The sequence below is a fragment of the Paracoccus jiaweipingae genome, from assembly GCF_044335505.1.
GTDB lineage: Bacteria > Pseudomonadota > Alphaproteobacteria > Rhodobacterales > Rhodobacteraceae > Paracoccus.
Genome location: NZ_JBISBS010000001.1, coordinates 107,605 through 219,208 on the forward strand (window position 1 = coordinate 107,605; position 111,604 = coordinate 219,208).

Here is a 111,604-nt window from a genome sequence, read left to right on the forward strand (position 1 = left end):
AACCGGCGGGGCTGACGCTGGTGCCGGAACTGGCCAACCCCATCGACGCCATCTGGGACGACCAGCCGGCCGCGCCCAAGGGGCGGGTGCGCATTCACCCTGACCATCTGGCCGGGGCCAGCGCGGCCAGCAAATGCGCGATGATCGCCGCAGGGCTGACCGCCGATGGCCATGGCGCGGCGGTGCTGACCCTGCCCGATTCCATCGCATGGCTGCTGAATATTCGCGGCACCGACCTGCCGCATAACCCGGTGGTGCAGGCCTGCGCCATTATCGAGGCCGACAGCCATGTCAGCCTGTTCATCGACCCCGACAAGCTGGACGCAGCGGTGCGCGCCCATCTGGCCGATGCGGTCACGCTGCTGCCCCCCAGCGGCTTTGGCCCGGCGCTGGCGGCGCTGACCGGCCCGGTCCGGGTTGACCCGGCAACCGCGCCCGAACAGGTGTTTGCCCTGCTTGAGGCCGCGGGAACCGCCATCGCCGCCAGGCCCGACCCGGTGATCCTGCCCAAGGCGATCAAGAACCCGGCCGAGATCGCGGGAATGCGCGATGCGCATTTGCACGATGGCGTGGCAATGGTGCGGTTTCTGGCATGGCTGGACCGCCAGCAACCCGGCACGGTGTCGGAAATCGACGCTGTCACCCGGCTCGAGGGCCTGCGACTGGGGCAGGGCGCGCTGGATATCAGCTTTACCACCATCGCCGGGGCCGGGCCGAACGGGGCCATGTGTCATTACCGGGTCAGCACCGAAACCAACCGCATCGCGGCACCGGGCGAATTGCTGCTGGTCGACAGCGGCGGCCAGTATCCGGCAGGGACCACCGATATCACCCGCACCATGGCCATCGGCCCGGTCGATGCGGCGGTGCGCGCGCCCTATACCCGCGTGCTGCAAGGCATGATCGCCATCAGCCGGGCGCGCTTTCCGCGCGGTCTGGCGGGGCGCGACCTTGACGCGCTGGCGCGGGCGCCGCTGTGGATGGCGGGGCAGGATTTTGACCACGGCACCGGCCACGGCGTCGGGGCGGCGCTGTGCGTCCATGAAGGCCCGATCCGCATCAGCCGCATATCCGAGGTGCCGCTGGTCCCCGGCATGATCCTGTCGAACGAGCCGGGTTATTACCGCGAGGGCGGTTTTGGCATCCGCATTGAAAACCTGATCGTGGTGCAACAGGCACAGGCCGAGCCGGGGCGCGATATGCTGGATTTCGAGACCCTGACCTTCGTGCCCATCGACACCCGCCTGATCGACACCACGCTGATGTCAGGGCCTGAACTGGACTGGCTGGATGGCTATCACGCCGAAACCCTGTTCCGGCTGGCGCCGCATCTGGATGGCGCGGATCTGGACTGGCTGCAACAGGCCACGCGCCCCATCGCCCGCGCCTGAACCTGCCGCACATTCGGACGGGGGGCTGTCTGCCCCCCACCGGCTGCGCCGCCCCCCGAAGGTATTTGGAACAGGGGCGAGGGGACCTTCTTCGTTGGGACAATACCCCGGGGTCCGGGGCAGCGCCCCGGTAACGGCCTAGCCGTGTTCCTCGGCGGCGGTGTCGGCCAGTGCCTGGTTCAGCGCGCGCAGGGCGTCAATATGATAGACCACGCCCGGAATGTCGGGTTTGGCAGGGGCCTGCGGGCCGATGAAGGCGGGGTCGGGGGTGGCGGGTCTGGCGGGCTGGATCACCGGCAGGAAGGCTGCGCCAAGCCGGTCGAATTCGGCCAGCGCGGTTTCCAGCGTCGCCCCCTCGGTCAGGTATTTCCCGAAATCGGCCAGCGCGCGGGCAAGGTCCGCCGCCGGGGCGTTGGGGGCGTCCATTGGACGCATCAGGCTGGTGATGCGCATTTTTTGCGGCAGCCAGACCTGTGGCCCTTCCGCGATGCGGATGCCGCGATTTTCCAGCTGGGTCAGAAAGAAAGACCGCTGCACCATGCGCGAGGCCAGCGCCGAGGACAGCGACACCGCCGTCATCACCGCGATGCCGGTTTGCCAGTCGCCGGTCATTTCGAACACGATAAGCGCGGTCGAGATCGGCGCCCCCAGCACCGCCGCGCCCACCGCCCCCATGCCCGCCAGCGCATAGATCGAGGGCGTGCCAGACAATTCCGGCACCAGCCCGGTGGCGATAATGCCAAAGGCCAGCCCGGTCAGCGCCCCCATCACCAGCGAGGGCGAAAACACCCCCCCGCCCATGCGGCCGCCAAGGGTGATGGCCACCGCGACCGCCTTGATGATGGCAAAGACGATGACCTCACTCAGGGCCAGCTTGCCGGTCAGCGCCGCCGAGGTGGTTTCATAGCCGACGCCGATAATATGCGGAAACGGGATCGCGATCAGACCCAGCAATGCCCCGGCAAGGGCCGGGCGCAGCCAGCGCGGCCAGCCGGTGCGGGCCATGGCCTTGCCGGCCAGCGATTCGGCGCGCAGGATTGACCACATCAGCGCCCATGCCACCAGCCCGCAGACCAGCCCCAGCAGCATAAAGGCCGGAAGTTCCACATAAAATCCCAGTGCGGGTCCGCTGGGCAGGATGAATTCGGTCACCCCGCCAAATTTCAGCCGGTTGATGACCGTGCCCGCCACCGCCGAAATGGCGATGGGCGCAAAGGCATGAACGGCGAAATGGCGCAGCACGACCTCGTGGGCGAACAACGCCCCGGCGATGGGGGCGTTAAAGCTGGCCGCGACCGCACCGGCCACCGCGCAGCCCAACAATTCGCGCCCTGTCATTGGCCCGGCCTTGATCCGCGCCGCCACCCAGGTCGAGATGGTCGCGGCCAGATGCACCACCGGCCCTTCGCGCCCGGACGATCCGCCGGTTCCCAGCGTGATCAGCGAGGCCAGCGCCGAGGCCAGCCCGGCGCGACCCTCGACCCGGCCACCCTCCAGCGCGGCGCCCTCGATTACATCGGCCACGGTGCGGCAGCGCCCGTCGGGGGTGAAGCGATGCAGGATCAGCCCCACCGCCAGCCCCCCGGCCACCGGCACCAGCAGCACCCACCACCACGGCAATTGCCCCGCGACCGAGGCCAGCCGCAGGTCATCGGCGCCGTAAACCGCCCGTTGCAGCGCCGCGATCCCCAGCCTGAACCCCAGCGCGGCGAAACCGGCGGCCACCCCGATCAGCAGTGCGATGATCCAGAATTGCACATTGTCGGGACCGTGGCTGCGCATCACCCGCATCACCCGCGCGGTATGCGTGTGCAATTGCCTCCAGAAGGCGCTGATCGGGCGGGTGATGTGTCTCATGCCGCCCAAAGCATCACAGATTTCGTCCGGCGTCCATCTGTCGGCGGTCCCTTGCCCGATGCCACCCCGCGGCATTAGGCTGTGCGGGCCACAGCACAAGGACCACACCATGCCGATCGCCGCCGATGCCCTGTCCGCCTTGTCTGCGCTGTTGGGGGACCGCCTGTCGGTCAAGCCCGCTGACCTGACCCAGCACGCGCAATCCGAAAGCTTTCACAGCGCCCCTCCGCCCGATGCGGTGGCCTGGCCCCAGACCACCGACGAGGTGTCGCAGATCCTGCGGATCTGTAACGCGCATCTGGTGCCGGTGACGGGCTGGGGGGCGGGCACCTCGCTCGAGGGGCACGCGCTGGCGACGCGCGGCGGGCTGGTGCTGGACATGACCCGGATGAACCGCCTGATCGAGGTCCGCCCCGAGGATATGCAGGCCACCATCCAGCCCGGCCTGACGCGGGAAGAGCTGAACACCGAACTGCGCACCACCGGCCTGTTTTTTCCGGTCGATCCGGGCGCGAATGCCACGCTGGGCGGGATGGCCGCGACACGGGCCAGCGGCACCACGGCGGTGCGCTATGGCACCATGCGCGACAATGTTCTGGCGCTTGAGGTGGTGCTGGCCGATGGCCGCGTCATCCGCACCGGCACGCGGGCGGCGAAATCCAGCGCCGGTTATGACCTGACCGCGCTGATGGTCGGGTCCGAGGGCACGCTGGGCATCATCACCGAACTGACCCTGCAACTGCATGGCCAGCCCGAGGAGGTCGCCGCCGCCGTTTGCGCCTTTGACACGCTGGAACAGGCCGTCGATTGCGTGACGCTGACCATCCAGTCGGGCATTCCGATGGCGCGGATCGAATTCGTCGATGCGGTGACGGCGCGGGCCTTTAACCAATATGCGGGCATGGACATGCCCGAATTGCCGCATCTGATGATCGAATTTCACGGTTCAGCCGATTCGGTGAAATCGGACGCCGAACGCTTTGGCGAGATCGCCGCCGAATTCGGCAGTCACGGTTTTGCCTGGGCGACCTCGGCCGAGGATCGCACGCGGCTGTGGAAAATGCGCCATGCGGGGTATCCGGCGGGGCTGTCGCTGCGGCCCGGCTCGACCGGGGTGGTGACGGATGTCTGCGTGCCGATCTCGGCGCTGGCGGGGGCGGTGGCGGCGGCCAGCGCCGATATTGCCGAGGCCGGGATGATCGGTCCCATTGTGGGCCATGTCGGTGACGGGAATTTCCATTCGCTGCTGCTGGTGGAGCCGGGCAATCAGGCCGAAATCGCCAAGGCCAAGGAACTGGCGGCGCGCATGGCCGAACGCGCGCTGGCGGTGGGCGGCACCGTGACCGGCGAACATGGCGTGGGCATTGGCAAGCGCGTGTTCATGCCTGCCGAACATGGCGAGGGCTGGCAGGTCATGGGCGCGATCAAGGCGGCGCTGGACCCCAACAACATCCTGAACCCCGACAAGCTGGTGCCGGATCGCAACTGACCCGGGGCATGGGCCGGTGCTGCGCTGTGGCCGCGCGGGAGGGGGCGGTGCAGCCCCCCGTTTCGCCAGCCCATGCGGGGTGGGTCCGCGCCTGCGCGGGTCTTGACCTGACGATTTCGTGATCGCTTTCGCCCCATGACTTTTTCGCGATCCGCTGCGATAAGTCGCGAAACGGGAATGGGGACATGATGTCGAAACTGGTCAGGATTCTTTCGGTCGTGGCGCTGGCGGCGCTGGCCGCGTGCGGTGGCGGGCGTGGCGCGCACCATGTCGGGGGCGGGGCGGGTTACGTCGCCGGGGCGGTGCCGCAGCTGGGCGATACCAAACCCCATGCCTGGCAGGGCGGGCACCCCTATAACAACCCGGTGCATGGCATCGACATCTCGCGCTGGCAGGGCGCCATCGACTGGGGGCGGGTGCGCACATCGGGGGTCAGCTTTGCCTTCCTGAAGGCGACCGAGGGCGCAGACCATTCCGACCCCGAATTTCCCCGCTATTGGCGCGAGGCCGGGCAGGCGCGCATTCCGCGCGGGGCGTATCATTACTATTACTTCTGCCGTTCGGGCGCGGAACAGGCGATGTGGTTCATCCGTAACGTGCCGCGCGAACGCGGGGCGCTGCCGCCGGTGCTGGACATCGAATGGACCCATTCGCGCACCTGCCCGCGCCGCCCCGGCCCGGACGAGATCCGCCGCGAGGCGCGCATCTTCATGGACATCCTGCAACGCCATTACGGCCAGCGGCCGATCGTCTATACCACCGTCGATTTCTATCGCGACAACAACCTGCGCCTGTGGAACGAGGAATTCTGGCTGCGCTCGGTCGCGGATCACCCGCGCAATGTCTATCCGGGCAAGGCCTGGACCTTCTGGCAATATACCGGCACCGGCACCGTGCCGGGCATTCAGGGGCAGGTCGATCTGAACACCTTTGCCGGCGATGTCGGGGGGTGGCGGCGATGGCTGGCACGGCGTCTGCAAAGGTGACCCCGCGCGCCCTGTTATGGGCGGAATTCGGGGCGCTGTTCATCGCGGCGCCCCTGGCCATTGCGCTGTTCCTGCCGCCCCGGCAGATGTTCGGGGCGCTGTTTGCCTTTACGCTGGTCGGGCTGTTCCTGATCTGGCGCACCGGCCAGTTCGACTGGCGCGGGCTGGGGCGCGGCTGGGCGCGGGTCGACTGGCGGCGGGCCGCGGGTTTTGCCGTGGCGGTCGGGCTGGTCAGCTGGGGGGGTGTGCAACTGACCGCCCCGCAGGCGGCGCTGGGGCTGTGGCGCGATCACCCACGGCTGTTGCTGCTGATCTGGCTGCTTTACCCGCTGTTGTCCGCCCTGCCGCAAGAGCTGATCTTTCGCGCCCTGTTCTTTCACCGCTATGCCACGCTGATGGGCGGTCCGCGCGCCGCGCTGTGGGTGAATGCGGCGGTATTTTCGCTGGCGCATCTGATGTATTGGAACCTGCTGGTCGCGGCGATGACCTTTGCCGGCGGGTTCATCTTTGCGCGCGCCTATGTGTCGCGCGGCTTTCCTTCGGCACTGGTTTTGCACGCGCTGGCGGGAAATATGCTGTTCACCGCCGGGATGGGGCTGTATTTCTATTCCGGTAACGTGGTGCGGCCCTTCTGATCGCTTGACTTTGCGCCCCCCGCGCGGTTCATGCAGGGCCGAACCGAGAAAGGACCAATCATGCACGCCTATCGCAGCCATAAATGTGGCGACCTGACCGCCGCGAATGCCGGGGAAACCGTTCGCCTGTCGGGCTGGGTCCATCGGGTGCGCGATCATGGCGGTGTGCTGTTCGTCGATTTGCGCGACCATTACGGCATGACGCAGGTGCTGGCCGACAGCGACAGCCCGGCCTTTGCCGCGATGGAAAAGCTGCGCGCCGAAACCGTCATCCGCATCGACGGCCGCGTCAAGCTGCGCGACGCGGCGCTGGTCAACCCCAGGCTGCCCACCGGCGAGATCGAGGTTTACGCCACGGCTCTTGAAATCCTTGGCCCTTCGGATGAACTGCCGCTGCCGGTCTTTGGCGATCAGGATTACCCCGAGGAAACGCGCCTGACCTATCGCTTTATCGACCTGCGCCGCGAATCGCTGCATAACAACATCATGCTGCGGTCCAACGTGGTGCGCAGCCTGCGCAACCGCATGTGGGATTGCGGTTTTACCGAATTCCAGACCCCGATCATCACCGCCAGCAGCCCCGAGGGCGCGCGCGATTTTCTGGTGCCCTCGCGCTTGCATCCGGGCAAGTTCTATGCCCTGCCGCAGGCCCCGCAACAGTTCAAACAGCTGATCATGGTTGCGGGCTTTGACAAATATTTCCAGATCGCGCCCTGTTTCCGCGACGAAGATCCGCGTGCCGACCGTTCGCCCACCGATTTCTATCAGCTCGACATGGAAATGTCCTTTGTCGAGCAAGAGGACATCTTTGCCGCGATCCAGCCGGTCATTCAGGGCCTGTTCGAGGAATTCGGTAATGGCCGCCGTGTCGATGCCGACTGGCCGCGCATTCCCTATGCGGAATCGCTGCTGAAATACGGCACCGACAAGCCCGATCTGCGCAACCCGATCCAGATGCAGGTCGTCAGCGAGCATTTCCGCGGCTCGGGCTTTGCGATCTTTGCCAAACTGCTGGAACAGGACGGGACCGAGGTGCGCGCGATTCCCGCCCCCGGCGGCGGGTCGCGCAAATTTGCCGACCGCATGAATGCATTCGCGCAGCGCGAGGGCCTGCCGGGCATGGGCTATATCTTCTGGCGCAAAGGCGAGGATGGCCAGACCGAGGCCGCCGGTCCCATCGCCAAGAATATCGGCCCGGAACGGACCGAAGCCATCCGGCAGCAACTGGGTTTGGCCGAAGGTGACGCCGCGTTCTTTCTGGGTGGCAAGCCCGCCAGCTTCGAGGCCGTTGCCGGTCGTGCCCGCACCGAGATCGGGCGCGAACTGGGCCTGATCGACGAAAACCAGTTCAAATTTGCCTGGATCGTCGATTTCCCGATGTACGAGGCCGATGACGAGGGTAAGATCGACTTTTCCCATAACCCGTTCAGTATGCCGCAGGGCGGGCTTGAGGCGCTGAATGGCGATCCTTTGTCGGTGCTGGGGTATCAGTATGATCTGGCCTGCAACGGTTACGAACTGATCTCGGGGGCGATCCGCAACCATCAGCCCGACATCATGTTCAAGGCGTTCGAGCTGGCCGGTTATGGGCGTGACGAGGTCGAGAAACGCTTTGGCGGCATGGTCAAGGCGTTCCGCTATGGCGCGCCGCCCCACGGTGGCTGTGCCGCAGGTATCGACCGCATCGTGATGCTGCTGGCGGACGAGCAAAACATCCGCGAGGTCATCATGTTCCCGATGAACCAGCGCGCCGAGGACCTGATGATGGGTGCCCCGTCCGAGCCGACCAACGAACAGCTGCGCGAATTGCGCCTGCGGGTTCTGCCCAAGGACTGATCGCGCCGTGCCGGGTGCTTTGCCGCCCCGGAAGCGAAGCAGCGTTTCGCGCCCGCCCGCTGTGGCGGGCGCTTTCGTATCCGGCATCGCCCGGCACGCCATTGCGGGGCTGACGCCGCACGCAGGGCGCGACCGCATGGCGCGGACCGCTGATGCCAGATCGCCACCAACCCGTGCAGGGCCTGATCGGCTGACCCCGGTGAAGGGGCGGCAGCCGCCCTTTTCAGGCGCTGCCACCGACCGCGCCAAGGCGTTCATGCACCAGCCCGCTGATCCGTGCCAGATCGGTCGACAAGGCCCGCCCCGCCGCGTGATCGCGGGCCAGTGCTGTCGCGGCCTCTTCCAGCGTGCGGTCATGGCTGGACCGCGCGATCCCGGCCAGAAACCGGGCGATATAGTCGATGGCCGATGTATCCTGCAAATGGTCCAGCACGCTGGCCACATGCGCCAGATCGTCATGCAGCGCCGAGCGGTCGGGCGCGATCATGTCGTCGGGCAACAGCCGCAGGCCCATCTTGCCCGATTCAGGCGGCAAGGCCGCCAGCACCGCCTGCTGAAAGATCGCAAGGCTTTCCACCGGCTTGTGCAGAAAGCCGTCGGCGCCGGCCTGCATCGCCTCATCCTCGCGCGCGGGATCGCCCGAGATCCCCAACAGCACCGGCACCCGTGGCCGGGCCTGTGCGATCTGGGCGATCAGGTCGCCGCCATCGCCATCGGGCAGCCCCATATCGACGATCACCACCGCCGGTCGATAGGTCTGAAGATGCCTTGCGGCACTGCGCAAACTGTCAGCGCGCCGGATCCGCGCCCCTGATCGCAGGCACAGCAGGCGCATAGCCTCGGACGCGTATCGCGAATCCTCGACCATCAATACGGTCAGCCCGGTCAGGGGCCGGCCGGGCAGGGCGGCCCCCCACATGGGCAGATCACCCATCGTCGTTATATTGCTGTCCATCGGTCCGTTTCCCTTCGAGAATCACCTGACCTTTGCAGTTAACGACAGATGTCCTAATAAGCCGTTAACAGAGGGAGGATTCTTTGATGATCGGACGACTGAACCACGTTGCCATTGCCGTTCCTGACCTTCAGGCGGCGTCAGATCAGTATCGCAACACCTTGGGCGCGGTGGTCGGCGCGCCGCAAGACGAACCCGACCACGGCGTCACCGTGGTGTTCATCGAATTGCCCAACACCAAGATCGAATTGCTGTATCCGTTGGGCGATGCCAGCCCGATCAGGGGGTTTCTGGACAAGAACCCCTCGGGCGGGATTCACCATATGTGCTTTGAGGTCGAGGACATCATCGCCGCCCGCGACAAGCTGAAGGCCGAGGGCGCGCGCGTTCTGGGCACCGGCGACCCCAGGATCGGCGCCCATGGCAAGCCGGTTCTGTTCCTGCATCCCAAGGATTTCAACGGCACCCTGATCGAGCTGGAGCAGGTCTGATGAACCTGACCGGCGGTCTGGTGCTGTATGCCTCGCTTTGGTTTCTGGTGCTGTTCGTGCTGTTGCCGATTGGCGAGCGCAGCCAGGCCGAATCGGGCGAGGTCGTGCCCGGCACCCCCGCCAGCGCCCCCCACGCCCCGGCGCTGGGGCGCAAGATGCTTTGGTCGACGCTGATCGCGGCGGTGCTGTGGGGCGGGATCGCCTGGGTCATTCTGGGCGGCTATATCACCCGCGCCGATATGGATGACTGGGGCCGGACGATCCGAGGAACCGATGTAATAAGTGAGTAAACGCCGCCGTGGCCAGCACCGGCACGGCGATGCTCACAACCGGCACCGTCAGCAGCGCGGCAATGGCGATGCCGGTCAGCGTCACCTGCGCGTTCACCCGCTGGCGCAGCGCCGTGGCCTGCGGGTGCGGCAGGTGGCGGGCCGCGGCCATCTGAAAGAATTCGCGCCCCAGCAGCCAGCCATTCGCCACCAGCCCCAGCAGCGGTGCCAGCGGCCCGATAAAGGCCGAGGCGATCAGCACCACGACCGAGATCACCAGCACCAGCGCAATCACCGCCCCGCTTTCGGCCAGCCCGGCCCAAAAGGACAAATCGTGGCCCATGCGGGTCGGGTAATGCACGCTTTCCACCTGACGCGCGACCTGATCGGTGAACAGGCCGGAAAACCCGGCGGCGACCGGGGCCATCAGGAAAAAGCTGACCACCGGGAACAGCGCCAGCGAACCCCATGACAGAATGCGCGCCACCGCCACCTGACCGATCAGCGGCAGGTGAATATGCGCGGGCGCCCACCAGCCAATGACCTGAAACAGCAGGTATTGCAGCGCCACGAACAGCGCCAGCGTCAGCGCCACCCCCAGCAGAACCACGCCAAAGATGCGCGGTCGCAGCATATCACCCGCGGCAAGGGCCAGCGCGCGGATCACGGCAGCACGGTGGTCTTGGCGGCGATGTCAGGGCGCGGGCGGTCGGGCGGGGTGGCCTGCGCGGTGCCGATATGGACCAGCCCGACAAGGCTTTCGCCCGTGGCCAGCCCCAGATGGCGCTGCGCGAAATCGCCCGCCGTCATCGGTCCCGACAGCCACGCCGCCCCCCAGCCCGAGGCCAGCGCAGCGTTGACCAGCCCAAGGCACAGCGCCCCCGCCGACAGCCGCTGTTCCCATTCAGGCACCTTGTCGCTGGCCACCGGGGCCGAAACCACCGCCACGATCACCGGCGAATTCAGCGCGTCCACCGCCTTGGCGGCCTTGGTCCCATCGCCGGTCACCGCCCGCGCATGTTCGGCCAGCGGCTGCGCCAGCGCGCGGCGGGTCTGTGGCCCCAGCACGATAAAGCGCCATGGTTCCAGCTTGCCATGGTCGGGGACGCGGGCGGCCAGTTCCAGCAGCCGCGCGATTCCGGGCGCGTCAGGGCCGGGCGCGGCCAGCATTCTGGGCGGGGTCGAGCGGCGGGTGGACAGGAAATCCAGCACAGGCGAGGTGTCGGTCATCAGTCAATCTTCAGCACTTGGGCCAGATCGTCGATCCGGCGGTTGGTCAGGGTCACCCAGTCTGGCGCGGGCTGGCGGGCGGCGATGGCGGCGGCCATCGGGTCGGGGGCGGCAAGGGACGACCCCGCCATCCGCCCGATCACCGCGTGGCCGCAAAACGGGACGTGCAGCTCGGAATAGCCGCCCTCGTGCACGGCGACCAGCCGCCCGTCACAGATGGCGTCGGCGCTGTCCATCATCAAGCCCGTCATCTGCGCGAAACTGTCCGCCCCCAGCACCATCCGCCCCAGCGGGTCCACCGCCGAGGCGTCATAGCCGCAGGCGATAATGATCATCTCGGGGCGGTGGGCGGTCAGCGCGGGCTGCACGATCTGCCGCATCGCGTGCAGATAGCTGTCATGCCCACAACCGGGCGGCAGGGGGATGTTGATATTGCGCCCCGCCGCGCCCCGCACATCAGCCCCGCCGGTATCCAGCGGATAGTTGCGGTCCTGATGAATGCTGATGGTCAGCACCTCCGGGTCGTCCAGAAAGATGGCCTCGGTGCCATTGCCGTGATGGACATCCCAGTCCACCACCGCCACCCGCCGCAGCAGGCCCGCCGCCTGTGCGGCGCGAATGGCGATGGCGATATTGGCCAGCAGGCAGAAACCGTTGGGAAAATCGGGCAGGCAGTGATGCCCCGGTGGCCGCGACAGGGCATAGGCGTTGCGCGCCTGCCCCCGCGCCACCCGGTCGACCGCGGCAATGGCCAGCCCCGCTGACAGCGCGGCAACATCGAACCCGCCCGGCAGGAATGGCGTGCGCAGCCCCAGCTCGCCGCCCTTGGCATCCGACAGCGCGATGAACCGGTCCAGATAGCTGGCAGGATGGACGCGCAGCAGGTCGTCGCGCGTGGCGGGCGGGGCGCTGCTGACCGCCAGTTCCGCCATCAGGCCGGTGACCTGCATCAGGTTGACCAGCCGGCGCTTGGTTTCGGGGCTTTCGGGCAGGCCGCCGCCGGGCTGCACCAGCCCGCCCACCGGCACCGTCAGCACATAATCGCCGCCGCCATGCCACATGCAGCGTTCGTCGTGAAAAAATGCCGTCCGGGTCATTGACCGCCCCCCTTGTCGCACCGAAACTGCGGCCACCATGACCGATCTGTCCCATCTGGCGCAACCCGGCGCCGAGATCACCGTCCGCGTGACCCCCAAAGCCGCGCGCAATGCCGTGCAGCTGGATGAGGCCGGCGGCATCCGCGTCTATGTCACCACCGTCCCCGAGGGGGGCAAGGCCAATGCCGCCGTGCAAAAGCTGCTGGCCAGGGCGCTGGGGGTGGCCAAGACGCGTCTGGTGCTGATCCGGGGCGCGGGCGCGCGCGACAAGTGTTTTCGCCTGTCACAATAAGGCGCGCGACCGGGGCACGCCCCTTTGAATGGTGGCGCCGGGGGCGGCAACAGGGTAAATCTGCGGCAAGCGGATCGGGGGTGTGCGATGCGGATGGTGCGGGGAATCACTGTGGCGGCAATGCTGGCGCTGGCCGGCTGTGGGGTGCCGCAGCCCCAAACCGGCGGCCTGCCGATGCCCCAGCCCGAAGGGGTGCCGATTTCCGCCACGCCGGGGATGCCGCAAAACCCGGCAGGGGCCGCGCGGATGTTCGTTCAGGTCATCCGCCGCATGGAACCCGCGATCGAGCGCGAGTGTCTGGCCCGCCGCACAACGCCGATCAATTGCGATTTCGCCTTTGTCGTCGATGACCGCCCCGGCGAGCCGCTGAATGCCTTTCAGACCGTCGATGCGCAGGGGCGGCCGCTGATCGGCTTTACCCTCGCCCTGATCGGAGAGGCCCGGAACCCTGACGAACTGGCCTTTGTCGTCGGGCACGAGGCCTCGCATCACATCCTGAACCATCTGGGGCAAAAGGCCCGCCGGGCCACGGTGGGTGCGGTGGTTCTGGGCGGGCTTGCGGCGGCGGGCGGCGGCAATGTGGTGGTGATCGAAGGGGCGCAGAATATCGGCGCCCGCGTCGCCAGCCGCTATTACAGCAAAGGGTGGGAGCTGGAGGCAGATTATCTGGGCGCCATCATTGCCCGCCGCGCCGGGTTCGACCCGGTCAACGGCGCCCGGTTCTTTGACCGAATCCCCGACCCCGGAAACCATATTCTGGGCAGCCACCCCGCGCGTGCGGATCGCCAGACGCAGGTGCGGCGGGCGGTTGACGACCTGGCGTCGGGGCGCGTGCGCTAAGGTCAGCTGCGGGAAATGTGACATTATTGTCACGACGGGGTTGCCGGGCTGCGCGCCGGTCGGGTGACCCTACGGAAAGGAATGGTGCGATTTGCCTGCGCCATTTTCGCGGATATTCCGGCTTTTTTGTCTTTTTGGTTCAGATCCGAAATGCCCCCGCCGCGACGCCCCGCGGGATGTGAAATGACGGTGCGCAACAGCCCGCACAAGAATGTTACTTTAGGGTTAATTTTGCCTTGCGCTCTGCTTGGGTCCACCTATGGTTGATTGAAACAGGGCCTTGCCGGGCCATCGTGCCGGCGGGCGATGGGGGACAGGAAGGAATAACGATGATCGGAGTCGTCGTCTGGAGCAGCGAACCAAGGCAAAAAGCCGTGATCTGGTGCGAAGATCAGGGTGCGCTGGCCTATCTTCAGGGAACGGATGTGCTGCAAGGCCAAATGTGCTGGCCCCAGCCGGGCGATATGCTGGAACTTGAAACCGAAACCCGCGGGGCGCTGCGCTGTGCCACCACCGTTCGGATGTATCGCGAACAATCCTGTCCCGAACTGCCCGAAATCCTGATGGGCGCCGCCGATCAGGCCCGCCCCGCCGCGCATTTGCGGGTGGTGGTCAACAATACCGCACCGGATGCAGACCGCGACGCGCATGGCCTGCGCGCGGCCTGTGCCATCGGCGGCTGATCACGCCGCCGCCCCGGCCCGCGCGCCCCTGAACCGGGGCGGCTGGCGGGCGGACTGACCCGCCGCTGCGATAGCATGGCCCCGGCATGTTCCCCCGCGCCCGCCATGCCCGCGACCTGAAAAAGCCGCCCCGGCCGGGGGCGGCTTTTGTCTGTCCGGGCTGGTTTATGGCCGGGTGGGGTCAGGCCCCGCGCGCCAGCGCCGCCACGCCGGTGCGGGCGATTTCCTCCAGCCCCAGCGGGCGCATCAGTTCCGCGAAAGCGTCCAGCTTTTCCGGGGTGCCGGTCATTTCGAACACGAAACTTTGCAGCGTGGAATCAACGACATTGGCGCGAAAGATCTCGGCGATGCGCAGGGCCTCGACGCGGGCCTCGCCCTTGCCGGCGACCTTGAACAGCCCCAGTTCGCGTTCCACCGAGGGGCCTTCGACGGTCAGGTCGTGAACCTCGTGGACGGGGACGATACGGCCAAGCTGGGCCTTGATCTGTTCGATCACCGCAGGCGTGCCACGGGTGACGATGGTAATGCGGGAGCGGTGGCCCAGATGGTCGACCTCGGCCACGGTCAGGCTGTCGATATTGTAACCGCGCCCCGAAAACAGGCCGATCACGCGGGCCAGAACGCCGGCCTCGTTATCGACCAGAACGGCCAGCGTGTGCCGTTCCTCGACCTGCGCATTGGGGTCGCGCAGGTCATAGGCGGAATGGCTGCTTGCGCCGTGATGAATGGTCAGTGCCATGATGCGTCTCTCCCTCCTCAGACCAGAACCGCGCCGCTGTCGCCAATGGCGCCTTCGGTGCTGGCCTCGCCAAGCAGCATTTCGTTATGGGGTTTGCCCGACGGGATCATGGGGAAGCAGTTTTCGTGCTTTTCCACCAGCACATCCAGAATGAACGGCCCGTCATATTCGATCATCTCGCGGATGGCATCGTCCAGTTCCGCCGGGTCGCTGACCACGCGGCCCTTACAGCCGAACGCCTCGGCCAGTTTGACAAAATCGGGCAGGCTTTCCGACCAGCTTTGGCTGTAGCGTTCGCCATGCAGCAATTGCTGCCACTGGCGCACCATTCCAAGGCGTTCATTGTTCAGGATGAACTGCTTGACCGGGGCGCGGAACTGAACCGCGGTGCCCATTTCCTGCATGTTCATCAGCCAGCTTGCATCGCCGGCGACGTTGATCACCAGCGCCTGCGGATGCGCCACCTGCACGCCGATACTGGCCGGCAGGCCATAGCCCATCGTCCCCAGCCCGCCCGAGGTCATCCAGCGGTTCGGCTGGTCGAAATTCAGGAATTGCGCCGCCCACATCTGGTGCTGGCCGACCTCGGTGGTGACATAGCGGTCCATGTCGCGGGTCAGCGCATCCAGACGTTGCAGCGCGTATTGCGGTTTGATCACGCTGTCGCTGTTGCGAAAACCAAGGCAATCGACCTTGCGCCAGTCCTCGATCCGGTTCCACCAATCGGCCAGTGCTTTGGCGTTGGTCTTGCGCCCGCGCGCCTTCCAGACCTTCAGCAGATCCTCAAGCACATGACCGACATCGCCAACGATGGGCAGGTCGACATGGATCACCTTGTTGATGCTGGACGGGTCGATATCGACATGAACCTTGACCGAACCGGGGCTGAAATCGGCCACCCGCCCGGTGATGCGGTCGTCAAAGCGGGCGCCGATATTGATCATCAGGTCACAGCCATGCATGGCCATATTGGCCTCGTACAGGCCATGCATCCCCAGCATCCCCAGCCAGCCCTTGCCGCTGGCCGGATACGCCCCCAGCCCCATCAGGGTCGAGGTGACGGGGAACCCGGTGGCATCCACCAGCTCGCGCAGCAGCTGGCTGGCGGCGGGGCCGGAATTGATCACGCCGCCGCCGGTGTAAAACACCGGACGTTCGGCCTTTTCCATCAGTTCGGCCAGCCGGGTGATGGCCCCGATATCGCCCTTGCGCACCGGCTGATAACGCGGCGCCGCGATCTGGCGCGGCCCGACATAACCGGCGGTGGCGAATTGCACATCCTTTGGAATGTCGATCAGCACCGGGCCGGGGCGGCCGCTGGTGGCGACGTGAAACCCCTTGTGGATGGTCGCGGCCAGATCGGCGGTGTCCTTGACCAGCCAGTTATGCTTGGTGCAGGGGCGGGTGATGCCGATGGTGTCGGCCTCCTGGAAGCCATCGGTGCCGATCATGAAGGTCGGCACCTGACCCGACAACACCACCAGCGGGATCGAATCCAGCAGGGCGTCGGTCAGCCCGGTCACCGCATTGGTCGCGCCGGGACCCGAGGTCACCAGCACCACCCCCGGCTTGCCGGTCGCGCGGGCATAGCCCTCGGCCATGTGGACGGCGCCCTGTTCGTGGCGCACCAGAATATGCTGAATGTCGTTTTGCTGGAAAATCTCGTCGTAAATCGGCAGAACCGCCCCGCCCGGATAGCCGAATACCGTGTCGACACCCTGATCCCGCAAGGCTTCGACCACCATTCTTGCACCCGTCATCTCTCGGGACATATGCGCTCTCCCAATTGCTTGCGCGCGCGGGCCGTTCCCGCTGCGTCGCCGCAAATTAGGGCCAGCATCCGGCAGGGTCAACGGGGATTTGGCGGAAAAATGACGCTGAAGGACGTTTTTTTGAAATAAAATTACTGAAATGCGGGATTTGCAGCAATAAAATCCGTCAGTCCGTCTATCGCAGCGGCAGTGCGATTTTTGCAACCTGCTCGACAATCGGCGGGACCGACAGCGGATGCGCCTCGCCGGAATGGGATTGCGGGTCGCCAATATCCTGCCAGACCCCGCCCTTATAGATTTCAAGCGCGCTGAACCGCGCCTTATAGGCCATCTTGCGGCTGCCCGGCACCCAGTAACCCAGATAGACATAGGGCAGGCCAGCGGCGCGCGCCATGTCGATATGGTCAAGGATCATATAGGTGCCAAAGCTGCGATCCTGCTGGCTGGGGTCAAAAAAGCTGTAAACCAGACTGACCCCGTCATCCAGAACATCGGTCAGACAGACCGCGTTCAGCGCCGCACCGCCCGGCGGGTGCAGGCCGGTGCGGGTGGCGCGGTCGGTCGGATCCGCGCTGCGGTATTCGACGACGCGGGTGCGGACGGGGGTTTCCTCGATCATGGCGGCGAATTCGAACACGTCCATATCGGCCATGCCGCCATCGGCGTGACGATGGTCCAGATAGGCGCGGAACAGGTCATATTGTTCATCCGTGGCCCAGGCGCTGGTGGCCAGCCGGTTCAGGTCGGCATTGCGCCGCCACACCCGGCGCTGGCTGCGCGAGGGCTGGAAATCGGCCACCCGGATGCGCGCCGACATACAGGCGACACAGCTTTCGCAACTGGGGCGATACAGCACATTTTGCGACCGGCGAAAGCCCTGCCGCGACAGCGCGTTGTTCAGGCTGACAGCCTCGTCCCCCTCAAGCGCGGTGAACAGTTTCCGTTCGGCCCGGCCATGCAGATAGGGGCAGGGCTGCGGGGCCGTGACATAGAATTGCGGCGCATTGGGCAGGCTATGACGCATGAGAAGTCTCCGGCAGAAACGCGGCTCGGGCAGGGTGGAATGGCTGTGGCGTCATGCGATTACCGCCCCGCGCCGGGCTGTTTCATGGTCCTGTTCCCCAAAACCCTATCAGCCCCGTTGCCACAGGCCAAGCCATCATGGCGGCTTTTGGTAAATTTGCCGCCCCGTCAACATGTTGCCGGTCGCCGCCCGGTCCCGCTTTGGCCGCCTGACCGGGCCGTCGCCCTGCCCGTCGCGGTCGGGCAGCGGCCCGCGGGTGACATGATAATCCCGATTGACGGCTGGCGCGGGCTGGCTAACTGTTCCGGCATGAGCTTTGCATCCGCCATCACCCGCCAGCCCATCCCTTTTGATGCCGCCCGTGGCACCGCCGCCGCCGCGCCCTTTGCCGCGCTGGACCCCGCCATTCGCGACCTGATCGCCGGGTCCGCCGGGTGCAGCCCCTATCTGACCGGCCTGATATCGACCGAGGCCGACTGGCTGGCGCAGGCGCTGACCAACCCCGCCTATGCCGGTGCGCAGGCGGTCACCGCGCTGCTGGACGATGAAACCGGCCGCAACAGCAGCATTGATGATGCCGATGCGCTGGGTGCCGCCCTGCGCCGGGCCAAGCGGCGGATCGCGCTGTTTGCGGCGCTGGCCGATCTGGGGGGGGTGTGGACGCTGGAACAGGTCACCGGGGCGCTGACCCTGTTGGGCGACCGCGCCGCCGATCAGGCGCTGCGCCTGCATATCGCCGCCGAGGCCCGGCGCGGCAAGCTGCCTGACAGCGATGCCGATGCCGCCGGCCTGTTCGCGCTGGCCATGGGCAAGATGGGCGCGGGCGAGCTGAACTATTCCTCGGATATCGACCTGATCGTGCTGTTTGACGATGCCGCCTATGACAGCGCCGACCGGATGGAGGCCCGCGCCGCGCTGATCCGCGCCACCCGCAAGGCCGCGGCGACGCTGTCGGACCTGACGGCGGATGGCTATGTGTTTCGCACCGATCTGCGGCTGCGGCCCGATGCCTCGGTCACGCCGGTCTGCATTTCGGCCAGTGCCGCGCTGGCCTATTACGAGGCCGAGGGCCGGACATGGGAACGCGCCGCCTATATCAAGGCGCGGCCCTGCGCGGGCGATCTGGCGGCGGGGGGGCGGTTCCTTGAGGAGTTGCGGCCTTTTGTCTGGCGCCGCCACCTTGATTTCGCGGCCATTCAGGACGCCCATGACATGCGGCTGCGCATCCGCGACCATAAGGGCCTGCACGGGCGCATAGACATCCCCGGCCATGACATGAAGCTGGGCCAGGGCGGCATCCGCGAGATCGAGTTCTTTACCCAGACCCGGCAACTGATCGCTGGCGGCCGCGACCCCGAATTGCGGGTGCGCGGCACGGTCGGGGGGCTGGCTGCGCTGGCCCGCAAGGGCTGGCTGCCCGAGGCCGTGGCGCAGGCGCTGACCGATCATTACCGCCAGCACCGCGACATCGAGCATCGCGTGCAAATGGTGAATGATGCCCAGACCCACCGCCTGCCCACCAGCGCCGAGGGGCTGGACAATATCGCCCGGATGATGGGGCAGGCTGATACCGGCGTCTGGATGCGCGCCCTGCATCAGCGGCTGGAGGCGGTGGAAAAGCTGACCGGCACCTTTTTTGCCCCCGACGAAACGGGCGATGCCCGCCCGCAGATGGACGATCACAGCGAGGCGCTGATCGCGAACTGGCCCCGCTATGCCGCGTTCCGGTCCGACCGCGCCCGCCAGATCTTTCGCCGGATCGAACCGCAATTGCTGCGCCGTATCGCGCGCGGCGCCGATCCGGCTGGCACGCTGACCCGGTTCGACGCGTTTCTGGCCGCGCTGCCCGCCGGGGTGCAGATCTTTTCGCTGTTCGAAGCCAATCCGCAACTGATCGACCTGCTGGTCGATATCTGCGCCACCGCGCCGGGGCTGGCGCATTACCTGTCGCAGCATCCGGCGGTTCTGGACGCGGTCCTGGGCGGCAGTTTCTTTGACCCGTGGCCGGGCGCGGATGAGCTGACGCAGGCGCTGGACCGGGCGCTGGACACCGCGATGACCGCGCCCAATGGCGGCTATGAGAAAGCGCTTGATACGGCGCGGCGATGGGCGCATGAATGGCAGTTTCGCGTCGGCGTGCATCACCTGCGCGGGCTGGTCGATGCCGAGGAACTGGGCGCGCAATATGCCGATATCGCGGATGCGGCGATCCGGGCGCTGGTGCCGCTGGCGGCGCGTCATTTCGCCCAACGTCACGGCACACCGCCGGGGCGGGGATGTGCGGTTCTGGGTATGGGGTCGCTGGGGGCGCGGCAGCTGAACGCGGCCTCGGATCTGGACCTGATCGTGATTTATGACGCCGAGGCCAGCGCCGAATCGTATGGCGCCAAGCCATTGGCGGCGCGGGCTTATTATGCGCGCCTGACGCAGGCCATCATCACCGCGCTGTCGGCCCCCACCGCCGAAGGGCGGATCTTCGAGGTCGATATGCGGCTGCGCCCATCGGGGCGGCAGGGACCGGTGGCGACCTCGCTGCAATCGTTCCGGTCCTATCAGATGACCGAGGCCTGGACATGGGAGCATCTTGCCCTGACCCGCGCCCGCCCGATTGCCGGTTGCGGGGTGGCTGCGCCGACGCTGATGCAGGATATCGAGGCGCTGCGGATAGAGGTGATGGCCGCACACGGTGCCGGCGCGCGGGTGCTGCCGGATCTGGCCGATATGCGGCAGCGCATTTTCGCGGCCAAGCCCGAAGCCGGCCCGCTGGAGGTCAAGACCGGGCCGGGGCGGTTGCAGGATATCGACCTGATGGCGCAGGCCTGTGCGCTGCGGGCGGCAAAACCGGGGCGTTCGGCGCTGGCGCAATTGCGGGCGGGCAAGGCCGCGGGGTTGCTGGATGCGGCGCAGATCGGGCAACTGACCTCGGCCCGGCGGCTGTTCTGGGAGGTGCAGGCGGCGGCCCGTTTGCTGAGCAGCGAGGCGCTGGATGCCGAACATCTGGGCAGCGATGGGCGTGATTTCCTGTTGCGGCAAACTGGCTGCGACGATCTGGCCGATCTTGCGGCACGGCTGCGCGGGATGGAACAGGCTGCTGCGCAGATTATCGAATCGGTTCTGGAAGCTGCGCCGGCACAGCCGGACTAAGCCCCGGCCGCATCTGACCGCCGACCAGAAGCGGCCTGAGCCCGCATCGCGCCGGGCGATGGGGAGGGGCAATGCAGCGGGGTCCGGCATCGCGCGGCCAGCCCCCTAACCGACCTGACCCAGAACAGGCAGGCTGAGGCCGGGTGTGTCGTCAGGGCCCAGACCGGCAGGGTTTGCGACCGCGCCATGCAACGGCACCGGGGTCACGCCGGGATGGTCAGCGGTCGGGGGCTGCTCTTCGCAGGCGTCGAACAGTCCATGCGCGGTCTTGTCCCAATAGAAGGGTTTGGTCACCACCTCGTAAATGGCTTTCCAGCCGGCCAGACAGCCAAGCGGGTGATAGATATGCAGCGTGGGCACCCACGGCCACAGATGACGATGCGCCGGTCCGCGTGTCGCCCACAGGCCCACCGCCAGATTGACCAGTTCCGAGGTCACGAACAAAACCGTCAACAGCTTAAGCGCGATCTGCCCGCCGGAAGTGGCCAGAAACGGGTCCAGCGGGTGGGGCAGGCCAAGCAGGATCAGCCAAAAGCTCCACATCAGGGGGGCCAGCAGGTATTGGGTCAGGGTGCCAAGGAACTGGAACTGGAAGGCGATAAAGCGTTTCGCCCCCAATTCGCGCCACAGCTGTGCGGGGTTGCGCATATGGACCCCCCAAGTCATTGCATAGCCCTTGATCCAGCGCGAGCGTTGTTTGACCCAGGGCAGGGCGCGGCAATTGGCCTCTTCATGGGTGGTGGTGTCCAGAATCTCGGTTCGCCAGCCCATGCGGGCCAGACGCACGCCAAGATCGGCATCCTCGGTCACGTTCCACGCATCCCAGCCGCCCGCCGCCTCGATCATCGGGCGGCGGAAGAACAGGGTCGTGCCGCCAAGGGGCACCACCAGACCCAGCCGCGCCACACCCGGCAGGTTGGCGCGGAACCATGACGCATATTCGGCGGTAAAGCACCGTGCCAGCCAGTTGGTGCGCGGATTATAGAAATCCAGCGCGCCTTGCAGGCAGGCAACGTCGGCCGGGGCATGGGCGAAACGGTGGGCGACCTTGTGCAACTGGTCGGGTTCGGGGCGATCCTCGGCATCCCAGATGCCGATAATATCGCCGCGACAGAAATTCAGCGCGTAGTTCAGCGCCCGCGGTTTGGTCTTGACCGGGCCATCGGGCACGATCACCACCCGCATCCAGCGCGGCAGGGTGGCGCCGCGCAGCGCCTCGCGGGTCATCTGGTCGGTTTCCTCGACCACCAGCAGGATATCGGTCAGTTCGCGTGGATAGGTTAACCCTGACAGCCGCCTGACCAGCTTGCCGGCCACATCGCTTTCGGCAAACAGCGGCACCATGACCGAGATGCGTGGCAATGTGACGGTGTCCAGCGGGGGGTGCGGATCGGGCGGGGTCTGGCACTGCGCCTGCCGGGTCTTGTGGAAGGCCAGCAGTTTCAGCACCGTCTGCCCCAGCAGGGTCACCCCCGCCCACAGCGCCAGTGCCGCGACCAGAAACGCAGGTGCCAGCCACAACCCCAGCGCCAGCGTTGCCGCGATGGCGGCGGCGATGCGGCTGCTGCGACCGGGGTTGCTGGTGCGACAGCTGAGGCCGGGGGGCACGCGGGTTTCGGCCTGCCGGATCAGGGCGATACGGCGCGTGGCCAGCACCGCCTGACGTTGCTGGGTTTCGGTGCATAGCAGCATCCGCACCTGCCCAAAGCTGGCCGGCAGCAGCGGGCGCGTGGCGGCGAATGTATCGGGCCGCGAAGTGGCGACATAGGTGACCCCGCCGACGCGCCGCCATGGCACCACGCCGCGCGCCAGACACAGGTCGGGACCGGCGGCGTCGATCAGGCGCGGGTCGGGGGGCGTGGCCTGAAGGTCAACCTCGGTCGTGCGCCATTGCCGGGACAGGGCGCGCGACAGATCCGCCTCGGACACCCAGTTATTGGCCAGCAGGATTTCCCCCAGCAGCGCGGCCTCGTGCCGGCGCAGCAGGACGGCGCGCATCAGGTTGCGCGGATCGACCGCCCCCTGATCCAGCAAGATCTGGCCCAGAACCCGCTGGTCACGCTGGGTCAGGTCAGTGGCGCTGGACCGGTGAAGATGCGCGTTGTCGGCGCTGATGCTGTGCAGCGCGGGCGTGGCCGGCCAGTTGGCCGGGCGTTCGGCGGGCTGCGAATCGGCGGTTTGAAGGGCGCGCATGAAAAAGCCTTTCCGGGTCGTCACCGGAAAGGCTTGGCACAGAAGGTCTTAAGAACCGGTTAACGCGTGGCGATTATCCGCGACGCGCCGCCATCGCATCGGCAAAGCGCTGGAACAGATAGGCGCTGTCCTGCGGGCCGGGCGCGGCCTCGGGGTGATACTGGACCGAGAAAACCGGGCGATCCGCCATGCGGATACCGCAATTGCTGCCGTCGAACAGGCTGACATGGGTTTCGATCACGCCCTCGGGCAGGGTTTGCGAATCGACCGCGAAGCCGTGGTTCATCGAGGTGATCTCGACCTTGCCGGTCTCGTTCTCACGCACCGGGTGGTTGGCGCCGTGATGGCCGTGGCCCATCTTGATCGTCTGCGCGCCAAGGGCCAGCGCCAGCATCTGGTGGCCAAGGCAGATGCCAAAGACCGGCAGATCCCGGTCCAGCAGGTCGCGAATCATCGGCACCGCGTATTCGCCCGTCGCTGCGGGGTCGCCGGGACCGTTGGACAGGAACACGCCCTCGGGGTTGTGGGCCAGAACCTCCTCGGCGGTGGAGGACGCCGGCAGCACGGTAATATCGGCCCCGACATGCGCCAGAGAGCGCAGGATATTGCGTTTCGCGCCGTAATCGACGGCGACGACGCGGAAGGGGCGGTCGGTCTGCGGACGCTGAAAGCTGTCGGGCCACTGCCACAGACCTTCGTCCCAGGTATAGCTTTGCGCGCAGGTCACGGTTTTGGCCAGATCCAGACCCACCAGCCCCGACCAGTCGCGGGCCCTGGCGACCAGCGCCCCGATGTTGAAATTGCCGTCGGGGTCATGGGCCAGAACCACATGCGGCGCGCCTTGCTGGCGGATGGCGCGGGTCAGGCGGCGGGTGTCGACCCCGCCAATGCCGATGCGGCCATTGCGGGTCATCCAGCCGACCAGATCGCCGGTCGCGCGCCAGTTCGACGGCTGGGTCGGGTCCCATTTCACCACGATTCCGCTGGCGACCGGATTGGGGGCCTCGTCATCCAGCGCGGTGACGCCGGTATTGCCGATATGGGGGAAGGTGAAGGTCACCACCTGACCGGCATAGGACGGGTCGGTCATGATTTCCTGATAGCCGGTCATCGCGGTGTTGAATACCAGTTCAGCCACGGTTTCGCCCGTAGCGCCGAAGCCCTGACCGTAAAAGATCGTGCCATCGGCAAGCGCGAGGCAGGCGGTGGGTTTGTTCGCCATGGGTCACCTTTGGATTAAATCTGTGGTTAGGTAGAGAAGCCGCAGCCGTGGGTCAAGTTGGAACTTGGGCCGGGACGGTGGGTTGATAGGGCGGCATGGCTGCGCTATCGGACGGCTTTGCCATTGCAAGAGGGCTGAACATGGACCTGAAGAGCCGGATTTCCGCTGCCACCAAGGATGCGATGAAGGCCAAGGACAGTGCGCGGCTGTCCACGCTGCGCCTGATCGGGGCCGCGATCAAGGACCGCGAGATCGCCGCCCGCAGCGAGGGCAGCGACGAGACCGAACTGTCCGAGGCCGGGCTGGTCGCGATTTTGTCGCGCATGGTCAAGCAGCGCCAGGAATCGGCCAAAGCCTATGAGGAGGGCGGGCGGCTGGAACTGGCGGAAAAGGAAACCGCCGAGATCGGGGTGATTCAAGAGTTTCTGCCCCGCCAGATGTCGCCCGAGGAAACCCGCGCCGCGGTCGACAAGGTGGTGGCCGATCTGGGCGCCAGTTCAATCCGTGACATGGGCCGGGTGATGGCGGAACTGAAGGCCCGCCATGCCGGACAGATGGATTTCGGCGCGGTCGGGCCGATGGTGAAGGAAAAGCTGATCTGATCCGCTTTTGAGACGCAGACGGAACGCCCCTGCCTGCGGGGGCGTTTTGCGTTTTTGAGGGGGAAAGCACGATGAAGGCGAAATCGAAGGCACAGCAGCGCGCCGCAGGCGCGGCATTGGCCGCCAAACGCGGCGGGGGCAAGCCGGGCGATTTGCAGGGCGCGTCGCGGGATATGTATGACAGCATGACCGAGGCCGAGCTGGAAGAGATGGCATCCACCCCTCTGGATGATCTGCCCGAACACGTGGATTGACAGCCGGATGGCTTGGGTAAGCTGAAAGCTGGGGCGGGGGCTTTCCGCCCCCTCTGGCCTGCGGCCATTCACCCCCGGAAGGTATTTGGGACAGAAGCGAGGCCATTGGCGCAGGCAAGCGCGCGGCAAAGGCTGTGATGCAGGTCGAGCCTTTCCGGGGGTGAGAGGAAAGCACCAAGTTCGACCTCGCGCTGGCCATCGGTCAGGGTCAGGTAATCTTCGACCGGGCCGGGGCGGATCTGGCTGCGGACCCAATAGGGGTTGGCGTGCCAGATGCGGTCAGCGCGGCCCGGGTCATGGCGGCGCAGGCTGAGGCGGTCGCGGGTCATCACCAGCGTCTCGGACAGGGTGGCGGCGCGATAGCTGCGCATCAGCGCGAACCACAGGCCCCAGATGGTCAGCAGCGCGAAGGGCAGCAGGCCCCACCAGACCGCCGACCCCGTCACCGCCAGCAGGGGCAGCGCCAGCGCGCCAGCGGTCAGGGCGATCACCCAGACGAAGCCGCGCATCGGCAGCGAGCGGTGCGGCCACAGTTCCAGCAAAGCTATGACCTGATCCGGTGGTGTGGTCGTGCCGGGGCCGTCAGTTGGGTGTTGGGATGTCGGTGGATGGGAAACGGCCGCAGACTCCTCTGCGGCCGCCGTTTTTGGGTTGTCTGGATGTGTCAGCCAGCGATAGGGCATGGCGCCCGGTCAATGCGCGTGGCTGTGATCCCAGTCCTCGCGTTTGGGCAGTTGCTCGAACGTGTGCTCGGGCGGGGGCGAGGGCAGGGTCCATTCCAGCGTATCGGCGTGCTCGTTCCAGTAGTTCGGGACATTCACCCGGCGCCCGGCGAACAGGGTCCAGAACACCACGCCGATAAAGAACACGAAGCTGGCAAAGGCGATATAGGCCCCGATCGAGCTGATATTGTTCCAGAACGCATATTCCACCGGATAGTCGATATAGCGGCGCGGCATTCCCTGACGGCCAAGGAAGTGCTGCGGGAAGAAGATCAGGTTCGAGCCGATGAACATCGCAAAGAAATGCAGCTTGCCAGCCCATTCCGGGTATTGCCGGCCCGACATCTTGCCGATCCAGAAATACACCCCGGCAAAGATCGCATAGACCGCGCCAAGCGACATCACATAGTGAAAATGCGCCACGACATAATAGGTATCGTGATAGACCCGGTCCAGCGGCGCCTGCGACAGCACGACACCGGTCACGCCGCCGACGGTGAACAGGAACAGAAAGCCAAAGGCCCACAGCATCGGGGTCTTGAACTCGATACTGCCGCCCCACATGGTCGCGATCCAGGAAAACACCTTGATGCCGGTGGGCACCGCGATGGTCATGGTGGCCAGCATGAAATAGCTTTGCTGGGTCAGCGACATGCCCGCCGTGTACATGTGATGCGCCCAGACGACAAAGCCCAGAACCCCGATCGCGGCCATGGCCAGCACCATCGGCAGATAGCCAAAGATCGGCTTTTTCGCGAAGGTGGCGATGACATGGCTGATAATGCCAAAGCCGGGCAGGATGATCATATACACCTCGGGGTGGCCAAAGAACCACAGGATGTGCTGATACAGCACCGGGTCGCCGCCACCGGCCGGGTTGAAGAAATTGGTGCCGAAATTGCGGTCCATCAGCAGCATGGTAATCGCACCCGCCAGCACCGGCAGTGACAGCAGGATCAGCCATGCGGTGATGAACACCGACCACGCGAACAGCGGCACCTTGAACAGGGTCATCCCCGGCGCGCGCATGTTCAGGAAGGTGGTGATGATATTGATCGCCCCAAGAATCGAGGACGCGCCCGAGACGTGGACGGCAAAGATCGCCAGATCCATTGCGATGGTATCGCTGTGCTGGGTCGACAGTGGCGGATACAGCACCCAGCCCACGCCCGCGCCCATGCCGTCACCCCCCGGCGACAGCAGCGAGGCCACACCCAGCGCCACGCCGCAGACATACAGCCAATAGCTGATATTGTTCAGCCGCGGAAAGGCCATGTCCGGGGCGCCGATATGCAGCGGCATGAAATAGTTGCCAAAGCCGCCGAACAGCGCCGGAATCACCACGAAGAACATCATCAGGATGCCGTGATAGGTAATCATCACGTTCCACAAATGCCCGTTCGGGGTGCATTCGCGCGACGCATCAGCGATAAAGCGCGCGCCTTCCTGACACATATACTGGACGCCGGGATGTTGCAGTTCCATCCGCATATAGATGGTGAACATCACCGAGATCAGCCCCACGATCCCTGCCGTGAACAGGTAGAGGATGCCGATATCCTTGTGGTTGGTGGACATGAACCAGCGGGTAAAGAACCCGCGCGTGTCATGGTGGGCGTCGTGGCCATGAGCGGCGGCGTCTGCCATGAAGAAACCTCCCCGAATGCGCGTTGGGCAGGCGTGACCCCACCCCCTTTTGTCTTGTCTAGACCAAAGAACCCCCTGCGGCAATCTGTCACTTGTGGGAAAGATGGCGGGGCGGCGGGGTGTTTTGCGGGCCGGGCGGTTCGCGTTGGGCGGCGCCGGGCGGGGGCAGGGGGCTGAATTGAAAAGGGCCGCGGCATTTGCCACGGCCCCTGTCGTGATGGGCGGGGCTGGCCCGCCGGGCGCGCCTTACTGGGCGGCCTCGGGGCTGTGCTGGGCCAGGAACGCGGTGATGTCGTCCTGATTTTTCTTCATCTTGAAGGTCATCTTGGTCTTGGCCTTGGGGTCGCCGATCTTGTCTTCGACATATTTGTTCGGGTCGGTCATATAGGCGGCCAAATCTTCTTCGGTCCACACCTCGCCGGATTCACCCAGCTTGATCAGGGCGTCGGAATATTTGAAGCCCTCTTCCGAACCGGCCTTGCGGCCCACGACGCCATACAGGTTCGGCCCGGTCTTGCCGCCCTTGACGATGTCCTTGCCATCGGCGTCCTGAATCATGTGGCACGCCTTGCATTTCTTGAATTCCTTCTCGCCAACGGCGGCGTCACCGGCCGCAAAGGCAGGGGCCGCGGCAACCGAAAGGGCGAGAGCTGCGATAACCGAATATTTCATAGCGTTTTCCTGGATCCTTCAGATCTGGGGTCATGACCGGCACAATTGTGCCGCCTCTGTCAGCGCATGACATACAATGCGAACGCACAAAGCAAGCAAAAAGACCCGGACAGATTGTCGCTGACCGGGTCTGAATCGTGTAAACTCCTGATCGGCGTGACTTATTTTGCGCCGCTTTCGATGGTGTCAAGGATCTGGGTAAAGCGGTCCTTTTCCTTGCCCTTCATCTTGCGCGCTCGCAGCGCGTCAAGGTTGGACAGGTCATCACCCACCACGATGGCGCCGACCATGCCCATGGCACGGTGCGGCAGGCAGTAATATTCGTAAATGCCCGGCTGATTAAGCGTGACCTCGAAATCCGCGCTGATCTTGCTTTTCCACGGCTCGGCGCCTTCGGGGATCATATCCGCATCGGCGCTGCTGTTATGGCTGGGGTCGGTCGAGACGAATTTGACCGTGTCGCCCGGCGCGATATGCAGCACCTCGGGGCGGAACACCATGCGCGCCTTTTTGTCGTCGGGGTCCTTGTTCAGCATCATCACCTCGTGCGTTTCGGCATGGGCCAGCACGGGCAGGGCGGCCACGGCCAGCAAGGTGCCAATGGCCAGCGAGGTGACGCTAAGGCGAAGCGATGTCATCTGATGTCCTTCCTGTTTTGTCCGGCTGCCAACCTATTAAAACAGTCAGGTATTGGCGATGTGACAAACCGCCGCCCGCCATGGCCGCAAAGGCGCGCAGCGGTTCAGCCGAAATGCCGGGCAAAGCTGTCCTTCAGCGCGGCGTCAAGGTCGTCCATCGTCACCGGCAGGCCCAGATCGACAAGGCTGGTGACGCCATGACCGCTGATGCCGCAGGGAACGATGCCGCCGAAATGGCCAAGGTCGGGTTCGACATTGACCGAGATGCCGTGAAAGCTGACCCAGCGGCGCAGCTTGATGCCGATGGCGGCGATCTTGTCCTCGTGCATCTGGCCATCCGGCAGGGCGGGCTTGTCGGGGCGGGCGATCCAGACGCCGACGCGGCCCTCGCGCAACTCGCCTGTCACGTTGAAAGCCGACAGCGTGTCGATCACCCAGCCTTCCAGCCGCTGCACAAACGCGCGCACATCGCGCCCGCGCCGGTTCAGGTCCAGCATGACATAGATCACGCGCTGCCCCGGCCCGTGATAGGTATATTGCCCGCCGCGCCCGGCCTGAAACACCTCGAACCGGTCCGGGTCGGTCAGGTCGCGGGCCTGCGCGCTGGTCCCGGCGGTGTAAAGCGGCGGGTGTTCGACCAGCCAGATCAGTTCCGGCGCCGTGCCCGCAAGGATTTGCGCGACGCGGTTTTCCATGAAGGCAACGGCCTGCGGATAGGGGGTCAGGCCGGGCGCGGTCAGCCATTCGGGCGCGGGATGGTCGGGCATGGCGGGGTCTTTGCTGTGGTGGTGCCTGGCCCCCAGATAGGTTCAAAACCCGCGCCATGCCAGTGCCGTGCAAAAACCGGGCGAAAAATGCGGCGCGGGACGGGAACCCCCTTTTCAACGCCCGCGCAACCGTCTATGACCCCGACCACTTGCCCGGTTTGCGGCCGTGGCGGAATTGGTAGACGCGCAGCGTTGAGGTCGCTGTGGGGTAACTCCCGTGGAAGTTCGAGTCTTCTCGGCCGCACCATCCCTTTCCTGACAGATCACGGCACGACCCCGGCGCGATTGCGGCGGGCCTTTGGGCCGCGCTGCCACTGGTCACTGACGCGGGGTCAGGCGGTGCGGGGGGTCGGCTGCTGCCATTTCGGGCAAGCTGTATCCGCAAGCTTTTCGCGTTATTTCAGGTGCCTGCGGCGGGGCCTGCCCGGCGTTGCGCCAGCGATGCGGATCTGCTGCCTGCAAAATGGGCACAGCCAGACTGTTTGTGCATGGCTGCCACAACATTGTTGCAATCGCGCCGGGGCACCGCTTACAGTCGACAGGCGCAAAGAACAGAACAGACGCGAACAGGGGGCGCTTTTGACCGACCGACCGACCGACGCGGGATTCGTCGTTTTCGACCATGTCCAGAAAAGCTATGACGGCCGCACGCTGGTGGTGAAGGATCTGAACCTCTCGATCGGCAAGGGCGAGTTTCTGACCATGCTGGGACCGTCCGGGTCCGGCAAAACCACCTGCCTGATGATGCTGGCCGGGTTCGAGACCGCCACCCATGGCGAGATCCGGCTGGACGGGCGCAATATCAATGACGTGCCGCCCCATAAGCGCGGCATCGGCATGGTGTTTCAGAATTACGCCCTGTTTCCGCATATGACCGTGGGCGAAAACCTGTCCTTCCCGCTGGAGGTGCGGGGCATGGACAAGGCCGAACGCGAAAGCCGCATCAAACGCGCGCTGGACATGGTCCAGATGGGGGCCTTTGCCAGCCGCCGTCCCGCGCAATTGTCAGGCGGCCAGCAACAGCGGATCGCCTTGGCGCGGGCGCTGGTTTTCGACCCGCAACTGGTGCTGATGGACGAACCGCTTGGCGCGCTGGACAAGCAGCTGCGCGAACATATGCAGTTCGAAATCAAGCATCTGCACGAACGTCTGGGCATTACCGTGGTCTATGTCACCCATGATCAGGGCGAGGCGCTGACCATGTCGGACCGCATTGCGGTGTTCAACGATGGCCGCATCCAGCAACTGGCCCGCCCCGAGGTGCTGTATGAACAGCCCGAAAACAGCTTTGTCGCCGGGTTTATCGGTGAAAACAACGCGCTGACCGGCACCATTCAGGAACTGACGGGCGATACCGCGCTGGTGCGTCTGGCCGATGGCGCGCTGATTGATGCCACCGCCGTCAATATTCGCGAAACGGGTCAGCAGACCACCGTGTCGATCCGCCCCGAGCGGGTCGAGTTCAAGCCCGAGATGATGCCCCCCAACGCCCATACCGTTCAGGCCGAGGTGCTGGAGGTGATTTATATGGGCGACATCCTGCGGGCGCGGCTGCGGGTCGCGGGCAGCGATGATTTCGTGATGAAATACCGCAATACGCTGGGGCAGGCGCGGCTGGCGCCGGGACAGTCGATCCGCATCGGCTGGCACCCGCAGGATGCGCGCGCACTGGACCCGGTGTAACCGAAACCGCCCCCCGGAAGGCGGCCAACCGCAATGCGACCAATGGGGAGATATCGCAGATGCTGAAGACGACTCTGGTTCTGACGACCGCGCTGTGCGCCACCGCTTTCGCGGCGCAGGCGCAGGACAAGCAACTGAACGTCCTGTCATGGGGCGGTGCCTATGGGGCCTCGCATCAGGTGGCCTATATCAAGCCGTTCGAGGAAAAGACCGGCATCAAGGTCAGCGTGGCCGATGCCGACAACCCGGCCACCCCGGTCAAGGCACAGGTCGAGGCCGGCAACGTCACCGCCGATGTTGCCAGCGTCGAATATGCCGATGCCGTGCGCCTGTGCGACGAGGGTCTGCTTGAGGAAATCGACCCGGCGATCCTGACCCCGGCCCCCGATGGCACCGCCGCGGCGGATGATTTCCTGCCCGGCACAGTGTCGGAATGCTTTGTGGCGACGGATGTGTTCTCGACCATCATGGCCTATGACGAGACCCGGTTCAAAGACGCCAAGCCCACAAAACTGGCCGATTTCTTTGACCTCGACGCGTTTCCCGGCAAGCGCGCGATGCGCAAGGGGGCCAAGGTCAATCTGGAAATGGCGCTGATGGCTGATGGCGTGCCCGCCGATCAGGTCTATGAGGTTCTGGCCACGGACGAGGGCGTGGCGCGTGCTTTCAAAAAGCTGGACACGATCAAGTCCCAGATCGTCTGGTGGGAAGCCGGCGCGCAGCCGCCGCAGCTGTTGGCCGATGGCGAGGTCGCGATCGCGATCGCCTATAACGGCCGCATCTTCAATGCCGCCATCGACGAGGGCAAGCCGTTCAGGATCGTGTGGGACCATCAGGTTTACGAAATGGAAGGCTGGGTGATCCCGAAAGGCGCCCCCAACAAGGATAACGCGCTGGACTTCGTGGCCTTCAGCACCGGGGCCGAACCGCTGGCCCGTGCGGCGGAACAGATCAGCTATGGCCCGCCGCGCAAGTCGTCGCAGGGGCTGGTCGGCAAATACAAGGACAGCGATGTGGACATGGTCCCGAACCTGCCCACCGCGCCTGAAAACCTGACCACCGCCTTGCAGTCGGACACCGAATTCTGGGTCGATCACGACGCCGAACTGTCCGAACGCTTTGCCGCCTGGCTGGCCGGCTAAGCGCACGCATTGACCGCATCCGGGCCAACCGGGTGCGGGCCTAAGGGGTGTTGCGGCCCCGCCAACGGAGGAGGAAGACCATGCAAAGAATCACGCTTCTGCTGAGCACCGCCCTCACGGGGATCGCTTTGACAACTGCGGCAATGGCCGGCGACACGCTGACCGTGCTGTCCTGGGGGGGCGCCTATAGCGAGGCGCAGAAAACCGCCTTTGCCCGCCCGTTCGAAGAAAAAACCGGCATCAAGGTCACCATGGCCGATACCGACAACCCCGCCACCCCCATCAAGGCCGAGGTCGAGGCCGGCAATGTCACCAGCGACGTGGCCAGCGTCGGCTATGCCGATGCGATGCGGCTGTGCGACGAAGGTCTGGTTCAGGAAATCGACCCGGACATGCTGGAAAAAGGCGCCGATGGCAGCGCGCCGCAGGATGATTTCCTGCCCAACGGTCTGGGCGATTGTTTCGTGGCGACCGATGTCTATTCCACCGTGATCGCCTATGACGGCAGCAAATATCAGGGCGATGCCGCGCCGAAATCGGTGGCGGATTTCTTTGATCTTGATGCCTTCCCCGGCAAGCGCGGGATGCGCAAGGACGCGCATTTCAACATGGAAATGGCGCTGATGGCCGATGGCGTGCCCGCCGATCAGGTTTATCAGGTTCTGGCCACGGACGAGGGGGTGGCCCGTGCGTTCAAAAAGCTGGACAGCATCAAATCCCAGATTGTCTGGTGGGAGGCCGGCGCACAGCCGATCCAGCTGCTGGCCGATGGCGAGGTCGCGCTGACGCTGGCCTATAACGGCCGGGTCTTTAACGCCGCCGTGGACGAGGGCAAGCCGTTCCGGATTTTGTGGGATGGCCAGATTTATGAAATGGAAGGCTGGGTCATTCCCAAAGGCGCCCCGAACCAACAGGCGGCGCTGGATTTCGTGGCTTTCAGCACCGGGCCGGAGCCGCTGGCCCGTGCAGCGGAACAGATCAGCTATGGCCCGCCGCGCAAGTCGTCGCAGGGGCTGGTCGGCAAATATAAAGACAGCGATGTCGACATGCCGCCCAACCTGCCCACGGCGCCTGAAAACATGGGCAACGCGCTGGCCTCGGATGTGGAATTCTGGGTCGATCACGCCGCCGAACTGAACGAACGCTTCGCCGCCTGGCTGGCGGGCTGATGCCGATACCCTGTCCCGCGCCGCGGGGCAGGGCCTGACCGACGCAGACAGAAAGACCGCATATGGCAAGCCCGCTCGACCCTCATGCCGCCATCGTGACCGAAGCCTCGGGGATCGACCCTTCGGCCCCGCTGACCACGGCGGATGGCAAGCCGCTGCACCGTGCGCTGGCGCGGTCGCAGGCGCGGTCGCGGCGGCGGGCCTTCTGGCTGGTGGCGCCGCTGCTGCTATTCGTGCTGCTGACCTTCGTGCTGCCCATCGGGCAGATGCTGAAACGGTCGATGTATAATGACGGCTTTTCCGCCAATATGCCCCAGCTTAGCGCGTGGTTTGCCGACCATCCGCGCGGCACCGGCCCGGACGATGCGGCATGGGCCGCGCTGGCCGCCGACCTGCAAAGCGCGGCGCAGGCCAAGACCATCGGCGTGGTCGGCACCCGCATCAATTATGACGTGCCGGGGACGCGGTCGCTGTTCACGTCGGGCGGGCGCAAGGCGAAAAAGGGGCTGGAACCCCCGTATCGGGACGCCGTTCTGGCGCTGGACGCGGCATGGGGCGAACCGCGTCTGTGGTCAGCCATGCGCGAGGCGGCGACACCCTATACCGGCAATTTCTATCTGTCGGCGCTGGACCGCACCCGCGACAGTGACGGAAAAATCGTGCAGACCGATGAACACAAGCAGATCTATATCACCCTGTTCAAGCGCACGCTGTGGCTGTCGCTGCTGATCACCGGTCTGACCTTTGTTCTGGGCTTTCCGATTGCGCATCTGCTGGCGACGCTGCCGATGCGGAAATCGAATCTGCTGATGATCCTTGTGCTGCTGCCGTTCTGGACCTCGCTTCTGGTGCGCACGACCAGCTGGATCGTGCTGTTGCAACAGCAGGGCGTGGTCAATGACGTGCTGGTCTGGCTGGGGCTGATCGGGAATGACCAGCGCTTGCAGATGATCTATAACCAGACCGGCACGATCGTGGCGATGACGCATATTCTGCTGCCCTTCATGGTGCTGCCGCTGTATTCGGTGATGCGCACCATCAACCCGTCCTATGTCCGCGCTGCCCGCAGCCTTGGCGCGACCAGCTGGACGGCCTTTCGCCGCATCTATTTTCCCCAGACCCTGCCGGGGTTCGGGGCCGGGGCGCTGTTGGTGTTCATCCTTGCCGTGGGGTATTATATTACGCCTGCGCTGGTGGGTGGAAGCTCGGGTCAGCTGATTTCCAACATGATCGCCGTGCATATGTCACAGACGCTGAACTGGTCCATGGCCGCAGCCCTTGCCGCGCTGCTGCTGGGGGGGGTGCTGGTGCTGTACTGGCTGTATGACCGCATGGTCGGCATCGACAATCTGAAACTGGGGTAAGTCATGGCTTTGCCACGTTACGCATCACCGCTGGAACGCGTCTGGCACTGGACCTATCTGGTGATCTGCACCGCGATCTTCGTGTTCCTGATCGCGCCGATTCTGGTCATCATTCCACTGTCCTTTAATGCCGAACCCTATTTCACCTTTACCGACCAGATGCTGTCCTTCGACCCGCAGGGTTACAGCCTGCGCTGGTATGACAGCCTGCTGACCTATGGCACCACCAATCCCGGCGGGCAGGGCGCGGGCTGGTGGGCCGATGTCTGGCACAATGCGAAATGGGTGCAGGCGGCCAAAAACTCTGTGATTATCGGGGTGTTTTCGACCATCATTGCGACGGTGCTGGGGACGCTGGCAGCGCTGGGGCTGGCCCGACCCGAGATGCCGTTCCGCCGCGCCATCATGGCGATCCTGATCTCGCCCATGATCGTGCCGATCATCATCACCGCGACGGGGCTGTTCTTTTTCTACAGCTCGGCCTGCGTGCCGCCGAACAGCTGGGTGGGGCAAATCCTGTCGCCGGTGCTGTCCAATTCGGGCTGTCTGGCGAATACCTATCTGGGGGTGATTCTGGCCCATGCCACGCTGGGGATTCCCTTTGTGATCATCACCGTGACCGCCACGCTGGTGGGGTTCGACCAGTCGCTGAACCGCGCCGCCGCCAGCCTTGGCGCGAACCCGCGCACGACCTTTTTCCGCGTGACCATGCCGCTGATCCTGCCGGGGGTGGTGTCGGGGGCGCTGTTCGCCTTTACCACCTCGTTTGACGAGGTCGTGGCCGTGCTGTTCATCGCCGGGCCTGACCAGCAAACCATCCCGCGGCAGATGTGGAACGGCATCCGCGAACAGATCAGCCCGGCCATTCTGGCGGTGGCGACGATCCTTGTGGTGTTCTCGATCAGCCTGCTGACGGTGGTGGAACTGCTGCGCCGGCGGTCCGAACGGATGCGCGGGCTGACGCCGCAATAATCACGGCAGCACCGACAGCCAGAACCAGATGGTTAGCATCGACAGCGCCGTCGCCACCAGAACGCTGGTGGCGGCAACGCGCTTTGCCGCGCCATACATATTCGCGAACAGATAGGCGTTGATTCCCGGCGCCATGGCCGCCGTCATCACCCCGGACCGCAGCGCGCCGACATTCAGCCCGAACAGATGCCCCAGCCCAAAGGCGATCGCCGGATGCAGCAGCAGCGAACAGCCGCAGACCATGGAAATTGCCCCGGCATCCCCCTCGGGGCGATACCGGAACAGGATGCCGCCCAACCCAAACAGCGCGGCAGGCAGGGCGGCGCGGGCCATCATCTCGACCGCGGCCCAGAACCCCTCGGGCAGGGCCAGCCCGAATTGCTGCGCCAGATTGACCGCCAGCCCTGACAGAATGCCGATCACCAGTGGCGTGTGCAGCACCCCCGACAAGGCCCGCAGCATCACCCGCCCGGCACTGATCCCAAGACCACGGGCGCGGGTGAACTCCATCACCGTGATGCCAAACGTATATAACAGCGGCGAATGCAGGGCGATGATCATCAGGTTCCCGGCCAGCGCATCCGCGCCATAGGCGCGTTCCGTAATCGGCAGCCCCAGCAAAAGCGAATTCGAGAACAGGCAGGCAAAGCCAATTGCCACGGCATCCTCGGGGCTGCGGCGAAACAGATGCCGCGCCCCCAGCCAGCCGATCGCGAAACTGGCAAAGGCCCCGGCGTAAAACGCCGCCAGCAGGGGCGGGTCGAATTCGGCCCCCAGGTCCAGATGCGCCATGGATTTGAACAAAAGCACCGGCACTGCGAAATTCTGTGCAAACCGCATCAGCCCGTCGGTCGCAGCCTCGGCAAACAGCCGCCGCCACGCGGTGACATAGCCAAAGCCGATCACCAGAAACACCGGCAGAATGACGGTAAACAGCGTGCTCATGGCGTTTCTTCGTTGTCCAAATACCCAAAAGGCGGCCTGTCCGCCCGCGCCGTCAGTGGCAGGTGATGACCATCCCGTCAAAGGCAGGGACCACATTTTGCGGCGTGTCACGCATGACCGCGTCGTAATCCATATCCAGATGCATATTGGTGATCACCCCCTGCGGCACCGCCGACCGCGCGATCCAGTCCAGCGTCTGCGCCAGATGCGAATGGCTGGGATGCGGTGTGCGGCGCAGGGCGTCACAGATGAACACCTGTGCGCCCTCGATCGCGGGCCAGGCGGTGTCGGGGATGGCGCTGACATCGGGCAGATAGGCCAGCCCCCCCGCCACATCATGCGAGACGCGGAACCCCAGCGCCGGAATGGTGCCGTGCACGACGGTAAAGGGCGTCACATGCAGCGCCCCCCCCGGCCCGTCGATGGTAAACGGCCCCTCGATCAGGTTCATCTGCGCCACCGGCGGATAGCCCGACCCCTCGGGCGTCTCGAAGATATAGCCAAAGCGCTCGCGCAGGGCGTCGGCGGTGGGGGTATCGGCCCAGACCGGCATCATCCGGCGCATGTTAAAGACGATCTGGCGAATGTCGTCGATGCCATGCACATGGTCAGCATGGGGATGGGTATAGGCCACCGCATCCAGCCGCCCGACCCCGGCATCCAGCAATTGCGGCACAAGGTCGGGACCGGTGTCGATCAACAGGCTGGTGGTGCCTTCGGGGCCGTCGCGCTGAACCAGCAGCGAACAGCGGCGGCGGCGGTTTTTCGGGTTCAGCGGGTCGCAATCGCCCCAGTTGCCGCCAATACGGGGCACGCCGCCCGACGATCCGCAGCCAAGGATGGTGGCGCGGATCATGCCGCCCACCCTGCGGCCCTGGCGAACAGGCGGTCGAAATTGGCCGTGGTCGCGGCGGCGAATTCGGGCAGGGACAGGCCGAACAGATCGGCCCCGACCTGTGCCGTCAGCGCGGTATAGGCCGGTTCGTTGCGTCGCCCGCGATGCGGCGGCGGCGCCAGATAGGGGCTGTCGGTTTCAACCAGCACCCGGTCCAGCGGCACGGATTTGAAAATGTCGCGGACCTCTTGCGATTTGGGAAAGGTCGCGATTCCCGACATCGACAGGTAAAACCCCAGATCCAGCGCCGCGCGCGCCAGTTCCGGCCCGCTGGAATAGCAATGCATCACACAGCCAAAGGCGCCATTGGCATGTTCCTCGCGCAGGATGCGGGCCATGTCGTCATCGGCGGCGCGGCTGTGAATGATCAGCGGCAGGCCGGTCTGGCGGGCGGCGGCGATATGGATGCGCAGGCTGTCTTGCTGAAGCGCCGCCGTGTCGGCGGTATAATGGTAATCCAGCCCGGTTTCGCCAATGCCCACGAATTTCGGATGCGCGGCCAGCGCCACCAGCTGATCGACGCTGGCCATCGGCTGGTCAGCGACGCTCATCGGGTGGGTGCCGGCGGCATAGAACACCGGGGCATGGGCCTCGGCCAGGGCGCGCACGGCGGGTTCGTTGCACAGCTTGGTGCAGATGGTGACCATGCGGCGCACCCCGGCGGCCTGCGCGCGCGCGATCAGGGCCTGATGCTCGCCGTCGAAATCAGGAAAGTCGAGGTGACAATGGCTGTCCACGATCTCGAATGCGGGGTCGCTCATCTTCGGGCCTTTCTGCGGATCAGGGGCTGTTATGGGCCAGCCGCGTCAGCATGTCCAATACCAGCGCCGAGCCGTCAAGGTTCACCGCCCGCCCGCTGCGGGCGCGGGCCGACAATTCGGCCTGCGCCTGTGCCCAATGGCGCGCGGCGCGGTCGTCGGGGGCGATGCGGGCCAGCAATTCGGCCTCGCCTGTGGCGGCCTGCACCAGCGGCGCACCCATCAGCCCGGCCCGTGCGGCGCGGGTCAGGAAACGGTCCAGCAGGGTCACGGTCAGATCGAACGGGTCGCCATCGCCGCTGGCGCGCGCCCCGGCCTGTTCGGCCAGTTTCAGCGCCGCGGGGCGGTCCATGCGGGGCAGGGTGGCGAACAGATCGACGATCTGCTGATAAACCGCCAGCCCGTCCTGACCCAACAGGCGCAGCGCCTCGCCCGCCGATCCGCCGGACAGTTCCGCCAGCTTGTCGGATTCGGCATCCACCCCGACGCCCGCCATCACCTGCGCCATGTCGTCATGGTCCAGCGGCGTCAGCCGCAATTCCCGACAGCGCGAGCGGATGGTGGGCAGCAGCCGCGCGGGTTGATGCGCGACCATGATGATGATGCCGCCCTTGGGCGGTTCCTCAAGCACCTTCAGCAGGGCATTGGCGGCGGCGGTGTTCATCTCGTCCGCGGCGTCGATAATGGCGACGCGGTGGCCACCCTCGGCGGCGGACATGTGGAAAAAGGACAGCAGCTTGCGGATTTCCTCGACCGTGATATCGGCGCGCAGGCGTTTGGCCTTTTCGTCCCAAGGCCGGCGCACCAGCATCAGGCGTGGTTCCGACAGGGCGCGGATGCGCCGCACGGTGGGGTCGTCATCGGGGGCGGACAGGCCGCTTTCATCGCCACCCGCCAGCAGCCAGCGCGCCATGGCCCAGGCCAGCGTGGCCTTGCCGACGCCTCGCGGCCCGGTCAGCAGCCATGCGTGATGCAGCCGCCCGGCGCGGGCCGCGTCCAGAAAATCGTCGATGGCGTGGTCCTGCCCGATGACCCGGCTGGCATGGCGGGGGTGGGGGGCGCCGCTGACGCGGTCGGCCTCGGGCAGGGCGTCGGGGTCGTCGCTGCTGCTGCTCATGCCAGGGCGGCGCGGATGCGGGTGGCCACGGCCTCGGGGCTGCCGGCGCCGTCGATCAGGCGCACCCGGTCGGGATAGTCGCGGGCAAGGTGGCGAAAGCCGTCGCGCAGGCGCTGCTGGAAACCCAGCCCCATGGATTCGAACCGGTCCTCGGCCCCGCCACGGGCGTGACCGCGCGCCAGCCCGGTTTCAGGGTCAAGGTCGATGACGAAGGTCAGCGTCGGTTCCAGCCCGATCATCAGCTGGTGCAGCTGATCCACCGTGGCGCGCAGATCGCCACGGGTGACGCCCTGATAGACGCGGGTGGAATCGGCAAAGCGGTCGGTGATCACGACCTGCCCCGCCGCCAGCGCCGGGCGGATGACCCGTTCCAGATGGTCGCGGCGCGCGGCGGTGAACAGCAGGCATTCGGTTTCGGCGGACCAGCGGTCGCCGCCGCCCTGAACCAGCAGGCGGCGGATTTCCTCGGCCCCCGGACTGCCGCCGGGTTCGCGGGTCAGCGTGACCTTACGGCCCTGCGCGCGCAGGTGATCGGCCAGCAACTGTGCCTGCGTGGACTTGCCTGACCCGTCGATGCCTTCAAAGCTGATGAACATGCGCGGATCAGCCGTTGATCGCGGCCCAGGCCTGCTGGCCAAGCCGGACCGCCGCGCTTTGCAGGCGGCCCACAAAGCCCGCCTCGGGGATGTCGGTGGCCGCCAGCAGCGGCATCCGCGCATCGCCCGCGCCGGGGATGGTCAGCACCAGTTCGCCAAGCTGCTGGCCTGCGGTTATGGGCGCGGGGATGGGGCCGTTGAACACGGCCTCGGCCTTGATGCCGTCCTGCGCACCGGCGGGGATCAGCACGTTCAGCCCGTCACGCGTGGTCAGCGCCACCCGCGACTGCGTTCCCAGCCAGACCGGCGCGGTGGCCACGGTTTCGCCCTTGGGGACCACGGTTTTCATGGTGAACTGGCGAAAGGCCCAACTGGTGATACGCTCGGCCTCTTCGGCGCGGGCTTTTTCCGTGGGCAGACCGGCAATGGCAAAGACGATCCGGCGGTCGCCCTGTCTGGCCGACCCGACCAGCCCGTAACCGGCCTCTTGCGTGTGGCCGGTTTTCAGGCCGTCCGCCCCGATTCCCAGCTTCAGCAGCGGGTTGCGGTTGTGGCGGTTGGCGGGGGCGCGGTTGTCGAACGGGTATTCGGTAATGGCGAAATTCTTGTAAAGTTCGGGGAAGTCGTTGATCAGATGCGTCGCCAGCAGGCCCAGATCATGCATCGACATGCGCTGTTGCGGGTCGGGCCAGCCGCTGGCATTGGCGAAATGCGACTGGGTCAGCCCCAGCGCCTGACCGCGTTCGGTCATCTGCCGGGCAAAGGCGGATTCGGTCCCGGCCAGCCCCTCGGCCACGACGACGCAGGCGTCATTGCCGGACAGAACGATGATACCCTTGATCAGCTGTTCGACCGTGGGCCGGTCCTGTTCATTCAGGAACATGGTCGAGCCGGTCATCTGCCGCGCCTTGGTCGAGACGGGCAGCCGCGTGTCCATCTGGACCCGGCCTTCATGCAGGGCCTCGAACAGCATATAGACGGTCATCAGCTTGGACATGCTGGCGGGGGGCAGGGCCTCGTCAGCGTTTTTCTGCATCAGCACCGTGCCGGTGGTCATGTCATAGACCCAGGCCGCGCGGGCATTGGTGTCGAAGGCATGGGCCATCGGGGCCAGCAGCGACAGCAGGGCGGTCAGAAAAAGCGACATCAGAATGCGCATGGGCGGGGAATCCTTGCCTGTTTGCCCCAAGCTGTATCGCAAGGCCGCGCAGGGGGCAACGCGCGCAGCCCGATTGTGATCACAGCCCGCGGCTAAAGCCCCATGGCCTGCCGCCAGTGCCGGCGACACAGCGAGACATAGCGTTCATTGCCGCCGATCTGGACCTGCGCGCCGTCGCGGATGGCCTGTCCGTTTTCATCCATGCGCACCACCATCGTGGCCTTGCGCCCGCAATGGCAGATGGTGCGCACCTCGCGCAGGTCATCGGCCAGCGCCAGCAGCGCGGCGGAACCGGGGAACAGCTCGCCACGGAAATCGACCCGCAGGCCGTAACACATTACCGGCAGGTTCAGGTCATCGGCCACGCGGGCCAGTTGCCAGACCTGTTCGCGTGTCAGGAACTGGGCCTCGTCGACAAAGATGCAGGCGCAGTCGCGGCCACGCGCCCGGATCAGCGCGAACAGGTCGGTTTCGGCGTCAAACCCGGTGGCGCCATCGGAAATGCCGATGCGGCTGGCGATGCGCCCCGCGCCCGCCCGGTCGTCGATCGCGGCGGTCAGCAACAGCGTGTCCATGCCGCGTTCGCGATAGTTATAGGACGCCTGCAACAGCAACGTGCTTTTGCCCGCGTTCATGGTGGAATAGTGGAAATAAAGCTTGGCCATACGCCCCGATAGCGCCGCCCGGTGCTGCTCGCAAGGTGGCCTGGGGGCGCGGTGGCGGCGGTTGGCGGGGCATGACCGGTCTGGCCGCGCCCCGCCAGGGCATATCAGGCCCGTTGCGCCGATTTCGGCTGGCGCGAGGGGCGCCGCGCCGGGCGTTTGCGCGCCCCGCCTGCGGGTTTGCGGCTGCCGGGGGCCGGTGCCGGGCGTTCGCCGCCGATCACCGGGATCTCGGCCTTCATGGCGCGTTCGATGGCTTTCAGCTCGTCCATCTCGGCCGGGGAACAGAAGGCCACGGCGCGGCCATTGCGCCCGGCGCGGGCGGTGCGGCCAATGCGGTGGACATAGTTTTCCGCGACATTGGGCAGGTCATAGTTATAGACATGCGCCACCTGCGGAATATCCAGCCCGCGCGCGGCGACATCGGTCGCCACCAGCACCTGAACCTGCCCCTTGCGGAACGCGTCCAGCGCCCGTTCCCGCTGGCCCTGCGATTTGTTGCCGTGAATGGCGCCGGTCTTGAAACCCCATTTTTCCAGCAGCTTGGCCAGCTTTTCGCTGCCATGCTTGGTGCGGCCAAACACGATGGCCAGTTCGCCGGGGTGTTTGGACATATAGTCCGACAGCAATTCGGCCTTGTCGCCCTGATTGACGAAATGCACACCCTGTTCGATTTTCTCGGCGGGTTTGCCGGGCGGGTTGGCGGCAACCTTGACCGGGTCGTTCAGATAGCTGTCGGCCAGTTCCGCCATCAGCTTGGGCATGGTGGCCGAAAACAGCAGCGTCTGGCGTTCAGGCGGCAACAGTTTGGCGATGCGGCGCAGCGCGTGGATAAAGCCGATATCCAGCATCTGGTCGGCCTCGTCCAGCACCAGATATTGGGTCTGGTCCAGCGTCAGCGCGTGACGTTCCAGCAGGTCGATCAGCCGGCCCGGCGTCGCGATCAGCACGTCGACGCCGCGTTCCAGCCGCTGCACCTGCACATTGATCGAGGCCCCCCCGACGACGCGGAAACAGCGGATCGGCGTGCCCTCGGCATAGGTGTCGATATTCTGCGCGATCTGGGTCGCCAGTTCACGGGTCGGCGCCAGGATCAGCGCGCGGCAGGTCTTGGGTTCGGGGCGGCGGCCATTATTCAGCAGCCGGGTCAGCATGGGCAGGCCAAAGGCCGCCGTCTTGCCGGTGCCGGTCTGGGCCAGACCCAGAAGGTCGCGCCCCCCGACGATATGGGGGATGGCCTGTTGCTGGATGGGCGAGGGGGTCTCGATCCCCAGCTTGGGCAGGTTGATCGCCACGCGCGGGTCGATGCCCATCTGGGTAAAGGGCGTGTCGATATCGGGGATGGCGCGGCGGATGAATTTTTCCTCTTCGACCATGCGCGGGCGGCGCGGGCCGCCCTTGCCGCGGGGCTTGCCAAAGGGGGCGTCGCCGCCGCGGCTGTCGGGCTTGCCAAAGGGTTTGCCGCCGTTGCGGCCCTCGGGGCGGGCGCCCGGCTTGGCGTTGCGGTTAAAGCGGGGTTTGCCCGCGCGTTGCGGGCGTGCGTTTTCAGTGCTCATCAATACTTTCGTGGCCGGACACCCCCGTATCGGGCGGACGGCATGGGGCAGGCGCGCCAAAGGGCGGCTGCGGTCAACATCGGGGCGGGCCGGATAGGAACCCGCAAGAACCCCGCGTGACATGGGACCTTGGAAAACTGGTGTCGGGCCGATGCGCCTGAAAATGGCGCGGTGACTCACGCGGTCACGGGCGGCGACTGGGTGCAGATGGGGCCTGCGCGCCGGAATGTCAAGCGCGGTCGGTGGAATCCATCCAGATTGTCACCGGCCCGTCATTGGTCAGGCTGACGGCCATATCGGCGCCAAAACGTCCGGTCTGCACCACCAGCCCCAGATCGCGCAGCGCCTGTGCAAAGCGTTCATACAGCGCCTTGCCGTCCTGCGGGGCGGCGGCGGTGGAAAAGCCGGGGCGGTTGCCGCTGCGGGTGTCGGCGGCCAGCGTGAACTGGCTGACCACCAGAACCGCGCCGCCGGTGTCAAGGACGGACCGGTTCATCTTGCCGGCATCGTCGCGAAAGATCCGCAGCCGGGCCACCCGCGCGGCCAGCTTGTCGGCGCTGGCGGTATCGTCGCCCTGCATCGCACAGACCAGCGCCAGCAGGCCGGGGCCGATCTGGCCGGTGGTGTGGCCGTCGACCTCGACCCGCGCGTCGCGGACCCGTTGCAGCAAAACCCGCATTCAGGCCCGCACCAGACGCGCCGCGATCATGCCGACGCACATGGCGGCGAAAAAGGCGATGAAGGGCCAGCCGGCAAAGCCAAGCACGGCCATGGACGGGCCGGGGCACAGCCCCGCCAGCCCCCAGCCGATGCCGAACAGCGCCGATCCGCCAACCAGTCGCATGTCGATCAGCGGGGCCGGGTCGGCGGGATAGGCATGGCCGCTGGCCGACACCTGCCCCCGTGCGCGGCGCGGACGCACCCACGCCCAGGCGATGGCCATCGGGATGATCGCCCCGGTCAGCACGAAGCCAAGCGTCGGGTCCCAGTCCCCGAATACGTCCAGCCAGCCCTGCACCCGCGCCGGCTGTGTCATCCCCGAGACCAGCAACCCGGCCCCGAACAGCCCGCCCGACAGAAGGGCGAAAATGATCCGGTTCATGTCACACCCCCAGACCGCCCGCGCGCGAGATCAGCACCGCAAGCCCGCCAAAGATCAGGTAAACGCAGGTCGCGACGATGCCGCGCAGCGACAGGCGCGAGATGCCGCACACCCCGTGCCCCGAGGTGCAGCCATTGGCCAGCCGGGTGCCGATGCCGACCAGAAACCCGGCCACGACCATCACCCAAAGCGGCGCCACCGCCGGGGCCGGTGCCCCCAGCCCCATCGCCACCAGCGCCGCCGGCACCGCGATCAGCGCACCGATAAAGCCGATCCGTTCGGCGCGGTCATTGCGGGCGCTGCCATCGACCAGCCCGCCAAGCAGGCCGCTGGCCCCCATCACGCGCCCGTTCAACAGCAAGAACAGGGCCGCCGCGCAGCCGATCATCAGCCCGCCGGCAAGGCCCATCAGCCATTCCGTCTGCATCTTGGTTCATCCCCTGATCACAATCTGCCGCATATATATTCGCGCGTGGGAATGTGTCAACGCCCCAGCATGATCCCGGCGACAACGCAAAGCAGCCCGATCATCGACGCCCCCAGCGCCGCCATATTGACGGCGATCACGGTTTTCATCCGCGCGCGCATCTGGTCGTCGGGCAGGGCGCCGCGACGGGCGCGCGCAACGGTCAGGATGCACCACAGGATCGCCATCAGCCCCGCCGTCGTCAGCGCCGCGCCGCCCCAGATCATCAGATCGAATGCCGTCATTGCCGTTTCCCCCTTGCTGCGGTCCTGATGGGCGGGTGCCGCGCAATTGCGTGCGGCGCGCGCCGGTGGTTTCTTGCCCCTGCGGCCCTAGCCTTGATTGCGCCGCGCGGCAAGACCGCCTAGACACCGCCCGAAGGCAATGAAAGGTGACCCATGCAGGACGATCACGCTTATGGCGTCGCAGCTGACGAGCTGCGCCAGTTCATCGAACAATATGAACAGCTTGAGGCCGAAAAGAAAGACCTCGCCGAGCGCCAGAAAGAGGTCATGTCCGAGGCCAAGGCCCGTGGATACGACACCAAAGTGATGAAAAAGATCGTGGCCCTGCGCAAACGCGACCGCGACGACATCGCCGAGGAAGAGGCCATTCTGGATATGTACAAAGCCGCCCTTGGCATGGCCTGAGGCCCGGTGGGTCAGGCGGGCAGCGCGACCTTTGGGGTGGCCTTGGGGCTGACATAAGCTGTGGGAGGCCCAAGGTCGGGCTTCCCGAATGTCAGGACGGCCTAAGGGCTGAACGGCCCAAGCCATGAATGATCGAAGTCGTCGTGACCTAAGGTCTGATGGTGGCGGCTGCTGATGGTGGTGGTGGTGGGCCTGATCGCGGCCTGCGGCCCGAATGGGTGGCCCCGTGCGCGCATTGGACCGGGCGCGTGGCGGGCCGGGCGCTGACCGCCGGTCCTGCCCGTCTGTCTTGCCCCGGCGCGGGTGTTGCGGGTGCAGGGCGCACGGCGCGGCGAAAATCCGGGGCGCCGGTCAGGCGGCGATGAATTCGACCCCCGGCAGCGCGGCAATATCGGCCACATCGGCGTAATACTGGCGGGTGATCTGGTCGACCAGATCCTGTGTCCAGCCCGGCAGGTCCAGATCGGCCTCCATCTGGTCGGCGCGGCCATGGGCCACCAGCGCGGCCTCGACAATGGCGCGGCGCTGCGCCACGGTGATGCCGGTGCCGGTGCGGCGGATTTGCAGCCGGGCCTCGCGCAGGGCGTCGGGGGGCAACAGCGTGGCGGCGATTTCCAGCTGGTTGGCGAAATGCACTTCGTCGGGGATGCGGGTCATGCTGCGCATCACCTCGGTCCAGATCAGCGGCGTGTCCTCGTGGCACCATACGATCAGCCGCTTGCCATGGGCGGCGCGCAGGATGCGCTTGATCGCATCGGGCCAGCGCAGCGCGGTCGGATCAACGGCGTGCATCATCTGGTCATAGGAAATCTGCGGCTGGCGTTTGCGCGCATAATCCACCAAAGAGGCCGGGTTCATCAGCGCGATGGCAAATTCGGCCTCGCATCCCGGCAGCAGGTTTTGCAGCGCGCTGATGCGTTCATCGGCGGCATAATACAGCCCGTTGGCCGACAGCATCCGGTTGGGCAGCCCCAGCAGGTTCTGATGGCTGAACACAATACGCTCGGGCGCATCCATATCCAGAATGGCGTCCAGAATCATCTGTTCCATCTCGGGGGTGGCACGACCGCCTTTCAGCGCCAGTTGCGCGCGCTGGAAGATCTCGTCACAGCGGTCATGGGGGACGAATTCAACGCCATGACGGGCCAGCATGGACTGATTGGCCGACAGGCTGTTGGCCATGGCGCCAAGATCGGTCCCGTTCGCGCCTAGGTGGAAAACCGCTTTCATGTTCAAGCCCCCCGGATGTGCAGCCCCGGCACATTAGACCGCCCGCGCCACCGGGCCAACCGGTTTTGAACTGGCGCTTGCACTGCCCCGGAAGTGATTGTATCGCAGAAACGGTAAAAGATGCCGGTATAGCTCAGCTGGTAGAGCATCTGATTTGTAATCAGAGGGTCGGGGGTTCAAGTCCCTCTGCCGGCACCAGATTTCCCAGCAAGTCGTTTCCCAGCCAGTCGTTTTCCAGCCAGTCGTCCAGACAGGCCCGCGCCGCCGTGATCGCGTCGGGCAGTGTCGCGCCAGCGGCCAAGGCACATGCAATGGCGGTCGACAGGGTGCAGCCGGTGCCGCGCCGGGTGACAGGGCGGCGCGGGTGGCTGAAGGCGCGGGGGGGCTGGTCCGGTTCAAACAGCCAGTCCGTCGCCAGCGCGCCGCCGCCATGACCGCCCTTGATCAGCACCGCCGATGCGCCCTGGCGCAACAGGGCGCGGCCCTGATCGGTGATGTCGTGGTGGCCGGTCAGGGCGGCGGCCTCGGGCAGGTTGGGGGTGATCAGGCTTAGGCGGGGCAGCAGGCCGTGCAGGGCCGCAACCCCATCCGCGTCCAGCAGCGCGCCCCCGGCGCTGGCCGACAGCACCGGGTCCAGCACCACCGGACAAGTCACACTGCTGCGGTTCAGGGCGGTGGCCACCGCGCGCAGGGTTGGCGCATCGGCCAGCATCCCGATCTTGACCGCCGCGACCGGACCTGCCGCCGCGATCTGGGCCGCGATCACATCCGCCGGGACCGGGTGGATGGCCCTGACGCCGCCTGCATCCTGCGCCGTGACGGCGGTGATGCACAGGCGCGGCGCGGCCCCCAGCCCGGCGGCAACGGCCAGATCGCGCGCGATCCCGGCACCGCAACTGCTGTCGCTGCCGGCGATGATCAGCAGCCGCCTCATGCGGTCAGGCGCAGCCATTGCGCCACCCGCGCCCGCGGATCGGCGGCGAATTGCACGTCCGAGACCACGGCAATACTGTCCGCCCCGGTGTCGAACACGTCCGAGGCCCGGTCCGGTGTAATCCCCCCGATGGCCACCAGCGGCAGGCTGCCGACGCGGCGCTTCCAGCGTGCCAGTTTGGTCAGACCCTGCGGGCGCCACGGCATCTTTTTCAGCCGGGTTTCCCAGATTGGCCCAAGGGCGATGTAATCGGGGTCCAGCGCCAGCGCGCGGTCCAGTTCGGCGCGGTCATGGGTGCTGATCCCCAGCCGCAGACCGGCACGGCGGATCGCGCCCAGATCGGCATGGTCCAGATCGCCCTGACCCAGATGCAGCCACGGCGCCCCGGCGTCGATGGCCGCCTGCCAGTGGTCATTGACCACCAGATCGACGCCGTGGCGGCGACAGGCCGTCAGCGCGCGGTCGATCTGGGTCGCCGGGTCATCGCCCTTATAGCGCAGCTGCATCAGCCTGACCCCGGTATCGGCCAGCAATTCGGCCCGCGCGGCATCGCTGACGATCAGATAGAAGGGCGGTATCATAGAACCGCCATGCCAAAGACCGGGGTAGACGGAACCGCCATGTCGCGGCGCGGCATCAGACCGCTGCGAAACGCGTCCCGACCCGCCCGCGCGGCGTCTGCAAAGGCGCGTGCCATGGCCACCGGATCGCCTGCGCGGGCAACGGCGGTGTTCAGCAAAACGCCGTCAAAGCCGATCTCCATCGCGTGGGCGGCCTGACTGGGGGCGCCGATGCCGGCATCGACGATCAGCGTCAGGTCGGGGAAATGCGCGCGCATACTGCGCAGCGCATCGACATGGCGCAGGCCCTGACCGCTGCCGATCGGGGCGCCCCAGGGCATCAGCACCTGACAGCCCGCATCGACCAGACGTTCGGCCACGATCAGATCCTCGGTCGTATAGGGCAGCACCTGAAAGCCGTCGGCGCACAGGATGCGCGCGGCCTCGACCAGCTGGAACACATCGGGTTGCAGGGTGTCGGCATGGCCGATCAGTTCCAGCTTGATCCAGTCGGTGCCGAAAACCTCGCGCGCCATCCGGGCGGTGGTGACGGCCTCGCGCACGGTGTGACAACCGGCGGTGTTGGGCAGAATATGCGCCCCGCAGCCGGCCAGAAAGCGGCGGAAATCCTCGCCGGCGGTGCCTTCGCGGCGCAGGCTGACGGTGATCGCGGCGGGTTGGGCCGCCGCCACCGCCTGCGCCAGAATGGCCGGCGAGGGATAGCCCGCCGTCCCCAGCATCAGCGGGCAATCCAGTTCGGTGTCATAGATGCGCATGATCAGCCCCCATACATCGGACGCAAAATCTCGACCCGGTCACCGTCGCTCAGCGCCGTGGCGGCGCGGGCGGCGCGGGGCACGAACTGGCCGTTATGCGCGGTGGCGTGGGTGTCGGGGTCATGCCCCAGTTCCGCCATCAGCGCGGCCAGATCGGCGGCGGCGATGGTGGCGGGTTTGCCGTTGACCTCAACCTGCATGGCGGACCTCGTGGATCAGGGTTTCGGCCAGACGCTGCGCCATGACGGGCGCCATCAGAAAACCGTGGCGGTAAAAGCCGTTGACATGCCAGCGCCCGCCCGCCTGCCGGATTTGCGGCAGATTGTCGGGAAATGAGGGCCGCAGCCCGGCGCCGGTGGCCAGCAACCTGGCCTCGGCCAGTGCGGGATGCAGGGTATAGGCGGCGGATAACAGCTCCATCACCGCGCGGGCGGTGACCGGGCCGTCATCGGCGGATTCGACCATCGTGCCCCCCACCATGATGCGCCCGCCCGCGCGCGGCACCAGATAGCAGGGAAATCGCGGATGCAGGACGCGGACCGTGCGGTTCAGGCGCAGCTCGGCGCTGGCGATTTCCAGCATCTCGCCGCGCACGGGGCGCAGATCGGGCAGCATGTCGCGCGCCGACCAGCCGCGGCAATCGACGATCACCGGGGCGTCGGGCGCCTGATCGGGGGTAAAGTCCAGCCGCGCGCGCAGCCCGGCCATGGCGTCGCGGGGGTCCAGATGCGCCTCGGTCGGAAAGAACAGCGCGCGGTCGAACCGTCCGGCCAGATCGGGTTCCAGCGCGGCAATGGCATCGCCATCCAGCCATTGCCAGCCACGGGTGCGGGCGGCAAAGCGGTCCAGTTCGGCCCGGTCGCGGGCGGGGGCGATGACCAGCGTGCCGCCATGGGTCACATCGGCGCGGGCCGACCACCACGCGATGCTGTCGGCTCCGCAGGCGACCACCGGTTCCGGCGCGGATTCGCCCTCGCAAAACGGGGCCAGCATCCCGCCGGCCAGCCAGCTGGCACCTTGCGGATCAGGGGCGCGGTCGATCAGCCGGACCTGCGCCCCGGCCTCGGCCAGCGCGGTTGCGGCACACAGACCCGCCACGCCAGCCCCGATCACGTCAATGCGCGGCACCGTGGGCCGGGGGGCTGTCTGCCCCCCACCGGCGGGGCCGGTCCCCCCCGAGGATATTTTTGCCAAGATGAGGCCCCCTTCAGCTTGGCCCAAATATCCCGGGGGAGGCCCCGAAGGGGTCGGGGGCAGCGCCCCCTGCTGCGTGTCATTCGGCGACGGGGACATAAAGTTCGCCTCCCTCGCGGAATTTTGCGGCCATCGCCTCCATCCCCTCTTTCTGGGCTTCGGCACGGATGTCGTGGGAAATCCGCATCGAGCAGAATTTCGGCCCGCACATCGAACAGAAATGCGCGGTCTTGTGGGCCTCTTTTGGCAGGGTTTCGTCGTGGAAGCTGCGGGCGGTATCGGGGTCCAGCGACAGGTTGAACTGGTCTTCCCAGCGGAATTCGAACCGGGCGCGGGACAGGGCGTCGTCGCGCATCTGCGCACCGGGCAGGCCCTTGGCCAGATCGGCGGCATGGGCGGCGATCTTGTAGGTGATCACCCCGGTCTTCACATCGTCCCGGTCGGGCAGGCCCAGATGTTCCTTGGGCGTGACATAGCACAGCATCGCGCAGCCGAACCAGCCGATCATGGCCGCGCCGATGCCGCTGGTGATGTGGTCATAACCCGGCGCGATATCGGTGGTCAGCGGCCCGAGGGTATAGAAGGGGGCCTCGTGACAGCATTCGATCTGCTTATCCATGTTTTCCTTGATCTTGTGCATGGCGACATGGCCCGGCCCCTCGATCATCACCTGACAATCCTTGGCCCAGGCGATTTTCGTCAGCTCGCCAAGGGTTTCCAGTTCCGCGAATTGCGCCGCGTCATTGGCGTCCGCGATCGAGCCGGGGCGCAGCCCGTCGCCAAGGCTGAAGGACACGTCATAGGCGCGGCAGATGTCGCAGATTTCGTCGAAATGTTCGTACAGAAAGCTTTCGCGGTGGTGATGCAGGCACCATTTCGCCATGATCGAGCCGCCGCGCGACACGATGCCGGTGACGCGGTTGGCCGTCAGGTGGATATATTGCAGCCGCACACCGGCATGGATGGTAAAGTAATCGACCCCCTGTTCGGCCTGTTCGATCAGCGTGTCGCGGAAGACCTCCCATGTCAGGTTTTCAGCGATGCCGTCGACCTTTTCCAGCGCCTGATACAGCGGCACGGTGCCGATGGGCACGGGGCTGTTGCGCAATATCCATTCGCGGGTGTTGTGGATGTTCTTGCCGGTCGACAGGTCCATCACCGTATCGGCGCCCCAGCGGATCGACCAGACCATTTTGTCGACCTCTTCCTCCATTGACGAGGTCACGGCCGAGGTGCCCATATTGGCGTTGATCTTGACCGCGAAATTGCGGCCGATGATCATCGGTTCCAACTCGGGGTGGTTGATATTGGCGGGAATGATGGCGCGGCCACGGGCGATTTCGTCGCGGACAAATTCGGGGGTGACGAAATCCGGGATCGCGGCGCCGAAATCCTGACCGTCGCGGGGCTGGGCCTGTGCGGCGCGGCCAAGGTTTTCGCGGATGGCGACGAATTCCATCTCGGGGGTGATAAGACCGGCGCGGGCATAGGCCAGCTGGGTCACGGCACCGTTGATGGCGCGGCGGGGCCGGGGTTTGACCGGAAATTCCGGCACCGCATGGGTTTCACCGACAAAGCCGTTATCGGCGGGCTGGATGGCGCGGCCCTGGTAGGGTTCGGTATCGGCGCGCGCTGCGATCCAGTCGGCGCGCAGCGGGGGCAGGCCCTGATTGATATCGGTGCTTTGCGCGGGGTCGGTATACGGCCCCGAACTGTCATAGACGGTGACCGGCGGTTCCCCCGCCGTCGGATGCACGGCGATTTCGCGCATTGGCACGGCGATGTCATGCAGGCGGCCCCTGGCATAGACCTTGCGCGATGCAGGCAGCGGCCCGCGGGTGATGTCTGGGTTATGTTGGTTCATCTTTGGCCTCCTCACGCTGTCGATGAACCAGTCGAACGCGAAGAGCCACGCGGCATTGCCGCCCCAAAGACCCGTCCGGGAACGGGTCGCGTGCTTCCTCCGCCAGTCTCAACTGGGTCAGGTTCAAAGGGTCGCGTCACCCCGTGACCAGCACGGATGTCAGCCTCTCAGTCCTCGTGGCAGGACTCCCCCGACGTAGGGTCAGGTTAGGGGCGGGGATGCGGCGGCGTCAAGCGGCAATCGTGCGGGCTTGCGCGGCTGCGCGGGCCGCGCCACTGTGCCGGGAAAGGAGGCCATGATGCCGATCAAGAACAGTTTTGCCCAGATGCAGCCGGAAATCGCCGCGTGGCGGCAGGATTTCCACCGCCACCCCGAACTGATGTATGACCTGCCGCGCACATCGGCGCGGGTGGCCGGGTTGCTGCACAGCTTTGGCGTGGACGAGGTGGTGACCGGGGTCGGGCGCAGCGGCGTTGTCGGCGTGATTCGCGGTGGTCGCGACACGGCGGGGCGGGTGATCGGGCTGCGCGCCGATATGGACGCGCTGCCGATTGTCGAGGAAACCGGCGCGGACCATGCCTCGCAGACGCTGGGCCAGATGCACGCATGCGGCCATGACGGGCACACATCCATGCTGCTGGCCGCGGCCCGGTATCTGGCGCAGACGCGGGCGTTTGACGGCACCGTGGTGCTGATCTTTCAGCCCGCAGAAGAGGGCGGCGCCGGCGGTCGCGCGATGGTCGAGGACGGGCTGATCGACCGCTGGGCGATTGACGAGGTTTATGCGCTGCACAACCTGCCGGGCCTGCCGGTGGGCCAGTTTTCGATCTGCGCCGGGCCGATCATGGCCTCGACCGATGAATTTGATATCACCATCACCGGGCGCGGCGGACATGCCGCCAAACCGCATGAGGGGATCGACCCGATCCTTGTCGCCGCGCATGTGATGACGGCGCTGCAATCGGTCGCCGCGCGCAATATCGACCCGATGAAAAGCGGGGTGATTTCCGTGACCTCGCTGCATTCGGCGGGCGATTCCTATAACGTCATTCCGCAAAGTGTGTCGCTGCGCGGCACGGCGCGGGCGCTGGAATCCGGGGTGCGCGGCCAGCTTGAGGAAGGCATTCACCGCATCGCGCAATCGGTGGCCACAGCCTTTGGCGCGCGGGCCGAGGTGGCGTTTCATCGCGGCTATCCGGTGACGGTGAATGACCCGCAGGCAACGCAATGGGCGATCGAGGCCGCCCGCGCCGTCAGCCCCGAGGTCCATGACGCCGCGCCGCTGATGGCGGGCGAGGATTTCAGCTATCTTCTGAACGAACGTCCGGGGGCCTATATCTTTCTGGGCAATGGCAATTCGGCCATGTTGCATCATCCGGCCTATGATTTCGACGATGCGGCGCTGCCCTATGGCGCAAGCTGGCTGGCGACCATCGCGGAAATGCGGATGCCGCTGCGCTGCTGACCGGTCCGGGGCGCGCGCAGTGACGCCCCGGACGGTTCCGGTATTATTCCACCGTCACCGATTTCGCCAGATTGCGCGGCTGGTCGACATCGGTGCCTTTGGCAACAGCGGTGTAATAGGCCAGATATTGCATCGGCACCGCATACAGGATCGCGGTAAAGGTGCCGCCGCCATTGGGCATGGTCAGATGCGCGCGGGTGCCGTGCCCGGCCTTTTGCACCCCTTCCGCGTCCGAGATCAGCAGCACCTGACCGTGCCGGGCCATGACCTCTTGCATGTTCGACACGGTCTTGTCGAACAGCGCGTCACGCGGGGCCAGCACCACCACCGGCACATTGCGGTCGATCAGGGCGATGGGACCGTGCTTGAGTTCCCCCGAGGGATACCCCTCGGCGTGGATATAGGACAGTTCCTTCAGCTTCAGCGCCCCTTCCAGCGCCACCGGGAACAGCGCCCCGCGGCCCAGGAACAGCACGTCCTGCGCCTCGGCCAGCCAGTCGGCCAGATTGCGGCAATCATCGGCCAGCCCCAGCGTCTGGTTCAGCAGGCCGGGAATGGCGCGCAATTCCTCGATCAGGGCGCTGGCGCGGGCCGTGTCGATGCGGCCCCGGTCCTGCGCGGCCTTGATCGCCAGCACGGCCAGAACCGCCAGCTGACAGGTAAATGCCTTGGACGAGGCCACGCAGATCTCGATCCCGGCGAGGGTGGGCAGGGCGATATCTGTTTCGCGGGCAATGGCCGAGGTGCCGACATTGACCACCCCCAGCGTGCGCGCGACCTTGCCCTTGCAGTAATGCAGCGCCGCCAGCGTATCGGCGGTTTCGCCCGACTGGCTGACGAAAAGCGCCCATGACCTGGGCGACAGCGGCGGCTCGCGATAGCGGAATTCGGACGCCACATCCAGATCGCAGGGCAGGCCCGCCAGCGATTCAAACCAGTATTTCGCCACCTGCGTTGCGTAATGCGCCGTGCCACAGCCGACCAGTGTCAGCCGGTCGACATCGCGGAAATCGACGCCTTCGGGCAGGACGATGCGACCATTCTTGATATAGTGGTTCAGCGCATCGCCAAGCACATTGGGCTGTTCCGCGATTTCCTTGGCCATGAAGTGACGATACCCGCCCTTGTCGACCGCCGTGGCGCCCACGTCGATGCGGCGTTCCTCGCGCGTGGTCTGGCGGTTTTCGGCGTCAAAGATCCGGACCCCGGCGCGGGTCAGGATAGCGTGGTCGCCATCCTCGAGATAGGTGATGCGGTCGGTAAAGGGCGACAGCGCCACCGCGTCCGAGCCGATGAACATCTCGCCCTCGCCATGGCCGATGGCCAGCGGGCTGCCCTTGCGGGCGGCGATCATCAGGTCGGGCTGGCCGTCAAAGATAAAGCCAAGCGCAAACGCCCCTTCCAGCCGGGCCAGCGTGGCGCGGGCGGCGGCGACCGGGTCCATGCCCTGCGCCATGTGGCGGGCGGTCAGCAGGGCGACGGTTTCGGTATCGGTCTGCGATTCCGGCGCGGCGCCGCCTGCGATCAGTTCGTCGCGCAATTCGCGGAAGTTTTCGATAATGCCGTTATGCACCACGCCGACCGGGCCGTGGCAATGCGGGTGGGCGTTGGCCTCGGTCGCGGCGCCATGGGTGGCCCAGCGGGTATGGCCGATGCCGGTGGTGCCGGGAAGCGGGTCATGGACCAGCCGGTCCGACAGGTTGATCAGCTTGCCGACGGCGCGGCGGCGGGCCAGTTTGCCCTGTTCGTCAATGGTGGCGATCCCGGCGCTGTCATAGCCGCGATATTCCAGCCGCTTCAGCGCCTCGACCAGTTGCGGGGCAACCTGATGGCGCCCCAGAATGCCGATGATCCCGCACATATTTCGTTACCCTTTCTTCGCCTTCAGCGCCCGCAGCGCATCCATCAGCCGCGTGGCCAGCCCGTCCTTGTTCACCTGACGCGCCCGGCCAATGGCCAGCGCATCGCTGGGAATGTCCTGTGTGATGGTGCTGCCCGAACCGGTCATCGCCCGGTCCCCGACCCGCACCGGCGCGACCAGCATCGTGTCGCTGCCGATAAAGGCGTCCTGCCCGATCTGGGTGCGGTGTTTCATCACCCCGTCATAGTTACAGGTCACCGTGCCTGCGCCAATATTGCTGCGCGCGCCGATTTCGGCATCGCCCAGATAGGTCAGATGCCCGGCCTTGACGCCTTCATGCAGGGTGCTGTTCTTGATCTCGACGAAATTGCCGACATGGACGTCCGCCGCCAGCTCGGCGCCGGGGCGCAGGCGGGCAAAGGGGCCGACAGTGGCGCCGCTGCTGACGTGACACCCCTCGAGGTGGCAGAAGGGCAGGATCTCGGCCCCCGATTCCACGGTGACGCCGGGGCCGAAGACCACGTTCTGACCAATGACCGCATCGCGGCCAATGGCGGTGTCAAGGCTGAACCACACCGTGTCGGGGTCTGACAGGGTGACGCCGTTTTCCAGCGCGCTGGCACGGGCGCGGGCCTGAAAGGCGGCCTCGGCGGCGGCCAGTTCGGCGCGGGTGTTGATGCCAAGGGTCTCGGCCTCGGGGCAGGTGACGACATCGGCGCGGTGGCCAGCGGCGCGGGCCAGCCCGACAAGGTCGGTCAGGTAATATTCGCCCGAGGCATTGTCATTGCCCAACTGGCCAATCAGCTCGCGCATCAGCCCCGCATCCATCGCCATGACACCGCTGTTGCACAGGGTCAGGGCGCGGGTGGCGGCATCGGCATCCTTGAATTCGACGATCCGTTCCAGCCCCTCAGGCCCGGTCACCAGCCGGCCATAGCGGCCGGGATCGGCGGCCTCGAACCCCAGCACGACGACATCGGCGGGATGGGCGGCCAGCCCTTCCAGCGTTTCGGGGCTGATAAAGGGGGTGTCGCCATACAGCACGATGACCCTGCCGCTGAACCCGTCCAGCAAGGGCAGCGCCTGCGCCACGGCATGGCCGGTGCCAAGCTGCTGTTCCTGCAGCGCGATCCGCGCCTCGGGGTTCAGTCTGGCGACCGCGCGGGTGACCAGCGGCGCGCCATGCCCGGCGACCACGATCACCTGCTGCGGGTCCAGCACCTGTCCGGCGGCCAGCGCGTGCCCGACCAGCGGCACCGCCCCCAGACGATGCAGAACCTTGGGCAGGTCCGATTGCATCCGGCTGCCTTGGCCGGCGGCCAGAACGATCAGGGCGATGGGGGGCAAAGACATGGGTTCCAATCCGGTTTCGTGATCTGTTCGCAGGGGTTTTGTCACCCCGGCTTTCATGGCACAAGCCCTGCGGTATTCACGCTTTAAGGCCGAAGGTTTCAAAACCATGACAAATTCCGCTACGGTTGTGTTCGATCTGGATGGAACACTGGTCGATACGGCAGCCGATCTGATCGCGGCGGCCAATGCCACGCTGTGCGACCGCGGCCTGCCGGCGGCGCTGGACCCCATGAAAGATGCCTCTGTGGCGTTTCGCGGCGGACGCGCCATGCTGACCGAGGGCTATGCCCGCGCGCCGCGCGACGTGCTGATTCCACCCTCGGCCATCGACGAGGATTTTTCCCGCCTGCTGGACCACTATGGGCGAAATATCGCAGCACACAGTCGCCCTTACCCCGGCACCGAGGCCATGCTGACCGCGCTGGCCGATGCCGGGCACCGGCTGGCCATCTGCACCAACAAACCCGAGGCGCTGGCCCGCGACCTGATGAACCGGCTGGGGCTGTTGCCGCGTTTTGCGGCGCTGATCGGGGCTGATACCCTTCCGGTGCGCAAGCCCGACCCGGCCCCCTATCGCGCGGCAGTGGCGGCGGCGGGGGGCGTGGTGGCGCGGTCCTGCCTGATCGGGGATACCCGCACCGACCGCGATACTGCGCGTGCCGCGGGGGTGCGCATCGCGCTGGTGGGCTTTGGCCCCGAGGGCGCGGATGTGGCGCGGCTGCACCCCGATGCCGTGATTGACGGGTTTGCGGATCTGCCGGGGGTGGTCGCGGATTGGTTCGGCTGATAGGGCTGCGCCAATTGTTTCCCGTCAGCTGTCGCCTGCCATGAACCTGTCCGATTTCGACTTTGACCTGCCCGAATCCCTGATCGCGACGCGGCCTGCGCGGCCGCGCAGCGCCTCGCGCCTGCTGGTGGTGCAGGGCGACCGGATGACGGATGCGCATGTCACCGACCTGCCTGGTTTTCTGCGCGCGGGCGATCTGTTAGTGTTAAACGACACCCGCGTGATTCCGGCGCGGCTGACCGGACAGCGCACCCGCCAGACCCCGCAAGGCCCGGCCACCGCCCGTATCGAGGTCACCCTGCTGGAACCTGCCGCCGGTGGCGACTGGCACGCGCTGGCCAAGCCGATGCGCAAGCTGCGTCAGGGCGAGGTCATTCGCTTTGGCGCGGCGCTGTCGGCCACCATCCGCGCGATCGGGCCGGATGGGCTGGTGTTGGGGTTCGATGCGCAGGGCGCCGATTTCGACGCGGCGCTGGCGCAGGTGGGGGCGATGCCGCTGCCGCCCTATATCGCCGCGCGCCGGGCGCCGGATGCGCAGGACAAGGATGACTATCAGACCGTCTGGGCGCGGCATCTGGGCGCGGTGGCGGCGCCGACCGCCAGCCTGCATTTCGACGACGCGCTGCTGGACCGGCTGCGGCAGATCGGGGTGCAGTTCGCCCATGTCACCCTGCATGTCGGCGCCAGCACCTTCCTGCCGGTCAAGGTCGAGGACGTGACCACCCACAAGATGCACGCTGAATGGGGCGAAATCACCCCGCAGGCCGCCGCCGCCATCAATGCCGCGCGCGATGCCGGACGGCGGGTGATCGCGGTCGGCACGACGGCGCTGCGGCTGATCGAATCGGCGGCGGATGCGGATGGACGGGTCCGGCCATTTCAGCAAAGCACGGAAATTTTTATCTATCCCGGCTATCGCTTTCGCGTAACCGATGGGCTGATGACCAATTTCCACCTGCCCAAATCGACGCTGCTGATGCTGGTTTCGGCGCTGATGGGGCAGGCGCGGATGAAGCGGGTTTACGATCACGCGGTAACGGAATCTTATCGTTTCTTCAGCTATGGTGACGCATCGCTGCTGATTCCCGGTGGCGAAGGGGACAAGACATGACGACTGTGCTGCGCACGACATGGCCGTTGCTGCTGGGCATTCTGTTGCTGATGGTGGGCAACGGGATGCAGGGCACGCTGCTGGGTATTCGCGGCGGGATCGAAGGCATCGCCACCACCCAGATGTCGGTGGTGATGTCGGCCTATTTCGGCGGCTTCCTGCTGGGGTCGCGGCTGGTGCCCGGCATGATCCAGAAGGTCGGGCATGTGCGGGTGTTCGCGGCGCTTGGCTCGCTGATTTCGGCGGTGCTGATCATCTATGCGGCGGCGCCGAACTGGGTGGCGTGGTCGGTGCTGCGGCTGCTGATCGGGTTTTGTTTCTCGGGGGTGTATATCACCGCCGAAAGCTGGCTGAATGCCAGTGCCACCAACGAAACCCGCGGGCAGGCGCTGTCGGCCTATATGATCGTGCAGATGATCGGCATCGTAACCGCACAGGTGTTGATGAATGTGGGCGATCCGGCGGGTTATCTGTTGTTCGTCATCCCCTCGGTGCTGGTGTCGCTGGCCTTCACCCCGATCCTGCTGTCGGCCCAACCCGCCCCGGCCTTCGAAACCATCAAACGGATGAGCTTTGCCGACCTTTATCAGGCCTCGCCGCTGGGCTGCGTGGGCATTTTCCTGATGGGCGGGGTGTTTTCGGCGCTGTTCGGCATGGGCGCGGTCTGGGGGGCCGCTGTCGGCCTTTCCGTGCGCGAGATTTCGGCCTTCGTGGCGGCAATCTATCTGGGCGGGCTGATCTTTCAGTTCCCGCTGGGCTGGCTCAGCGACCGGGTCGACCGGCGGCAACTGGTGACATTGCTGTCCGGGCTGGGGGCGCTGGTGGTGCTGGCCTATCTGCTGCTGGGTGGCGGTATCTGGGGGCTGCTGCTGGCGGCGGCGCTGGTGGGCGGGGTGGCGAATCCGCTGTATTCGCTGTTGCTGGCCTATACCAATGACTTTCTGGACCAGTCCGACATGGCGGCGGCGTCTGCCGGGTTGCTGTTCATCAACGGGCTTGGCTCTCTGGCAGGGCCGCTGGTGGTGGGCTGGCTGATGGCGCAGGTGGGTAATGCCGGCTATTGGGTGTTTGTCGGGGTGCTGATGGCCCTGCTGGCGATCTATTCGCTGTGGCGCATGACCCAGCGTGCGGCGCGGCCCGTCGACGAAACCGGCGCTTTCGCGGTTATCTCGCCCACGGCGACGACGCTGGCGGTCGAGGCTGTGTTGGAATACGCGCAAACGGACGAGGCCGATTTGCCCCACGATGACGCGCCCGCGCCCGATCTGACCGGCGCGGAATGGGACGCCGCCGCGCTGGGCACAGAGGATGTCGCGCCGCCCGATGCGGATGGCGATGATGCGGATAGCAACGATGCGCATGATGGTGCGGCGGGCGATGACACGGGGCGCCCAAGCCCAGACAGCCCATCGCGGGGCGGTTAGGCGCGGTTGTCGCGCCCGGCTATCTTTGCCATGCTGGTCCCTGCAAGGTCGGGCAAAGGGGGCGGGATGGTCACGCCGCAACAGGTCAACGCGTTTTGGCTGGACTTCGTCGGGCAGCAAGGCTGGTATCGCGGTGATGCCGCGCTGGATCAGGCGATCCGCGACCGCTTTCTGACGACGTGGGAACAGGCGGACACGCTGGCCCCGCGATGGGCCGTCAATGCGCAGGGTGCGCTGGCGGCGCTGATCCTGACCGATCAGTTCCCGCGTAACATGTTCCGCGATGACGCCCGCGCCTTTTCCACCGATGCACTGGCCCGGCAGATTGCGGATGCCGCCATCGCGGTGGGGTTTGACCGCCAGACCCCAGCCCCGCAGCGCCAGTTCTTTTACCTGCCCTTCGAACATGCCGAGGATCTGGCCGATCAGGACCGCGCGGTGACGCTGTTTCGCACCCATATGCCGGGCGAGCCGCTGGACCACGCCCTTCTGCATCGAGACACCATCGCGCATTTTGGCCGTTTCCCGTGGCGCAACGCCGCGCTGCACCGCACCCCGACCGCAGCCGAGGCCGCGTTGATGGCGGCAGGCGGTTACGGCGCGCTGGTGCGTGGCACGGTCCGGCTTGCCGATCTGACAGGAATAGTTTAACGCTGAACTAATTTTTTCAAGGGGGCGAACAGCATGGCGCAAAACTTCGACATGATCGTGATCGGTGCCGGTCCGGGGGGCTATGTCGCCGCCATCCGCGGCGCGCAACTGGGGCTGAAGGTCGCCTGTGTCGAGCGCGCGCATCTGGGCGGCATCTGCCTGAACTGGGGCTGCATCCCCACCAAGGCCCTGCTGCGCAGCGCCGAGGTGTTCCACCTGATGCACCGGGCCAAGGAATTCGGGCTGTCCGCTGACAAGATCGGCTATGACCTGAACGCGGTTGTCGAACGCTCGCGCGGGGTGGCCAAGCAGCTGTCCGGTGGGGTCGGCCATTTGCTGAAGAAAAACAAGGTCACCGTCATCATGGGCGAGGCGAGCATCCCCGCCAGGGGTAAGGTCACCGTCAAGACCGACAAGGGCAGCGAAGATCTGACCGCCAAAGCCATCGTTCTGGCGACCGGCGCCCGTGCGCGCGAATTGCCGGGGCTGGAACCCGATGGCGAACAGGTCTGGAACTATAAACACGCCCTCAAGCCGCCGCATATGCCTAAAAAGCTGCTGGTCATCGGCTCGGGCGCGATCGGCATTGAATTTGCCAGCTTCTTCAACACGCTTGGCGCCGACACCACCGTGGTCGAGGTGATGGACCGCGTCCTGCCGGTCGAGGACGAGGAAATCAGCAAGCTGGCCAGGAAACAATTCGTCAAGCATGGCATGAAGATCATGGAAAAGGCGACGGTGAAAAAGCTGGACCGCGCCAGGGGCAAGGTGACCGCGCATATTGAAACCGGCGGCAAGACCGAAACCCATGATTTCGACACCGTGATTTCCGCCGTCGGCATCGTCGGCAATACCGAAGGGCTGGGTCTGGAAGGTCTGGGCGTCAAGATCGACCGCACCCATGTCGTCACCGACGAATATTGCCGCACCGGGGTCGAGGGGCTGTATGCCATCGGTGATCTGGCCGGTGCCCCGTGGCTGGCGCATAAGGCCAGCCACGAAGGCGTGATGGTGGCCGAACTGATCGCGGGCGGCAAGCCACACCCGATCAAACCGGGCAGCATTCCGGGCTGCACCTATTGCAACCCGCAGGTCGCCAGCGTCGGCCTGACCGAGGCCAGGGCGAAAGAGGCCGGCTATGACGTTAAGGTCGGGCGCTTCCCCTTTGTTGGCAACGGCAAGGCCATCGCGCTTGGCGAACCGGACGGGCTGGTGAAAACGGTGTTTGATGCCAAAACCGGCGAATTGCTGGGGGCGCATATGATCGGCGCCGAGGTGACCGAACTGATTCAGGGCTATGTCATCGGCCGCACACTGGAAACCACCGAGGCCGAGCTGATGGAAACCGTCTTCCCGCACCCGACCCTGTCGGAAATGATGCACGAATCGGTGCTGGACGCCTATGGCCGGGCGATCCATTTCTGATGCGTTTCGGGCCGGAACAGGCGGATCTGCTGCGTGACCTTCTGGTCTGGCGCCGCGATGTCCGCCACTTTCGGCCCGACCCGCTGCCCGATGGTGCCGAAGGCAGGCTGCGCGCGGCCATGGATCTGGCGCCATCGGTCGGCAATGCCCGCCCATGGCGGGTTCTGCGGGTCGAAAGCGCGGCAAAGCGCCGGCTGATCCGCGATAATTTCGCCGCTGAGAATGCCCGCGCGGCCGCAGGCTATCAGGGCGATCAGGCCCGCGACTATGCGGCGCTGAAACTGGCCGGGCTGGATCACGCGCCGCTGCAACTGGCGGTTTTCACCCAGCAAGACCCCAGCGCCGGGCACGGGCTTGGCCGTGCCACCATGCCCGAAACGCTGGAACAATCAACCTCTATGGCGATCTTTGCGCTGTGGCTGACGGCGCGGGCCGAAAATCTGGGGGTGGGCATGGTCTCGATCCTTGACCCCCGCCGGGTCGAGGCCGATCTGGACGCCCCCGACGACTGGCGCCTCACGGCCTATCTGTGCATCGGCATCCCCGAATGGGACGATGACACGCCGCTTTTGCACCGCGCAGGCTGGCAGGCCAACAGCACAACCCGGTGGCAGCGGGTCTGACCCGCCCTTTCATCTTGGCCCAAATATCCCCGCCGGAGGCCCGGCCCCACCGCCGCGCCCCCCCCGCATATGTTCGTGCGATGTTCGCATTTTGCGGTTGTATTTCGTCGCCAAGAACCTATCTCATGCGCCTTGAACAGACGGGGCCGGTGCATGGAACAGAAGTTCATCGAAATTCGCGGTGCGCGCGAACATAACCTGAAAGGCGTGGATATGGATATTCCGCGCGACAAGCTGGTGGTGATCACCGGCCTGTCAGGCAGCGGCAAGTCCAGTCTGGCCTTTGACACCATCTATGCCGAGGGTCAGCGCCGCTATGTCGAAAGCCTGTCGGCCTATGCGCGCCAGTTTCTGGACATGATGGGCAAGCCCGATATCGACCATATCAGCGGCCTGTCCCCGGCGATTTCAATCGAACAAAAGACCACCTCGAAGAACCCGCGCTCGACCGTTGGCACGGTGACCGAGATTTATGACTATCTGCGGCTGCTATTCGCCCGCGCCGGCACACCCTACAGCCCGGTCACCGGCCTGCCGATCGAGGCACAGCAGGTGCAGGACATGGTCGACCGGGTGATGGCGCTGGAAAACGGCACCCGCGCCTATTTGCTGGCCCCCATCGTGCGCGACCGCAAGGGCGAATATAAGAAAGAATTTCTGGAGCTGCGCAAACAGGGTTTCCAGCGCGTCAAGGTCAATGGCGCCTTCCACGAGCTGGACGAACCCCCGGTGCTGGACAAGAAATTCCGCCACAATATCGACGTGGTGGTCGACCGTCTGGTGGTGGGCGAGGGCATCGAAACCCGGCTGGCCGACAGCCTGCGCACCGCGCTGGATCTGGCCGATGGCATCGCGATCCTTGAAACCGCCCCGCGTGAGGGCGAGGCCGAGCGCATCACCTTCAGCGAAAATTTCGCTTGCCCGGTCAGCGGCTTTACCATCCCGGAAATCGAACCGCGCCTGTTTTCCTTTAACGCGCCGTTCGGGGCCTGCCCCGATTGTGACGGCTTGGGGGTGGAGCTGTTCTTTGACGAACGGCTGGTCGTGCCGGACCCGTCGCTGTCGGTGTCGGGTGGCGCGATTGCGCCTTGGGCCAGGTCGAAATCGGCCTATCTGACCCAGACCATCAACGCGCTGGCCAAACATTACGGGTTCGACAAGAAAACCCCGTGGAAAGACCTGCCTGAAAAGATCCGCAAACTGTTTCTGCATGGCTCGGATGGCGAAGAAATCGCGTTCCGCTTTGACGATGCGGGCCGCGTCTATACCGTCACCCGCAGCTTCGAGGGCGTGATCCCGAACATGCAGCGCCGGTTGCGCGAAAGCGATTCCGCATGGGTGCGCGAGGAGTTCGAGAAATATCAGAACAACCGCCCCTGCGGCACCTGCGACGGCTATCGCCTGCGCCCCGAGGCGCTGGCCGTCAAGATCGCCGGCAGCCATATCGGGCAGGTGGTCGAACTGTCCATCCGCGAGGCGCTGGACTGGGCCGAAGCCGCCCCCGGCCATCTGAGCAAACAGAAAAACGAAATCGCCGCCGCGATCCTGAAAGAAATCCGCGAAAGGCTGGGCTTTCTGGTCAATGTGGGGCTGGATTACCTGACGCTGTCGCGCGCGGCGGGCACGTTGTCGGGCGGGGAAAGCCAGCGTATCCGGCTGGCCAGCCAGATCGGGTCGGGCCTGACCGGGGTGCTGTATGTGCTGGATGAACCCAGCATCGGCCTGCATCAGCGCGACAATGACCGCCTGCTGGACACGCTGAAAGGGCTGCGCGATCAGGGCAACAGCGTGCTGGTGGTCGAACATGACGAGGACGCGATCCGCCATGCTGACTATGTCTTTGACATGGGGCCGGGGGCCGGGGTGCATGGCGGCACCGTGGTCAGTCAGGGCACGCCTGCGGAAATTGCCGCCGATCCGGCCAGCCTGACCGGCCAATACCTGTCCGGCGCGCGCGAAATCAGCGTGCCTGCGCAGCGCCGCGAAGGCAATGGCAAGCTGGTGACGGTGGTCGGCGCGACAGGGAACAACCTGAAAGACCTCACCGTCGATTTTCCCTTGGGCAAATTCGTCTGCGTTACCGGCGTGTCGGGCGGCGGCAAGTCGACCCTGACGATCGAGACGCTGTTCAAAACCGCCTCGATGCGGCTGAACGGCGCGCGTCAGGTGCCTGCGCCCTGCAAGGAAATCAAGGGGATGGCGCACCTGGACAAGGTGATCGACATCGACCAGCGCCCCATCGGGCGGACACCGCGGTCCAACCCCGCGACCTATACCGGCGCGTTCACCCCGATCCGCGACTGGTTCGCCGGTCTGCCGGAATCGAAGGCGCGGGGTTACAAGCCGGGGCGGTTCAGCTTTAACGTCAAGGGCGGCCGCTGCGAGGCATGTCAGGGTGACGGCGTCATCAAGATCGAGATGCATTTCCTGCCCGACGTTTATGTCGAATGCGAAACCTGCAAGGGCAAGCGCTATAACCGCGAAACGCTTGAGGTGACGTTCAAGGGCAAATCCATCGCTGACGTGCTGGACATGACGGTCGAGGACGCGCAGGGCTTTTTCAGCGCCGTGCCTTCCATCCGCGAAAAGATGGATGCGCTGATGCGTGTCGGGCTGGGTTATATCAAGGTCGGCCAACAGGCGACCACCCTGTCGGGCGGCGAGGCGCAGCGCGTCAAGCTGTCCAAGGAACTGGCGCGGCGGTCGACCGGGCGGACGCTGTATATTCTGGACGAACCCACCACCGGCCTGCATTTCGAGGATGTGCGCAAGCTGCTTGAGGTGCTGCACGAACTGGTCGATCAGGGCAATACCGTGGTGGTGATCGAACATAACCTGGATGTGATCAAAACCGCTGACTGGATCATTGATATCGGTCCCGAAGGCGGCGATGGCGGGGGGCAGGTGGTCGCGACCGGCACGCCCGAACAGGTGGCGCTGGTCGGGGCCAGCCACACTGGCCGTTATCTGGCGCCCATGCTGGGGCTGGACCGGGCCGCAGGAAAGGACTGACGCATGACCAAGACCCCTGAAATGCCGGTTTTCCCCCGTGCGCATGATTCCCAGCCGCCTGCGTGGCAGCATGACGGCCCGCAGCCGGTTCACCCGTGGGAACGGTTCTCGCCCGCTTACGAGGCGCAGGCGGAACGCATCGTCAAGGCACTGGCCGGGCGCGGCTTGCACCCCGAATTCGGCGGCGCCGGCAGCGAGGATGGCGAATTCGTGGCCGCCGCCGATGCCAGCGGCGATTACGTGTTTCTGGTGCATCTGGAAGACCCCGAAACCGGTGAAATGCTGGCCGGGCTGGATGCCGACGGTCTGGCCGAATGGCTGGACTGGTCGCTGCAAAACGGCTGAGGATCGCGCGGCCCCGACATGGCGCGGTCTGCCGGTGGCGGTGGCGCGTCATCCGGGCCTGTGTTGCGGGCCGGGGGCGGTTTAGTGGCGCGGGCCTTGGCCTTGCCTGCCCCTGACGGCCCGCACCCCCGTTCCTGAAGGCGGCTCTGCCATTGCGGCGGGTTGTGCCAGCGTCATTGCCGGTCTGCGCGGTGCTGCTCTGGCCCGTTTGCGTGCGGCATGTTATCGCAACCACACCTTTCGCGGAGGATGCCCATGACCCAAGCCAGCAGCGCCCCACCGGTCGCCGCCAGCGCCCGCCTTGCGATTTTTGCTCTGGCCATTGGCAGCTTTGCCATCGGCACCTCTGAATTTGCCGCCATGGGCCTGTTGCCGTGGTTTGCCGCCGATCTGGGGGTCAGCGAACCGCAGGCCGGTCATGTCATCAGCGCCTATGCGCTGGGGGTGGTGGTGGGTGCGCCCATTACATCGGTCCTTGGGGCGCGGCTGCCGCGGCGGCGCTATCTGGCGGGGCTGATTGCGGTTTACGGGGTGCTGAACCTGGCGGCGGCGATGCTGCCGGGCTTTGCCACGCTGGTGGGCACGCGCTTTCTGGCCGGTTTTCCGCATGGCGGTTTTCTGGGCGTGGCGATGCTGTTTGCCGCCGATGCCATGCCGCGTCAGCAGCGGGCGCAGGCGGCGGCGCAGGTGATGATGGGGCTGACCGTGGCCAATATCGCCGGGGTGCCGCTGGCCAGCGCGCTGGGGCAGGGGGTGGGCTGGCGCTGGGGCTTTGCGTTGCCCGGTGTGCTGGCGCTGCTGGCGGCGCTGCTGATCCTGAAACTGGCGCCGCGCGTAGGGGGCAACCCCGATGCGCGCCCGCTGGCCGAATTGCGGGCGCTGCGCAACCCGTCGGTTCTGCTGGCGCTGCTGGTCGGGGCGGTGGGCTTTGGCGGGCTGTTCGCGGTCTATGCCTATCTGTCGGCGGCGATACTGGCCACCACGCAGGCACCGCCATGGGCGGTGCCGCTGGCGCTGGCGCTGTTCGGGGTCGGGGGCACCTTTGGCAACTGGTATGTGGGCCGGATGACCGGACGGCTGGGGGAATTCCGCACCTCGGCCATTGTGCTGGCGGTGATGGCGCTGACACAGGCATTTGCCGCGCTGGTCGTGGGGCATTGGGGGGCGATGATCCTGTCGGCGCTGCTGCTGGGGGGCAGCGCGGCGCTTGGCCTGCCGATGCAGACCCGGCTGATGGATGTCGCCGGTCCGGCGCAGAACATGGCCGCCGCGATGAACCACGCCGCCTTTAACGCCGCGAATGCGCTGGGGCCGTGGCTGGCGGGGCTGGCGCTGGCGGCGGGCTGGGGCTGGCGCGCGCCGGGGCTGGTGGGAATCGGGCTGACCGCGCTTGGCGGGCTGGCGCTGGCGCTGTGCTGGTGGCACGCGCGGCGCTTTGGCCCATGGCCTGACCGGGGCTGAGGGTGCAGGACAATTTGCGCTTTTCCGGCCACGCGCACCGATAAAACGCCCCCGCCAACCGTTGACCCGCAGGCCCCACAGGGCTAAACGAACCCCTAGCCAAACCCATCGCGGGCGCGCCACCTGAAGCAGGTCCCCGCGACAGAAGGGAGCCCGCCCCGTGGACTATATCCTGTCCGAATACCTGCCTGTTCTTGTTTTCCTTGCCATGGCGTCCGCGCTGGCCCTGATTTTGATGGCCGCCGCCGCTGTGATTGCCGTGCGCAACCCCGACCCCGAAAAGGTCAGCGCCTATGAATGCGGCTTCAACGCCTTTGACGATGCGCGGATGAAATTCGACGTCCGATTCTATCTGGTGTCGATTCTGTTCATCATCTTCGACCTCGAGGTGGCGTTCCTGTTCCCGTGGGCGGTCAGCTTTGCCGGGCTGACGGATGTCGCCTTCTGGGCGATGATGGTGTTTCTGGGCGTGCTGACCGTGGGCTTTGCCTATGAATGGAAGAAGGGGGCCTTGGAATGGGCGTGATGACGGGTGCCAATACCGCCGGTGCCGACCGCGAGGTCGCAACCCAGGCCCTGAACCGCGAATTGCAGGACAAGGGCTTTTTGCTGACCACCACCGAAGACATCATCAACTGGGCGCGCAACGGGTCGCTGCACTGGATGACCTTCGGTCTGGCCTGCTGCGCGGTCGAGATGATGCACACCGCCATGCCGCGCTATGACCTTGAACGCTTTGGCACCGCGCCGCGCGCCTCCCCGCGCCAGTCGGACCTGATGATCGTGGCGGGCACGCTGACCAACAAGATGGCGCCGGCGCTGCGCAAGGTTTACGACCAGATGCCGGAACCGCGCTATGTCATCAGCATGGGCAGCTGCGCCAATGGCGGCGGCTATTACCATTACAGCTATTCGGTGGTGCGCGGCTGTGACCGCATCGTGCCGGTCGATATTTACGTCCCCGGCTGCCCGCCCACCGCCGAGGCGCTGCTGTATGGCATCCTGCAACTTCAGCGTCGCATCCGGCGCACCGGCACGCTGGTGAGGTAAAACCATGGCCGATACCGCAATTTACCCCGATACCGACGCGCTGGCCGATCTGGCCGACCACATCGCGGGCCGGTTTCCCGATCAGGTGGTGGGGCATCATATCCATGCCGGCGACCTGACGCTTGAGGTCACGCTGACCGGCCTGCCCGAGCTGGTGGAATTTCTGCGCAGCGATGCGTCGTGCAAATTCTCGACCCTGGTCGACATCACGGCGATCGACCACCCCCAGCGCCCGGCGCGGTTTGACGTGGTCTGGCACTTCCTGTCGATGTATCGCAATCAGCGCATCCGCCTCAAGGCTGCGACGCGCGAACAGGATATGGTGCCCTCGCTGGTGTCGGTCTTCCCTTGCGCCAACTGGTTCGAACGCGAGGTGTTCGACATGTTCGGCATCCTGTTCAGCGGCCACCCGGACCTGCGCCGCATCCTGACCGATTACGGCTTTCGCGGCCACCCGCTGCGCAAGGACTTCCCGACCACCGGATATGTCGAGGTCCGCTATTCCGAGGCTGAAAAGCGCGTGGTCTATGAACCCGTCAATCTGGTTCAGGAATACCGCCAGTTCGACTTCCTGTCCCCGTGGGAGGGCGCGAAATACGTGCTGCCCGGCGACGAGAAAGGTGAGGCAAAGTAATCATGGACGGCGATATCCGCAGAAACACCTATGATGACGGCAGCCAGGACGCCCTGACCGGCGAACAGCGCATCCGCAATTTCAATATCAACTTCGGCCCCCAGCACCCGGCGGCCCACGGCGTGCTGCGCATGGTGCTGGAACTGGACGGCGAAATCGTCGAACGCGCCGACCCGCATATCGGCCTGCTGCATCGCGGCACCGAAAAGCTGATGGAAAGCCGCACCTATCTGCAAAACCTGCCTTATCTGGACCGGCTGGATTACGTCGCGCCGATGAATCAGGAACATGCGTGGTGTCTGGCCATCGAACGCCTGACCGGCACTGTGGTGCCGCGCCGCGCCAGCCTGATCCGGGTGCTGTTTTGTGAAATCGGGCGGGTGCTGAACCACCTGCTGAACGTGACCACGCAGGCCATGGACGTTGGCGCGCTGACCCCGCCGCTGTGGGGTTTCGAAGAGCGCGAGAAGCTGATGATCTTCTATGAGCGCGCTTGCGGTGCCCGTCTGCACGCCAATTATTTCCGCCCCGGCGGCGTTCATCAGGACCTGCCCCCGGCGCTGATCGACGATATCGAGGCGTGGTGCGACAGCTTCCCCAAAGTGCTGGACGATATTCACGGCCTGCTGACCGAAAACCGCATCTTCAAGCAGCGCAATGTCGATATCGGCATTGTGGGCGAACAGGATATCCTCGACTGGGGGTATTCCGGGGTGATGGTGCGCGGCTCGGGTCTGGCATGGGATCTGCGCCGCAGCCAGCCCTATGAATGCTATGACGAATTCGATTTCCAGGTGCCGATCGGCAAGAATGGCGACTGTTACGACCGCTATCTGTGCCGGATGGAGGAAATGACCCAGTCGGTGCATATCATGAAACAGGCCATCGCCAAGCTGCGCGAACCCGCGGGGCAGGGCGATATTCTGGCGCGTGGCAAGCTGACCCCGCCCAAGCGCGGCGACATGAAGCGCGACATGGAAAGCCTGATTCACCATTTCAAGCTGTATACCGAGGGTTTCAAAGTCCCCGCAGGCGAGGTTTACGCCGCGGTAGAGGCCCCCAAGGGCGAATTCGGCGTCTATATGGTCAGCGACGGCACCAACAAACCCTATCGCGCCAAGCTGCGCGCGCCGGGCTTTTTGCACATGCAGTCGATGGACTGGATCGCCAAAGGTCACATGCTGGCCGATGTTTCTGCTATTATCGGCACGATGGATATCGTGTTCGGAGAGGTTGACCGCTGATGCTTCGCCGCCTTCACCACGAACAGCCCGAAGGGTTTGAATTTACCCCCGCCAACCGTGCATGGGTCGATGCCCAACTGACCAAATACCCCGAGGGGCGCCAGCAATCCGCGATCATCCCGGTTTTGTGGCGCGCGCAGGAACAAAATGGCTGGCTGACCCGCGCCGCCATTGAATATTGCGCGGAACTGCTGGGGATGCCCTATATCCGCGCGCTCGAGGTTGCGACCTTTTACTTCATGTTCCAGCTGCAACCGGTGGGGACGGTCGCGCATATCCAGATCTGCGGCACCACCTCCTGCATGATCTGCGGCGCCGAGGACCTGATCCGCGTCTGTCAGGACAAGATCGCCCGCGACCCGCATACCCTGTCGGCGGATGGCCGCTTTTCGTGGGAAGAGGTCGAATGCCTGGGGTCATGTTCGAACGCGCCCATGGCCCAGATCGGCAAGGATTATTACGAGGATCTGACGGCGGAAAAGCTGGCCGATCTGATCGACCGTTTCAGCGCCGGCGAGGTGCCGCTGCCCGGCCCGCAAAACGGGCGTTTCTCGTCCGAGCCGCTGGGGGGCGTGACCAGCCTGACGGGTCTGGAAAAGGTCAATGAATACAATGCCAGCGTGGCGCTGGCCCATCAGCTTGGCGAAACTATCAAGCGCATTGACGGCACCGAAGTGGCGATTGAAACCCCGTGGGTGCGCCAGCCCGAAGACGCCGCCGATCAGGCCGGGGGCCGCGATGCCACCCCCAAGGACGAACCGCGCCCGGCCAAAGGCACGCCCGCCGACCAGACCGGCGTGACCGAGCAAGAGGCGAAGGCCAGTTCCGCCGCCAAGCCGGTATCGAAGGAAGAACCCGCCGGGAATGATGCCGGCAAGGACGGACAGTAAGGAAAGGACAGCGCGACGCAACCGCGCGGACAGGCCCGATGCAACAGATGGACTGTACACGGACATGCTGGATCACAGGCGCGATCGCGGGCCTGCTGGTCTGGCTGTGCGCATGGGTCAGCGGGGGCTTGCCGCCGCTGGCGGCGCTGTTGTTCGGGCTGATCACGCTGTGGTTTGTGGCCTCGTTCCTGATCTGGGGGCTGTGCCGGGGCGCTGCGGCGCCGGGCGATGCCGCCCTGCTGTCCGGTTCAGGCAGCTGGACCCAGACCGTTCACCCGGTGCCGCTGGTCCAGCGCCCGGCTGAATCGCTGATGCCGCAGGTGGCGCCGGATGCCGTGTCGGTCCCGGATGCCGCTGCGCCCGCAACCGGCCGTGATGACCAGACCCAGCCTGCGGTGGCGCAAAGGGCCGCGATCCCCGCCGACACTGCCCCGGCACCGGCCGATGCGGAAAAGCCGGGCAAGAAAGCCGGGAAAAAGGCTGGCAAGGACAAGAAGGCGGGTAAAGACAAGGCCAAGGCCGACAAGAAAGCGGCCAGGGCGAAAAAGGCTAAGCCCGACGATCTGAAACAGATCAAGGGGATCGGGCCGAAGCTGGAAAAATGGCTGGTCGCGCAGGGTTTGACCCGCTTTGCCGACATTGCGGCGCTGGATGACGCCGCACAGGATGAACTGGCCGAAAAGATAGGCCGGATGGGCGCGCGCATTCGCAGCGACGACTGGGTCGGGCAGGCGCGGCTGTTGGCGCAGGGTGGCCAGACGGCGTTTTCAAAGCGGGTCGAAAAAGGCGGGGTCTATGAATGACCGCGCGCGACCGGGATACGGGCCAGATGCGGCTGGTGGGGGCGGTGATTGCCGCGACCATTCTGGCGTGGCTGGCGGTGAACATGGCGGGGCAGGCCTATGGCTGGCCCGCGAAATATGCGTTTCTTGCCGATCTGATGGCAATGGGCGCGCTGATCTGGTCGCTGGCCGTCACATGGCGGTTGTGGAAGCGGCGGTAAGGATGATGGCGGCGGGGCGACAGCCCGGCCTGGGAAGGATGATGACGGAATGCTGAACGATCAGGACCGGATCTTTACGAACCTCTACGGCATGGGCGACCGCAGCTTGCGCGGCGCGCAGGCCCGCGGGCATTGGGACGGCACCGCCGATATCATCGGTCGCGGGCGCGATGCGATCATTCAGCAGGTCAAGGACAGCGGCCTGCGCGGGCGCGGCGGTGCGGGCTTTCCGACCGGCCTGAAATGGTCGTTCATGCCCAAGGAAAGCGACGGCCGCCCCTCCTATCTGGTCATCAATGCCGACGAATCCGAACCCGCGACCTGCAAGGACCGCGAGATCATGCGCCACGATCCGCATACGCTGATCGAAGGCGCGCTGATCGCCAGTTTCGCGATGAATGCCCATGCCTGCTATATCTATCTGCGCGGCGAATATATCCGCGAGCGCGAGGCGCTTCAGGCCGCGATCAACGAATGCTATGACGCCGGGCTTCTGGGCAAGAATGCCGCCAAATCCGGCTGGGATTTCGACCTGTATCTGCATCACGGCGCCGGCGCCTATATCTGTGGCGAGGAAACCGCCCTGCTGGAAAGCCTTGAGGGAAAGAAGGGGATGCCCCGGATGAAGCCGCCTTTCCCGGCGGGGGCGGGTCTGTATGGCTGCCCGACCACGGTGAACAATGTCGAATCCATCGCGGTCGTGCCGACCATCCTGCGGCGTGGCGCGGACTGGTTCGCGGGCTTTGGCCGCCCCAACAATGCGGGGGTCAAGCTGTTCGGCCTGACCGGGCATCTGAACACCCCCTGCGTGGTCGAGGAATCCATGTCGATCAGCATGAAAGAGCTGATCGAAAAACATGGCGGCGGTGTGCGCGGCGGCTGGAAAAACCTGAAAGCGGTCATTCCGGGCGGGGCGTCCTGTCCGATCCTGCCTGCCGATCTGTGCGACACGGCGGTTATGGACTATGACGGGATGCGCGAGCTGAAATCCAGCTTTGGCACCGCCTGCATGATCGTGATGGACCAGTCCACCGATGTCATCAAGGCGGTGTGGCGGCTGTCGAAATTCTTCAAGCATGAAAGCTGCGGGCAATGCACCCCCTGCCGCGAAGGCACCGGCTGGATGATGCGGGTCATGGACCGCCTGGTCCGCGGCGAGGCCGAGGTCGAGGAAATCGACATGCTGCTGGACGTGACCAAACAGGTCGAGGGCCACACCATCTGTGCGCTGGGTGACGCGGCGGCATGGCCGATTCAGGGCCTGATCCGCCATTACCGCGAGGAAATCGAGGACCGCATCAAGGCCAAGCGCACCGGGCGCATGGGCGCGATGGCGGCGGAATAAGCGGATGAAGGGCCAGATCCTGCATATCGACGACAGCACCGGCGCCGGGGTCATCTCGGGCGCGGATGGTCGCCGTTACGATTTCGGCGCGTCCGACCTGTATGGCAACGGCCAGGTGGCCGGGGTCGCGGTCGATTTCGACATCCAGCAGGATCGCGCGGTCAGGATCTTTCCCGACCCCGGTATGCCCGTTCAGGCCCGTCCCGCAGGCGAAAAGAACAAGATGGTCGCCGGGCTGCTGGCGCTGTTTCTGGGCGCGCTGGGGGTTCACAAGTTCTATATCGGCGCGAATGGGGCCGGGCTGGTCATGCTGGCCTGTTCGCTGTTGGGCTGGATCTTGTTGTTCATCCCCAATCTGATTATCGGGCTGATCGCCTTTATCGAGGCGATCATCTATATGACCCGCACCGACGAGCAGTTTTACCGCAGTTACGAGCTTGGTAAGAAATCATGGTTCTGAGGTCGCATATCGTCAAAGGGCTGACCGCTGCGGCGCTGGCGCTGGCCGTGCTGGCCGGCCCCGCCGCCGCGCTGCCGCCGCTGGCGCAGGAAAAATACATCAATGACCGGCTGATCGCGGCGCGCATTGCTGACCGCATCCGCCGCGAATGCCCGTCCATTGACGCCCGAATCATTCATGCGTGGTCGCAGGCGCGGGCGCTGAAAACCTATGCCCGGTCCAAGGGGTATAGCGAACAACAGATCAAGGCCTTTCTGGACAGCAAGGCCGACAAGCAACGCATCTATGCCGTGGCCGAGCGCTATCTGCGCCAGAACGGGGCCACGCCGGGCGATGCCGAAAGTTTCTGCCGCATCGGGCGGGATGAAATCGCGAAGAACACCGTCACCGGTTCGCTTCTGAGCGCAAGATAAGGATGGGGACGCATGGCTGACCTGCGGACAATCAAGATCGACGGGATCGAGGTCGATGTCGATCCGAACATGACGCTGATTCAGGCGTGTGAACAAGCCGGCATCGAGGTGCCGCGTTTTTGCTATCACGAGCGCCTGTCGATTGCGGGCAACTGCCGGATGTGTCTGGTCGAGGTTGTCGGCGGCCCGCCCAAGCCCGCCGCCAGCTGTGCCATGCAGGTCAAGGACCTGCGCCCCGGTCCCGACGGCGCCCCGTCCGAGATCAGGACCAACAGCCCGATGGTCCGCAAGGCCCGCGAAGGGGTGATGGAATTTCTGCTGATCAACCACCCGCTGGACTGCCCGATCTGCGATCAGGGCGGCGAATGCGACCTTCAGGATCAGGCCATGGCCTATGGCGTCGATTTCAGCCGCTTCCGCGAGGCCAAGCGCGCCAGCACCGACCTTGACCTTGGTCCGCTGGTCGAAACCCACATGACGCGCTGCATTTCCTGCACCCGCTGCGTGCGCTTCACCACCGAGGTCGCGGGCATCACCCAGATGGGTCAGACCGGCCGCGGCGAGGACGCCGAGATCACCAGCTATCTGAACCAGACGCTGGACAGCAACATGCAGGGCAACATCATCGACCTGTGCCCGGTCGGGGCGCTGGTCAGCAAGCCCTATGCCTTTACCGCCCGCCCGTGGGAACTGACCAAGACCGAAACCATCGACGTGATGGATGCGCTTGGCAGCAATATCCGCGTAGACACCAAGGGCCGCGAAGTCATGCGCATCCTGCCGCGCAACCATGACGGCGTGAACGAGGAATGGATCAGCGACAAGACGCGCTTTGTCTGGGACGGGCTGCGCCGCCAGCGTCTGGACCGCCCCTATATTCGCGAAAACGGCAAGCTGCGCCCGGCCACATGGCCCGAGGCGCTGGCCACCGCCGCCGCCGCGATGAAGGGTCGCAAAATCGCCGGTCTGGTCGGTGATCTGGCCTCGGCCGAGGCTGCGTTCAGCCTGAAAACCCTGATCGAGGGTCTGGGCGGCAAGGTCGAATGCCGCACCGATGGCGCCCGCCTGCCGATCGGCAACCGCAGCGCCTATGTCGGGAATGCCACGATTGCCGATATCGACGATGCGCAGATGATCCAGCTGATCGGCGTGAACCCGCGCCACGACGCGCCGGTTCTGAACGCCCGCATCCGCAAGGCCTGGGCGCGGGGCGCGCAGATCGGCCTGATCGGCGAGGCGGTCGACCTGACCTATGACTATGCCCATGTGGGCACCGACCGGGCGGCGCTGGAAAGCCTTGTCTCGCGTCAGATTTCGGATGAAACCAAAGATAAGCCAAGCCTGATCATCGTCGGCCAGAATGCCATCCGCGAGGCCGACGGCGAGGCCGTGCTGGCCAATGCGATGAAGCTGGCCGAAAACACCAATTCCAAGCTGCTGGTGCTGCACAGCGCCGCTGGCCGTGTCGGGGCAATGGATGTCGGTGCCGTGACCGAAGGCGGGCTGATCGCCGCGACCGAGGGCGCGGAGGTGATTTTCAACCTTGGCGCCGACGAGGTCGAGATCGCCGCCGGTCCCTTTGTCATCTATCAGGGCAGTCATGGTGATCGCGGTGCGATGCGGGCTGACGTGATCCTGCCCGCCGCCTGCTATACCGAGGAAAACGGCCTGTTTGTGAACACCGAGGGCCGCCCGCAGCTGGCGATGCGCGCCAATTTCGCGCCCGGCGAGGCCAAGGAAAACTGGGCCATCCTGCGGGCGCTGTCGGCGGAACTGGGGGCGGTGCTGCCATGGGACAGCCTTGCCGCGCTGCGCCACGCGCTGGTGGCGGCGGTGCCGCATCTGGCGGCCATCGACACGGTGCCGGAAAACGATTGGCAGCCGCTGACCCGCATGGATATGGGCAAGGCCGATTTCCTGCCGGTGAAGGGCGATTTCTATCTGACCAACGCCATTGCCCGCAGCTCGGCGCTGATGGGTGAATTGTCGGCCATGGCCCGCGCGCGCAAAACCGCGCCGCTGGCGGCGGAGTAAGCGCGATGCGGCGGGGTCTTTTTCCTGTGCTGGGGCTGGCGGCCGGACTGGCCGCCTGTGCCGATGGTGCCGGGGACAAGGCCCGGCCGCAGGCCAAGCCTGAACATCTGTCGGTCAAACTGGCCGCGGCCACGGGTGGCAAGGACCGCAAGGCGGTGCTGACCACGGCGCGGATCTCGACCAAATCGGGCGACATCATGATTCTGGAACCGGACGGGTCGATCACCACCATGTCGCTGGAATCGGACAAAGGCCGTGCGGCGCTGATGGCGACGGAATCGGTGATGCTGGACCCGACGCTGATGGACCGGATCGACCTGACCGCGCTGCCGGTGGTGAATGCCCCGAAAGAACCCAGCGCGCAGGAACGGGCGCTGGCGGAATTTGCCGCGCGCACCGGTCCGGCACTGCCGGCTTTTGGCAAGGATTTCCGGGCCGACAGCAAGGATTTTCTGGCCGCGAAGGTGACGCCGGTCAGGCGCGGCGACAGCGCATCGGACCTGATTGAAATCACCGCGAATCTGCGTGCGGGGGTGGACGATCAGGTTGCCTTCGCCTATGCCACCTGCGCGTTGGCCGGTTGGGCCAAGGCCAATGGCAGCCCCTATGCGCGCCACATCCGCACCCTGTCGGACAAGCGCAATGGCAAGCTGTTGGTGGATGCGGCCTTTACATTGTCCAGGACCAAACCGCTGGGGCTGAAGGTGATGGAAACCGAACAGACCTTGCGTGAATGCAAGAACCGGGGCATCCCGGCAGCGTGATGAGAGGGAAGAAGAATTATGGCTGAATTTTGGGCATCCCCACTCGGCTTTGCGATCATCATGCTGGCGCAAGGGCTTGCAATCATTGCCTTTGTCATGCTGTCGCTGGTCTATATGGTCTATGGCGACCGCAAGATCTGGGCCGCCGTGCAGATGCGCCGTGGCCCCAACGTGGTCGGGCCCTGGGGTCTGTTGCAGACCTTTGCCGACGCGCTGAAATATGTGGTCAAGGAAATCGTCGTGCCCGCCGGGGCCGATAAATTCGTGTTTTTCCTGGCCCCCTTCCTGTCTATGACGCTGGCGCTGCTGGCCTTTGTCGCGATCCCCTTTGCCGATGGCTGGGTGATGGCGAACCTGAATGTCGGCATCCTGTTCATCTTTGCCGTTTCCTCGCTTGAGGTTTACGGCGTGATCATGGGCGGTTGGGCGTCGAACTCGAAATACCCGTTCCTTGGCTCGCTGCGCTCGGCGGCGCAGATGATCTCTTACGAGGTGTCGATGGGGCTGATCATCATCGGGGTGGTGATCTCGACCGGGTCGATGAACCTGTCGGCCATCGTCGAGGCACAGCGCGGCGATTACGGTCTGTTCAACTGGTACTGGCTGCCGCATCTGCCGATGCTGGTGCTGTTCTTTGTCAGCGCGCTGGCCGAAACCAACCGCCCGCCCTTCGACCTGCCCGAGGCGGAATCGGAACTGGTTGCGGGCTTTATGGTCGAATATTCGTCCACGCCCTATCTGCTGTTCATGGCCGGTGAATATATCGCCATGTATCTGATGTGCGCGCTGATCTCGCTTCTGTTCTTTGGGGGCTGGCTGTCACCGATTCCGGGCATCCCGGACGGGGCGATGTGGATGTTCATCAAGATGGTGTTCTGGTTCTTCATGTTCGCCATGGTGAAGGCCATCGTGCCACGCTATCGCTATGACCAGCTGATGCGGATTGGCTGGAAAGTGTTCCTGCCGCTGTCGCTGGCCTGGGTGGTGATTGTGGCGTTCCTTGCGAAATTCGAAGTGCTTGGCGGCGCGTGGGCGCGTTGGGCGGGGGTGTGATCCTATGGCTATCGACTATGCACGCGCGACCAAATATTTCCTGATGTGGGATTTCATCAAAGGCTTTGCCCTTGGGATGAAATACTTTGTCGCGCCGAAACCGACGCTGAACTATCCGCATGAAAAGGGGCCGCTGTCGCCGCGTTTCCGGGGTGAACACGCGCTGCGCCGCTATCCCAATGGCGAAGAACGCTGCATTGCCTGCAAACTGTGCGAGGCGATCTGCCCCGCGCAGGCGATCACCATTGATGCCGAACCGCGCGCGGATGGCTCTCGCCGGACCACGCGCTATGACATCGACATGACGAAATGCATCTATTGCGGCTTCTGCCAGGAGGCCTGCCCGGTTGATGCCGTGGTCGAGGGGCCGAATTTCGAATTCGCCACCGAAACCCGCGAAGAGCTGTTCTATGACAAGCAGAAACTGCTTGAAAACGGCGCCCGCTGGGAAGCCGAGATCGCCCGCAATATCGCATTGGACGCGCCTTACAGATGACCGACCGCAGCGCATATGACGCGGGCCTTGATCTGGCCGAACGCCTTAATCCCGGCATGGATAAGGCGTTGCGCGACCGCTATGAGGCATGGCTGCCGGGTGGGGTGGCCGATGCCGTGGTGGCGCATGGCTGGGGCGGCGTCTATGCGCGTGATGGTCTGGACATCAAGACCCGCCTGCTGGCGACGGTCGCGGCGCTGACCGCGCTTGGCGCACAGACCCGGCCGCAGCTGAAGGTCAATATCGCCTCGGCTTTGGTGGCGGGCGCCACCCCGCGCGAAATCTGTGAAGTGATCTTTCAGATGCAGCTTTACGGGGGCCTGCCGGCGATGATCAACGCCCTGAACACCGCGATCGAACTGTTCGAGGAGAAAGGGCTGAGCGCATGAATGACGCGTTTTCCAAGCTGTTTTCGCAGATGATCCAGCAAGGCCATGAAATGGCCCGCACGCTGAACCCGGCGCTGGAAAATCTGGATCTGCGCGCCTTTGAAAAGCTGGTGCCCACCGTCCCCTCGGACATGATGGAGATGTGGTTTGGCAACACCTTCAACCGCGAGGGGCTGGACGCCAAGACCCGCCTTTTGCTGACCATCGGGGCGCTGACCGTGCAGGGCGCGCTGGCCGAACCGCAATTGCGCCTGACCATCCGCCACGCGCGCGAGGCAGGGGCCACGAAACGAGAGATCGCTGAAACGATCTATCAGATGAGCATGTTCAGCGGCCTGCCCGCCATGCAAAAAGCGCTGGAAGTCGCCCAAGGCGTCTTTGGCGAGGAGGACGAGGAATGATGGCATTCGCATTCTATCTGTTCGCGACCTGTGTGGTCGTGTCGGGTTTCATGGTGGTGATCGCGCGCAACCCGGTACATTCGGTGTTGTGGCTGATTCTGGCCTTTCTGTCCGCGGCGGGTCTGTTCGTGCTGCAAGGCGCTGAATTTGTCGCGATGTTGCTGGTCATCGTCTATGTCGGCGCGGTCGCGGTGCTGTTTTTGTTCGTCGTCATGATGCTGGATGTCGATTTTGCCGAACTGAAGGGCGAACTGGCGCGCTATCTGCCGCTGGGGCTGCTGATCGGGGTCGTGCTGCTGGCGCAACTGGGTATCGCCTTTGGTGCGTGGCAGGTCTCGGACCAGGCGGCGGCGGCGCGCGCGGTGCCCATCACCCCGGATATGCAGAACACCCACATGATTGGCGCGGTGCTGTATGACCGCTATCTGCTGGCCTTCCAGCTGGCTGGTCTGGTGCTGTTGGTGGCGATGATCGGGGCCATCCTGCTGACCCTGCGTCACCGCAAGGATGTCAAACGCCAGAATGTGCTGGCGCAGATGTGGCGCGACCCGGCCAAGGCGATGGAACTGAAAGACGTCAAGCCGGGACAGGGGTTGTGATGAACGCGGCCAAACAAGCCATCGGCGCGGGCCGGTCCCGCCGCCAGAAAGCAAACAAGAGGGACGACGCATGATCGGACTGGCGCATTACCTGATCGTGGGGGCGGTGCTTTTCGTCACCGGCATCTTCGGCATTTTCGTGAACCGCAAGAACGTCATCGTCATCCTGATGTCGATCGAACTGATGCTGCTGGCGGTGAACATCAACTTTGTCGCCTTCTCGACCCATCTGGGCGATCTGGCGGGGCAGGTCTTTACCATGTTCATCCTGACCGTCGCCGCCGCCGAGGCCGCGATCGGGCTGGCCATTCTGGTGGTGTTCTTCCGCAACCGCGGCACCATTCAGGTCGAAGACGTCAACGTGATGAAAGGGTAAGCGGGTCATGGAAAAGATCATTCTCTTTGCCCCGCTGCTGGGGGCGCTGATTGCCGGGTTCGGCTGGCGCGTGATTTCCGAAAAGGGCGCGCAATACCTGACCACGGGCATCCTGTTTCTGGCCTGTGCGCTGTCATGGATCGTGTTTCTGGGCTTTGACGGTCAGGTCCGTCACATCCCGGTGCTGGACTGGATCGTGACCGGCGATTTCGCCGCGCAATGGTCGATCCGTCTGGACCGGCTGACCGCGATCATGCTGATCGTGGTGACCAGCGTCTCGGCGCTCGTGCATCTGTATTCGCTGGGTTACATGGCCCATGATGAAAACTTTACGCATGAGGAACATTACAAGGCGCGGTTCTTTGCCTATCTGTCCTTCTTTACCTTCGCCATGCTGATGCTGGTGACGGCGGACAACCTGCTGCAAATGTTCTTTGGCTGGGAAGGCGTGGGCGTCGCGTCCTATCTGCTGATCGGTTTCTATTACAAGAAACAGTCGGCGGGCGCTGCGGCGATGAAGGCGTTTATCGTCAACCGGGTGGGTGACTTTGGCTTCCTGCTGGGGATCTTTGGCATCTATTGGCTGACCGGCACCATCCAGTTCGACCAGATCTTCGCCCAGATCCCCGAGCTGGCCCAGATGAACATGCAGTTCCTGTCATGGGAATTCAGCGCGACCAACCTGCTGGCGCTGTTGTTGTTTATTGGCGCGATGGGGAAATCGGCGCAGTTGTTCCTGCACACCTGGTTGCCGGACGCGATGGAAGGCCCGACCCCGGTGTCGGCCCTGATCCACGCCGCCACCATGGTGACCGCGGGCGTGTTCCTGGTCTGCCGCATGTCGCCGCTGTTTGAATTTGCGCCTGAAACCAAGATGTTCGTGACCATTATTGGCGCGACCACGGCGTTTTTTGCTGCCACGGTCGGTCTGGTGCAAAACGACATCAAGCGCGTCATCGCCTATTCGACCTGTTCCCAGCTTGGCTATATGTTCGTGGCTGCCGGGGTGGGGGTCTATTCGGTGGCGATGTTCCACCTGCTGACCCACGCTTTCTTCAAGGCGATGCTGTTCCTTGGCGCCGGTTCGGTCATCCATGCGATGCATCACGAACAGGATATGCGCAACTATGGCGGTCTGCGCAAAAAGATCCCGCTGACCTTCTGGGCGATGCTGATCGGCACGCTGGCGATCACCGGGGTGGGGATTCCGCTGACAACCATCGGGTTCGCGGGCTTCCTGTCCAAGGATGCGATTATCGAAAGCGCCTATGCCTCGGGCGTGGGCTATGCCTTCTGGCTGTTGGTGATCGCCGCTGCCTTTACCAGCTTTTACAGCTGGCGGCTGATGTTCCTGACCTTCTGGGGCCAGCCGCGTGGCGACCATCATGCGCATGACCATGCCCATGAAAGCCCGGCGGTGATGACCGTGCCGCTGGGGGTGCTGGCCATTGGCGCAATCTTTGCCGGGATGGTCTGGTATGGCCCGTTCTTTGGCGACCACGACAAGGTGCATTCCTTCTTCCATATGGGCCACGGCGCGGCGGCTGAACACAGCGCCGTCGAAACCGGCGCTGACAGCCACGCGGTTGCCACCCCGGATCACGGCCCGGTGGCCGAGGCCGCCCATGCCGAAGCCGGGGCCGAGGCGGGCGAACATGCGACCGCCGATGCGGGCCATGCAGATGGGGGCCATGTCGCGGCGCCGGTTGGCGGGGCGATCTATATGGCACCTGACAACCACATCATGGACGAGGCCCACCACGCCCCGAAATGGGTCAAGGTCTCGCCGTTCATTGCGATGCTGGGTGGGTTCATTCTGGCCTGGCTGATGTATATCCGCTATCCGCAGGCACCGGCGGCGCTGGCGCGTCAGCAGCGCCCGCTTTACCTGTTCCTGCTGAACAAATGGTATTTCGACGAGCTGTATCACTGGATCTTCGTCCGTCCCGCATTGTGGCTTGGCCGGGTGCTGTGGAAACAGGGCGATGGCCGGGTGATCGACGGCACGATCAACGGGATCGCGCTTGGGATCATCCCGCGGCTGACCCGCTTTGCCGGTCGGGTTCAGTCGGGCTTTCTGTTCCATTATGCCTTTGCGATGGTTCTGGGCATCGTCGGGCTGCTGATCTGGGTGATGATGCGAGGGGCGCACTGATATGACCAACCTGTTGTCCATCATTACCTTCCTGCCGATCGTCGCGGCGGCCATTCTGGCGCTGTTCCTGCGCGGCGATGACGCGGCTGCGGCCCGCAACGCCAAATGGCTGGCGCTGATCGCGACGGTGGCGACCTTTGCCATTTCGCTGTTCGTGCTGTTCGGGTTCGAGCCGGGCGACACTGGCTTCCAGTTCGTCGAGGATCACGCCTGGATCATGGGTCTGCGCTATAAAATGGGCGTGGACGGGATCTCGGTCCTGTTTGTGATGCTGACCACCTTCCTGATGCCGCTGGTCATCCTGTCGGCATGGGAGGTCACGACCCGCGTCAAGGAATACATGATCGCCTTCCTGATCCTTGAAGGGCTGATGATCGGCGTGTTTACCGCGCTGGATCTGGTGCTGTTCTATCTGTTCTTCGAGGCCGGGCTGATCCCGATGTTCCTGATCATCGGCATCTGGGGCGGGCAGAACCGCATCTATGCCGCGTTCAAGTTCTTTCTGTATACCTTCCTTGGCTCGGTGCTGATGCTGGTGGCGATGATCACCATGTATCACATCGCCGGCACGACCGATATTCCGACGCTGCTGGGGTATGACTTCTCGTCCCAGCCGATGGCGCTGTTGGGCTGGACCATTACCGGCGGGCTGCAAACGCTGCTGTTCCTGGCGTTTTTCGCCAGCTTCGCGGTCAAGATGCCGATGTGGCCGGTCCATACCTGGCTGCCCGATGCCCACGTTCAGGCCCCGACCGCCGGTTCGGTCGTTCTGGCCGCCGTGCTGTTGAAAATGGGGGGCTATGGCTTCCTGCGCTTCAGTCTGCCGATGTTCCCGGTGGCCTCGGATTACCTGCAACCGCTGGTGTTTGGGATGTCGGCCATTGCGATTGTCTATACCTCGCTGGTGGCGCTGGTTCAGTCGGATATGAAAAAGCTGATCGCCTATTCCTCGGTGGCGCATATGGGTTACGTCACCATGGGGATCTTTGCGTTCAACCAGCCCGGCGTCGATGGCGCGATCTTCCAGATGCTGTCGCATGGCTTTGTCTCGGGCGCGCTGTTCCTGTGCGTCGGCGTCATCTATGACCGGATGCACACGCGGGAAATCGACGCCTATGGCGGGCTGGTCAACCGGATGCCGAAATACGCGCTGATCTTCATGTTCTTTACCATGGCCAATGTCGGCCTGCCGGGGACATCGGGTTTCGTGGGTGAATTCCTGACCCTGATGGGCGTGTTCAAGGTCAATACCTGGGTGGCCGCGATTGCCGCGACCGGGGTGATCCTGTCGGCGGGCTATGCGCTGTGGCTGTATCGCCGCGTGACCTTTGGCGCGCTGGTTAAGGAAAGCCTGAAAACCATCACCGACATGACCCCGCGCGAACGCTGGATCTTTGTTCCGCTTGTGGCGATGACGCTGTTCCTTGGTGTCTATCCGCGCGCGGTGCTGGACATCACCGGCCCCTCGGTCGAGGCGCTGCTTCATGATTACCACCAAAGCCTGCCGGCCGGGGACGTGACCAGCGCCCCCGCGACCCAAGCCAGCCATTAAGGGGGGCGCGATGACCTCGCTCGACTTTACGACCATCCTGCCCGAGCTTTCGCTGGCCATCTATGCGCTGATCGCGCTGATGGCGGGGGCCTATCTGGGCAAGGACGCGCTGGCCCGCACGCTGTTATGGGTGACGGTGGCTGTGCTGCTGCTGGCCGCTGCGATGGTGGGGCTGCGCGACACGCCCCCGGCGACGGCCTTTTTCGGCATGTTCGCCGATGACGGCTTTGCGCGCTTTGCCAAAGTGGTGATTCTGGTATCCGCCGCCGCCATCATGGCGATGAGCGCCGATTACCTGCACCGCAACGACATGCTGCGGTTCGAATTCCCGATCCTGATCACGCTGGCGGTTGTCGGCATGATGTTCATGGTGTCGGCCAATGACCTGCTGACCCTGTATATGGGGCTGGAGCTGCAATCGCTGGCGCTTTACGTCGTGGCCGCGATGCGCCGCGAAAGCGTCAAATCGTCTGAGGCAGGGCTGAAATATTTCGTGCTGGGGGCGCTGTCCTCGGGGCTGCTGCTTTACGGTGCCTCGCTGGTTTACGGCTTTACCGGCGCCACCGGCTTTGCCGAGATCTATGCCGCGGTCGAGGGCGGCCGGTTGTCGCTGGGTCTGCTGTTCGGTCTGGTCTTCCTGCTGACCGGGATGGCGTTCAAGGTCAGCGCCGTGCCGTTCCATATGTGGACGCCCGATGTCTATGAAGGCTCGCCCACGCCGGTGACGGCGTTCTTTGCCACCGCGCCCAAGGTTGCCGCAATGGGTCTGATCGCCCGCGTCATGTTCGACGCTTTCGGTCAGGTGCCGGGCGACTGGGGCCAGATCATTGCCATTCTGGCGGTGCTGTCGATGTTCCTTGGGTCCATCGCCGGGATCGGGCAGACCAATATCAAGCGGCTGATGGCCTACAGCTCGATCGCGCATATGGGCTTTGCGCTGGTCGGTCTGGCGGCGGGCACGGCCTATGGCGTGCAGGCGATGCTGATCTATATGGCGATCTATGCGGTGATGAATGTCGGCACCTTCGCCTTCATCATGTCGATGGAACGCGACGGTCAGCCGGTCACCGATATGCGCAGCCTGAACCAGTTCTGGCGCGTGTCGCCGCTGAAATCGCTGGCGGTGCTGGTGCTGATGTTCAGCCTTGCCGGCGTGCCGCCGATGCTGGGCTTCTGGGCCAAGTTCGGGGTGCTGAACGCGGCTGTCGATGGCGGCATGGCGTGGCTGGCCATTCTGGGGGTGATCGCGTCGGTGATCGGGGCGTTCTATTACCTGCGCATCGTCTATTACGTCTATTTCGGCGCGGAATCCGATGGCGTGACCAGCCGGATGAGCATGCCGCAATATGCGCTGATGCTGGTGTCCGCTGCGGCGATGGTGATCGGGTCGTTCAGCCTGTTCGGTCTTGACCGGGCGGCGGCGGATGCGGCGGCAGCCCTGTTGCCGGTGCCGGAACAGGTCGCGGTCGACCCCGCGCCCGCCCCCCTTGCCCCCGCCCCCGTTGCCCCCGCCCCCGTTGACTGAGCCGCGCTGGCCCGAGGGCGTCGCCCGCCACATTCTGGCGCGCTGCGACAGCACCAATGCCGAGGCGCTGAGGCTGGCCCCGCTGTTATCGGGGCCGGCCTGGGTGTTCGCCCGCGAACAGACCGCCGGGCGCGGGCGGCGCGGGCGCGGCTGGGTGTCGGACCCGCGCAATTTCGCCGCCACGCTGGTGCTGCGCCCGCAGGGGCCGGTGGCGCAGGTGGCGCAGTTATCCTTCGTTGCCGCGCTGGCCCTGCATCAGGCCCTGGGTGCGGTTTGTGGGCCGAATGCGCGGCTGGCGATCAAATGGCCCAATGACGTGCTGCTGAATGGCGGCAAGGTCGCGGGTATTTTGCTGGAAAGCGCTGGTCGCGGCGGCGCGGTCGATGCCGTTGCCGTGGGTATCGGCGTCAATCTGGCCGCCGCCCCGCCCCCCGAGGCGGTGGAACCCGGCGCCACCACCCCGGTCAGCGTTCTGGGCGAAACCGGCATGGCCGTCACCCCCGAGGGCTTTCTGGACCTTCTGGCCCCGGCTTTTGACGGCTGGCACCGCCAGTTGACCACGCATGGGTTCACACCCATCCGCAATGCCTGGACCGCCCGCGCCGCGCGGATCGGCCAGTCCATCACCGCCCGCACCGGCAAGGCCGAGGTCACGGGGCGCTTTGACGGCATCGACGACAGCGGTGCGCTGGTGCTGACCATCCCGTCCGGGCGTCAGGTCATTCCCGCCGCCGATGTGTTTTTCTGAGGGGCCGCGCCATGCTGCTGTGCATTGATACGGGCAATACCAACACTGTCTTTTCGCTGTGGGACGGCACGTCTTTCGTCGACACCTGGCGCATCAGCACCGATCACAAGCGCACCGCCGACGAATATTATGTCTGGCTGACCACGCTGATGGGGCTGAAGGGCGTCAGCGCCACGATTGACCATGTGATCATCTCAAGCACGGTGCCGCGGGTGGTGTTCAACCTGCGCGTTTTGTGCAACCGCTATTACGACACCCGCCCGCTGGTGGTGGGCAAGCCCGACTGCCTGTTGCCCGTCGCCCCCCGCGTGGACGAGGGCACGGTGGTCGGTCCCGACCGTCTGGTCAACACGGTCGCGGGCCATGACCGCCATGGCGGCGATCTGGTGATTGTCGATTTTGGCACCGCGACGACCTTTGACGTGGTCGCCAGCGACGGGGCCTATATCGGCGGGGTGATTGCGCCCGGCGTGAACCTGTCGCTTGAGGCGCTGCATATGGGCGCGGCCAGCCTGCCCCATGTCGATGTGACCAAGCCCGAAAAGGTGATCGGCACCAATACCGTGACCTGCATCCAGTCGGGGATCTTTTGGGGCTATATCGGGCTGGTGCAGGGCATCACCCAGAAAATACGGGCCGAACGCGACCGCCCGATGAAAGTTGTCGCGACCGGGGGGCTGGCACCGCTGTTTGATCAGGGCTTCGACCTGTTCGACGCGATCGAGGACGATCTGACAGTGCATGGCCTGCGATTGATACATGATTACAACAAGGAGATGGGCAATGTCTGAACGTCTAATCTATCTGCCGCTTGGCGGCGCGGGCGAGATCGGGATGAACGCCTATGTCTATGGCTGGGGCCAGCCGGGGCGCGAACGGCTGATTCTGGTCGATGTCGGCGTGACCTTTGGCGATATGGACAGCACGCCGGGCATCGACCTGATCATGCCCGACCTGTCATGGCTGACGGAAAACCGTGACCGGCTGGAAGCGGTGTTCATCACCCATGCGCACGAGGACCATGTCGGCGCGCTGGGGCATCTGTATCACAAGCTGCAAGTGCCGGTTTACTGCCGCCCCTTCACCGGGGCGCTGGCGAAAATGAAGCTTGAGGAACAGGGCCAGCCCGCCGATGCCGTCCGCATTGTCAGCCCGCGCCCCGACACGGTCAAACTGGGGCCGATGACGGTGCAATTCGTGCCGATCAGCCATTCCATCCCCGAATCCAGCGCGCTGATCATCGACACGCCGGGCGGGCGCATCGTGCATACCGGCGATTTCAAGCTGGACGGCACCCCGGTGGTCGGAGAGGGCTTTGACCCGATCCTGTGGCACGACATCGCGCATGAGGGGCAGGGGATCAAAGTCCTGACCTGCGATTCCACGAATATCTTCTCGCCCCAGCCCGGCCGGTCCGAGGCGCTGCTGAAGAACCCGATCCTCGATTTCGTCATGGCACAGCCGGAAATGGTGGTCGCCACGACCTTTGCCAGCAATGTGGCCCGCGTCAAAACCCTGGCCGAGGCCGGCGTTGCCGCCGGGCGCAAGGTGTGCCTGCTGGGGCGGGCGATGCGCAAGATGGTGACGGTGGCGCAGGAAACCGGCGTGCTGTCGGGCTTTCCGCCGGTGATCGGCCCTGACGAGGCGTCCGAGACCCCGCGCGACAAGCTGATGCTGCTGGTCACCGGCAGTCAGGGCGAACGCCGCGCCGCCAGCGCGCAACTGGCGCGGGGCCGCTATCTGGGCCTGCAACTGAAAGAGGGTGACAGCTTTCTGTTCAGCTCCAAGACCATTCCGGGCAATGAACGCGGCGTGATCCGCATCATGAACGCGTTTTCGCAAATGGGGGTCGATGTATTCGACGCCGATGACGGCATCTATCACGTCTCGGGCCATGCCAACCGCCCGGATATCGAGGCCATGCACGACCTGCTGAAACCGCAGATCGTGATCCCGATGCATGGCGAACACATGCATCTGCGCGAGCATATGAAACTGGCGCAAGGAAAGGGCATCGCCAGCGCCATCGTCACCAATGGCACGGTGATGGACCTGACCACCGACCGCCCCCGCATTGTGGACGAGGTCGAAACCGGGCGCATCTATCTGGACGGGTCGGTGCTGATCGGGGCGATGGACGGGGTGGTGCGCGACCGCATCCGCATGGCGCTGAACGGTCACGCGCTGGTTTCGGTCATCGTGGACGAGGATGACAACCTGCTGCCCGACGCCTGGGTCGAACTGTCGGGTCTGCCCGCGCATGGCCGCGCCGGGGTGCCGCTGGACCGCCATATCGAGGGCGAACTGGCCGAGTTTCTGGAACATGCCGACCCCAGGACCGTCGCCAGCGACACCCGCCTGGAAGAGGCGATCCGCAAGATCACCCGTCAGGTCTCGATGGAGGAAATCGGCAAAAAGCCCGAGGTTACCGTCACCATCAGCCGCCTGACCGCGGAATGATCTTGACCGCCGCGTCCGGGGTTGGCAAAGCCGCGCCATGAGCAATGACAGCGACTTTCCCATCCCCGAGCGGCGCAACTTTTATGGCCGCCGCCATGGCAAAACCCTGCGCGACAGCCAAAAGGGCTATCTGGCCGAAGACCTTGGCGAGCTGCGCCCGCGCGGCATCAGCCCGCAGGAAAACCCCGACCGCCGCCCTGTCGACCCGCAGGCGATTTTCGGCAATGACCGCCCGATCTGGCTGGAGGTCGGCTTTGGCGGCGGCGAACACATGGTTCACATGGCCGCGCGTTACCCGGATGTGAATATCATCGGTTGCGAACCATTCATCAACGGCGTGGCCATGCTGCTTGGCAAGATCCGTCAGGCCGGGGTCAGCAATGTCAGCGTTCATCCCGGCGATGCCCGCGATTTGATGGATGTGCTGCCGGATGGCTGTATCGCACGGGCCTTTCTGAACTATCCCGACCCATGGCCCAAGGCGCGCCACCACCGGCGCCGCTTTGTCACGCCCGAACACCTGCTGCCCCTGCACCGGGTCATGGCCAAGGGCGCCGAATTTCGCGTGGCGACCGATATTCCCGACTATATGCGCCAGACGCTGGAAGAGGTGCCAAAAGCGGGCTTTACCCATGTTGCGGATGGCCCGCAGGCATGGGATGACTGGGTTAGCACCCGCTATGAACAAAAAGCCCTGCGCGAGGGGCGGGTGCCGCATTACGCCAGCTTTCGCCGCTAAAGCCCGCGCATCCCCCGGCGGTGCGAATGCCTGTGGCAGTGCCCGCCCCGCCGGGGTAACAATCGCGCAAAGCCTTGAAAGAACGGAGCGCGCCCATGTCCCATACCGATCAGCCCCACCCGATGACCGCCCACCGCTCGCCGGCGCTGACCGGCGTGGCGCAGGTGCCCGGCGATAAATCGGTCAGCCACCGCGCGCTGATCTTTGGCGCGCTGGCGGTCGGGCGCACCCATATCACCGGTCTGCTGGAAGGGCAGGACGTGCTGGACACCGCCCGCGCGATGCAGGCTTTTGGCGCGACGGTCGAACGGCTGGGACCGGGCGAATGGGTGGTCGATGGCGTGGGCGTCGGCGGGTTTGCCGAACCCCAGGGCGTGATCGACTGCGGTAATTCCGGCACCGGGGTGCGGCTGATCATGGGCGCCATGGCGACAACGCCGATCACCGCCACCTTCACCGGTGATGCCAGCCTGTCCAGACGCCCGATGGGCCGTGTCACCGACCCGCTGGAACTGTTCGGCGCGCAAGTCACCGCGCGCGCGGGCGGGCGCCTGCCGCTGACCATCACCGGCGCGGCCGATCCGGTGCCGGTGCGCTATGCCACGCCGATGCCCTCGGCGCAGGTGAAATCGGCGGTGCTGCTGGCGGGGCTGAACGCCCCCGGCGAAACCGTGGTGATCGAGGCCGAACCCACCCGCGACCACACCGAAAGGATGCTGGCCGGTTTCGGCGCCGATATCCGCACCGAGGTCACCGCCGAAGGCCATGTCATCACCCTGACAGGCCAGCCCGACCTGCGCCCCCAGCGCGTGGCCGTGCCGCGTGATCCGTCCAGCGCGGCCTTTCCCGTCGCGGCGGCGCTGATCGTGCCGGGGTCCGACATCACCGTGCCGGGCGTCAGCCGCAACCCGACCCGTGATGGGCTGTATCTGACGCTGGCGGAAATGGGCGCCGACCTGACATGGGAAAACCCGCGGCAGGAAGGCGGCGAACCCGTGGCCGACCTGCGCGTCCGCCACAGCCCGCTGCATGGCGTGACAACCCCGGCTGACCGCGCCGCCAGCATGATCGACGAATTCCCCATCCTCTCGGTCATCGCGGCCTTTGCGCAGGGCGATACAGTGATGACGGGCGTGGGCGAATTGCGGGTCAAGGAATCCGACCGCATCGACGCCATGGCCCGCGGGCTCGAGGCCAATGGCGCCAGAATCAGCGAAACCCGCGACAGCCTGACCGTCCACGGCACCGGCAGCCTGCCCGGCGGGGCCACGGTCCAGACCCATCTGGACCACCGCATCGCCATGTCCTTCCTGATCGCCGGACTGGCCAGCGCCGCCCCGATCCGCGTCGATGACGCCAGCCCCATCGCCACCAGCTTTCCCGATTTCACCGCCCTGATGCAGGGGCTTGGGGCGCAGATCCACGACGGCTAGGCACATCGCGAAGGCCGAAAGGGGCGCGCGACCCCGCCCCCCTCGCTTCTGTTTCAAATACCTCGGGGGACGGCCGCAGGCCGGGGGGCAGCGCCCCCGACCGCGTTAGCTCTGCTTGCCAAAACCCGCGGCTTTCAGCGCGTCGGTGATCTCGTCCAGAATTGCGGGGTCGTCGATGGTGGCGGGGGATTTGTAATCCTCGCCATCGGCGATCTTGACCATGGTGCCGCGCAGAATCTTGCCGGACCGGGTTTTCGGCAGCCGGTCCACGACAAGCGCCTGCTTGAAGGCCGCGACCGGGCCGATTTCCTGACGCACCATGCGCACCACATCCTTGACCACCTGTTCGGGCGGCGTGGTGACACCTTTCTTCAGGCACAGGAACCCCAGCGGCATCTGGCCTTTCAGCTCGTCCGCGACGCCGATCACGGCGCATTCCGCAACATCGGGATGCTGGGCCAGAACCTCTTCCATGGCGCCGGTCGACAGGCGGTGGCCGGCGACGTTGATCACGTCATCGGTGCGCGACATGATATACAGATAGCCGTCCTGATCGACATATCCCGCATCGCCGGTTTCGTAATAGCCGGGGAAATGCGACAGATAGGATTTCCTGAACCGGTCCTCGGCATTCCACAGCGTCGCCAGTGTGCCCGGCGGCAGCGGCAGCCTGATCGCGATGGCCCCAAGCGTATCGGGACCGACCGGGTGGCCGCCCTCGTCCAGCACCTGCACGTCATAGCCGGGCATCGGCACCGAGGGACTGCCCAGTTTGACCGGCAATTCCTCGATCCCGATCGGGTTGGCGGCGATGGCCCAACCGGTTTCGGTCTGCCACCAGTGGTCGATCACCGGCACGCCAAGATGTTCCTGCGCCCATTTGATCGTTTCGGGGTCGGCGCGTTCGCCGGCCAGGAACAGCGCTTGCAGGTCATGCAGCTTATAGCGGCGGATCCATTCCCCGTCCGGGTCTTCGCGGCGGATGGCGCGCAGGGCGGTGGGGGCGGTAAAGAACGACTTGATGCGGTTGTTCTGGATGGTGCGCCAGAACACGCCGGGGTGGGGGGTGCCGATGGGCTTGCCCTCGAAAACCACGGTCTGCGCCCCGGCGATCAGCGGGCCGTAACAGATATAGCTGTGCCCCACGACCCAGCCCACATCGGATGCGGCCCAGAAGCGGTCACCGGCCTCGATATTATAGATATTCTTCATCGACCACGCCAGGGCCACCAGATGCCCCGCCGTCGGGCGCACCACGCCCTTGGGCTGGCCCGTTGTCCCCGAGGTATACAGGATATAGGCCGGGTGATTGCCCTCGACCGGGACGCAGGGCACCGGTTTGACGCCATATTGAAAGCCATACCAGTTGAAATCACGGCCCTCGATCAGCTTGGCGACCTCTTCCTCGCGCTGGAAAATGACGCAGAATTCGGGCTTGTGGCTGGCCATCTCCATCGCCTGATCCAGCAGCGGTTTGTAATGAACGACGCGCCCCGGCTCCAGCCCGGCCGAGGCGGCGATGATGGCGACCGGCTTGGCGTCGTCGATGCGCACCGCCAGTTCATGCGCGGCAAAGCCGCCGAACACCACCGAATGCACCGCGCCAAGGCGGGCGCAGGCCAGCATCGCCTCGATCGCCTGCGGGATCATCGGCATATAGATGATGACGCGATCACCTTTTTCCACACCGCGCGCCCGCAGCGCCCCGGCCAGCGTCGCCACGCGGGTTTGCAGTTCCTGATAGGTGATGCCCTTGGTGGCATGGGTGATCGGGCTGTCGTGATAGATGGCGATCTGGTCGCCGCGCCCGGCCTCGACATGGCGGTCAACGGCGTTCCAGCAGGTGTTGACCATGCCATCGGAAAACCATTCATACAGGGGCGCATTATCGTCGAACAGCGCCTTGGAAGGGGGCTTGTCCCAGTCGATCAGCTTGGCGGCATCCATCCAGAACGCTTCGGGATCGGACTTCCAGTTTTCGTAAACGGCCTGATAGGACATTCTTGGCTCCCTCCTCTATTGGTTCTTTTGTTACGATCCGAGGTGGGTTTGCCGCAACAGTGTTAACCGCGGATGCGTCGCGATGGCGCGAATATTTTGCAGTTTTTGCCGATCTGCGCCGCGCGGTAACTGCAAACTGCAAAAATCTGTTAAAACAGCGTCACAAAACCGAATTTTTTGCAAAAAGGCGGTTGCCCAAGCCCGGCAGCTGATTCGCCCTTAGCGCTGGATATGAATGTGGTCGTCATGGCGGGCGGCGTGACAGCCCTGAAAGCGCAGCTTTGCATCCCTCACGCCAATATCCCGGCGCAGGTGAGGCTCGATAAAGACCTTCCCGATGCGCGGGTCCTTCGACAGATATTCAAGCGCTGTTTTCATGCGGCTTTGGTCAAGTTGCAGGTCGGGAAAGAACCGCTGTAGCCACGCGAAGTCCCAGCGCATCAGACCACCGCTGCAATCGTCTGGCCCCTGCTGAAAGGCAAAATAGCCAATTGGGCTGCGCGTCTGCCCCGGCAGATAATGCCCTTTGTGGTCACGATAATACAGCGCCAGATCCAGCTTCTCACCGTCATTATGGCTGAGATGGGGCAACAGCGGCAGGCGCCCGAACGGAAAGCCCGCATCCAGGGACAGGGTTATGGTGCCGGGATGCGTGCGCGCCATGTGATGGGCCAGATCTTGTGCGGCGTTATAAAGTTCAGGCGTGACGTAATGCCGGTTCAGCGCGCAATAGATCAGCGATTGACTGCGCAGCGGGCCGCCCGTGCAAGGCAAGGCCACCCGCCCGGCCATTGGTGCCATCGTCCATGCCGCCAGCCACAGGGCGGCATAGAACAACACAAACGCCAGCCACCGCCTGCGAAAGGCCAAAGCGGCGGCCCATGCCAGCCCCCCGGTCAGCGACAGGGTGGTCAGGACCAGAATGATCAGCCCATGCCCGGCCACCCGTCGCATCGGGTCAGCCGTAATGCGCGACCGGCGTGCCCGCAAGCATGGCCATATTCAACAGCCCGCGCGTGGTGATGGCGGGGGTGACGATATGGGCGCGGTTGCCCATGCCCATCAGGATCGGCCCGACCTCCAGCCCGTTTGCGCGCATTTTCAGCGCGTTGCGCACGCCCGATGCGGCATCGGTGCCGGCAAAGACCAGCACGTTCGCCTCGCCCTCAAGGCGCGAGTCGGGAAAGATCCGGCCCCGCAATTCCGGGTCCAGCGCGGCATCGACATGCATTTCGCCGTCATAGATGAAATCGGCGTTCTGATCGGCCAGAATCTGCATCGCATCGCGCATTTTGCGGCCCGATTCCGTGTCCAGATTGCCGAATTGCGAATGGCTGCACAGCGCGATCTTGGGTGTCAGGCCAAAGCGGCGCACATGGCGGGCGGCGCCGGTGACGGCGGCGGCGACCTCGGCCGGGGTGGGGTCGTGATGAACCTGCGTATCGGCCACGAACAGCGGCCCGTCCTGAAGGATGATCATCGACAGCGCGCCCTGCGGGTGCAGCCCGCCACGGGCCAGAATTTCGCGGATATATTTCAGATGCCATGAATACTGGCCGAAGGTGCCGCAGATAATGCTGTCGGCTTCGTTGCGGTGAACCATGATGGCGCCGATGGCGGTGGTGTTGGTGCGCATGATGGCGCGGGCAATGTCGGGGGTGACGCCGCGCCGGGCCATCAGCCCGTGATAGGTTTCCCAGTAATCGCGATAGCGCGGGTCGTTTTCGGGGTTCACGATCTGAACATCGCGGTCGGGCCGGATCGGCAGGCCGGCGCGTTCACAGCGATCCGCGATGACCTGCGGACGACCAATCAGGATCGGCACATCGGTGGTTTCCTCGATCATCGCATTGGCGGCGCGCAGCACGCGCTCGTCCTCGCCCTCGGCAAAGGCGATGCGACGGCTGGAGGTCGCGGCGGCCTCGAATACCGGGCGCATGATCAGGGCGCTGCGGAAGACCGATCCGTCAAGCCCGCGCTTATACGCCTCGATATCGGGCAGGGGGCGGGTGGCGACGCCGGTTTCCATCGCGGCGCGTGCCACCGCGGTCGAGACCACGCCGATCAGGCGCGGGTCAAACGGTTTCGGGATCAGGTAATCGGCCCCGAAGCTGAGGCGTTCGCCGCGATAGGCGGCGGCAGCCTCGGCGCTGGTGGTGGCGCGGGCCAGCGCGGCGATGCCCTCGACGCAGGCCAGCTGCATGGCATCGTTGATCTCGGTCGCGCCGACATCCAGCGCGCCGCGGAAGATGAAGGGAAAGCACAGCACGTTATTGACCTGATTGGGAAAATCGCTGCGACCGGTGGCGATGATCGCATCCGGTGCCGTGCTGCGGACCTGATCGGGCAGGATCTCGGGCGTGGGGTTGGCCAGGGCAAAGACGATGGGCTTGGGCGTCATTTTGGCGACCATATCCGGGGTCAGCACGCCGGGGCCGGACAGGCCAAGGAACATATCCGCGCCTTCGATCACCTGATCCAGCCGGCGCAGGTCGGTCTTTTGCGCGAATTCGGCCTTTTGCGGGTTCATGTCGATTTCGCGGCCTTCATGAACCAGCCCGTGAATGTCGCACAGCCAGACATTTTCGCGCCGCACCCCCAGTTTCAGCAGCATGTTCAGGCAGGCAATCCCCGCCGCGCCGCCGCCGGTGCTGACCAGCTTGATGTCCTCGAACCGCTTGCCGGTCACGCGCAGGGCGTTGGTGGCCGCCGCCCCCACCACGATGGCGGTGCCGTGCTGGTCGTCGTGAAAGACCGGGATGTTCATCCGTTCGCGGCACAGCTTTTCAACGATAAAGCAATCGGGCGCCTTGATATCCTCAAGGTTGATGGCGCCAAAGCTGGGTTCCAGCGCGCAGATCAGATCGGCCAGCTTTTCCGGGTCGGGCTGGTCGATTTCCAGGTCGAAACAGTCGATATTGGCGAATTTCTTGAACAGGACGGCCTTGCCCTCCATCACCGGCTTGGCGGCCAGCGGGCCGATATTGCCAAGCCCCAGAACCGCCGTGCCGTTCGACACCACCGCCACCAGATTGCCGCGCGCGGTATACAGCGCCGCGTCAGCGGGGTTTGCCCTGATCTCGGTGCAGGCCTCGGCGACGCCGGGGGAATAGGCGCGCGACAGGTCGCGGCCATTGGCCAGCGGCTTGGTCGCCTGAATTTCCAGCTTACCGGGGCGGGGCAGGCGGTGGTAATCCAGTGCCGATTGCCGCAGGTTCTCGTGTCGCCGTTCGTCCATGGAATTCCCCCCTCGCTGGTGATGGTTCACCGTTAAACTGGTTTGGCGCAGGTTACACCGCCCCGCGACACTGTGCCAGTGCGCCCGCGACGCTGGCGGGTTGCATCGACGGGCTGGCGGGCGCAGACTGGCGCGATCAACGTGGAAAGAGGTTCACCATGTCGCTGCTGGATGCTGCCCGAGACGTGCGCGAGGCGGCCTATGCGCCCTATTCGAATTTCAAGGTCGGCGCTGCCGTGCGCGGGGCTTCGGGGGCGGTGTATAAAGGCTGCAACGTCGAGAATGTCGCCTATCCCGAGGGCACCTGCGCCGAGGCCGGGGCGATTGCCGCCATGGTCGCCGCCGGCGAAACCGAACTGGTCGAGGTCGCGGTGATCGCAGACAGCCCGCACCCGGTGCCGCCCTGCGGTGGCTGCCGCCAGAAACTGGCCGAATTCGGTCGCGGCGACACCCCGGTTTTGCTGGCCACCACGGGCGGGGACACGCTGGCCACCACGATTGCCGAATTGCTGCCGGGGCGGTTCGACATGACCCATATGTCGGGGGCGAAATGAGCTTTGACCCAAGACCGATCATTGCCCGCCTGCGCGACGGCGGCGGGCTGGATGACGATGACGCGGCGCGCATCGCGGGCGGGCTGGCTGATGGGTCAGTCAGCGACGCGCAGGCCGGGGCCTTTGCCATGGCGGTTTTGCTGCGTGGGCTGGGGGCCGGTGGCCGCGTGGCGCTGACCCGTGCGATGCGCGATTCAGGCGACGTGATGCAATGGGATCTGCCCGGACCGGCGGTGGACAAGCATTCGACCGGCGGCGTGGGCGACGCGGTCAGCCTGATCCTTGCCCCGGTTCTGGCGGCCTGCGGGGCCTTTGTCCCGATGATCTCGGGGCGGGGTCTGGGCCATACCGGCGGCACGCTGGACAAGCTGGAGGCGATCCCCGGCTGGCGTTGCGACCAGTCCGAGGATGATTTCCGCCGCATCGTGCGCGATGTGGGCTGTGCCATCGTGTCCGCGACCGGCGATCTGGCCCCGGCCGACCGCCGCCTTTACGCGATCCGCGACGAATCCGCGACGGTGGAAAGCCTTGATCTGATCACCGCCTCCATCCTGTCCAAAAAGCTGGCGGCGGGGCTGGATGCCCTGGTGCTGGATGTGAAATCGGGCAATGGCGCGTTTCTGAAGGGCAAGGGGCAGGCGCAGGCGCTGGCGGCCTCGCTGGTGGAAACGGCCAATGGCGCGGGCTGCCGGACCTCGGCGCTGGTCACCGATATGGACCAGCCGCTGGCGCGCAGCGCGGGCAATGCGATCGAGGTTCTGGAATCCATCCGCGTCCTGCGCGGCGAGGCCGGTGCCCTGCGCGACCTGACGCTGGACCTGTCGCGCGAATGCCTGCGGCTGGTGGGGCTGGACCCGGATGGCGCGGAACGGGCGCTGGACAGCGGCGCCGCGGCGGAACGATTTGGCCGCATGGTTGCCGCGCAGGGCGGGCCGTCCGACCTGGTCGAGGCCCCACAGCGTTACCTGCCCAAGGCCCCGATCCGGCTGGTCGTCGAGGCGCCTTCGGGCTTTGTTTCGCAGATCGACACCACCGCGCTGGGCCATGCCGTGATCGGGCTGGGCGGGGGCCGCATCCGTGCCGGGCAGGCGATTGACCACGCCGTCGGGCTGGATGAACTGGCGCGTCTGGGGGATGCCGTGGGTGCGCGCCCGCTGGCCGTCATTCACGCCGCCACCGAGGCCGCCGCACAGCAGGCCGCACAGGCCGTGCGCGCCGCTTATCGCCTGTCCGAAGACGCCGTTGAAAACGGACCGCTGGTCCGGGAAAGGTTCCCATGTCCCGCGCATTCCTGATTGTCATGGACAGCGTCGGCATCGGCGGCGCACCCGATGCGGCCGATTTCGGGCCGCGCGACATCACCGATGAAGGGTCGAACACCCTTGGCCATATCGCGCAGGAATGTGCCGCTGGCCGGGCGACGCAAGGCCGCGATGGCCCGCTGTCCCTGCCGGTACTTGACGGGCTGGGGCTGGGGGCGGCGCTGCGTCTGGCCTCGGGGCTGGCGGCGCCCGGCCTTGGCGCCGAACCGCAGGGCCTGTGGGGCGCCGCGACCGAGGTGTCGGCCGGCAAGGACACCCCCTCGGGGCACTGGGAAATGGCCGGGGTGCCGGTGCCGTGGGACTGGCATTTCTTTCCCGATACCCGCCCGACCTTCCCGCCCGAGGTCACGGCCCGTATCTGCGAACTGGCCGGGACCGAGGGGATTTTGGGCAATGAACATGCCTCGGGGACCGAGATCATCGACCGTCTGGGCAAGGAACATCAGCGCAGCGGTTGGCCGATCTGTTACACCTCGACCGACAGCGTGTTGCAGATCGCCGCGCACGAGGACAGCTTTGGGCTGGACCGGCTGATCGCGCTGTGCCGCGACCTGGCGCCGATGCTGCATCAGATGCGCGTCGGGCGGGTGATCGCGCGGCCCTTTACAGGCACGCCGGGCCATTACCAGCGCACCGCCAACCGCCGCGATTTCGCGGTCGAGGCACCGGGCGAAACCCTGCTGGACCGCGCGCAGGCCGCCGGTGTCACCACCCATGCCATCGGCAAGATCGGTGATATTTTCAGCCATCGCGGCATTGACCACCTGCACAAGGGTAAATCCGATGCCGATCTGGCCGCGCATCTGGTGCGGCTGGGGCGCGAGGCCGCCGATAACAGCCTGATTTTTGCCAATTTCGTGGAATTTGACAGCCTGTATGGCCACCGCCGCGATGTGTCGGGCTATGCCCGCGCGCTGGAATGGTTCGATGGCGTGGCGGGCCAGTTGCTTGCGGTGCTGCGGCCCGGCGATCTGGCGATCTTTACCGCCGATCACGGCAATGACCCGACATGGGCCGGCACCGACCACACCCGTGAACGGGTGCCGGTGATCGGCTGGGGCCTTGGGCCGCGCCCGGTGGGGCAGGTGGCCTTCGCAGATATCGGCGCCAGCATCGGCGCGCATCTGGGGCTGGCGGCGCCCCGGCACGGGGTCAGTTTCCTGTGACCCCGCGGATCGAACTGCATCTGCATCTGGAAGGGGCCGCACCGCCTGCCTTTATTCGCGGTCTGGCGGCACGTAAAGGCGTGGATCTGGGCGGTATATTTGATGCGCGCGGGCATTACGCCTATCGTGATTTCCCTGAATTTTTGCGGGTTTACGAGGCCGCAACCTCGGTCATTCAGACCCCGCGCGACTATGCCGACCTGCTGGCGGTGGTGCTGGAACAGGCGGCCGAAAACGGCGCCATCTATGCCGAGCTGTTCGTCTCGCCCGCGTTTTGCGGCGGCGGCGATCTGGCGGCGTGGCGCGATTATCTGGCCGCGATGACGGAAGCCGCCGCACGGATGCGGGCGCAGGGCATCGACAGCCGGGGCATCGTCACCGCGATCCGCCATTTCGGCCCGGACCGTGCCCGCGCCAGCGCCATCTGCGCGGCGGAAACGGCGGGGGGCTGGATCGCCGGGTTTGGCATGGGCGGCGATGAAACCATCGGCAAGGCCACCGATTTTGCGTGGTCTTTCGATTGCGCGCGCGAGGCCGGGCTGGGCCTGACCTGCCATGCCGGCGAATGGGGCGGTCCAGACAGCGTCCGGCAGGCGCTGGCATTGGGTTGCACCCGCATCGGTCACGGCGTGCGCGCGGTCGAGGACGCGGCCCTGATGCGCGAACTGGCCGATCGCGGCACCGTGCTGGAGGTTTGCCCGGGTTCGAACATCGCGCTGGGGCTTTACCCGGACTGGCCCGCGCATCCGATTGCGCGTCTGGCCGATGCCGGGGTCAAGGTGACGGTTTCGACCGATGATCCGCCGTTTTTCCACACCAGTCTGCGGCATGAATATGACCGGCTGGCCGATGCCTTTGGCTGGTCAGACCCGGAATTTGCGGAACTGAACCGCATTGCGCTGGACGCCGCTTTCTGCGATGCCGCCAGCCGCGAAACGCTGGCCGCAAGGCTGGCATCGCAGGACACCGCCCCGCAACAGAATGGATAACCTGATGAGCATCCCGCACCTGACCGTCGTGAAACACCCGCTGGTCCAGCACAAGCTGACATTGATGCGGGATAAAAACACATCCACCGGCGATTTCCGCCGCCTGCTGCGCGAAATCAGCCTGCTGCTGGCCTATGAGGTCACGCGCGAGCTGGAGCTGACCACCACCCGTATCGAAACCCCGATCCAGCCGATGGATGCCCCGGTGCTGGAAGGCAAGAAGCTGGCGCTGATCTCGATCCTGCGGGCGGGGAACGGGCTGCTGGATGGCATTCTTGAGCTGATCCCCTCGGCCCGCGTGGGCTTTGTCGGGCTGTATCGCGACCCGCAGACGCTGCAACCGGTTCAGTATTATTCCAAGGTGCCCGCCGATCTGGATGCCCGGATGGTGATCGCGGTCGACCCGATGCTGGCGACGGGCAATTCCTCGGTCGCGGCGCTGGACCTGCTGAAGGAACAGGGCGCGAAAAACCTGCGATTCCTGTGCCTTCTGGCCTCGCCCGAGGGTGTGGAAAGGATGCGTCAGGCGCATCCCGATGTGCCGATCATTACCGCGGCGCTGGACGAAAAACTGGATGATCACGGTTATATCGTGCCGGGTCTGGGCGATGCCGGCGACCGGCTTTTCGGCACGAAATAGGGCGCTGTTAACGGGTTCTTAGGGGGTGATGGGCTAAAACCGGGGCGAATCGATTTTTGTCACGGTCCGACCCATGCTGCGTTTCCTTGCCCTGATCTTTCTGGCCCTGCTGCCTGTTGCTGCATGGTCCGGCCCCGCCGAATCGCCGCCAGCGGATTTCACCGGCATGCAATATATCGACAGCCGGGGATGTGTCTTCCGCCAGCAGGATGGGCAATGGCTGCCCCGACAGGGACCGGGTGGCACGCCTGTCTGTGGCTATCCGCCGACTTTTTCCGCCCCTGACGCGCCCGGTCTGGCCGGGGTGGCGGCACCTACGCCCCCCGCCCCCGGCCCGCGCCGCGATCTGCCCGGTGACCCGCTGCAACGGGTGGCGGCGGCGGTCTATGCCGGGGTTCAGGCCAGCGATCTGGCCGATGCAGGTGTCGTCGGGCAGGGAATGGCGGGCAGCGGCGGGGACAGCCATGGTCATGACGGTTCCGCAGCAGTGCCCGAAACGCCGCCTGCAACCCAGGGGCGCGCGCGCGATCAGGTGACCCGTACGCTGGGCGATGCGATTGCCGCCGATGCACGGCTGCGGTCGCAAATGGCGGCTGAGTTGCGGCCAAATGACAGGCTGTGCGATCTGCTGGGCTATCGTTCGGCGCTTCCGGGGCAGGGTGGGGCGAATACGGCGGGTGGCTATTGCCACGACGATGACGCTGCCGTGCCGGATTGGGCCGCGATGGTCCGGCAGGCGGGTGGCACAACCGTTGCGGATGCAAAGCCGGCTGTGGCCCCCAAGGCAGCAACCGGGCAATCGCCCTCGGCGGATGGGACTGCGCGGGGCGTGCCATCCGGCAGGGCCAGCAATGCCGGTGGGGCGGCTGGCAAGGTCGTCGCGAACGCTGCGCAGGCTGGGGCGGCAAGCCGCGTTGCGGCCCCCGACCGGGGCGTCGTGACGCGGTCGGCGGCGGGTGCGCGGCCAAGCCAGACCGAAATGCCCCAATTGATTCCGGCAGGCACCCGGTATCTCAGCGTTGGCACCGTCCCGGACGATGCGCAGGCGCAGGCTGTGGCCTTGCAACTGGCGCGGCTGGGCTATCCGGTGGCGCGACGACGACAGGATCACGCCGACACGCCCACCCGCTGGCAGATATTGACCGGGCCTTTTGCCGATCGCGAAGCGGTTGTGCGGGCGCTTAACCACCTGCGTTTGTCAGGCTTTCCCGGCACCGCGCCCCCCTGATGGCAGGGCTGGCCGCTGCCCACGCGCTGCGCCACCCTGATGGCAGGGCGGGGGAATTTGCACTGTTTTAGGGCAGGGATGAGGGGTTTGCGGTTGGAAAAAGCCCAGACTGTGCACCATCCGGTATGGCTTGGGCGCCGACAAGGCGGAACAGGTGGGGGCGGCTGCATGAACATCCGTATGGGATGGTCTGTGCAATGCATTTCAACAGGACCGGCCAGTGTTACACGGCTTCTGGTTTGAGCGGCTTGTCAGCCATTGCATCGGCCTGTGGACCATCAAGGGTCATGCCAAATGCGGGATATGCGACAGCAGCAGAATGCTGTCCCTGCGCCGCGTCTGCGGCAACGGAACCGGGCTGACATGGGGGTATGGCAGCACTTTGGGTCAGGGGCGCGCGGGGTCGTGGCAGATCCGCTGCACCGTGTGCCAGACCTTGTCGGAAAACAGCTTGTTGGGCGGCGCATCGCGCAGCGGGTCGGCCTCGATCAGCGCCAGCACGGTTTCGCCGCTGTCATCTATGGCCTGCGCGAATGGGGTGCTGGCAATGCCAAGGCGGGTGAACCGTGCCAGCAGTGGGTCTTCGGGCGGCATCCGGAACGGCTGGGACAGCAATTGTTGGGCATGGCCACGCATGGTTTCTGCGTTGATCTGGCCAACCGCCAGCACGGCTAGCGCGCTGCGCAGCCCGCCATGGCGCAGGGCCGTCTGGGTCGGGACCGGGGGCGGTGTCAGGGTCAGCGCCGACAGCACATATCCCGCCAGAACCTGCGCGTCAGGGTGATCCTCGATCATATTGCGCCCGACCACCACGATATCACCCGGCAGCAGGCTGGCCTGTGGCAGGGCGGCCGGCAGGACGGTCATGCTGGCATTGGGACCGATCAGGTGGCGGGCCAGTTCATTCAGGGCCCGCTGTGCGCCGGGCCGGGTGCAGGCCGGTCCGGTCTGGCTTTGCATATCTGTCACGATGGCCCGACCGATCTGCTGGCGCGCGGCCTCGGGGGCGATGCAGGCGCCGTATCGGATCAACGCGTCGGGCAGCCACAAAGCCGCTGCCGCGGCCATTCCCGCAAGGGCGATCAGCATCAGCGAAAAGCGCAGGCGACCGGGATGCGGCCTGCGGGCGGCGATGGCCTGATGGACGCGTGCAATGGCCTCGACCATCAGCGGATCATCGACTTCCAGAATTTCCTCGCCACTGCTGGTATCGGTGCCGGGCGCGTAAAGCGCCGGCAATCTGTCGCCGTTCAGACGGGTCACGGCGGGCAGCGACCAATGCGTCAGCGGCATTTCCGAGCGCGGATCGCTGAGGATCAGGGTTGCATCGCCAAAGGACACGATCACGTCACGGCGCTTGCGGTCGGGGGCTTCGCGCCAGATCCCTGCGGCTTCAAGCCGGGTGTATTGATCCAACGCCGTCATGACCCTGCCCCGTTCCCCTGCGCCCCGCAGAATAGCGCGCGCTTGCGGGCCGTCAACGCACCACCCGGCCTATTGCGCCTCTGCCACCTCAATGCCTTTTTCGCGGGCAAGATCCTGAACGCGGGTCTGGATTTTCTCGAATGCGCGCACTTCGATCTGGCGAATCCGCTCGCGCGAGACGCCATAGCGGGCGGACAGGTCCTCAAGCGTCAGCGGGTCGTCGCGCAACCGGCGTTCTGTCAGGATGTCCTTTTCGCGATCGTTCAGCACATCCATCGCCGCCGCCAGCATGGCGCGACGGGTGGCAAGCTCGTCCGCCTCGGCGAACTGACCGGCCTGATCTGCGCCCTCATCCTCCAGCCAGTCCTGCCACTGCGCGGTGGAATCGCCATCCGCCGACCCGACCGTCGCGTTCAGCGACGCATCCCCGCCGGACAGGCGGCGGTTCATGTCGATGACCTCTTGCTCGGTCACGTTCAGGTCATGGGCGATCTGGGCGACGTTTTCAGGGCGCAGGTCGCCATCCTCAAGCGCGCCAATGCGCGATTTCGCCTTGCGCAGGTTGAAAAACAGCTTTTTCTGCGCACTGGTCGTGCCCATCTTGACCAGCGACCACGACCGCAGGATGTATTCCTGAATGCTGGCCCTGATCCACCACATCGCATAGGTCGCCAGCCGAAAGCCCTTTTCCGGGTCAAAGCGCTTGACCGCCTGCATCAGCCCGACATTCGCCTCAGATATGACCTCGGCCTGGGGCAGGCCATAGCCGCGATAGCCCATGGCGATCTTGGCCGCCAGCCGCAGGTGGCTGGTGACCAGTTTATGCGCGGCCTCGCTGTCCTGATGGTCGGTCCAGCGCTTGGCCAGCATATATTCCTGTTCGGGTTCCAGCAGCGGAAACTTGCGGATTTCCTGCAAATAGCGGTTCAGCCCCTGTTCCGGGCTGGGCGCGGGAAGATTTTTATAATTCGCCATCGTAACCTCTGCCTTGGCCAATGCGGCCTTTCCCTTAACGCGACAATCCGCCAGCCGTTCCGCGCAGGGCCGTCAGCAGCTGGTCCATGTCATCGGGCAGGGGGCTGTCAAATGCCATGGGCTGGCCGGTCGCGGGATGTGTGAACCCCAGATGCGCGGCGTGCAAGGCCTGACGGGGAAACTGGCTGACCAGCCCGGCCACCGCCCCAAGGGCGCGCGCCGAAGCCCGCCTTGCCCCACCGTAAACCGGATCACCGATCAGGCCAAGGCCGGCATGGGCCATATGCACGCGGATTTGATGGGTGCGCCCGGTTTCCAGCTGGCATTCCACCAGCATCGCGGCGGGCGGGGTGCCAAAGCGTTCCAGCATCCGCGCGCGGGTGACCGCGTGCCGGCCCTTGCCGAAATAGACCGCCTGTTTCTGCCGGTCGGTCGCATGACGCGCCAGCCCCGAGGTGATTTTCAGCACCCCGCCTTCCTCGAAGCTGATGCCCGGCGTGCCGCGCAGGCGCGGGTCGGCGGCGTCGATAATGCCATGCGCCAGCGCCAGATAGCGGCGCTGACTGCTGTGGGCCTCGAACTGGGCGGCAAGGCCCTGATGCGCGTGATCGGTCTTGGCCACCACCAGCAGGCCCGATGTGTCCTTGTCGATGCGATGCACGATGCCGGGGCGGCGTTCCCCGCCAATGCCCGACAGGCTGTCGCCGCAATGATGCAGCAGCGCGTTGACCAGCGTGCCGGCGGGGCTGCCGGGGGCGGGGTGGACGACCATGCCAGCGGGCTTGTCGATGACGATCAGGGCGTCATCCTCGAACACGATGTTCAGGGGAATGTCCTGCGGCGCGGTTTCGGTCGGTTCAGGGGCCGGCATGGCGATGCGGTAAACCTGCCCCGCCGTCACCCGCGCGCGGGCATCGCGGCAGGGGCCGTCGGGGCCAAGGATCGCGCCCTGTGCCAGCAATTTGGCCAGACGCGAGCGTGACAGCCCGGAACCGGCTGGTGCCGCCTCGGCAAGCGCCTTATCAAGACGCTGTGGCGGATCGTCGGGGATGGTGATGAACAGATCGGACATGGGGCAGGATATAACACGGGAAACCGACGCGGACAGCCTGCCACCCGAGGCGCGCTTTCTGCGCCGGCTGGTGACGGGACTGGCCGTGATCATGGGGCTGGGGATGGTGGCGATCACCGCCATCCTGTGGCTGCGACTGTCGGCCCCAGCGGCGGGTGACCTGCCGCCGCTGCCATCCGGCATCAGCCTGCCGCAGGGGCAGGTGCCTGCTGCGGTGACGTTTGCGCGCGGCGGGCTGATCGTCGTCACCGACAGCGGTCTGGTGCTGTTTTACGACAATGACGGCCAGTTGCTGCGCCGGATCGACAGCGGGTCCTAGGGCGCCTCAGGACGCCGTGTCACCTTTGGCATCCAGCGCATCCAGCCGGGCGCGCAGCTCGGCATTTTCGGTGCGGGCCTTGATGGCCATTTCGCGCACGGCCTCGAATTCTTCGCGGGTGACGAAATCACGCTCGGCCAGAAAACGGTCGACCCATGATTTGAAGGCGTTCTCGGCCTCGTCCTTTGCGCCCTGGGCCACGCCCATGGCATTGGTCATCAGCTTGGACATATCGTCGAAAAAGCGGTTCTGGCTGGTCATCTGGCGGCCTTTCACGTTCCGGGTCCGGCGTTATATGGGCTGCGCGGGCGCCGGGTTCAACGCCAAAGCGCAGCAGCGGGTCGCCGCCATACGCGGCGGGCGCGGTTGACAGCGGGGCGTGCTGCGCTAAGCCTGCGGCAAACCAGCCGAGGTGCACATGATCCCCTTTCCCGATATCTCGCCTGAGATCGTCACCATCCCGCTGGGCGGTTTCAGCCTGTCGCTGCGCTGGTATGCCATGGCCTATCTGGTCGGGCTGTTGCTGGGCTGGTGGATCGTGGCGCGGCTGATGCGGCGTGACGCGCTATGGGGTGATCGCGCCCCCACCACCCCCGCAAAGATCGAGGATCTGCTGGTCTGGGTGGTGTTCGGCGTGGTGCTGGGGGGGCGGCTGGGGTTCGTGCTGTTCTATGAGCCGCAATACTATCTGGCCCACCCGGCCGAGATCGTGAAGGTCTGGCAAGGCGGGATGAGCTTTCACGGCGGTTTCGCCGGGGTCATCCTTGCCGCGCTGATCTTTTGCCGCCGCAACGGGGTGGCGCCGCTGCGGCTGGCCGATGCGCTGGCGGTGGCGACGCCGCTGGGGCTGGGGCTGGGGCGGCTGGCCAATTTCATCAATGCCGAATTGTGGGGCCGGCCCACCGACCTGCCGTGGGGGGTGATCTTTCCCGGACTGGCTGCGCAGGACTGTCCCGGCGTGACCGGACCCTGCGCCCGCCATCCCAGCCAGTTATACGAGGCCGGGCTGGAGGGCATTCTGCTGGCGCTGATCCTGTTTGTGCTGGTGCGGATGGGCGGGCTGCGCCGGCCCGGTCTGGCGCTGGGGGTGTTTCTGTCCGGCTATGGCGCGGCGCGGATCTTTGTTGAATTGTTCCGTCAGGCGGATGCGCAATTCATCACCCCCCAAAACCCGTTGGGCCATGTGATTGGCGGGCCGGTCTGGGGCCTGTCGATGGGACAGGTGCTGTCGCTGCCGATGCTGCTGGTCGGTCTGGGGCTGGTGGTGCTGGCATTGTCGCGCCCGGCGCGCGGGGCGGCATGACCGCGCTGGCGGAACTGATCGCGGCGCGCATCCGCCTGCATGGGCCGATGCCGCTGTCGGATTACATGCAGCTTTGCCTGCTGCATCCCGATCACGGCTATTACGCCACCCGCGACCCGTTCGGGCGTGCCGGCGATTTCATCACCGCCCCCGAAATCAGCCAGATGTTTGGCGAACTGGTCGGTCTGGCGCTGGCGCAAAGCTGGCTGGATCAGGGCAGCCCAAGCGGCGTGACGCTGGCCGAGGTCGGGCCGGGGCGGGGCACGCTGATGGCCGATATGCAGCGCGTGATGCGCCGTGTTCCGGGGCTGACGCAGGCCGCCGGGACCGTGCTGGTCGAGGCATCGGGCCATCTGCGCGGGGTGCAGGCGCGGGCGGTGCCACAGGCCCGGCATGTCGGTGATTGCGCCGATCTGCCGCAGGCGCCGTTGTTTCTGGTGGCGAATGAATTTTTCGACGCCCTGCCGATCCGGCAATATCAGCGGGTCGAGGGCGGTTGGGCCGAACGCATGGTCACGCTGCGCGACGGGGCGCTGGCGCTGGCGCTGGGTCCGGCGCTGGACCTGCCGCGCGCCGGTGCCATTGGCGACGTGTTCGAGGATTGCCCCGCCCTGCCCGGAATTGTCGACCAGATCGCGGGGCGCATTGCCCGCCATGGCGGGGCCGCGATCGTGATTGATTACGGCAATTGGGACGGGCAGGGCGACACGTTTCAGGCCCTGCGCCAGCACCGCCCCGAGGACCCGCTGGCCCATCCCGGCATGGCCGATCTGACCGCGCATGTCGATTTTGCCGCCATCGCGGCGGCGGCGCTGCGGGCCGGGGCGGTGGCATCGCAGATGGTGACGCAGGGGGCGTGGCTGCTGTCGCTTGGCGCCGCGCACCGGGCCGAGGCGCTGGCGCGGGCCGGGGATGCGGGGGCCGCTGCGGCGTTGAAACGGTTGACCGATGCGCAGGAAATGGGCCAGCTGTTCAAAGCGGTTGCCATCTGGCCCAAAGGGGCGCCGCCGGTGCCGGGTTTTGTCGCGGCGCAGCCGGGCGACCGGGGCCAGCCACGTCAAAACGTGCTGTCGCAAGACGGAAAGGACTGAATGCAGGTGATGCTGGAGATCCTGACCCATCCGCTGCTGGACGATGTCCGGCACGGATTTTTCACCCGCAAGGGCGGGGTGTCGTCGGGCGTGTATGGCGGTCTGAATTGTGGTCGCGGATCGGCCGATCAGGCCGCGGCGGTGGCGGCGAACCGTGACCGCGTCGCTGCTGCGATGGGCGTGCCGCCCGCGCGGCTGGCCGGTGTGCATCAGGTGCATTCGCCCACCGTCGTGACCCTGCGCAGCCCCGCCGAGGTCGAGGCCGCGCGCATGTTGCAGGCCGATGCGCTGGTGACCGATCAGCCCGGCATCGCGCTGTCGGTGCTGACCGCCGATTGCCAGCCGGTGCTGTTGGCCGCCGCCGCTGCCGGGGTGATCGGGGCGGCCCATGCCGGTTGGCGCGGGGCGGCGGATGGTATTCTGGGGGCCACGGTCGCGGCCATGCAGGCGCTTGGCGCGCGCGACATTCGCGCGGTGATCGGGCCATGCATCAGCCAGCGCGCCTATGAGGTGGACCATGATTTCATGGAACGCTTTACCGATGACGACCGCGACAATGCCCGCTTTTTCGCGGGCGGCGCCGGGGGCAAGCCGATGTTCGACCTGCCGTCCTTTGGATTGGCGCAGTTGCGCGCGGCGGGGGTGCAGGCGGAATGGTGCCGTCACTGCACCTATTCCGACCCGGATCGTTTCTTCAGCTATCGCCGCGCGACCCATCTGGGCCAGCCGGATTACGGTCGCCTGATTTCCGCGATTGCCCTGTAATCCGCGATTGGCCTGTCGCCACCGCGCCACCCGCCGCCACAGCCTGATCCCGAATCGCACAGCATTTCCCCAGCCAGACACCGCTTCTGGCCGGGTTTACAGCTAAATTCCCAAGATTTCGTTAAGCCGCGCCGGTTTCCGTCAGCCGCTGTTCCAGCACCTCGAACGGCACGCCGGGCTGGTCCTTGGCACAGCGGATCACCAGACTGGTCTTGACGCTGGCGACATTCGGGGCCGAGGTCAGATGTCCGGTCAGGAATGCCTGAAACGTCGACAGGTCCGGCGAGACGCATTTCAGGATAAAGTCGATCTCGCCGTTCAGCATGTGGCATTCGCGCACCAGCGGCCAGTCGCGGGCGCGGGTTTCAAAGGCGGTCAGGTCGGCCTCGGACTGGCTGTTGAGGCGGACCATCGCGAAAACCTGCACCTCGAACCCCAGTTCGCGGGGGTCGACATCGGCGTGATAACCGCGGATAAAGCCGCTTTCCTCAAGCGCGCGGACGCGCCGCAGGCAGGGCGGGGCCGAAATGCCGACCCGGCGCGCCAGTTCGACATTGGTCATGCGGCCATCGGCCTGAAGTTCCGCCAATATCTTGCGGTCGATATCGTCCAGTCGTGCCACGTGCAAACCTGTGATCGCTAAATCTTATCGGAAACTATCGCGGCGCCGGGGATTGCGCAATATTATTTCTGAACATTGCCGCCATTGCGATGCCCCGCCCAAGTGATTAGCTAGGCCCCGCACAGTCATGAGGTCCTTTATGTCCGAAAGCAAACACACCCGCGTCCTGATCGTCGGGTCCGGTCCGGCGGGGTATACCGCGGCGATCTATGCCTCGCGCGCGATGTTGCAGCCGGTGCTGGTGCAGGGGATGCAGCCGGGCGGCCAGTTGACCATCACCACCGAGGTCGAGAACTGGCCCGGCGATACCGAGGTGCAGGGACCCGAGCTTATGACCCGGATGGAAGCCCATGCCCGCGCCATGGGGGCCGAAATTGTGACCGATCTGGTGACCGATCTGAACCTGTCCGTGCGGCCTTTCGTCGCGACCTGTGACAGCGGCGCGCGCATCACCGCCGATGCGGTCATTCTGGCCACCGGCGCGCAGGCGCGCTGGCTGGGTCTGCCGTCCGAGGAAAAATTCAAGGGCTTCGGCGTCAGCGCCTGTGCCACCTGCGACGGTTTCTTTTATCGCAACAAGCCGGTGGTCGTTGTCGGCGGCGGCAACACCGCCGTGGAAGAGGCGCTGTTTCTGACCAATTTCGCCAGCTCGGTCACGCTGGTGCATCGCCGCGACAGCCTGCGGGCGGAAAAGATCCTGCAAGACCGGCTGATGCGCAATGAAAAGGTGACGGTCATCTGGGACCATGCGATCGACGAGATTCTGGGTGATGAAAACCCGCTGGGTGTCACCGGCGTGCGGCTGAAATCGACCAGGGATGGCAGCACCCGGCAGGTCGCGGCAGATGGGGTGTTTATCGCCATCGGTCACGCCCCGGCCAGCGAATTGGTCAAGGACCAGTTGGAACTGCATAATGGTGGCTATGTCAGGGTTCAGCCCGGCAGCACCCGCACCAGCATCGAGGGCGTGTTCGCGGCGGGCGATCTGACCGACCATGTCTATCGTCAGGCGGTGACCAGTGCCGGGATGGGCTGTATGGCGGCACTGGATGCCGAACACTGGCTGGCCGCGCAGGAAAGCTGACAGGCCGGCGAGAATCGCCTGTGCCTGATGGGGGCGGGGCAGATCGTGAAAACCAGCGGAAAAGGGGCGCCGCAGCGCCCCTCTGTTATTGTGTCGGCGCGGCGCGGTGTTAACGACGGTGCCGCGAGCGTTCCCGCGCCGGCAGGTCACCGGCATGTTCGAACGCGCCTGACGGCGCCTTTTTGCGCGCCGTGTCGGCCATGCCCTGTTTGCCTTGGCTGGCATCGGGGTCGTTGGGGTGCAGGGCCTCGCCGGTTTCGGCCATGGTTTCGCGGCTGTCACCGGCCT

111 protein-coding genes and 2 tRNA genes (2 of these 113 running past the window's edge) are annotated in these 111,604 nt (G+C 65.4%); 68 read left to right on the forward strand and 45 right to left on the reverse strand.

What is annotated here, in order from left to right:
- On the forward strand, positions 1 to 1,391 hold the 3' portion of the coding sequence (locus tag ACFXP9_RS00630; protein WP_397207684.1) for an aminopeptidase P family protein. The gene continues 415 nt to the left of window position 1, outside the view; 1,391 of the gene's 1,806 nt are visible here — the last part of the coding sequence; its start codon lies off the left edge, out of view; its stop codon occupies positions 1,389 to 1,391.
- A 138-nt stretch (positions 1,392 to 1,529) separates the two neighbouring features.
- Here ACFXP9_RS00630 and ACFXP9_RS00635 read toward each other — a convergent pair whose 3' ends face one another.
- Positions 1,530 to 3,248 carry a chloride channel protein gene (locus ACFXP9_RS00635; protein WP_397207686.1) on the reverse strand — a complete coding sequence of 573 codons (1,719 nt, stop codon included), beginning with the start codon at positions 3,246 to 3,248 and terminating at the stop codon, positions 1,530 to 1,532.
- Positions 3,249 to 3,357: 109 nt separating this feature from the next.
- On the opposite strand from ACFXP9_RS00635, the gene ACFXP9_RS00640 reads away from it, so the two are divergent.
- The 4 genes from ACFXP9_RS00640 (at position 3,358) to aspS (ending at position 8,194) form a co-directional block, all read left to right on the forward strand.
- The gene (locus ACFXP9_RS00640) at positions 3,358 to 4,737 is read left to right on the forward strand and encodes an FAD-binding oxidoreductase (protein ID WP_397207688.1); all 1,380 of its coding nucleotides are present in this window, start codon (positions 3,358 to 3,360) and stop codon (positions 4,735 to 4,737) included.
- Positions 4,738 to 4,925: 188 nt separating this feature from the next.
- Positions 4,926 to 5,723: a glycoside hydrolase family 25 protein gene (locus tag ACFXP9_RS00645; RefSeq protein ID WP_397208168.1), complete on the forward strand. Its 798-nt coding sequence runs from the start codon at positions 4,926 to 4,928 to the stop codon at positions 5,721 to 5,723.
- Positions 5,696 to 6,358: a CPBP family glutamic-type intramembrane protease gene (locus tag ACFXP9_RS00650; protein WP_397207689.1), complete on the forward strand. Its 663-nt coding sequence runs from the start codon at positions 5,696 to 5,698 to the stop codon at positions 6,356 to 6,358. The genes ACFXP9_RS00645 and ACFXP9_RS00650 overlap by 28 nt, the downstream gene beginning before the upstream one ends.
- 60 nt (positions 6,359 to 6,418) lie before the next feature.
- The gene (gene aspS / locus ACFXP9_RS00655; protein WP_397207691.1) at positions 6,419 to 8,194 is read left to right on the forward strand and encodes an aspartate--tRNA ligase; all 1,776 of its coding nucleotides are present in this window, start codon (positions 6,419 to 6,421) and stop codon (positions 8,192 to 8,194) included.
- Between the two features lie 223 nt (positions 8,195 to 8,417).
- Here the strand turns inward: aspS and ACFXP9_RS00660 are convergent, their stop codons facing one another.
- A complete protein-coding gene (locus tag ACFXP9_RS00660) occupies positions 8,418 to 9,149 on the reverse strand; it encodes a response regulator (protein WP_397207693.1) in 732 nt (243 codons plus the stop codon).
- Positions 9,150 to 9,235: 86 nt separating this feature from the next.
- Between ACFXP9_RS00660 and mce the strand changes: the two genes are divergently transcribed.
- Both mce and ACFXP9_RS00670 read left to right on the forward strand, forming a co-directional pair.
- Positions 9,236 to 9,640 carry a methylmalonyl-CoA epimerase gene (gene mce / locus ACFXP9_RS00665; RefSeq protein ID WP_397207695.1) on the forward strand — a complete coding sequence of 135 codons (405 nt, stop codon included), beginning with the start codon at positions 9,236 to 9,238 and terminating at the stop codon, positions 9,638 to 9,640.
- Positions 9,640 to 9,930, forward strand: coding sequence for a DUF1467 family protein (locus ACFXP9_RS00670; protein WP_397207696.1), 291 nt, complete (start codon positions 9,640 to 9,642; stop codon positions 9,928 to 9,930). Before mce ends, ACFXP9_RS00670 begins: the two co-directional genes overlap by 1 nt.
- Here the strand turns inward: ACFXP9_RS00670 and ACFXP9_RS00675 are convergent.
- From ACFXP9_RS00675 to ACFXP9_RS00685, 3 genes are read right to left on the reverse strand one after another with little or no spacing between them, the layout of a single operon-like run.
- Positions 9,866 to 10,576, reverse strand: a complete 711-nt coding sequence (locus ACFXP9_RS00675; protein WP_397207698.1) for an EI24 domain-containing protein — start codon at positions 10,574 to 10,576, stop codon at positions 9,866 to 9,868. The two genes, ACFXP9_RS00670 and ACFXP9_RS00675, sit on opposite strands and share 65 nt — an antisense overlap.
- Entirely contained in the window at positions 10,573 to 11,139 is a 567-nt protein-coding gene (locus ACFXP9_RS00680; RefSeq protein WP_397207700.1) for a nitroreductase family protein, read from the reverse strand. The genes ACFXP9_RS00675 and ACFXP9_RS00680 overlap by 4 nt, the downstream gene beginning before the upstream one ends.
- Complete coding sequence (locus tag ACFXP9_RS00685) at positions 11,139 to 12,236, reverse strand: class II histone deacetylase (RefSeq protein WP_397207702.1); 1,098 nt, start codon at positions 12,234 to 12,236, stop codon at positions 11,139 to 11,141. The genes ACFXP9_RS00680 and ACFXP9_RS00685 overlap by 1 nt, the downstream gene beginning before the upstream one ends.
- 37 nt (positions 12,237 to 12,273) lie before the next feature.
- Between ACFXP9_RS00685 and ACFXP9_RS00690 the strand changes: the two genes are divergently transcribed.
- The 3 genes from ACFXP9_RS00690 (at position 12,274) to ACFXP9_RS00700 (ending at position 14,051) form a co-directional block, all read left to right on the forward strand.
- Positions 12,274 to 12,528: a DUF167 domain-containing protein gene (locus tag ACFXP9_RS00690; protein ID WP_397207704.1), complete on the forward strand. Its 255-nt coding sequence runs from the start codon at positions 12,274 to 12,276 to the stop codon at positions 12,526 to 12,528.
- An 87-nt stretch (positions 12,529 to 12,615) separates the two neighbouring features.
- Positions 12,616 to 13,368: a M48 family metalloprotease gene (locus ACFXP9_RS00695; RefSeq protein WP_397207706.1), complete on the forward strand. Its 753-nt coding sequence runs from the start codon at positions 12,616 to 12,618 to the stop codon at positions 13,366 to 13,368.
- A 329-nt stretch (positions 13,369 to 13,697) separates the two neighbouring features.
- Positions 13,698 to 14,051, forward strand: coding sequence for a hypothetical protein (locus tag ACFXP9_RS00700; protein WP_397207708.1), 354 nt, complete (start codon positions 13,698 to 13,700; stop codon positions 14,049 to 14,051).
- 181 nt (positions 14,052 to 14,232) lie between these two features.
- Here ACFXP9_RS00700 and ilvN read toward each other — a convergent pair whose 3' ends face one another.
- The 3 genes from ilvN to ACFXP9_RS00715 form a co-directional block, all read right to left on the reverse strand.
- On the reverse strand, positions 14,233 to 14,790 hold the full coding sequence (gene ilvN, locus ACFXP9_RS00705) for an acetolactate synthase small subunit (RefSeq protein ID WP_397207710.1): 558 nt from the start codon (positions 14,788 to 14,790) through the stop codon (positions 14,233 to 14,235).
- 17 nt (positions 14,791 to 14,807) lie between these two features.
- A complete protein-coding gene (locus ACFXP9_RS00710) occupies positions 14,808 to 16,562 on the reverse strand; it encodes an acetolactate synthase 3 large subunit (RefSeq protein ID WP_397207713.1) in 1,755 nt (584 codons plus the stop codon).
- A gap of 175 nt (positions 16,563 to 16,737) precedes the next feature.
- Complete coding sequence (locus ACFXP9_RS00715; RefSeq protein WP_397207715.1) at positions 16,738 to 17,586, reverse strand: arginyltransferase; 849 nt, start codon at positions 17,584 to 17,586, stop codon at positions 16,738 to 16,740.
- Between the two features lie 309 nt (positions 17,587 to 17,895).
- Here ACFXP9_RS00715 and ACFXP9_RS00720 point away from each other — a divergent pair, with 309 nt between their 5' ends.
- The gene (locus tag ACFXP9_RS00720) at positions 17,896 to 20,730 is read left to right on the forward strand and encodes a [protein-PII] uridylyltransferase family protein (protein ID WP_397207717.1); all 2,835 of its coding nucleotides are present in this window, start codon (positions 17,896 to 17,898) and stop codon (positions 20,728 to 20,730) included.
- Positions 20,731 to 20,835: 105 nt separating this feature from the next.
- Here the strand turns inward: ACFXP9_RS00720 and ACFXP9_RS00725 are convergent, their stop codons facing one another.
- Complete coding sequence (locus ACFXP9_RS00725) at positions 20,836 to 22,923, reverse strand: glycosyltransferase (RefSeq protein ID WP_397207719.1); 2,088 nt, start codon at positions 22,921 to 22,923, stop codon at positions 20,836 to 20,838.
- 73 nt (positions 22,924 to 22,996) lie between these two features.
- Entirely contained in the window at positions 22,997 to 24,145 is a 1,149-nt protein-coding gene (gene carA, locus ACFXP9_RS00730; RefSeq protein ID WP_397207721.1) for a glutamine-hydrolyzing carbamoyl-phosphate synthase small subunit, read from the reverse strand.
- Between the two features lie 140 nt (positions 24,146 to 24,285).
- Here carA and ACFXP9_RS00735 point away from each other — a divergent pair, with 140 nt between their 5' ends.
- Both ACFXP9_RS00735 and ACFXP9_RS00740 read left to right on the forward strand, forming a co-directional pair.
- Positions 24,286 to 24,747 carry a GatB/YqeY domain-containing protein gene (locus ACFXP9_RS00735; protein WP_397209977.1) on the forward strand — a complete coding sequence of 154 codons (462 nt, stop codon included), beginning with the start codon at positions 24,286 to 24,288 and terminating at the stop codon, positions 24,745 to 24,747.
- A gap of 71 nt (positions 24,748 to 24,818) precedes the next feature.
- Positions 24,819 to 25,001 (forward strand): DUF3008 family protein, encoded by a 183-nt coding sequence (locus tag ACFXP9_RS00740; RefSeq protein WP_397207723.1) that lies wholly within the window; start codon positions 24,819 to 24,821, stop codon positions 24,999 to 25,001.
- Between the two features lie 68 nt (positions 25,002 to 25,069).
- Here ACFXP9_RS00740 and ACFXP9_RS00745 read toward each other — a convergent pair whose 3' ends face one another.
- The 5 genes from ACFXP9_RS00745 to lipB form a co-directional block, all read right to left on the reverse strand.
- Entirely contained in the window at positions 25,070 to 25,543 is a 474-nt protein-coding gene (locus ACFXP9_RS00745; protein ID WP_397207725.1) for a DUF2244 domain-containing protein, read from the reverse strand.
- A gap of 150 nt (positions 25,544 to 25,693) precedes the next feature.
- Entirely contained in the window at positions 25,694 to 27,370 is a 1,677-nt protein-coding gene (locus ACFXP9_RS00750) for a cytochrome c oxidase subunit I (protein ID WP_397207727.1), read from the reverse strand.
- Between the two features lie 246 nt (positions 27,371 to 27,616).
- On the reverse strand, positions 27,617 to 28,042 hold the full coding sequence (locus ACFXP9_RS00755) for a c-type cytochrome (protein ID WP_397207729.1): 426 nt from the start codon (positions 28,040 to 28,042) through the stop codon (positions 27,617 to 27,619).
- A gap of 161 nt (positions 28,043 to 28,203) precedes the next feature.
- Positions 28,204 to 28,680, reverse strand: coding sequence for a pseudoazurin (locus tag ACFXP9_RS00760; protein WP_397207731.1), 477 nt, complete (start codon positions 28,678 to 28,680; stop codon positions 28,204 to 28,206).
- 104 nt (positions 28,681 to 28,784) lie between these two features.
- Positions 28,785 to 29,447 carry a lipoyl(octanoyl) transferase LipB gene (lipB, locus tag ACFXP9_RS00765; protein WP_397207733.1) on the reverse strand — a complete coding sequence of 221 codons (663 nt, stop codon included), beginning with the start codon at positions 29,445 to 29,447 and terminating at the stop codon, positions 28,785 to 28,787.
- Between the two features lie 160 nt (positions 29,448 to 29,607).
- On the opposite strand from lipB, the gene ACFXP9_RS00770 reads away from it, so the two are divergent.
- The 6 genes from ACFXP9_RS00770 (at position 29,608) to ACFXP9_RS00795 (ending at position 35,777) form a co-directional block, all read left to right on the forward strand.
- Positions 29,608 to 29,694, forward strand: a tRNA-Leu gene (locus tag ACFXP9_RS00770).
- Positions 29,695 to 30,026: 332 nt separating this feature from the next.
- Positions 30,027 to 31,130: an ABC transporter ATP-binding protein gene (locus ACFXP9_RS00775; protein WP_397207735.1), complete on the forward strand. Its 1,104-nt coding sequence runs from the start codon at positions 30,027 to 30,029 to the stop codon at positions 31,128 to 31,130.
- A gap of 59 nt (positions 31,131 to 31,189) precedes the next feature.
- A complete protein-coding gene (locus ACFXP9_RS00780) occupies positions 31,190 to 32,272 on the forward strand; it encodes an ABC transporter substrate-binding protein (protein ID WP_397207737.1) in 1,083 nt (360 codons plus the stop codon).
- A gap of 80 nt (positions 32,273 to 32,352) precedes the next feature.
- A complete protein-coding gene (locus ACFXP9_RS00785) occupies positions 32,353 to 33,441 on the forward strand; it encodes an ABC transporter substrate-binding protein (protein ID WP_397207739.1) in 1,089 nt (362 codons plus the stop codon).
- A gap of 62 nt (positions 33,442 to 33,503) precedes the next feature.
- On the forward strand, positions 33,504 to 34,805 hold the full coding sequence (locus tag ACFXP9_RS00790; RefSeq protein ID WP_397207742.1) for an ABC transporter permease: 1,302 nt from the start codon (positions 33,504 to 33,506) through the stop codon (positions 34,803 to 34,805).
- 3 nt (positions 34,806 to 34,808) lie between these two features.
- Entirely contained in the window at positions 34,809 to 35,777 is a 969-nt protein-coding gene (locus ACFXP9_RS00795; protein ID WP_397207744.1) for an ABC transporter permease, read from the forward strand.
- On the opposite strand, the gene ACFXP9_RS00800 is transcribed toward ACFXP9_RS00795, so the two are convergent.
- The 12 genes from ACFXP9_RS00800 to ACFXP9_RS00855 all read right to left on the reverse strand — a co-directional run bounded on the left by ACFXP9_RS00800 (position 35,778) and on the right by ACFXP9_RS00855 (position 45,278).
- A complete protein-coding gene (locus ACFXP9_RS00800) occupies positions 35,778 to 36,722 on the reverse strand; it encodes an AEC family transporter (RefSeq protein ID WP_397207746.1) in 945 nt (314 codons plus the stop codon). It abuts the gene before it with no gap.
- Between the two features lie 52 nt (positions 36,723 to 36,774).
- The gene (locus tag ACFXP9_RS00805) at positions 36,775 to 37,578 is read right to left on the reverse strand and encodes an MBL fold metallo-hydrolase (RefSeq protein ID WP_397207748.1); all 804 of its coding nucleotides are present in this window, start codon (positions 37,576 to 37,578) and stop codon (positions 36,775 to 36,777) included.
- Positions 37,575 to 38,378 (reverse strand): TatD family hydrolase, encoded by an 804-nt coding sequence (locus tag ACFXP9_RS00810; protein ID WP_397207750.1) that lies wholly within the window; start codon positions 38,376 to 38,378, stop codon positions 37,575 to 37,577. The genes ACFXP9_RS00805 and ACFXP9_RS00810 overlap by 4 nt, the downstream gene beginning before the upstream one ends.
- Before the next feature lie 19 nt (positions 38,379 to 38,397).
- The gene (locus tag ACFXP9_RS00815; RefSeq protein ID WP_397207752.1) at positions 38,398 to 39,492 is read right to left on the reverse strand and encodes a DNA polymerase III subunit delta'; all 1,095 of its coding nucleotides are present in this window, start codon (positions 39,490 to 39,492) and stop codon (positions 38,398 to 38,400) included.
- The gene (gene tmk, locus ACFXP9_RS00820) at positions 39,489 to 40,088 is read right to left on the reverse strand and encodes a dTMP kinase (protein WP_397207754.1); all 600 of its coding nucleotides are present in this window, start codon (positions 40,086 to 40,088) and stop codon (positions 39,489 to 39,491) included. The genes ACFXP9_RS00815 and tmk overlap by 4 nt, the downstream gene beginning before the upstream one ends.
- Before the next feature lie 7 nt (positions 40,089 to 40,095).
- The gene (locus ACFXP9_RS00825; protein WP_397207756.1) at positions 40,096 to 41,247 is read right to left on the reverse strand and encodes a D-alanyl-D-alanine carboxypeptidase family protein; all 1,152 of its coding nucleotides are present in this window, start codon (positions 41,245 to 41,247) and stop codon (positions 40,096 to 40,098) included.
- A gap of 92 nt (positions 41,248 to 41,339) precedes the next feature.
- Positions 41,340 to 41,912, reverse strand: a complete 573-nt coding sequence (locus ACFXP9_RS00830) for a thymidine kinase (RefSeq protein ID WP_397207758.1) — start codon at positions 41,910 to 41,912, stop codon at positions 41,340 to 41,342.
- A gap of 104 nt (positions 41,913 to 42,016) precedes the next feature.
- The gene (locus ACFXP9_RS00835) at positions 42,017 to 43,285 is read right to left on the reverse strand and encodes a DEAD/DEAH box helicase (protein WP_397208171.1); all 1,269 of its coding nucleotides are present in this window, start codon (positions 43,283 to 43,285) and stop codon (positions 42,017 to 42,019) included.
- A gap of 409 nt (positions 43,286 to 43,694) precedes the next feature.
- Positions 43,695 to 44,144, reverse strand: a complete 450-nt coding sequence (gene dtd, locus ACFXP9_RS00840; RefSeq protein ID WP_397207760.1) for a D-aminoacyl-tRNA deacylase — start codon at positions 44,142 to 44,144, stop codon at positions 43,695 to 43,697.
- Positions 44,145 to 44,567, reverse strand: a complete 423-nt coding sequence (locus ACFXP9_RS00845; protein WP_397207763.1) for a DUF6691 family protein — start codon at positions 44,565 to 44,567, stop codon at positions 44,145 to 44,147.
- A 1-nt stretch (position 44,568) separates the two neighbouring features.
- Positions 44,569 to 44,994 (reverse strand): YeeE/YedE family protein, encoded by a 426-nt coding sequence (locus tag ACFXP9_RS00850; protein ID WP_397207765.1) that lies wholly within the window; start codon positions 44,992 to 44,994, stop codon positions 44,569 to 44,571.
- A gap of 56 nt (positions 44,995 to 45,050) precedes the next feature.
- Positions 45,051 to 45,278 (reverse strand): hypothetical protein, encoded by a 228-nt coding sequence (locus ACFXP9_RS00855; protein ID WP_397207767.1) that lies wholly within the window; start codon positions 45,276 to 45,278, stop codon positions 45,051 to 45,053.
- Positions 45,279 to 45,431: 153 nt separating this feature from the next.
- On the opposite strand from ACFXP9_RS00855, the gene ACFXP9_RS00860 reads away from it, so the two are divergent.
- Positions 45,432 to 45,683: a DUF2312 domain-containing protein gene (locus ACFXP9_RS00860; RefSeq protein WP_397207769.1), complete on the forward strand. Its 252-nt coding sequence runs from the start codon at positions 45,432 to 45,434 to the stop codon at positions 45,681 to 45,683.
- A gap of 351 nt (positions 45,684 to 46,034) precedes the next feature.
- On the opposite strand, the gene ACFXP9_RS00865 is transcribed toward ACFXP9_RS00860, so the two are convergent.
- Positions 46,035 to 46,913, reverse strand: a complete 879-nt coding sequence (locus ACFXP9_RS00865; RefSeq protein ID WP_397207771.1) for a hypothetical protein — start codon at positions 46,911 to 46,913, stop codon at positions 46,035 to 46,037.
- A gap of 122 nt (positions 46,914 to 47,035) precedes the next feature.
- On the opposite strand from ACFXP9_RS00865, the gene ACFXP9_RS00870 reads away from it, so the two are divergent.
- Positions 47,036 to 47,111: transfer RNA gene (locus ACFXP9_RS00870), tRNA-Thr, on the forward strand.
- Here the strand turns inward: ACFXP9_RS00870 and ACFXP9_RS00875 are convergent.
- The 6 genes from ACFXP9_RS00875 to thiC all read right to left on the reverse strand — a co-directional run bounded on the left by ACFXP9_RS00875 (position 47,074) and on the right by thiC (position 52,241).
- On the reverse strand, positions 47,074 to 47,865 hold the full coding sequence (locus ACFXP9_RS00875) for a hydroxymethylpyrimidine/phosphomethylpyrimidine kinase (protein ID WP_397208173.1): 792 nt from the start codon (positions 47,863 to 47,865) through the stop codon (positions 47,074 to 47,076). The genes ACFXP9_RS00870 and ACFXP9_RS00875 overlap by 38 nt on opposite strands.
- On the reverse strand, positions 47,844 to 48,428 hold the full coding sequence (locus ACFXP9_RS00880; RefSeq protein WP_397207773.1) for a thiamine phosphate synthase: 585 nt from the start codon (positions 48,426 to 48,428) through the stop codon (positions 47,844 to 47,846). The genes ACFXP9_RS00875 and ACFXP9_RS00880 overlap by 22 nt, the downstream gene beginning before the upstream one ends.
- Entirely contained in the window at positions 48,425 to 49,183 is a 759-nt protein-coding gene (locus ACFXP9_RS00885; RefSeq protein ID WP_397207775.1) for a beta/alpha barrel domain-containing protein, read from the reverse strand. Before ACFXP9_RS00885 ends, ACFXP9_RS00880 begins: the two co-directional genes overlap by 4 nt.
- Positions 49,184 to 49,185: 2 nt before the next feature.
- Positions 49,186 to 49,383: a sulfur carrier protein ThiS gene (gene thiS / locus ACFXP9_RS00890; RefSeq protein ID WP_397207777.1), complete on the reverse strand. Its 198-nt coding sequence runs from the start codon at positions 49,381 to 49,383 to the stop codon at positions 49,186 to 49,188.
- Positions 49,373 to 50,377 (reverse strand): FAD-dependent oxidoreductase, encoded by a 1,005-nt coding sequence (locus ACFXP9_RS00895; protein ID WP_397207779.1) that lies wholly within the window; start codon positions 50,375 to 50,377, stop codon positions 49,373 to 49,375. The genes thiS and ACFXP9_RS00895 overlap by 11 nt, the downstream gene beginning before the upstream one ends.
- Positions 50,378 to 50,456: 79 nt before the next feature.
- Complete coding sequence (gene thiC, locus ACFXP9_RS00900; RefSeq protein WP_397207781.1) at positions 50,457 to 52,241, reverse strand: phosphomethylpyrimidine synthase ThiC; 1,785 nt, start codon at positions 52,239 to 52,241, stop codon at positions 50,457 to 50,459.
- A gap of 298 nt (positions 52,242 to 52,539) precedes the next feature.
- Between thiC and ACFXP9_RS00905 the strand changes: the two genes are divergently transcribed.
- Positions 52,540 to 53,706, forward strand: a complete 1,167-nt coding sequence (locus ACFXP9_RS00905) for a M20 aminoacylase family protein (protein ID WP_397207783.1) — start codon at positions 52,540 to 52,542, stop codon at positions 53,704 to 53,706.
- Positions 53,707 to 53,749: 43 nt separating this feature from the next.
- Here ACFXP9_RS00905 and glmS read toward each other — a convergent pair whose 3' ends face one another.
- On the reverse strand, positions 53,750 to 55,567 hold the full coding sequence (gene glmS, locus ACFXP9_RS00910; RefSeq protein WP_397207785.1) for a glutamine--fructose-6-phosphate transaminase (isomerizing): 1,818 nt from the start codon (positions 55,565 to 55,567) through the stop codon (positions 53,750 to 53,752).
- Between the two features lie 6 nt (positions 55,568 to 55,573).
- Positions 55,574 to 56,920 carry a bifunctional UDP-N-acetylglucosamine diphosphorylase/glucosamine-1-phosphate N-acetyltransferase GlmU gene (glmU, locus tag ACFXP9_RS00915; protein ID WP_397209912.1) on the reverse strand — a complete coding sequence of 449 codons (1,347 nt, stop codon included), beginning with the start codon at positions 56,918 to 56,920 and terminating at the stop codon, positions 55,574 to 55,576.
- A 106-nt stretch (positions 56,921 to 57,026) separates the two neighbouring features.
- On the opposite strand from glmU, the gene ACFXP9_RS00920 reads away from it, so the two are divergent.
- From ACFXP9_RS00920 to aroA, 35 genes are all read left to right on the forward strand, one after another.
- Positions 57,027 to 57,707: an HAD hydrolase-like protein gene (locus tag ACFXP9_RS00920; protein WP_397207789.1), complete on the forward strand. Its 681-nt coding sequence runs from the start codon at positions 57,027 to 57,029 to the stop codon at positions 57,705 to 57,707.
- Between the two features lie 40 nt (positions 57,708 to 57,747).
- Positions 57,748 to 58,818, forward strand: coding sequence for a tRNA preQ1(34) S-adenosylmethionine ribosyltransferase-isomerase QueA (gene queA / locus ACFXP9_RS00925; RefSeq protein WP_397209914.1), 1,071 nt, complete (start codon positions 57,748 to 57,750; stop codon positions 58,816 to 58,818).
- A complete protein-coding gene (locus tag ACFXP9_RS00930) occupies positions 58,815 to 60,242 on the forward strand; it encodes an MFS transporter (RefSeq protein WP_397207793.1) in 1,428 nt (475 codons plus the stop codon). Before queA ends, ACFXP9_RS00930 begins: the two co-directional genes overlap by 4 nt.
- 66 nt (positions 60,243 to 60,308) lie before the next feature.
- Positions 60,309 to 60,893, forward strand: a complete 585-nt coding sequence (locus ACFXP9_RS00935; protein ID WP_397207795.1) for a DUF924 family protein — start codon at positions 60,309 to 60,311, stop codon at positions 60,891 to 60,893.
- Between the two features lie 33 nt (positions 60,894 to 60,926).
- Positions 60,927 to 62,318 (forward strand): dihydrolipoyl dehydrogenase, encoded by a 1,392-nt coding sequence (lpdA, locus tag ACFXP9_RS00940; protein WP_397207797.1) that lies wholly within the window; start codon positions 60,927 to 60,929, stop codon positions 62,316 to 62,318.
- Positions 62,318 to 62,941, forward strand: coding sequence for a 5,6-dimethylbenzimidazole synthase (bluB, locus tag ACFXP9_RS00945; protein WP_397207799.1), 624 nt, complete (start codon positions 62,318 to 62,320; stop codon positions 62,939 to 62,941). The genes lpdA and bluB overlap by 1 nt, the downstream gene beginning before the upstream one ends.
- A 153-nt stretch (positions 62,942 to 63,094) precedes the next feature.
- Entirely contained in the window at positions 63,095 to 65,953 is a 2,859-nt protein-coding gene (gene uvrA / locus ACFXP9_RS00950; RefSeq protein WP_397207801.1) for an excinuclease ABC subunit UvrA, read from the forward strand.
- A gap of 3 nt (positions 65,954 to 65,956) precedes the next feature.
- Entirely contained in the window at positions 65,957 to 66,298 is a 342-nt protein-coding gene (locus ACFXP9_RS00955; RefSeq protein WP_397207803.1) for a hypothetical protein, read from the forward strand.
- 255 nt (positions 66,299 to 66,553) lie between these two features.
- The gene (locus ACFXP9_RS00960; RefSeq protein WP_397207805.1) at positions 66,554 to 67,759 is read left to right on the forward strand and encodes an MFS transporter; all 1,206 of its coding nucleotides are present in this window, start codon (positions 66,554 to 66,556) and stop codon (positions 67,757 to 67,759) included.
- 160 nt (positions 67,760 to 67,919) lie between these two features.
- Entirely contained in the window at positions 67,920 to 68,285 is a 366-nt protein-coding gene (locus tag ACFXP9_RS00965; protein WP_397207807.1) for an NADH-quinone oxidoreductase subunit A, read from the forward strand.
- Positions 68,276 to 68,809, forward strand: a complete 534-nt coding sequence (locus ACFXP9_RS00970; RefSeq protein WP_397207809.1) for a NuoB/complex I 20 kDa subunit family protein — start codon at positions 68,276 to 68,278, stop codon at positions 68,807 to 68,809. Before ACFXP9_RS00965 ends, ACFXP9_RS00970 begins: the two co-directional genes overlap by 10 nt.
- A 4-nt stretch (positions 68,810 to 68,813) precedes the next feature.
- Entirely contained in the window at positions 68,814 to 69,443 is a 630-nt protein-coding gene (locus tag ACFXP9_RS00975; RefSeq protein ID WP_397207811.1) for an NADH-quinone oxidoreductase subunit C, read from the forward strand.
- 2 nt (positions 69,444 to 69,445) lie between these two features.
- Complete coding sequence (locus tag ACFXP9_RS00980; RefSeq protein ID WP_397207813.1) at positions 69,446 to 70,687, forward strand: NADH-quinone oxidoreductase subunit D; 1,242 nt, start codon at positions 69,446 to 69,448, stop codon at positions 70,685 to 70,687.
- Positions 70,687 to 71,577: an NADH-quinone oxidoreductase subunit NuoE gene (nuoE, locus tag ACFXP9_RS00985; RefSeq protein ID WP_397207815.1), complete on the forward strand. Its 891-nt coding sequence runs from the start codon at positions 70,687 to 70,689 to the stop codon at positions 71,575 to 71,577. The genes ACFXP9_RS00980 and nuoE overlap by 1 nt, the downstream gene beginning before the upstream one ends.
- Before the next feature lie 38 nt (positions 71,578 to 71,615).
- Positions 71,616 to 72,380 (forward strand): hypothetical protein, encoded by a 765-nt coding sequence (locus ACFXP9_RS00990; RefSeq protein WP_397209916.1) that lies wholly within the window; start codon positions 71,616 to 71,618, stop codon positions 72,378 to 72,380.
- Positions 72,377 to 72,580 carry a DUF5337 family protein gene (locus ACFXP9_RS00995; RefSeq protein WP_397209918.1) on the forward strand — a complete coding sequence of 68 codons (204 nt, stop codon included), beginning with the start codon at positions 72,377 to 72,379 and terminating at the stop codon, positions 72,578 to 72,580. The genes ACFXP9_RS00990 and ACFXP9_RS00995 overlap by 4 nt, the downstream gene beginning before the upstream one ends.
- A 49-nt stretch (positions 72,581 to 72,629) precedes the next feature.
- Positions 72,630 to 73,925, forward strand: a complete 1,296-nt coding sequence (nuoF, locus tag ACFXP9_RS01000; RefSeq protein ID WP_397207821.1) for an NADH-quinone oxidoreductase subunit NuoF — start codon at positions 72,630 to 72,632, stop codon at positions 73,923 to 73,925.
- A gap of 4 nt (positions 73,926 to 73,929) precedes the next feature.
- Positions 73,930 to 74,385, forward strand: a complete 456-nt coding sequence (locus ACFXP9_RS01005) for a TM2 domain-containing protein (RefSeq protein WP_397207823.1) — start codon at positions 73,930 to 73,932, stop codon at positions 74,383 to 74,385.
- Positions 74,376 to 74,798: a DUF5333 domain-containing protein gene (locus ACFXP9_RS01010; protein WP_397207825.1), complete on the forward strand. Its 423-nt coding sequence runs from the start codon at positions 74,376 to 74,378 to the stop codon at positions 74,796 to 74,798. Before ACFXP9_RS01005 ends, ACFXP9_RS01010 begins: the two co-directional genes overlap by 10 nt.
- Positions 74,799 to 74,810: 12 nt before the next feature.
- On the forward strand, positions 74,811 to 76,832 hold the full coding sequence (nuoG, locus tag ACFXP9_RS01015; protein ID WP_397207827.1) for an NADH-quinone oxidoreductase subunit NuoG: 2,022 nt from the start codon (positions 74,811 to 74,813) through the stop codon (positions 76,830 to 76,832).
- Positions 76,833 to 76,837: 5 nt separating this feature from the next.
- Positions 76,838 to 77,596 carry a hypothetical protein gene (locus ACFXP9_RS01020; RefSeq protein WP_397207829.1) on the forward strand — a complete coding sequence of 253 codons (759 nt, stop codon included), beginning with the start codon at positions 76,838 to 76,840 and terminating at the stop codon, positions 77,594 to 77,596.
- Positions 77,597 to 77,614: 18 nt separating this feature from the next.
- Positions 77,615 to 78,649 (forward strand): NADH-quinone oxidoreductase subunit NuoH, encoded by a 1,035-nt coding sequence (nuoH, locus tag ACFXP9_RS01025; RefSeq protein WP_397207831.1) that lies wholly within the window; start codon positions 77,615 to 77,617, stop codon positions 78,647 to 78,649.
- A 4-nt stretch (positions 78,650 to 78,653) separates the two neighbouring features.
- Entirely contained in the window at positions 78,654 to 79,145 is a 492-nt protein-coding gene (gene nuoI, locus ACFXP9_RS01030) for an NADH-quinone oxidoreductase subunit NuoI (RefSeq protein WP_397207833.1), read from the forward strand.
- Complete coding sequence (locus tag ACFXP9_RS01035; protein ID WP_397207835.1) at positions 79,142 to 79,534, forward strand: carboxymuconolactone decarboxylase family protein; 393 nt, start codon at positions 79,142 to 79,144, stop codon at positions 79,532 to 79,534. The genes nuoI and ACFXP9_RS01035 overlap by 4 nt, the downstream gene beginning before the upstream one ends.
- Positions 79,531 to 79,935: a carboxymuconolactone decarboxylase family protein gene (locus ACFXP9_RS01040; protein ID WP_397207836.1), complete on the forward strand. Its 405-nt coding sequence runs from the start codon at positions 79,531 to 79,533 to the stop codon at positions 79,933 to 79,935. Before ACFXP9_RS01035 ends, ACFXP9_RS01040 begins: the two co-directional genes overlap by 4 nt.
- Positions 79,932 to 80,534 (forward strand): NADH-quinone oxidoreductase subunit J, encoded by a 603-nt coding sequence (locus ACFXP9_RS01045; protein WP_397207838.1) that lies wholly within the window; start codon positions 79,932 to 79,934, stop codon positions 80,532 to 80,534. Before ACFXP9_RS01040 ends, ACFXP9_RS01045 begins: the two co-directional genes overlap by 4 nt.
- Before the next feature lie 70 nt (positions 80,535 to 80,604).
- On the forward strand, positions 80,605 to 80,910 hold the full coding sequence (nuoK, locus tag ACFXP9_RS01050; protein ID WP_397207840.1) for an NADH-quinone oxidoreductase subunit NuoK: 306 nt from the start codon (positions 80,605 to 80,607) through the stop codon (positions 80,908 to 80,910).
- 7 nt (positions 80,911 to 80,917) lie between these two features.
- The gene (gene nuoL, locus ACFXP9_RS01055) at positions 80,918 to 83,065 is read left to right on the forward strand and encodes an NADH-quinone oxidoreductase subunit L (protein WP_397207842.1); all 2,148 of its coding nucleotides are present in this window, start codon (positions 80,918 to 80,920) and stop codon (positions 83,063 to 83,065) included.
- A gap of 1 nt (position 83,066) precedes the next feature.
- A complete protein-coding gene (locus ACFXP9_RS01060) occupies positions 83,067 to 84,617 on the forward strand; it encodes an NADH-quinone oxidoreductase subunit M (RefSeq protein ID WP_397207844.1) in 1,551 nt (516 codons plus the stop codon).
- Positions 84,618 to 84,627: 10 nt separating this feature from the next.
- Complete coding sequence (gene nuoN / locus ACFXP9_RS01065; RefSeq protein ID WP_397207846.1) at positions 84,628 to 86,142, forward strand: NADH-quinone oxidoreductase subunit NuoN; 1,515 nt, start codon at positions 84,628 to 84,630, stop codon at positions 86,140 to 86,142.
- Positions 86,135 to 86,890 (forward strand): biotin--[acetyl-CoA-carboxylase] ligase, encoded by a 756-nt coding sequence (locus tag ACFXP9_RS01070; RefSeq protein WP_397207848.1) that lies wholly within the window; start codon positions 86,135 to 86,137, stop codon positions 86,888 to 86,890. The genes nuoN and ACFXP9_RS01070 overlap by 8 nt, the downstream gene beginning before the upstream one ends.
- An 11-nt stretch (positions 86,891 to 86,901) precedes the next feature.
- Entirely contained in the window at positions 86,902 to 87,681 is a 780-nt protein-coding gene (locus ACFXP9_RS01075; RefSeq protein WP_397207850.1) for a type III pantothenate kinase, read from the forward strand.
- Positions 87,674 to 89,350, forward strand: coding sequence for a ribonuclease J (locus ACFXP9_RS01080; RefSeq protein ID WP_397207852.1), 1,677 nt, complete (start codon positions 87,674 to 87,676; stop codon positions 89,348 to 89,350). The genes ACFXP9_RS01075 and ACFXP9_RS01080 overlap by 8 nt, the downstream gene beginning before the upstream one ends.
- A gap of 37 nt (positions 89,351 to 89,387) precedes the next feature.
- Entirely contained in the window at positions 89,388 to 90,089 is a 702-nt protein-coding gene (gene trmB / locus ACFXP9_RS01085) for a tRNA (guanosine(46)-N7)-methyltransferase TrmB (RefSeq protein WP_397207854.1), read from the forward strand.
- A gap of 95 nt (positions 90,090 to 90,184) precedes the next feature.
- The gene (gene aroA, locus ACFXP9_RS01090) at positions 90,185 to 91,522 is read left to right on the forward strand and encodes a 3-phosphoshikimate 1-carboxyvinyltransferase (protein WP_397207856.1); all 1,338 of its coding nucleotides are present in this window, start codon (positions 90,185 to 90,187) and stop codon (positions 91,520 to 91,522) included.
- A gap of 105 nt (positions 91,523 to 91,627) precedes the next feature.
- Here aroA and ACFXP9_RS01095 read toward each other — a convergent pair whose 3' ends face one another.
- From ACFXP9_RS01095 to ACFXP9_RS01105, 3 genes are all read right to left on the reverse strand, one after another.
- On the reverse strand, positions 91,628 to 93,523 hold the full coding sequence (locus ACFXP9_RS01095; protein ID WP_397207858.1) for a propionyl-CoA synthetase: 1,896 nt from the start codon (positions 93,521 to 93,523) through the stop codon (positions 91,628 to 91,630).
- Positions 93,524 to 93,742: 219 nt separating this feature from the next.
- Entirely contained in the window at positions 93,743 to 94,477 is a 735-nt protein-coding gene (locus ACFXP9_RS01100) for a hypothetical protein (RefSeq protein ID WP_397207860.1), read from the reverse strand.
- Positions 94,478 to 94,481: 4 nt separating this feature from the next.
- Positions 94,482 to 96,761: an NADP-dependent malic enzyme gene (locus tag ACFXP9_RS01105; RefSeq protein WP_397207862.1), complete on the reverse strand. Its 2,280-nt coding sequence runs from the start codon at positions 96,759 to 96,761 to the stop codon at positions 94,482 to 94,484.
- 158 nt (positions 96,762 to 96,919) lie between these two features.
- Here ACFXP9_RS01105 and ACFXP9_RS01110 point away from each other — a divergent pair, with 158 nt between their 5' ends.
- The 6 genes from ACFXP9_RS01110 to ACFXP9_RS01135 all read left to right on the forward strand — a co-directional run bounded on the left by ACFXP9_RS01110 (position 96,920) and on the right by ACFXP9_RS01135 (position 102,660).
- Complete coding sequence (locus tag ACFXP9_RS01110; RefSeq protein WP_397207864.1) at positions 96,920 to 97,315, forward strand: cytidine deaminase; 396 nt, start codon at positions 96,920 to 96,922, stop codon at positions 97,313 to 97,315.
- Positions 97,312 to 98,610 carry a thymidine phosphorylase gene (locus ACFXP9_RS01115; RefSeq protein WP_397207866.1) on the forward strand — a complete coding sequence of 433 codons (1,299 nt, stop codon included), beginning with the start codon at positions 97,312 to 97,314 and terminating at the stop codon, positions 98,608 to 98,610. The genes ACFXP9_RS01110 and ACFXP9_RS01115 overlap by 4 nt, the downstream gene beginning before the upstream one ends.
- Positions 98,592 to 99,803, forward strand: a complete 1,212-nt coding sequence (locus ACFXP9_RS01120; protein ID WP_397207868.1) for a phosphopentomutase — start codon at positions 98,592 to 98,594, stop codon at positions 99,801 to 99,803. The genes ACFXP9_RS01115 and ACFXP9_RS01120 overlap by 19 nt, the downstream gene beginning before the upstream one ends.
- The gene (locus ACFXP9_RS01125) at positions 99,800 to 100,792 is read left to right on the forward strand and encodes an adenosine deaminase (protein ID WP_397207870.1); all 993 of its coding nucleotides are present in this window, start codon (positions 99,800 to 99,802) and stop codon (positions 100,790 to 100,792) included. The genes ACFXP9_RS01120 and ACFXP9_RS01125 overlap by 4 nt, the downstream gene beginning before the upstream one ends.
- Positions 100,793 to 100,796: 4 nt before the next feature.
- Positions 100,797 to 101,432, forward strand: a complete 636-nt coding sequence (upp, locus tag ACFXP9_RS01130; protein WP_397207872.1) for a uracil phosphoribosyltransferase — start codon at positions 100,797 to 100,799, stop codon at positions 101,430 to 101,432.
- 73 nt (positions 101,433 to 101,505) lie between these two features.
- Positions 101,506 to 102,660, forward strand: coding sequence for an SPOR domain-containing protein (locus tag ACFXP9_RS01135; RefSeq protein ID WP_397207874.1), 1,155 nt, complete (start codon positions 101,506 to 101,508; stop codon positions 102,658 to 102,660).
- Positions 102,661 to 103,047: 387 nt separating this feature from the next.
- Here ACFXP9_RS01135 and ACFXP9_RS01140 read toward each other — a convergent pair whose 3' ends face one another.
- The 3 genes from ACFXP9_RS01140 to ACFXP9_RS01150 form a co-directional block, all read right to left on the reverse strand.
- A complete protein-coding gene (locus ACFXP9_RS01140) occupies positions 103,048 to 104,085 on the reverse strand; it encodes a hypothetical protein (protein ID WP_397207876.1) in 1,038 nt (345 codons plus the stop codon).
- A gap of 69 nt (positions 104,086 to 104,154) precedes the next feature.
- Positions 104,155 to 105,060: an RNA polymerase sigma factor RpoH gene (rpoH, locus tag ACFXP9_RS01145; protein ID WP_397207878.1), complete on the reverse strand. Its 906-nt coding sequence runs from the start codon at positions 105,058 to 105,060 to the stop codon at positions 104,155 to 104,157.
- Positions 105,061 to 105,094: 34 nt separating this feature from the next.
- Positions 105,095 to 106,132 (reverse strand): RluA family pseudouridine synthase, encoded by a 1,038-nt coding sequence (locus ACFXP9_RS01150; protein ID WP_397207880.1) that lies wholly within the window; start codon positions 106,130 to 106,132, stop codon positions 105,095 to 105,097.
- Between ACFXP9_RS01150 and ACFXP9_RS01155 the strand changes: the two genes are divergently transcribed.
- Positions 106,116 to 106,451 carry a DUF6476 family protein gene (locus tag ACFXP9_RS01155; protein ID WP_397207882.1) on the forward strand — a complete coding sequence of 112 codons (336 nt, stop codon included), beginning with the start codon at positions 106,116 to 106,118 and terminating at the stop codon, positions 106,449 to 106,451. The two genes, ACFXP9_RS01150 and ACFXP9_RS01155, sit on opposite strands and share 17 nt — an antisense overlap.
- 6 nt (positions 106,452 to 106,457) lie before the next feature.
- Here ACFXP9_RS01155 and ACFXP9_RS01160 read toward each other — a convergent pair whose 3' ends face one another.
- Positions 106,458 to 106,712, reverse strand: a complete 255-nt coding sequence (locus ACFXP9_RS01160) for an accessory factor UbiK family protein (RefSeq protein WP_397207884.1) — start codon at positions 106,710 to 106,712, stop codon at positions 106,458 to 106,460.
- A gap of 157 nt (positions 106,713 to 106,869) precedes the next feature.
- On the opposite strand from ACFXP9_RS01160, the gene lgt reads away from it, so the two are divergent.
- From lgt to pgeF, 3 genes are read left to right on the forward strand one after another with little or no spacing between them, the layout of a single operon-like run.
- Positions 106,870 to 107,754, forward strand: coding sequence for a prolipoprotein diacylglyceryl transferase (gene lgt / locus ACFXP9_RS01165; RefSeq protein ID WP_397207886.1), 885 nt, complete (start codon positions 106,870 to 106,872; stop codon positions 107,752 to 107,754).
- A complete protein-coding gene (locus tag ACFXP9_RS01170) occupies positions 107,751 to 108,845 on the forward strand; it encodes a class I SAM-dependent methyltransferase (protein WP_397207888.1) in 1,095 nt (364 codons plus the stop codon). Before lgt ends, ACFXP9_RS01170 begins: the two co-directional genes overlap by 4 nt.
- The gene (pgeF, locus tag ACFXP9_RS01175) at positions 108,846 to 109,610 is read left to right on the forward strand and encodes a peptidoglycan editing factor PgeF (RefSeq protein ID WP_397207890.1); all 765 of its coding nucleotides are present in this window, start codon (positions 108,846 to 108,848) and stop codon (positions 109,608 to 109,610) included.
- Between the two features lie 121 nt (positions 109,611 to 109,731).
- Here the strand turns inward: pgeF and ACFXP9_RS01180 are convergent, their stop codons facing one another.
- Positions 109,732 to 110,238, reverse strand: coding sequence for an Lrp/AsnC family transcriptional regulator (locus ACFXP9_RS01180; RefSeq protein ID WP_397207892.1), 507 nt, complete (start codon positions 110,236 to 110,238; stop codon positions 109,732 to 109,734).
- Positions 110,239 to 110,371: 133 nt separating this feature from the next.
- Here ACFXP9_RS01180 and trxB point away from each other — a divergent pair, with 133 nt between their 5' ends.
- Positions 110,372 to 111,316, forward strand: coding sequence for a thioredoxin-disulfide reductase (gene trxB, locus ACFXP9_RS01185; RefSeq protein WP_397207894.1), 945 nt, complete (start codon positions 110,372 to 110,374; stop codon positions 111,314 to 111,316).
- A 109-nt stretch (positions 111,317 to 111,425) separates the two neighbouring features.
- On the opposite strand, the gene ACFXP9_RS01190 is transcribed toward trxB, so the two are convergent.
- A protein-coding gene (locus tag ACFXP9_RS01190; RefSeq protein WP_397207896.1) for a hypothetical protein crosses the window boundary here: on the reverse strand, positions 111,426 to 111,604 show its 3' portion. The gene runs 70 nt beyond the window's last position; the window shows 179 of its 249 coding nt (coding positions 71-249); its start codon lies off the right edge, out of view; the stop codon is at positions 111,426 to 111,428.

Coding starts and splice junctions, on each gene's coding strand:
- dtd (WP_397207760.1), bottom strand. CDS start 44,144: ATGCGGGTTTTGCTGCAACGGGTCCGCGACGCGCGGGTCGAGGTCGAC.
- ACFXP9_RS01135 (WP_397207874.1), top strand. CDS start 101,506: ATGCTGCGTTTCCTTGCCCTGATCTTTCTGGCCCTGCTGCCTGTTGCT.
- tmk (WP_397207754.1), bottom strand. CDS start 40,088: ATGTTCATCAGCTTTGAAGGCATCGACGGGTCAGGCAAGTCCACGCAG.
- mce (WP_397207695.1), top strand. CDS start 9,236: ATGATCGGACGACTGAACCACGTTGCCATTGCCGTTCCTGACCTTCAG.
- bluB (WP_397207799.1), top strand. CDS start 62,318: ATGCGTTTCGGGCCGGAACAGGCGGATCTGCTGCGTGACCTTCTGGTC.
- ACFXP9_RS00980 (WP_397207813.1), top strand. CDS start 69,446: ATGGACGGCGATATCCGCAGAAACACCTATGATGACGGCAGCCAGGAC.
- ACFXP9_RS01080 (WP_397207852.1), top strand. CDS start 87,674: ATGTCTGAACGTCTAATCTATCTGCCGCTTGGCGGCGCGGGCGAGATC.
- ACFXP9_RS01105 (WP_397207862.1), bottom strand. CDS start 96,761: ATGGACGAACGGCGACACGAGAACCTGCGGCAATCGGCACTGGATTAC.
- ACFXP9_RS00850 (WP_397207765.1), bottom strand. CDS start 44,994: ATGCAGACGGAATGGCTGATGGGCCTTGCCGGCGGGCTGATGATCGGC.
- ACFXP9_RS00815 (WP_397207752.1), bottom strand. CDS start 39,492: ATGAGCAGCAGCAGCGACGACCCCGACGCCCTGCCCGAGGCCGACCGC.
- ACFXP9_RS00755 (WP_397207729.1), bottom strand. CDS start 28,042: ATGAAATATTCGGTTATCGCAGCTCTCGCCCTTTCGGTTGCCGCGGCC.
- pgeF (WP_397207890.1), top strand. CDS start 108,846: ATGCAGGTGATGCTGGAGATCCTGACCCATCCGCTGCTGGACGATGTC.
- nuoF (WP_397207821.1), top strand. CDS start 72,630: ATGCTGAACGATCAGGACCGGATCTTTACGAACCTCTACGGCATGGGC.
- ACFXP9_RS00975 (WP_397207811.1), top strand. CDS start 68,814: ATGGCCGATACCGCAATTTACCCCGATACCGACGCGCTGGCCGATCTG.
- thiS (WP_397207777.1), bottom strand. CDS start 49,383: ATGCAGGTTGAGGTCAACGGCAAACCCGCCACCATCGCCGCCGCCGAT.
- ACFXP9_RS00720 (WP_397207717.1), top strand. CDS start 17,896: ATGAGCTTTGCATCCGCCATCACCCGCCAGCCCATCCCTTTTGATGCC.
- ACFXP9_RS00690 (WP_397207704.1), top strand. CDS start 12,274: ATGACCGATCTGTCCCATCTGGCGCAACCCGGCGCCGAGATCACCGTC.
- nuoG (WP_397207827.1), top strand. CDS start 74,811: ATGGCTGACCTGCGGACAATCAAGATCGACGGGATCGAGGTCGATGTC.
- aroA (WP_397207856.1), top strand. CDS start 90,185: ATGTCCCATACCGATCAGCCCCACCCGATGACCGCCCACCGCTCGCCG.
- ACFXP9_RS00760 (WP_397207731.1), bottom strand. CDS start 28,680: ATGACATCGCTTCGCCTTAGCGTCACCTCGCTGGCCATTGGCACCTTG.
- ACFXP9_RS00790 (WP_397207742.1), top strand. CDS start 33,504: ATGGCAAGCCCGCTCGACCCTCATGCCGCCATCGTGACCGAAGCCTCG.
- nuoN (WP_397207846.1), top strand. CDS start 84,628: ATGACCTCGCTCGACTTTACGACCATCCTGCCCGAGCTTTCGCTGGCC.
- ACFXP9_RS01160 (WP_397207884.1), bottom strand. CDS start 106,712: ATGACCAGCCAGAACCGCTTTTTCGACGATATGTCCAAGCTGATGACC.
- ACFXP9_RS00935 (WP_397207795.1), top strand. CDS start 60,309: ATGGTCACGCCGCAACAGGTCAACGCGTTTTGGCTGGACTTCGTCGGG.
- ACFXP9_RS01010 (WP_397207825.1), top strand. CDS start 74,376: ATGGTTCTGAGGTCGCATATCGTCAAAGGGCTGACCGCTGCGGCGCTG.
- ACFXP9_RS00725 (WP_397207719.1), bottom strand. CDS start 22,923: ATGCGCGCCCTTCAAACCGCCGATTCGCAGCCCGCCGAACGCCCGGCC.
- ACFXP9_RS00800 (WP_397207746.1), bottom strand. CDS start 36,722: ATGAGCACGCTGTTTACCGTCATTCTGCCGGTGTTTCTGGTGATCGGC.
- ACFXP9_RS00920 (WP_397207789.1), top strand. CDS start 57,027: ATGACAAATTCCGCTACGGTTGTGTTCGATCTGGATGGAACACTGGTC.
- ACFXP9_RS00780 (WP_397207737.1), top strand. CDS start 31,190: ATGCTGAAGACGACTCTGGTTCTGACGACCGCGCTGTGCGCCACCGCT.
- ACFXP9_RS00825 (WP_397207756.1), bottom strand. CDS start 41,247: ATGCGCATTCTGATGTCGCTTTTTCTGACCGCCCTGCTGTCGCTGCTG.
- ACFXP9_RS01110 (WP_397207864.1), top strand. CDS start 96,920: ATGTCGCTGCTGGATGCTGCCCGAGACGTGCGCGAGGCGGCCTATGCG.
- ACFXP9_RS01100 (WP_397207860.1), bottom strand. CDS start 94,477: ATGCGACGGGTGGCCGGGCATGGGCTGATCATTCTGGTCCTGACCACC.
- ACFXP9_RS01115 (WP_397207866.1), top strand. CDS start 97,312: ATGAGCTTTGACCCAAGACCGATCATTGCCCGCCTGCGCGACGGCGGC.
- ACFXP9_RS00865 (WP_397207771.1), bottom strand. CDS start 46,913: ATGAAAGCGGTTTTCCACCTAGGCGCGAACGGGACCGATCTTGGCGCC.
- uvrA (WP_397207801.1), top strand. CDS start 63,095: ATGGAACAGAAGTTCATCGAAATTCGCGGTGCGCGCGAACATAACCTG.
- trxB (WP_397207894.1), top strand. CDS start 110,372: ATGTCCGAAAGCAAACACACCCGCGTCCTGATCGTCGGGTCCGGTCCG.
- ACFXP9_RS00715 (WP_397207715.1), bottom strand. CDS start 17,586: ATGCGTCATAGCCTGCCCAATGCGCCGCAATTCTATGTCACGGCCCCG.
- ACFXP9_RS01095 (WP_397207858.1), bottom strand. CDS start 93,523: ATGTCCTATCAGGCCGTTTACGAAAACTGGAAGTCCGATCCCGAAGCG.
- ACFXP9_RS00645 (WP_397208168.1), top strand. CDS start 4,926: ATGTCGAAACTGGTCAGGATTCTTTCGGTCGTGGCGCTGGCGGCGCTG.
- ACFXP9_RS01035 (WP_397207835.1), top strand. CDS start 79,142: ATGACCGACCGCAGCGCATATGACGCGGGCCTTGATCTGGCCGAACGC.
- ACFXP9_RS00970 (WP_397207809.1), top strand. CDS start 68,276: ATGGGCGTGATGACGGGTGCCAATACCGCCGGTGCCGACCGCGAGGTC.
- queA (WP_397209914.1), top strand. CDS start 57,748: ATGAACCTGTCCGATTTCGACTTTGACCTGCCCGAATCCCTGATCGCG.
- ACFXP9_RS00875 (WP_397208173.1), bottom strand. CDS start 47,865: ATGGCTGCGCCTGACCGCATGAGGCGGCTGCTGATCATCGCCGGCAGC.
- ACFXP9_RS00885 (WP_397207775.1), bottom strand. CDS start 49,183: ATGCGCATCTATGACACCGAACTGGATTGCCCGCTGATGCTGGGGACG.
- ACFXP9_RS01170 (WP_397207888.1), top strand. CDS start 107,751: ATGACCGCGCTGGCGGAACTGATCGCGGCGCGCATCCGCCTGCATGGG.
- ACFXP9_RS01060 (WP_397207844.1), top strand. CDS start 83,067: ATGACCAACCTGTTGTCCATCATTACCTTCCTGCCGATCGTCGCGGCG.
- ACFXP9_RS00635 (WP_397207686.1), bottom strand. CDS start 3,248: ATGAGACACATCACCCGCCCGATCAGCGCCTTCTGGAGGCAATTGCAC.
- ACFXP9_RS01020 (WP_397207829.1), top strand. CDS start 76,838: ATGCGGCGGGGTCTTTTTCCTGTGCTGGGGCTGGCGGCCGGACTGGCC.
- aspS (WP_397207691.1), top strand. CDS start 6,419: ATGCACGCCTATCGCAGCCATAAATGTGGCGACCTGACCGCCGCGAAT.
- ACFXP9_RS00955 (WP_397207803.1), top strand. CDS start 65,957: ATGACCAAGACCCCTGAAATGCCGGTTTTCCCCCGTGCGCATGATTCC.
- ACFXP9_RS00685 (WP_397207702.1), bottom strand. CDS start 12,236: ATGACCCGGACGGCATTTTTTCACGACGAACGCTGCATGTGGCATGGC.
- glmS (WP_397207785.1), bottom strand. CDS start 55,567: ATGTGCGGGATCATCGGCATTCTGGGGCGCCATCAGGTTGCCCCGCAA.
- ACFXP9_RS00785 (WP_397207739.1), top strand. CDS start 32,353: ATGCAAAGAATCACGCTTCTGCTGAGCACCGCCCTCACGGGGATCGCT.
- ACFXP9_RS00810 (WP_397207750.1), bottom strand. CDS start 38,378: ATGAGCGACCCCGCATTCGAGATCGTGGACAGCCATTGTCACCTCGAC.
- ACFXP9_RS00680 (WP_397207700.1), bottom strand. CDS start 11,139: ATGACCGACACCTCGCCTGTGCTGGATTTCCTGTCCACCCGCCGCTCG.
- trmB (WP_397207854.1), top strand. CDS start 89,388: ATGAGCAATGACAGCGACTTTCCCATCCCCGAGCGGCGCAACTTTTAT.
- ACFXP9_RS00845 (WP_397207763.1), bottom strand. CDS start 44,567: ATGAACCGGATCATTTTCGCCCTTCTGTCGGGCGGGCTGTTCGGGGCC.
- nuoK (WP_397207840.1), top strand. CDS start 80,605: ATGATCGGACTGGCGCATTACCTGATCGTGGGGGCGGTGCTTTTCGTC.
- ACFXP9_RS00660 (WP_397207693.1), bottom strand. CDS start 9,149: ATGGACAGCAATATAACGACGATGGGTGATCTGCCCATGTGGGGGGCC.
- ACFXP9_RS00835 (WP_397208171.1), bottom strand. CDS start 43,285: ATGGTCGAAGAGGAAAAATTCATCCGCCGCGCCATCCCCGATATCGAC.
- nuoH (WP_397207831.1), top strand. CDS start 77,615: ATGGCTGAATTTTGGGCATCCCCACTCGGCTTTGCGATCATCATGCTG.
- lpdA (WP_397207797.1), top strand. CDS start 60,927: ATGGCGCAAAACTTCGACATGATCGTGATCGGTGCCGGTCCGGGGGGC.
- ACFXP9_RS01150 (WP_397207880.1), bottom strand. CDS start 106,132: ATGTCCGATCTGTTCATCACCATCCCCGACGATCCGCCACAGCGTCTT.
- nuoL (WP_397207842.1), top strand. CDS start 80,918: ATGGAAAAGATCATTCTCTTTGCCCCGCTGCTGGGGGCGCTGATTGCC.
- ACFXP9_RS00880 (WP_397207773.1), bottom strand. CDS start 48,428: ATGATACCGCCCTTCTATCTGATCGTCAGCGATGCCGCGCGGGCCGAA.
- ACFXP9_RS01045 (WP_397207838.1), top strand. CDS start 79,932: ATGATGGCATTCGCATTCTATCTGTTCGCGACCTGTGTGGTCGTGTCG.
- upp (WP_397207872.1), top strand. CDS start 100,797: ATGAGCATCCCGCACCTGACCGTCGTGAAACACCCGCTGGTCCAGCAC.
- ACFXP9_RS00855 (WP_397207767.1), bottom strand. CDS start 45,278: ATGACGGCATTCGATCTGATGATCTGGGGCGGCGCGGCGCTGACGACG.
- nuoI (WP_397207833.1), top strand. CDS start 78,654: ATGGCTATCGACTATGCACGCGCGACCAAATATTTCCTGATGTGGGAT.
- carA (WP_397207721.1), bottom strand. CDS start 24,145: ATGGCGAACAAACCCACCGCCTGCCTCGCGCTTGCCGATGGCACGATC.
- ACFXP9_RS01120 (WP_397207868.1), top strand. CDS start 98,592: ATGTCCCGCGCATTCCTGATTGTCATGGACAGCGTCGGCATCGGCGGC.
- lipB (WP_397207733.1), bottom strand. CDS start 29,447: ATGCCCGACCATCCCGCGCCCGAATGGCTGACCGCGCCCGGCCTGACC.
- ACFXP9_RS00640 (WP_397207688.1), top strand. CDS start 3,358: ATGCCGATCGCCGCCGATGCCCTGTCCGCCTTGTCTGCGCTGTTGGGG.
- ACFXP9_RS01040 (WP_397207836.1), top strand. CDS start 79,531: ATGAATGACGCGTTTTCCAAGCTGTTTTCGCAGATGATCCAGCAAGGC.
- ACFXP9_RS00750 (WP_397207727.1), bottom strand. CDS start 27,370: ATGGCAGACGCCGCCGCTCATGGCCACGACGCCCACCATGACACGCGC.
- nuoE (WP_397207815.1), top strand. CDS start 70,687: ATGCTTCGCCGCCTTCACCACGAACAGCCCGAAGGGTTTGAATTTACC.
- ACFXP9_RS00670 (WP_397207696.1), top strand. CDS start 9,640: ATGAACCTGACCGGCGGTCTGGTGCTGTATGCCTCGCTTTGGTTTCTG.
- ACFXP9_RS00905 (WP_397207783.1), top strand. CDS start 52,540: ATGCCGATCAAGAACAGTTTTGCCCAGATGCAGCCGGAAATCGCCGCG.
- ACFXP9_RS01140 (WP_397207876.1), bottom strand. CDS start 104,085: ATGACGGCGTTGGATCAATACACCCGGCTTGAAGCCGCAGGGATCTGG.
- ACFXP9_RS00930 (WP_397207793.1), top strand. CDS start 58,815: ATGACGACTGTGCTGCGCACGACATGGCCGTTGCTGCTGGGCATTCTG.
- ACFXP9_RS01005 (WP_397207823.1), top strand. CDS start 73,930: ATGAAGGGCCAGATCCTGCATATCGACGACAGCACCGGCGCCGGGGTC.
- ACFXP9_RS01075 (WP_397207850.1), top strand. CDS start 86,902: ATGCTGCTGTGCATTGATACGGGCAATACCAACACTGTCTTTTCGCTG.
- ACFXP9_RS00860 (WP_397207769.1), top strand. CDS start 45,432: ATGCAGGACGATCACGCTTATGGCGTCGCAGCTGACGAGCTGCGCCAG.
- thiC (WP_397207781.1), bottom strand. CDS start 52,241: ATGAACCAACATAACCCAGACATCACCCGCGGGCCGCTGCCTGCATCG.
- ACFXP9_RS00795 (WP_397207744.1), top strand. CDS start 34,809: ATGGCTTTGCCACGTTACGCATCACCGCTGGAACGCGTCTGGCACTGG.
- glmU (WP_397209912.1), bottom strand. CDS start 56,920: ATGTCTTTGCCCCCCATCGCCCTGATCGTTCTGGCCGCCGGCCAAGGC.
- ACFXP9_RS00695 (WP_397207706.1), top strand. CDS start 12,616: ATGCGGATGGTGCGGGGAATCACTGTGGCGGCAATGCTGGCGCTGGCC.
- ACFXP9_RS00700 (WP_397207708.1), top strand. CDS start 13,698: ATGATCGGAGTCGTCGTCTGGAGCAGCGAACCAAGGCAAAAAGCCGTG.
- ACFXP9_RS00995 (WP_397209918.1), top strand. CDS start 72,377: ATGACCGCGCGCGACCGGGATACGGGCCAGATGCGGCTGGTGGGGGCG.
- lgt (WP_397207886.1), top strand. CDS start 106,870: ATGATCCCCTTTCCCGATATCTCGCCTGAGATCGTCACCATCCCGCTG.
- ACFXP9_RS00710 (WP_397207713.1), bottom strand. CDS start 16,562: ATGTCCCGAGAGATGACGGGTGCAAGAATGGTGGTCGAAGCCTTGCGG.
- ACFXP9_RS01155 (WP_397207882.1), top strand. CDS start 106,116: ATGAACAGATCGGACATGGGGCAGGATATAACACGGGAAACCGACGCG.
- ACFXP9_RS00830 (WP_397207758.1), bottom strand. CDS start 41,912: ATGGCCAAGCTTTATTTCCACTATTCCACCATGAACGCGGGCAAAAGC.
- ACFXP9_RS00805 (WP_397207748.1), bottom strand. CDS start 37,578: ATGATCCGCGCCACCATCCTTGGCTGCGGATCGTCGGGCGGCGTGCCC.
- ACFXP9_RS00650 (WP_397207689.1), top strand. CDS start 5,696: ATGGCTGGCACGGCGTCTGCAAAGGTGACCCCGCGCGCCCTGTTATGG.
- rpoH (WP_397207878.1), bottom strand. CDS start 105,060: ATGGCGAATTATAAAAATCTTCCCGCGCCCAGCCCGGAACAGGGGCTG.
- ACFXP9_RS00990 (WP_397209916.1), top strand. CDS start 71,616: ATGCAACAGATGGACTGTACACGGACATGCTGGATCACAGGCGCGATC.
- ACFXP9_RS00960 (WP_397207805.1), top strand. CDS start 66,554: ATGACCCAAGCCAGCAGCGCCCCACCGGTCGCCGCCAGCGCCCGCCTT.
- ACFXP9_RS00740 (WP_397207723.1), top strand. CDS start 24,819: ATGAAGGCGAAATCGAAGGCACAGCAGCGCGCCGCAGGCGCGGCATTG.
- ilvN (WP_397207710.1), bottom strand. CDS start 14,790: ATGGCACTGACCATTCATCACGGCGCAAGCAGCCATTCCGCCTATGAC.
- ACFXP9_RS00735 (WP_397209977.1), top strand. CDS start 24,286: ATGGACCTGAAGAGCCGGATTTCCGCTGCCACCAAGGATGCGATGAAG.